The sequence below is a fragment of the Actinoplanes sp. M2I2 genome (assembly GCF_023544445.1).
Taxonomy (GTDB): domain Bacteria; phylum Actinomycetota; class Actinomycetes; order Mycobacteriales; family Micromonosporaceae; genus Actinoplanes.
In genome coordinates this window covers 1-115,343 of the sequence record NZ_JALPVJ010000003.1, presented here as the reverse complement: position 1 = coordinate 115,343, position 115,343 = coordinate 1, and the positions used below count along the sequence as shown (strand labels likewise).

The following is a 115,343-nucleotide window of genomic DNA, read 5'->3' as shown; positions in this document are numbered from 1 at the left end:
CGGCGCTGGCCGAGCCCGCGGTCACGGTGCTGGCCGCGCGCCACCCGGACGTCACCGTCGTGCTGCTCGAGCTGGAGCCGCACCAGAGCATGCCGGCCCTGCGCCGCGGCGACGTGGACGTCATCATCACGACGACCGACTTCGCCGGGGCCGAGCTCGACCCGGCGATCGACCTGGTGCCGCTGGCCGAGGACGAGATCGTCCTGCTGCTGCCCGAGGGGCATCCGCTGGCCGTCGCCGAGCGGGTCGCCATCGGAGCCTGCGCGGATCAGCGGTGGACGTTCGACGTGGCCGGGTCCTACATGTCCGAGCTGGCCACGCGCCTGTGCCGGGAGGCGGGCTTCGAGCCGTCGGTGATCGCCCGGTTCAACAACTACATGCTGACGCTGCGGCACGTGGAGGCCGGCCGGTCGATCGCCCTGCTGCCCAGCCTGGCGGTGGACCCGCGCTACCCCGTGGTGACGCGCCCGCTCAGCCCCGCGGTGACCCGGCGCATCATCGCGGCCGCCCGCCGCCCGTCCACGCCACGTCCGGAGATCACGGCGGTGCTGGCGGCGCTGCGCGACCGATGACCCGTCAGCCCAGGCGGCCCAGCAGCGCCGACCAGGCCGCCTCGGCGGCGCCGGCGATCGGGCCGTCGGCGCCCAGCGCGGCCGGCACCAGCGGTGGCGGGGACTCGCGGCGCAGCGCCATCAGCCCGGCGCGGTAGGCGGCCTCGACCTCGGCCGGGGCGGCGGCCAGCAGGTCGGCGCCGAGGCCGCCCAGCGTGACCAGGTCGGCGTCGAGACCGTTCACGAGTCCGGCGGTGCCCCGGCCGAGAGCCGTGGCGACGGCCCGGACGGCGGCCCGCTCGGCGGCGCCGGACGAGGCGATGACCGTACGGGCGTAGGCCACCGGGTCGGGCGGAACGGGATGGCCGAGGTGGCGGGCCAGCGCGGTGCCGTCGACGGTTGTGCCCCAGCATCCGCGGGCGCCGCAGGGGCAGAGCACAGCGGGGTCGCCGAACGGCATGTGGCCGAACTCGCCCGAGGCCCCGTGCGCGCCGATCACCAGCCGGCCCTGGTCGACCACCGCGCCGCCCAGGCCGTACTCGATCAGCAGGTGCAGGGCGACCGAGGCGCCGGCTGCGGCGCCCCGGGCCGACTCGGCGGTGGCGGCCAGGCTGGCGTCGTTGCCGGCGACCAGCAGCGGACCGTCCGGCCACAGCCCGCGCAGGTCGACGTCGAGCCAGCCCGAGATGGTGGCGTCCAGCCTCAGGTCGGCGGTGACCGGGCCGGGCACCGAGACACCGACTGCGCGCACGCGCTCGGCGTACGTCTCCCGTACGGCGGCGGCCCCCTCGGCGACTCCCGCGGCCACCTCGGCCCAGGTGGCGCCCGAGTGAGCGCCGGACACCGAACTGAGGGCCCGGCCGCCCAGCTCGACCACGTCGACCCGCCAGGTCCGGTGGGTGATCGCCACCGCGGCCACGACCGGGCCGCCGGGATGCGCCACCAGCGCTGTCGTCGGACGGCCGCGGGCGCCGCTGCGGGCCGCCGGCGCCTCGGCCAGCAGGGACGCCCCGGTCAGCCGGACGACCAGCTCGGTCGTCGCCCCGGTGCCGATGCCGAGCAGGCGCGCGGCGTCGGCGCGGGTGACACCGGGCCGGGCGTGGACCACCCGGAGCAGCTCGGTCGAGCGCGTCGTCACAGGCCGTTCCCTTCTTTTACTCTGACACAGAGCTTATTCTGCCGAGGTGACACTGAACCGCCCCGCTCTGGCCGTCCTCGGCGCCTCCTCGTTCTTCTACGTCACCGCGGAGACCCTCCCGGTCGGCCTCCTGCCCGAGATCTCGCAGGGTCTCGGGGTGGCCGAGTCCGACATCGGCCTGCTGCTCACCAGCTACGCCGTCGTGGCCGCGGTCAGCACGATCCCGCTGACCGCGCTGACCATGCGGGTCCCGCGCCACCTGCTGCTCGCGATCACGATGGTCATCTTCGTCGTGTCCCAGGCGGCGGCCACCTTCGCACCGACCTTCCTCGTCCTGGTCCTGGCCCGGCTGATCTGCGCGCTGGCCCACGGCGTCTTCTGGTCGGTCATCGGGCCGGTCACCGCGCGCCTGGCGCCGCCGGGACAGGCCGGCCGGGCCACCGGGCTGGTCTTCGTCGGCAACTCGCTGGCGATCGTGCTGGGCGTGCCGCTGGGCACCGCGCTGGGTCAGTGGCTCGGCTGGCGGGTGGCGATCGGCGCGATGGTCGTCGGCGGGGCGATCTGTGTGTTCGGGCTGATGCGGGTGCTGCCCGACCTGCCGCCGCGCCCGCACGACCGGGAAGCGCGACCGGCCGCTCAGCTGCGGGCCGCGATCGCCGTCGGGCGGGATCGACAGGTGCTGCTGCTCTGCCTGATCACCGCGGTGCTGGTGATCGGGCACTTCTCGGCGTACACCTACATCGCGCCGCTCGTGCGCCGCGACGCCGGGCTGGAGGGGGCCGGGCTGAGCGTGCTGCTGCTCGGGTACGGCTTCATCGGGCTGATCACCAACTACGCGGTCGGCCGCTACGTCGACCGGCGGCCCGGCACGATGCTGGTCGGTCTGCTCGCCGTGCTGGCCGTCTCGGTCGCGCTGCTCGCGCCGGTGCTGGGCCTCGTGCCGACCGTGATCGTGACCCTGTTCTGGGGCGGGGCCTTCACAGCGATCCCGGTGCTGCTGGCCGCCGCGCCGCTGCGGATCGCCCCACGAGCCCGCGACGCCGCGTCGGCCCTCTACGTCGTCGCGTTCCAGATCGGGATCGGCGGCGGGGCGTTCCTCGGCGAGCGTCTGGTGCGGACCGGCCACCTGGGCGTGCTGCCGGTGGTGACGGCGAGCCTGGCGGTCCTCGCGATCGTCCTGATCGTGACGATCGGCCGGCGGGCCTTCCCCGCCCGCCTGAGCGAGGAAGACCACCACCGGACCGAGGCGCAGCTGATCGGCTAGCTTTTCAGGGCCACTTCGGCGGCGCCGAGGAACACGTCGTTCTCCTCGGGGGTGCCGATCGTGACCCGGACGCCGTCGCCCTGGAACGGCCGGACGATGACGCCGCGGGACTCGCAGACCTGGCCGAACGCCGCCGCGCCGTCGCCCAGCGGCAGCCAGACGAAGTTGGCCTGGCTGGTCGGCACGTCCAGGCCGAACCCGCGCAGCGCCCCGGTCACCCGCTCGCGCTCCTCGACCACCAGCGCGCAGCGGCGGCGGACCTCCGGCTCCTGGGCCAGGGCGGCGAGCGCCGCGGCCTGGGCCACGAGGCTGGTCGAGAACGGGGTCAGCACCTTGCGGATGGCCGCCGTCACCTCGGGCTGCGCCACCAGATAACCCATCCGCAAGCCGGCCAGACCCCACGCCTTGCTCATCGTGCGCAGCACGAGAACGTTGTGCCGGTCACCGTAGGTCTCCAGCCCGTCCGGCACCTCCGGGTCGGTCACCAGCTCCCGGTACGCCTCGTCGAGCACGATCAGCACGTCGGACGGCACCGACGCGATGAACCGGTCGAGCTCCGCCTTGCGCACGCTCGTGCCGGTGGGGTTGTTGGGATTGCAGACGATCACCAGCCTGGTCCGCTCGGTGATCGCAGCGGCCATCGCGTCGAGGTCGTGCCCGTGCCCGTCGGTGTTCGGCACCCGCACGCTGCTCGCGCCGGCCCCGGCCGAGATGATCGGGTACGCCTCGAACGACCGCCACGAGTAGACGATCTCGTCGCCCGGCAGGCAGGTCGCCTTGACCAGGGTCTCGGCCAGCGCGACCGACCCGCAGCCGGTCACGATGCGCTCGGCGGGCACCCCGAGTCGCTCGGCCAGCGCGTCCCGCAGCGCCACCGAGCCCATGTCGGGGTAGCGGTGCGAGTGGAGCATGGCGTCGGTGACCGCCTCGATCACGCCGGGCAGGGGACCGTACGGAACCTCGTTGCTGGCCAGCTTGATCGCCTCGGCGATGCCGAGCTCGCGGGTCAGGTCGGCGAGGTTGCGGCCGGGGACGTAGGCGGGCAGGCCGTCCAGGTCGGAGCGGGTCAGACGGGTCATCGTGCGTCCTTAGGGTGTGTGCGTGGTGCCACCGCCGCCGCCGGTGGTGGCGTCGACGGGCTGGCGGTCGTCCGGGGGCAGCGCGATCACGACCGTGCGCGCCGTCTTGTCGTGGAACGCCTGCCGGAGTTGCTGGTCGAAGACCGGCGAGATGCAGTCGATCAGCTGCAGGACGAAGCCGATGCCGGCGCAGCCCCAGGCCGGGGTCCACAGGCCGAGGCGGGCCCAGCGGCCGAAGGCGCGCCCGAAACCGAGCGGTTCGGTGTTCTCGACCGCGACGACCTTGATGCGCATGATCCGCTTGCCCAGCGTCTGACCGCTGCTGCTGATCGCGGGCGCCTCGTAGAGCAACCACAGCAGGGTGGCGATGATCAGCATGGCCCAGAGCAGGCCGTCCATGCGGCCCGAGGCCTGTACGTCCCACGCGCTGCCGCCGTTGGCCATCTCGTCGATGGTCGCGCGGTACATCGGCGCGAACTCCCGGGCCCACTGATAGGCGAACCAGCCGTTGACGACCACGTTGAGCAGCAGCACCGCGAGGATGTCGAGGAGGCGGGCGATCAGGCGCGGGCCCAGGCCGGCCAGGGCGAAGCCGTGCGGGCGGGCCTGCACGGCCGGGTACAGGCCGGCGCGCATGCCGGGCGGCATCTGCTGCCACCCGGGCGGCGGCTGCCATCCCGGTGGAGGCTGCCAGCCGGGCGGGGGCTGCGATCCGGGTGGGGGCTGGGTAGCCGGCGGCGGCTGCCACCCGGCCGGCGGCTGCGTGCCCGGCGGCGGTTGCCAGCCGGGGGGAGGCTGCGTGCCCGGCGGTGGTTGCCAGCCCTGCGGCGGCGCTTGCCAGCCCGGGGGCGGTTGCCAGCCGGGCGGCGGGGCCGGCTGGGGACCCCAGCCCGGCGGGGGCGCGGGCTGAGCCTGCGGTGGGGTCTGGGCGGCCGGGGTGGCCGGCGCCGTCTCGGGAGCGGGCAGCGCCTCCTCCTCGGCCGGGGGCGGGCCGTCCGGCGGCACGGCGTCGGCCGGGATGGCCTTCCCGAGCCACCCCTCCCCGTCCCAGTAACGCTGGGTATCGGGGTCGGCGGGGTCCTTGTACCAACCGGCGGGCAGCGAGCTCATGGAGAAACCTTAACGACCACGGTCCGGGCGACTTTGTCGTGCAGGGTCTGCTGGTACGGCTTGTCGCGCAGTTGCCACAGTCCGTCGACGAAGCTGAAGAACGGCACGAGCAATCCACCGACGTACTCGACGAGGTAGCGCCTGGCCGCCATGCCCCGGGTCAGCGTGCGGCCGGGGTCGAGCGGCACGACGCGGATCTTCATGGCCTTCTTGCCCAGGGTCTGCCCGGTGCGGTGCATGAACTCGACCACGTACAGGTAGTAGATCAGGAGCAGCAGGAGGAACAGGCCGGCCTCGGCCAGCAACAGGGGCAGGAAGAATCCGTCGAGGTCGCCGAAGGGCTCGGTGGCGTACGGATCCACGTCGGGCAGCCGCAGGAACACCACGACGAAGACCGGCAGGGCCACGGCGAAGCCCACCGCGGACAGCAGCGCGCCGTCGATCATGTAGGCCAGCAGCCGCTGCGCGAAGTCGGCCAGCGGCACCCCGGCCGGGCTGACCGGCACCGGCGGAGGCGGGGGAGGCAGGTAGGCGGGCGCCGCCGGATAGCCCGGCGGCGGCCCGTACCCGGGTGGTTGGGTCACGCGACCAGTGTCACAGATTGCCGCGCAGTTCCTGCTCCCGCTCGATCGCCTCGAACAGGGCCTTGAAGTTGCCCTTGCCGAAGCCGAGGGAGCCGTGCCGCTCGATCAGCTCGAAGAAGACCGTCGGGCGGTCCTGCACCGGCGCGGTGAAAATCTGCAGCAGGTAGCCGTCCTCGTCCCGGTCGACCAGGATCTTGCGGCTCTGCAGCTCCTCGATCGGCACCCGGACCTGGCCGATCCGGGCCCGCAGCTCGGGGTCCTCGTAGTAAGAGTCCGGCGTGTCCAGGAACTGGACGCCGGCCGCGCGCATCGCGTCGACGCTGGCGATGATGTCGTTGGTGGCGACGGCGATGTGCTGGGCGCCCGGGCCGCCGTAGAACTCGAGGTACTCGTCGATCTGCGACTTGCGCTGCGAGACGGCCGGCTCGTTGAGCGGGAACTTGACCTTGCGAGTGCCGTCCGCGACGACCTTGGACATCAGCGCGGAGTAGTCGGTGGCGATGTCGTCGCCGATGAACTCGGCCATGTTCGTGAAGCCCATGACGCGGCGGTAGAACTCCACCCACTCGTCCATCCGGCCCAGTTCGACGTTGCCGACCACGTGGTCGACGGCCTGGAAGAAGCGCTTGGGCTGCAGGCCGGCGTCGATGGCGGGCTGCCGGTCGACGATCGGCGCGCGCGACACGAAGCCGGGCAGGAAGGGGCCGGCGTACCGGGAGCGGTCGACCAGCGAGTGCACGGTGTCCCCGTACGTCGCGATGGCCGCCATCCGGACGAGGCCGTGCTCGTCCTCGAGGTCGTGCGGCTCGGTCACGCCGCGGGCGCCGGCCGCGACCGCGTGCGCGTACGCCTTGTCGACGTCCGGGACCTCGATCGCGATGTCCTGGATGCCGTCGCCGTGCCGGGTCACGTGGTCGGCGCCGGGCGCCCCCGCGTGCACCGCGCCGGTCACGACGAACCGGGCGCCCCCGCTGACCAGAACGTATTCGGCCTGGTCGCGGTAGCCCTGCTCGGGCCCCCGGTAGGCCACACAGGTCATGCCGAACGCCGTGGAGTAGTAGTGGGCGGCCTGCTTGGCGTTGCCCACGAGGAACCTGAGGTGGTCGACGCCCTTGACCGGGAAGACGTCGTCGGTGCGGGTCCCGTGTGCCATCGTCTGCGTCATTGACTGAGGTTGTCGCAGGTCACAGGCCGATTCAACAGTTGTTCACGGGACTGCGCAGGGTGCCCGGTCGGGTCCGGGCGAGGCGGCCCGGTGGGTGCAAGTTGCACAATCGGCCCGGCCTCCTGTCCGTTATATCCGGCAAATCATATCGACACGGGCGAATCAAGATCCATCGTTCGGGGGATCGACGTGGTTAGCGTGTCGCGCATGGCGTCCGGTGGCAGCCCCTGGAAGGGGTACGCGCTGGTCGCCATCGTGATCGTGATCGTGCTGGCCACGACCGGCGTGTGGAACCCGTGGCCGCAGGTCTGGGCCTGGGTCAACACCAGCGAGCCGATCGCCGGTGGCGCGGCCCGCTGGCAGCAGCGCATCGGCGGCAGCCCGCAGAGCGTCTCGGTGGCCGGCGACGCGGTTGTCGTCGAATACCGCACCTCGATCGAGGCCTACGGCCTCACCGCCGGGGTCAAGCTCTGGGACAGCGACGCCGACTGGGCCGCGGTCTCGGGCAGCGGCAACGACGCGGTGGTGGCCACCGGGCGGCTGCTGACCAAGGGATACCAGGTGCTCGACCCGCGCAGCGGGGCCGTGCTGCGGGCCGACACCGAGGCCACCGCCGTCTGGACCTATCGCGACGCGCTCCTCGACCTGCACTGCGCCAAGGGCAGCGAATGTCAGCTCACGGCCTGGGCCCCGCGCGGCGCCAAGCCGCTCTGGACCGTCGACACGGGCGGGATCGGCTTCGTGCTCAACGCGGCCAACCCCGACCTGCCGGACACCCGCCCGCTCACCGCCGACCGGGTCGACGACGACGTGGCCCGGCCGCGGCTGCTGCCGAGCCTGATCGGGCTGCCCGACGACGGGAAGGTCCGCGTGATCGACACCGCCACGGGCCGGGTCGTGCAGGCCGCCGAGCCCCGGCCCGACCAGCGCGTGGCGATCGCCGGCGGCCGGGTGCTCACGGTGACCGGCACGGCTCAGGACGGCACCTGCTACTACGACGTGGTGGCGACCGACCCGCCGTCGACCGCGGCGGTCTGGCGGCGGGAGGGGCTCAACCTGCGTACGGCCGACAACGGCTCCGACTGCCAGCAGGAACACGACCCGGCCGGCGGCGAGGACGTGGTGCTCGGGGTCGACCCGACCGGGCGGCCGGAGCTGCTGGCCGCGCACGACGGCCGGCTGTTGTGGCGCGGCGCGCGGGGCGAGGCGGTGCTCGCGGTCAACGACAGCCATGCCGTGATCCGCAGCGCCGACGGGCGCACGCTGCGCGGCTACGGCTTCAGCCGGGGACGGGTCACCTGGTCGCGGGCGGTCGGCGAGGGCGGGGCGGCGGCGCTCACCCCCTCCGCCGCGGTGATCACGAGCCGCGCGCCCGACCGTGTCGTGGCGGTCGTCCCCGGCACCGGCCGCGTGCTGGCCGACCTGCGGACGGACGCCAAGGTCTTCGCGGCCGGGCCGGGCGGTCTGATCGCCGTCTCCGGGCGCGAGATGGCGTACATCGCGTTCCGTTGACCGAACTGGTATGCGCGCGGAGGTGGAGCGGTTCGCCGAGGCGCCGGGGCTTTGTCTAGGCTTGCCGCTCATGAGCAGAGGCGCCGCATTCTCGTACTCGCCGCTGTTGCCCATCGGCGACGACCTGACCGAGTACCGACTGGTCACCGACGAAGGCGTCGACGTCGTGCACGGTCCGGGCGGCCGCCGGTTCCTCACCGTCGAGCCGGCCGTGATGACCCAGCTCACGGCCGAGGCGATGCACGACATCGCGCACTACCTGCGCCCGGCCCACCTGGCTCAGCTGCGCGCGATCATCGACGACCCCAAGGCGTCGCCGAACGACCGGTTCGTGGCCATCGACCTGCTGCGCAACGCCAACATCGCGGCCGGCGGGGTGCTCCCGATGTGCCAGGACACCGGCACCGCGATCGTGATGGGCAAGCGCGGGCGGCACGTGCTCACCGACGGCACCGACGAGGAAGCCATCGCGGAGGGCGTCTACCAGGCCTACACCCGGCTCAACCTGCGCTATTCGCAGCTCGCGCCGCTCACCATGTGGGACGAGCGCAACACCGGGTCGAACCTGCCGGCCCAGATCGAGCTCTACGCCGAGGACCCGGGCGGCGCCCCCGACGCGTACAAGTTCCTGTTCATGGCCAAGGGCGGCGGCTCGGCCAACAAGTCGTACCTCTACCAGGAGACCAAGGCGCTGCTGAACCCGGCGCGGATGATGGAGTTCCTGGACGAGAAGCTCCGGTTGATCGGCACGTCGGCCTGCCCGCCGTACCACCTGGCCGTGGTCATCGGCGGCACCAGCGCGGAGTACGCGCTCAAGACGGCCAAGCTGGCCAGCGCCAAGTACCTGGACAACCTGCCCCGGCACGGCACGATGTCGGCCCACGGCTTCCGCGACGTCGAGCTCGAGGCGGCCGTGCTCGAACTGACCCGCGACTTCGGCATCGGCGCCCAGTTCGGCGGCCGGTACTTCTGCCACGACGTCCGGGTCGTCCGGCTGCCCCGGCACGGCGCGTCCTGCCCGGTCGCGATCGCCGTCTCGTGCTCGGCCGACCGCCAGGCGCTGGCCAAGATCACCCCGTCCGGCGTCTGGCTGGAGCGTCTCGAGACCGACCCGGCCCGCTTCCTGCCCGAGGTCGATCTGGGCGCCGAGCCGGTGGTCAAGGTCGACCTCAACCGCCCGATGGCCGAGATCCGCGAGGAGCTCTCGAAGTACCCGGTGAAGACCCGGCTCTCGCTGACCGGCCCGCTGGTGGTGGCCCGCGACATCGCCCACGCCAAGATCGCCGAGCGGCTGGACGCGGGCGAGCCCATGCCGCAGTACCTGCGCGACCACGCCGTCTACTACGCCGGCCCGGCCAAGACCCCCGAGGGCTATGCCTCCGGCTCGTTCGGCCCGACCACGGCCGGTCGCATGGACTCGTACGTCGAGCGTTTCCAGGCCGCCGGCGGCTCCCTGGTCATGCTGGCCAAGGGCAACCGCTCGGGCCAGGTCACCCAGGCCTGCAACACGTACGGCGGCTTCTATCTGGGCTCGATCGGCGGCCCCGCGGCCCGGCTGGCCCAGGACTGCATCCGCCACGTCGAGGTGCTCGAATACCCCGAGCTCGGCATGGAGGCGGTCTGGAAGATCGAGGTGGAGGACTTCCCCGCCTTCATCGTCGTCGACGACAAGGGCAACGACTTCTTCGCCGAGGTGACGAAGCCCGTCCTCTCGATCGGCCGGCGGTGACCGCCTCGCCCGGCCGGGCCGGTCAGGCGGCGCAGTATCCCGCGACCGGGCTCAGCCACTCCTTGAACTGACCCTCGATCGTCGAGTTCAGCACCTTGAGGGTCGTCGCCTTCTTGATGTACGCCTTGTTGACCGCGCTCGCGTCGACCTTCGCGGCCGAGGTGAGGCCGGCCGCCTTGAACTCGGGGTTCTGCGCCGCCGAGGTCTCCTTGCGGATCTTGACGGCGACGCCCTTGAGCTCGGCCACGGCCGCGGTCTCGGCCTTCTTGGCCTCGGCGGTCTGCTTCGCCTCGCGGTACGTGATGAGCTTGCCCATCGCGGCGCCGAAGTCGCGCAGTTCACCCGAGTAGAGGGTCTCGAGCTTGCCGCAGACCAGCTTGGTGTTCGCCGTGTAGTCGGGCGGGGCCGGGCTGCTCGGAGCGGTGCTCGCCGGGGTCGCCTCGGGGGCGGCCTCGGGGCTCTTCGCGTCGCTGTCGCAGGCGGCGCCGGTCAGCAGGAGGCTGCCGGCCAGCACGGCCAGGAGGGCGCGTCGCATGGGGTGATCCTGTTCGGTCGGGGACGGGGGCACGCCAGCCGACGTTACGTTCCGCCCGCCACATCGTCCAACCGACGGTGATCACCGAGACACGGGCAGCCCGTCCGCGCGGCCACGCGAACGGGCTGCACGCCCCCGTCGGACACGAACCGCCGCATCGTGCTGGGGCGATGTTTGAGCATCCACGATGCGGCGGCGCGGACCTCAGCTTGGCCGACTCCGCTGTCGTTCCGCTGTCGATCCGCTCTCACCACGTCGAGTAGGCTCGATGCGACTCAACGGTAGGGGCGGCATGCGCTATCGCATCCTCGGGCCACTGTCCGTCACTGTCGACGGCCATGACGTCGCCATCACGGCCGGTCGTGATCGCGTCGTGCTGGCCATGCTGCTGCTCCACCCGGGGCGGGTCCTCGGCGTCGGCACCCTCGTCGACGCGGTCTGGGGCGCCGAGCCGCCGGCCACCGCCCGCGGTCAGCTGCAGACCTGTGTCTCCCGTCTGCGCCGGTCCCTGCCCGCCGACGCCATCCGCAGCGACCCGGCCGGCTACTGCCTCACGCCCGGTCCCGGCGAGCTCGACGCGGCCGAGTTCACCCGGCTGGTGGCCGAGGCGCGGGCCCGGCCGGATCCCGCGCTGTACCGGCGGGCGCTCGATCTGTGGCGCGGCGACGCGGCCGCCGGGATCGACGCCCACGGCGTACGCCTGGCCGCGGCCGTCCTCGACCAGCAGCACGTCGCCGTCCTGCAGAGCTGGGCCGAACTCGAACTGGCCGCCGGGCACGAGCGCGACCTGGCCGGCGAGCTGTCGGCCGCGGTCGACCGCTTCCCGCTGCAGGAGAAGCTGAGCGGCCAGCTCATGCGGGCGCTGTCCCGTTCCGGGCGGCAGGGCGACGCGCTGGCCGAATATCGGCGCATCCGGTCGGCTCTGCGGGACGAGCTGGGCCTCGACCCGGGGCGCGAGTTGCAGGAGCTGCACGCGGCCCTGCTCACCGGCGCCGCCGCCGCGCCGGCCGAGCAGCCCGCCCCGTTGCCGCGCATCCGCTGCCTCCCGCGGACGGTGGGCGACTTCACCGGCCGCGTCGACGTCGTACGCCGGTTGGTCGCCGCGATCGACGAGGCGGGCGCGGCCGGGCCGGTGGTCGCGGTGATCGACGGGATGGCCGGCAGCGGCAAGACCACCCTGGCCCTGCACGTGGCCGCGCTGCTCGGTGACCGCCACCCCGACGCGCATCTCTTCGTCGACCTGCACGGCCACGACGCCGAGCAGCCGCTCGATCCGGCGGCCGCGCTGCTCGTGCTGCTGGGTCAGCTCGGTGTCGACGCCGAGCGCATCCCGCCGGGGCTGGTCGACCGGGTCGGCCTGTGGCGCACCGAACTGGCCGGGCGGCGGGCGCTGGTGCTGTTCGACAACGCCGCGTCGAGTGCTCAGCTCGCCGACCTGCTGCCGACCGGACCCGGCAGCCTCGCCCTGGTCACCGGGCGGCGCCGGCTGCTCGGGCTGGACGGCGTGCACCCGGAGTCGCTGGCGGTGCTGAACCCGGACGAGGGGCTCACGCTTCTCGCCCGGATCGTGGGGCCGCGGGTCTGGGCCGAGCCGGAGGCCGGCGCCGAGGTGGTGCGCCGGTGCGGCTGCCTGCCGCTGGCCATCCGGCTCGCGGGCGCCCGGCTGGCCCACCGGCCACGATGGCGGGTCGCCGATCTGGTCCGGCGGCTCGGGGAGTCGGTCCTGCCGGAACTCGCGGCCGAGGACCGCTCGGTGGCCAGCGCGTTCGCGGTCTCGTACCGGCAGTTGCCGCCCGCGGTGAGCCGGGTGTTCCGGCTGCTCGGGCTGATGCCCGGTACGGAGTTCGACGCTCTTGCCGTGGCGGCGCTCAGCGGGCTGTCGCCGGACGAGGCGCTGGACGCGGTCGACGACCTCGTCGACACGCACCTGCTCGAAGAGCCGGAACCGGGTGTCTACCGGTTGCACGACCTGTTGCGGGAATACGCCGCCGTGCTGGCCGCCGAGAGCACGCCGGAGGAGCGGCACGCGGCGCTGCGCGGGCTGTTCGACTTCCAGGTCCACGCCGCCGTGGCGGCCAACCTGCCGGCCTATCGCGGGGCCGTCGTGCGCGACATCGGCGGACAGCCGCCGCTGCGGCCCGAGCTGGTCGCCGCGGTGATCGACCCGTTCGCCCGGCTGGGGCGGGAGCGGCCCGCGCTGGCCGCCTATGTCGATGCTGCCGCGACTGTGCCGGAACTGGCCGGGTATGCCTGGCGGCTGCCCCGGGCGGCCTGGCGTCACCTGTTCAACCTGGGCTATCTGGACGAGGTGCAGGCCCTGCACGAACGCGCTCTGGCGGTCGTGGAGCGCGACGGCGACCAGCCGGCCGTCGCGACCATGCTCAACTACCTGGCGTCGGTGCATTTCCGCCGCGGACGGATGGACGAGGCGATCCGCCTGATGGAGCGTTGCGTCGCGCTCCGCCGCAAGGTCGGCTCCCGCGAGGACGTCGCCCGGGCCCTGATCAATCTCGCGGTCGTCCAGCACGAGACCGGTCGATGGGCCAAGAGCAACGAACTGGCTTTCGAGGTGCGGCGCCTGTCCGTGGCGCGGCATGGTCGCGATGAGCTCAACACCCTGGCCCACAACTTCCAGCGGCTCGGCGACTATCGGCAGGCGCTGCGGTATCACCGGTTGCGTCTCATCGGCCAGCTCGGACTGGGCGATCCCGTCCGGGTCGGTGACTCGCTGATCAACATAGCCCTGATCAAGCACCAGCTGGGCGCCATCAGCCCGGCGGTGGCGCAGCGACAGGCGCGGGTGGCGCTGGCCTGGACCCGCCGGACCAATTTTCCGCACTGGGAGGCCAACGCGCTCCATCAGCTCGCCCTGTTCCTGGCCGCCGATGGACGGCTCGGCGACGCGATCGCCGAGCATCAGCAGGCCGTTGCGATCGCCGATCGGCTGCACAACCGGGAGCAGATCTCCCGGCTCTGCCACGGCTTCGGGAGCACGCTGCTGCTGGCCGGCAACGCTCCGGCCGCCCGGGCCATGTTCGAACGGGCGCTGGCGTTCGCCGAGCAGGCCCGTCTTCCGTGGCAGACCGCCTTGGCGTGGGCCGGTCTCGGCGAATGCTCGATCACCGAGGATCCGGACACCGCCCGCAAGCTGCTGACCCGGGCCCGGGCGGCTCTGGCCGACCTCGGCGCGCCCGAGCGGCACGACGTCGACAAGCTTCTCGCCGTGATCGGTGGGGCGGATCATCTGCAGTCCGGCGCGGTCGGAGAGACGATGGTGTCGTGACTACTGACGAGAGCGGATACCGGATCGAAAAGGACACGATGGGCGAGGTCCGGGTGCCGGCCGACGCCCTCTGGCGGGCGCAGACCCAGCGCGCCGTCGAGAACTTCCCCATCTCGGGGCGCGGTCTCGAACCCACGCACATCAAGGCGCTGGCCCAGATCAAGGGCGCCGCCGCGCAGGTGAACGCGGCCCTCGGCGTGCTCGACGACGACCTGGCCCAGGCCATCGCCAAGGCGGCCGCGCACGTGGCCGACGGCGGATACGACGACCAGTTCCCGATCGACGTGTTCCAGACCGGGTCGGGCACGTCGTCCAACATGAACGCCAACGAGGTGATCGCCACCCTGGCCGCGCGCGAGCTGGGCCGGCCGGTGCACCCGAACGACCACGTCAACGCGTCGCAGTCGAGCAATGACGTCTTCCCGTCGTCGATCCACCTGGCCGCCACCGAGGCGGTCACCAGCGACCTCATCCCGGCTCTGGAACACCTGGGCGCGGCGCTGCTGGCCAAGTCGGGCGAGTGGTCCGAGGTGGTCAAGAGCGGGCGTACGCACCTGATGGACGCCACCCCGGTCACGCTCGGCCAGGAGTTCTCCGGGTACGCGCGCCAGGTCGCCAACGGCATCGAGCGGCTCACCGCGACGCTGCCGCGCCTGGCCGAACTGCCGCTCGGCGGCACCGCGGTCGGCACCGGCGTGAACACCCCACCCGGGTTCGCCCCGGCCGTGATCGAGCGGCTGCGCCAAAGCACCGGCCTGCCGGTCACCGAGGCTCGTGACCACTTCGAGGCCCAGGGGGCCCGGGACGCGCTGGTCGAGGCGTCGGGCCAGCTCAAGGTGATCGCCGTCGGGCTCTACAAGATCGTGAACGACATCCGCTGGATGGGTTCGGGCCCGCGGGCCGGGCTGCGCGAGCTGCGCCTGCCCGACCTGCAGCCAGGTTCGTCGATCATGCCCGGCAAGGTGAACCCGGTGGTGCCCGAGGCGGTCCGCCAGGTCTGCGCCCAGGTGATCGGCAACGACACGACGGTGTCCTTCGCCGGCTCGCAGGGTGACTTCGAGCTCAACGTGATGCTGCCGGTGATGGCCCGCAACCTGCTCGAGTCGATCCGCCTGCTGGCCAACGCGGCGCGGTTGCTGGCCGACCGGTGCGTCGCCGGGCTCGAGCCCAACGTCGAGGTCGCCCGGGCGTACGCGGAAGGATCGCCCTCGATCGTCACGCCGCTCAACCGGTATCTGGGCTACGACGAGGCGGCTGCGATCGCCAAGGCCGCCCTCGCCTCGGACCGCACGATCCGCGAGGTCGTCGTCGAGCGCGGCCACCTGGAGAAGGGCACGCTCACCGAGCAGCAGCTCGACGAGGCCCTCGACGTCCTGCGGATGACCCGCCCCTGATCGATCTTGCCGTTCCGCCGCCCCGTCCCGGTCGCTCGGGCGGGGCGGTAACCGGCTTCCGGGGGCCGGTACGCTTGGCAGGTGAGTTTGCGCTTGTATGACACCGCGACCCGATCGGTCCGGGACTTCGTCCCGATGACGCCCGGCCAGGTCGGTATCTACCTGTGTGGGCTCACCGTGCAGTCCGTGCCGCACATCGGTCACCTGCGTTCCGCGGTGAACTACGACGTGCTGCGCCGATGGCTGCTGCACACCAACTACGAGGTCATGTTCATCCGCAACGTCACCGACGTGGATGACAAGATCATCGACAAGGCCGAGTCCCAGGGCCGCCCCTTCTGGGCCATCGCCTTCGAGAACAAGCTGGTCCTGGACGCGAACTATCGCGAGCTCAACGTGCTGCCGCCGACCTACGAGCCGCTCGCGACCGGGCACATCCCCGAGATGCACGAGCTGATCGCCGAACTCATCCGGCGCGAGCGCGCCTACCCGGCGGCCGGGGGCTCCGGCGACGTCTACTTCGACGTGATGTCGTACCCGGAATACGGCGCCCTCTCCGGTCAGAACCCCGAGGACATGCGCCCGCCGAGCAACGGCGGCGAGCCCGACAAGCGCGACTACCGCGACTTCGCGCTCTGGAAGGGCGCCAAGGCCGACGAGCCGTTCGACGCCACGTGGCCCTCACCGTGGGGCCGGGGTCGTCCCGGCTGGCACATCGAGTGCTCCGCGATGGCCCGTCGCTACCTCGGCGACGAGTTCGACATCCACGGCGGCGGGCTCGACCTCACGTTCCCCCACCACGAGAACGAGATCGCCCAGTCCCGCTCGGCCGGGCTGCCGTTCGCCCGCCACTGGGTGCACCACGCGCTGCTCAACCTCGGCGAGGCCAAGATGAGCAAGTCGCTGGGCAACGTGATCGACCTCGACGCGGTGCGCGCGCTGGGCATCCGGCCGGCCGAGCTGCGCTACTACCTCGGCACCCCGCACTACCGGTCCCGCATCGACTACTCCGACGAGTCGCTGCGCGAGGCCGCGGTGGCCTACCGGCGGATCGAGGGCTTCGTGCAGCGGGCCGTCGAGGTCGTCGGCCCCGGCCGCCCCAAGGACGTGCCGCCGGCGTTCGCCGCGGCGATGAACGACGACCTCAACACCTCGGCCGCCCTGGCCGTGGTGCACGACTGCATCCGCGAGGGCAACACCTCGCTGGCCGACGGCGACGAGGCCGGCATCCGCGGGGCGCTCACCGCCGTCCGGGCGATGCTCGGGGTGCTGGGTCTCGACCCGCTCGACGGCATCTGGGCCGGCGGCGCGGCGCAGGGCGAGCTCAAGCCGGTGGTCGACTCGCTGGTCCAGCTCGCGCTGGAGCAGCGGGCGCAGGCCCGGGCACGGAAGGACTGGACGGCGGCCGACTCGGTCCGCGACCAGCTCAAGAACGCGGGAATTCAGGTGGAGGACACTCCGGCCGGGCCGCGCTGGACGGTAGGAGAGCACTGATGCCAGGAAATTCGCGGAACGCCAGCAAGCGGGTCGTCTCGAAGAAGGGCGCCGCGATGGGGTCCGGCGGCAAGAACAGGTCCGGCCTCAAGGGCAAGGGCCGCACGTTGCCGGCCGACGAGCGCCCGTGGCACAAGGGCTACTCCGGCACCGAGCAGCTGCCCGAGAAGACCGCCCGCAAGCAGGACAAGGAACGTCGCGCGGCGGCCGCCGAGGGTCGTGCGCCCAAGGTCGGCGTGCCCGGCAGCAAGGACACGACCTGGGGTCGCAGCGGTGGCCGGGCCTACGGCCGGCAGGTGCCGCAACGCGGCAAGGCCGGCGGCGGCGCCCGTGGCGGCCCGCGGATCGCCCCGGGCCGTCGCAGCAACCCGACCAGGGAAGGCCCCGAGCTGCTGCTCGGCCGCAACCCGGTGGTCGAGGCGCTGCGGGCCGCGGTGCCGGCGACGGCGCTGTACGTGGCCCAGGGCATCGACGTCGACGAGCGGATCAACGAGATCGTCCGCACCGCGGGCGACCGCGGCATCCCGATCCTCGAGATCGGCCGCAACGAGCTCGACCGGATGACCGGCGGCGTCCTGCACCAGGGCATCGGCCTGCAGGTGCCGCCCTTCGCCTACGAGAACTTCGACGACCTGGTCGCCGCCTCCCTCGAGCAGACGGCCCCGCTGCTGGTCGCCCTCGACGGCGTGACCGACCCGCGCAACGTCGGCGCGGTCATCCGTTCCGTCGCGGCGTTCGGCGGCCACGGCGTCTTCATGACCGAACGCCGGGCCGCCGGCATCACCGCGACCGCCTGGCGCACCAGCGCCGGCGCGGCCGCCCGCGTGCCGGTCTCCCAGGTGGTCAACCTGACCCGCGCGATCAAGACGGCCCAGCAGGCCGGATTCACCGCGATCGGCCTCGACGCCGACGGCGAGACCGACCTCTACCAACTCGAGGCCGCGATCGGCCCGCTGCTGGTCGTGGTCGGCTCCGAGGGCCGCGGCCTGTCCCGCCTGGTCGGCGAGACGTGCGACCTGCGGGTGAGCATCCCGATGGCCTCGGACGTGGAGTCGCTGAACGCCAGCGTCGCCGCCGCCGTGACCCTGGCCGAGGTGTCCCGCCGCCGTACGTACGGTCAGTGAGACGTCCGTAGCCGGTTGCCTTCGGTGACAGAGCCACCCGCCCGCGATGACGGGCGGGTGGTCTTGACGGCTCGGCTTCGCCCGCGGCACCCGGCCGGTAGCGGCCTCGGCGGTCAGGCCGGTCGGGTACGCAGACCACCGACGCGATTCGCCACAACCGGCGTGTGGCCTGAACAGAGCTTGCGGCCGGTCCGCGCGTCCAGGCCGGCCACACTGCGGTCGTGGCTGGAGAAGAGGCGATCGCCGCCCGCCGCGTGCCGCAGACGAACGCGGTGGACGACGGAGATCAGCCCGTCGCCGAGCCGTGGAGCCGCGACCCGGCGCTGTTGTAGGAGGCGTTGCCGGGGCCGGAACCGTTCTGCGGCCCTTCACCCGGCAGTGGGGCTGGGGACGACGTCCGGTCCACCGCCTCGGCGGGCGGAGCGAACGAGGCGACGGCAGCGGCAGGCGCCGGAAGCAACACGAGCGCCGCCACCGCCACGTACAACTTGATCTTCATGCGAAGATCAACGACCACTTCGCGATCAGGGTGCCAGTCATTTGTGACCGACGTCCCGTGAGGTCAAGGATTCCGTGGTCCGGCGGCGATCCGAGGCCCGACCGCACCGGCGATCACAGTGAACCGGCGGCGGTGCTTGACCTCCGCACCAGCAGGACATACCCGAGAGCCGAACTGATCGCCTGTGCCAGCAGCCAGTGCCAGCCGAGCGACTCGGGTGCCCTCAGCATCACCAGACCGGCCGAGACGGGCAGGGTCAGGACGGCGAGAACGTCGATGCCGTTGAGCAGCCACAACAGCATGCCGGCCGGGAACGCCCCCAGCGGCGTGTCGATCAGGATGGTGCCGATCGAGGCGGCGCTCGCCTTGGCCCGCTGAAAAGCGCCCACCGCGACAGCCGGTCCGGCCAGCAGACCGAGCAGCCACCACGGTCCGGTGAGCGAACCGGTGCCCTGCAACACGGCCAGGGTGACGGCCAGCCACACCGCGGCGACGACGGCGGGGACCACGAGACGTTGAGTGGTCACCTGGCGGCCCGTAGCTCCGAGCAGGCGGAGCAACGCCGGGTTCGAGGCGTCGCCGTGGGTGGACTCCGCGGTGAGACCGGCGGCAGCCAGCGCGCCGATCAGGACCACGCCGAGCAGAAGCCAGGCGGGGCCGTCGGCGAAATAGACGGGAAGCGCGGCCGCACCCACCGGCCACCAGAGTCGGGCGGCCTTCCGGCGCAGAATGATCAAATCTTGGGCGATGAGCGGCGGGACCCGGCGTGCGGGCAACAGCCGCGTCGTCCGTACGCGGGTGCGGCTGCGCCAGAATCGGCGGGCGCTCATCTCGGTGAGGTAGGACGGCTCGACCGCGTACACCACATCGGCGTACGCGCCGGCGTTGATCGACGCCTCGGCGATCGGCGCGGGCGGCCATTGCTCCAACGACCGCCACGTCAGCACGACCGACACGAGTGCGGCGGCCAGCGCGGCGCTGCCGATGGCGAGCATGGCCGCGGGCGGTACGAGCGCGAAGGGCAGTCGACGGTCGCCGGTGGTGCGCAGCGCGGCGGCCAGGATGAGGCAACCCGCACCGATCGCGATGCCGATGCCGTCGGCGAACCGGGCGACGGACGGCTGTCGCTGACCGGCCAGCGCCAGCAGTGCCACGAAAACCGCGGCCGCCGCTCCGGTGATGCCACCCGCACCCACCACCAGCAGTCCAGCCGGGCGGGCGGCGACGTGTCCCGTCACGGCGATGCCGACGACGGCGCCTACGACCAGCGCGACGATCGTGATCAGGGTGAGCGCCGGTGTGAGCAGGATGCGCCGAGGCAGTGGGGACGGCAGCAGCCAGGTGGCATCACTCCGGCTGACCGACAGCGGCCCGAGTTGGCGCAGGACGACGAAGAAGGCGGCGAGGACCGCCAAGGCGCCGACGAACGGGGTGAGTGCCGGGCCACCACTGGGAGCGTCCGGTGGCCAGACGACCCGCACCAGCGGTTGCCCGAGGAGCGCGCCGGCCATGAGAACAGCGAGGGAGACCACATAGACCATGCCGATATCGACGCGGCCACCGGCGGCGACCTGACGCCGGCGAATCCAGCGGCGGGCGTCGACGGCGGCGGCGGAGCCCGGCCGGACCGGGGCCTCGATGGGGCTCACCTCAGCTCTCCGGACGAGTGAGCAGGACCTCGTCCGCGCCGACGCCGACCCGGAAGGCATCGTCGTGGCTGGCCATGATCAGCGTGCCGCCGGCTTCGACGTATGACCGCAGATGCGCGGCGATCGCGTGCTTGATCCGCGAGTCGAGGCGCTGCTCGGGCTCGTCGAGCACGAGCAACCGGCTCGGCCGCACGAGAGTCGCCGCGAGAAGGAAACGCTGGCGCTGCCCGGAGGAGAGCGTGATGGGAAGGCTGTCGGAAAGCCCGGTCAGGCCCAGGGCGCGGCAGAGCTCGTCGATGTGGCCGTCGCCGGGATCGTCACCGTTGACCACCCGGACCAGGTCGAGGTGCTCGCGCACCGTCAGACCCTGATACCAGCTGGGCGACTCGACCGTGGTGGCGACCTGCTGCCAGAAGTGCGAACCGCGTCCCGGTGCCGCGTCGAAGACGGAGATGTCACCGTCGGACGGCTGCTGCAGCCCGGTGATGCAGCGCAGCAGCGTCGACTTCCCAGCCCCGTTCTCTCCGACGAGCGCAACGGCGGCGCCCTCGGAGACCTGGAGGTCGATGCCGTCCAGGACAACGGTCGAGCCGTACGTGACCGTGACTTGCTGGACGTCAACCGCCGAGGTCATCGCAGCATTCTCAAGATTGGGGCTCCGCATTCGGCCGTAGGAATGGTGCTGCATTCGCCACGGCATTATGGCAAACGTTCCGCGGCAACGGAAGCTTGATGCGCCGCGAAGCCTGCGGCGAATGCTGAGGATGGCGCAAGCTAATTTATAGCTGCTATGCGCGGCCTATATACCACTGTGGACACAGGATCAATGTTAACTTCCGCACCGCACTGCGGCTCAAGGTTTCGAGATTCGTTGATAGAGTGACGTCGGCCAATATGCTTGGCCAATCATCGGGGGATGCTGCAGGGCAAGAAAGGCACTTTTGTGGTGCGGAAGCACTGGCAGAGTGCCGTCCTGTGGCGACCCCGCCAATCCGCGGGAGGTCACATGCCCAACATCGCCCAGCACGCCAACATGGTGTCACAGGCCCAGTTCCAGGGTCTGTCCGAGGAATCGCCGGCCCGGAAGATGCAGGACGGCGAGCCGCTCGGTCTGCTCCCGGTCATCCTGGCTGCTGCCGCTGTGACTGCCATCGGCTCGATCCTGGGCATCGGCTCCGTCTGATCGGATCCACAGCGCGTACGGGGCGGCGCCGCGCGCCGTCCCGTACCACCCACGGAAGGTGAGGAATGGGTCTGCCAGCGAGACTCGCCCGTGTTGTCCTGTCCTCGCGGTCGCTCGACCGTGATCGCACTCTGGCCGCCGTCGAACGGCTCGGTGCACTGACCCATCTCGTCGCAAGCCTGGAGTTGCTGGCCCGGCGAGCCGACCGCGGCCGGGGCGGGCCGAACGACTGGGCTGTCGCTCGTCGCCGGCTCGACGACCGCGGACCCGTCGCGCGCCGGGTGCTCAACGCGACCGCGCAGCCGGGAGCGGCGACGGTCCTTCATGTGGCCCGCGCTGCCTCTGCCGCCTTCCTGCTCGCGCCCACGGGAAGGTTCCACAGATCCCGCGCGGTCGCCAACGCGACGATCGCGGCCTCCTCGGTGGGTGCCTTCCCCGGCCACGTGTACGGCACGGACGGCTCCGACCAGGCGTCTTTCCTGGTGCAGGCGACCGCCGCGCTGGCCCGGTCCAGCCGACAGCCGCGCGTGACCGACGCGGCCCTGTGGTTTCTGGGACTGCAGTCCACGCTCAACTACACGGCCTCGGGCTGGGTCAAGATGGTGAGTCCGACCTGGCGTTCCGGCCGCGCCCTGCCCGGCGTCATGCGTACGGTCACGTACGGGCACCAAGGCGCCTGGCGGGCGACCGAACGCTTCCCGCGGTCCTCGACCGTTGTGGGCCATGCGGTCCTGGCGCTGGAGTGCCTGTTTCCGATCGTGTTCGCCGGGCGAGGTCGGCTGGCCCCGTTACTCGTCGGTTCCGCCGCGGCTTTCCACGCCGCCAACGCCGGGCTGATGGGGCTGGGCCGTTTCGTCGGCGCGTTCTGCGCCATGCAGCCGGCGGTGTTGTACGTGACCGATCCGCGTCGTAAGCAGGACCGCAGCGATGCTGTGCCGGTGGCGGCGGCCGTTGTCGCGGCCGCGGCGTTCGCCGGCGGGATGGCGGTCACGGCGCGCCGCCGCCGCGCCGTCGCCAAGCCTCGGCCGGACGTGCGCCTGATGGCCACGGGCGCCGGAAACGAGTTGGCGTACACCGTCAGGAACGAACACGCGACCGGTCCGGTGGTCTTCTTCGAGTCGACGCTGTCGGCCACCGAGTTCCACTGGGAGTGGGTTCGCCGTCCGCTGTCCGAAAAGCTCACCACTGTCGTCTACCAGCGCGCCGGGTACGGCGCGAGTGTCCTACGCGACCGCGAACCATTCACCGTGGACAAGATCGCACGGGATTTCGCCGACTTGGCTGCCGAGTTGGCAGGCGACCGACCAGTTGTCGTAGTGGGGCACTCGCTGGGCGGCTACCTGGCTTTGCGGGCGGCCGAGGCGCTGGGCGATCGCATCCAGGGCGTAGTGCTGGTCGATCCCAATCATCCCGGTGGCGCAGCCCGTTCAGCTCGCCAGGCCGACTCGGCCAGGGATTTCGAAAATGTCCTGAGATACGTGCTGCCGTCGATGCGACTGGGTCTCGGATCGCTCCTGCAAATTCCGCAATCGTTCGATCGACTGCCCGCCGAACTGCGGGCGTCGGCGACTGAGCAGTACCGCGATATGGCCATGTGGTCTGCGGTGTACCGAGAATGGAACGCTGTGAAGGACGATTCCACCGGTCGATTGCCCAAAACATCAGCGGAGCTACTTGTTTTGTCCGCCTCGGCCACTGTCGAGGCCGATGAGGTGCAACAGGAATTGCACCGGGAACTTGGTGGGACCGGCGATGGCGCGCGATTCCATGTCATCGGGGGATCCGACCACGAGACCATCATCACCGACCGGGTGCGCGCCGAGGTCGTCGCCGAGCACATCGCAGCCTTCGTCAGCGGCCTGACGGAGCCGCGCCGATGAGCGGCCGTCGGTCCGGCACCGCCGATCTTGTCTGGGCCGGGCTGTGCGCGGGCCTCGGTACCTGGTTCGTCGCCAGCATCGTCAGCCAGCACCCGCAACGGATCTTCGACCGGCTACGCCGGGCCGAACCCACCGGTGTTGCCCTGCCGGACTGGCGGTTCTTCGCTCCGGAACCGGCCCGGTACGACTTCATCGTGCTCTACCGCACGCTGTGTTCCGACGGCACGGAAGCGCCATGGCAGGCCATCACGGAGCCGCAACCCCGCGCCCTGCGACACGCTGTGTGGTTTCCCGAACGCCGGCTCGACAAGGCCGTGCACGACCTGTGCGACCACTTGACTCAGCAGCTCAACGTGTTCGGCGACGACGGCACCGACGCGCCTGCGTACGCGTTGCTGTCCGGGCTGGTCCGGCGCAAGGTCGAGGTGTCCGCCGACGGTGACAGGCCTCGCGGCTTCCAGTTCCTCATCGCCCGCAGTTCCGGATACGACTCGAGTGAAGACCCGAAATACATGTACCTGTCCCGGTTCGAGAAACTGTGAGCGACGCCGACGTCGTGGTCGTCGGTTCCGGACCCAACGGGCTCGCCGCGGCTGTGCTTCTCAGCCGGGCTGGGTTGCGCGTGGCCGTTCACGAGGCCGCTGACGGGTTCGGCGGCGGAGCCCGTACGGGTGAGCCGCTCGGCGCCGGCATCCGGCACGACCTTTGTTCGTCGGTACATCCGATGGCGGCGGCGTCGCCGTTCTTCCGGGCGTTCAACCTGGGCGCACGCGGTGTCACCATGCTTCAACCCCAGATCGCGTACGCGCATCCGCTTGACGATGGCCAAGCAGGCCTGGCTTGGACCGTACGGCCGACGGGCTGGGCAGTGCGGGCCGTCGCTGGCGGAGGATCTTCGCCCCCCTCACCGCGCGCTGGCCGGCGGTGGCCGCCGCGGCGCTGTCCGACCTCCGCGACCCCGCGGTGCTCATCTCACCGGCCGCGACTCTTCTCGGCGCAGCCGTCCTGGAACAGCGGTTCCTGCCACAGGCCGGCGTTGCCGGGGCGATGCTCACCGGCGTGAATCTGCATGGCGTCGTCCGGCCTGATCGTCTACCGGCCACGGCGGTCGGAACGACCCTCGCTCTGCTCGCCCACGCGGTCGGCTGGCCGTTGCCTCGCGGCGGCAGCCAGGCGATCACCGATGCCATGGTCGCCGACATCCAAGCGCACGGCGGCACCCTGATGGCGGACAGCCCTGTCCACGACATCCGCGACCTGCCTCGCGCTCGGGCAATTGTTCTCAACTGCGGTCCGACTGTCCTGGCGCGCATAGCTGGAACGGTGCTACCGCGGCGTTACCTGCGGCGCCTCGCCAGGTACCAGTACGGCGTCGGCAGCTGCACAGTCGACTTCGTGCTGTCCGGCCCGGTGCCCTGGTCGGCCGCCGGCTGCGACCGCGCAGGGACGTTGCACCTGGCCGGCACGCGGGCGGAGGCTATTGCAGTCCAGCGTGCCGTCGCCTCCGGTAAGCACGTTCCGCGGCCATATGTGCTTGTCACGCAGCCGTCCGCCGTCGGCGACACTCGCGCGCCGCGTGGATTGCAGGCTCTGTCCGCGTACGCCCACGTTCCCCGTGGCTCCGACACGGATGTGAGCGAGGCGGTGATCGGGCAAATCGAGCGGTTCGCGCCGGGCTTCCGCGACCTGGTCGTCGCCCGGCACGTGCGCACTGCCGCCCAGGTGGAGAGCCACAACGCCAACCACGTCGGTGGCGACATCACCTCGGGGCTGCTGAGCCTCCACCAGCTCGCATTCCGACCGCGCCTCGGCGTCGACCCGTTCACCACCCCTGTGCCGGGCTTGTACCACTGCTCCGCGGCTAGCCCTCCCGGGCCCGGTGTGCACGGTATGTCCGGTCTGCACGTCGCTCGTCGCGTCCTCCGCGACCGGTTCGGTATAGCCGCCGATCCGTTAACGCTCCTGACCGCACCGAAGGGACAACGCACATGATCAGACATGCCCCCTACGAGGAACGACTCGCCGGCGTCTACGACCTCATGTACCCACACATCGAGATCGATACCGCGGCCAGCCTTGACCTGGTCGAGCGGCTGCGTCCGGCGCCGGCGCGAATCCTGGAGTTGGGCGTCGGTACCGGGCGCATCGCGATTCCGCTCGCGGAGCGAGGCTATGAGGTGCACGGCATCGACGGTTCGGCTCCGATGCTTGCGCAGCTCGCTCGCAAGGATCCGGAGGGTCGCGTCACCACTCAGCTCGCTGACTTCACCAACACGACGACCGGAGGCGAGCACGACCTGATCCTCGTCGTGCTGAACACCTTCTTCTCCGCCGTCACCCGTGAGCAGCAGATCTCCTGTCTGCGCGGCGTCCACAAGCAGCTGGCCCCCGGCGGCCGCTTCGTCATCGAAGTCTTCGAGCCGGCTCCCTTCCACGGGCTCACACAGCCCACTACGTCGGTGCGGCACCTCGGCATGAACGCGGTCATGCTCGACGTGGTCAGCGTCGACCGTTCCCACCAGCTGATGGTTGGTGTGCACACCATCCTCGACGGCGGCGTTCCCGAGACGGTCCAGCACGTCATTCGTTACGCCTTCCCGTCGGAACTGGACTTACTCGCGGAGCTGTGTGGCCTCAAGCTGATGGACCGGTGGGGTGACTTCACCGGGCAGCCGTTCACCGCCGCCAGCCCTCGCCACGTGTCGGTGTACGCAAAAGCGGACGAAATTTGACAGACAACGTGCAGGAAGCCCTGGACCGGCTCGTGCGAGCCGGAGTGCCGGGCGCCGTCGCGTACTCCCGCCTCGCGGGCCGGGCCAGTGGGATCGGCGACCGCCGCTCCGGAGCGCCCGCACGTGTGGGAGACCGTTTCCGGATCGGCAGCAACACCAAGCCGTTCGTCGCCGCGGTGGTCCTGCAGCTCGTCGCCGAGGGCCGGCTCGCTTTGAACGACGCGGTGACATTCGCTCCCGCTCCGGGCATCACTGTCCGGCACTTGCTACAGCACACCAGCGGGCTGGCCGAGTACTCGAACGATCCGCGGTTGCTCGCGCCGTACACCACTGACCCGGACCATCATTGGGAACCGCGTGACCTTCTCGCCCTCGTGAATGGGGCGGAGACCGCCACGCCCGGGACGAAGTTCGCATATGCCAATACCAACTATATTCTGCTGGGGTTGGTGATCGAAGCTGTCACCGGGAATTCCGCCGCAGAAGAAGTGCACCGTCGGCTGATCGAACCATTGCGTCTGACCGGGACTTCGTTTCCGGTGCGCGGCGCGGCGATCCCTGGCCGGCACTTGCGAGGCCACCTGACCAACTTGCCGACGTCGTACGGGGTGCCCGATGGCATTCTCGATTTCACCGACCTCAGCCCGTCGATCGGCTGGACCGCCGGCGGAATGGTCTCCACGGTCACCGACCTGGCCCGCTTCCACCGTGCGCTGCTGACCGGGAGGGTGCTGAGCCCTGAGCTCGGCCGGGCGATGATCGCTGAAGTCGGATCGTCCGGGTACGGGCTGGGCCTTCGTCGGATCATTCGGCCGGGCATCACGGGGTGGGGCCACGACGGCCGGTTCCCGGGCTACCTCAGCATCGTTGTGACCAGCGACGACGGCGTGCGCCAGGCGGTGGTCGCGCTGAACACCGACCGGGTGCTGAGCCCGGAGGCCGAAGCTGCGACCGGCGACGTCCTAGAAGCCGCTTTCAGTGCCGTCCCCGCACCCGCTCAACCACAAGACAACGACACACCCAAGCAGTCGCACACCCGGCAGTGATACGCCAAGGCGGCCCGGCCGCCAATGCCCCCGACCCGGAGGGCCTTCCACCGCTCCCACCCACGGGCGTGCCCACCGTGACGTGGGGTCTGGGGGCTCGGCCCCCAGGAGGAATGCGAGGAGGGGAGGTCTGCGGTGTGTGCGGACGTTCTTCGGTGCGTGCGGGCCGTTGTCCTGGCCCGAAGGGCCTTCCACCGCTCCCACCCACGGGCGTGCCCATCGTGACGTGGGGTCTGGGGGCTCGGCCCCCAGGAGGAATGCGAGGTGGCCAGGTCCGCGGTGTGTGCGGACGTTCTTCGGTGCGTGCGGGCCGTTGTCCTGGCCCGAAGGGCCTTCCACCGCTCCCACCCACGGGCGTGCCCACCGTGACGTGGGGTCTGGGGGCTCGGCCCCCAGGAGGAATGCGAGGAGGCCAGGTCCGCGGTGTGTGCGGACATACTTCGGCGCCTGCGAGCCCCCGGTCGGGGTCGAACCGACGACCTCCCGTTTACAAGACGGGTGCTCTGGCCAGCTGAGCTACAGGGGCGTGGGGGCCAGCATAACGGGTGGGGGCCTTGGGGGTGCCTTGGCATGACGCGTAAAAAGCTTTACGTTTACAGGGCTGTTCCTCCACTCGGATCGTCCGGCACGTTCCTGCCGGTGGGAAGGAAGTCTGTTTCAGCATGGCTACCGTTACTTATGACAAGGCCTCGCGCATCTATCCGGGCTCTGAGCGGCCCGCGGTCAACGAGCTGAACCTCGAGATCGGCGACGGCGAGTTCCTCGTTCTGGTCGGCCCTTCCGGTTGTGGCAAGTCCACCAGCCTGCGCATGCTCGCGGGTCTGGAGGATGTCGACCGGGGTCGCATTCTGATCGAGGGCAAGGACGTCACGAACCTGCCGCCGAAGTCGCGTGACATCGCGATGGTCTTCCAGAACTACGCTCTGTACCCGCACATGTCGGTGTACGAGAACATGGCGTTCGCCCTGAAGCTGCGGAAGACCTCGAAGGCTGAGATCGACCGCCGGGTCAAGGAGGCCGCTGCTCTTCTGCAGCTGGACGAGTACCTGTCCCGTAAGCCCAAGGCGCTTTCCGGTGGCCAGCGCCAGCGTGTCGCCATGGGTCGCGCGATCGTGCGTGAGCCGCAGGTCTTCCTCATGGACGAGCCGCTGTCGAACCTTGACGCGAAGCTCCGTGTGCAGACGCGTTCGCAGATCGCCACGCTGCAGGCCAAGCTGGGTGTCACGACCGTGTACGTGACCCACGACCAGGTCGAGGCCATGACCATGGGTCACCGGGTGGCCGTCATGCTCGACGGTGTGCTGCAGCAGGTGGACACCCCGCGGGCGCTGTACGACACCCCGGGCAACGTGTTCGTCGCCGGCTTCATGGGTTCGCCGGCCATGAACATCAAGACGGTTCCGCTGACCGAGTCGGGCGGCACGTTCGGCGCGATCAACATCCCGTTGACGCGTGAGCAGGTCGCGGCCGCGAAGAACAGCGGCGGCAAGGTCACCATCGGGTTCCGCCCGGAGGCGGCCGACCTGGTGTCGCAGTCCGAGGGTGCGCTGCCGATCGTCGTCGACCTGGTCGAGGACCTGGGTTCGGACGCGAACGTCTACGGCCACGCCGACATCGACGGCGCCTCGGAGCGGTTCACGGTCCGCACCGACCGCAAGACCATGCCGAGCATGGGCGAGACGGTGTTCATCCGGCCGCAGACCAACGCCATCCACGTCTTCAACGCGGAGACCGGCGCTCGCGTCTGAGCGTCCCCACGCGATAACTGACCGGGCGGTCTCCCTTCGGGGAGGCCGCCCGTTTCGTGTCATCCGGCGTACTGGACGACGATGAAGTCCTTCGGGGTGGCGCAGGCCAGGTGGGTCGTGTTCCACGAGCAGGTGTCGGTCTGGACGTCGGCCAGCGGGCCGAGCTGGACCGGGTCGTCGCCGAGGTGGCGGCCGGCCAGGGCGGGGTCGTCGGCGTAGCCGGCCAGCGGCTTGCTGAACTCGAGCACGTTCGCCGCGTCGAGCCGGGCGGCGGCGGCCTGCCGGGTCCATACTTCCGCGCCGGACGAGTCGATCAGCCGGGTGGTGGTCGAGTAGGTGACCAGCACGGCCTCGCCGACGGGGATGACGGCGTCGGCGTCGGGCGCGGCGGCTTCCCAGACCCGTTTGCCGTCGGCGACGTCGACGGCCACCACTTTGGCGTTGTCGTCGCCATAGCCGGTGCCTTCGACCATGCAGACCCGGGTGTCACCGCAGGGGGCGAGCCCGGTGAGCCGTGCGGTGGCCGAGCCGGCCGTGTAGGCGATCGTGTCGCCGTCGAGTTTGTCCAGGTCGTAGACGACGATGCGATGGATGTCCTCGGAGCCGCGCACGACGAGCCGGCCGTTGTGGGCGATCACTTCGTCGTCGGGGCGGGCGATGTTGGGTCGGGAGACGAGCACCTTGCCGGAGTTCGCGTCGATCACCCGGGCGCTGCGGTCGGCGCCGATCTGCACGAGGCGCGGATCGTCGTCCAGGTCGGGGGCGAGCGGGCGGCCGGTGGGGGTGGCCGGCCCGGACAGGTCGGCCGGCGTCGTCACGCCGATCAGTGCGGGCGCCGTGGTGCCGTCGGGGTCGGGCAGTGTCCAGCGTTGTTCGCCGGTGGCGGCGTCGAGGCCGACCAGCCTCTTGCCGGTCCGGTCGGTGACGACGGCCGAGCCGCCGGCGAACGTGGCGGTGTCGTTCTCGCCGAGGGTGCGCTGCCACAGCTTTTCGCCGCGGTCGGCCCCGAGCAGGACGAGCTGGCTGGTGTCGGTGTCGTAGTCGGCCTCGCTGAACAGGGCGACACCGTCGGGCAGGGCGACCATCGACTGCCAGCGCTTGGCGGTGCCGGCGTCGGGGTTGGTCCAGGCCGCTTTGCCGGAGCCGGTGTCGATGGCGACGACGCCGGCCCTTCCGGTGTCGTAGTCGGCGCTGCCGAGGTAGGCGCGGTCACCGCGGATCACGGCGTCCTTCCAGCCTGAGCCGAGCGGTACGGCCGGCGTGACGCGGACCGGGTCGCCGAGGGACTGATAGCCGAGGGCGGGGTGCCGCGGCCAGAACGTCCAGGTGAGCACCGCCCCGGCCGCCACGACGACGGCCGCGGTGGCGGCGCCGGCGACGATCCAGCGGCGACGGTGGTGGCGGGGCGCCGGCTCGGGTGCCGGCTGTGGTGTGTCGGAGGCGAGCCAGGGCTCGGCGCTGGGCGGTCCGAAGGGGGTGGGCCGGCCGGTGAACGACGGTGAGCCGGGCATGGCGTGCGCGCCGGCGGCGATCGCGGCGGCTTCGCCCGTGGCCCAGGGGTCGACCGGGTCGGCGTACTGCCGGTCGTCGCCCGGACCGGTGGGCGAGACAGCCGGGACCGGGGCAGAAGGCGGCGGGCCAGAAGGCGGCGGGGTTGGAGTCGGCGGAGCGGCCGCGGTGGGGGGCCCGGCCGGCTCGGTGGACGGCCCGGAAATCGGCGCGGCCGCGACAGGCATGGCCGAGGCGCCGGCGGGCGCGCTGAGCGTGGCCCCCTCGGCGACCGGGAGCTCGGGCTGTTCGAGGACGGTCGGCGCGATGCCCAGTTCGGCGTGCAGGAGCCGGGCCACCAGGGGGACCCGGGACGAGCCGCCGACCAGGAAGAGCCCGGCCAGTTCGGACGGCCGCAGCCCGGCCGCGGCGATCACCGCGCCGGCCTCGGCCACTCCGCGGCGGACGAGGGGATCGGCCGCCGCCTCGAGCTCGTCACGGGTCAGGTGCACGGCCTGCTCGACGCCGGGCACCGGCACCGGGGCGAACGAGCTGCGGGACAGCATCTCCTTGGCGCCGCGCACGTCGTCCCAGAACTGCCGCCGGGCCCGCCACTGGGCCAGCGTCACCGGCTCGGTCAGCGCCCGCCATGCCTCGGGCTCGGCCCCGGCCAGCGACTTGCCCAGGTGGTCGACGAGCGCGGCGTCGAGATCGAGCCCGCCGAGGTCGTCGGCGCCGCCCGAGGCGGTCACCGAGAACGCCGCGCCGGGACCGTCGTGGCGGACCACGGCCACGTCCAGAGTGCCGGCGCCGAAATCGAAGACAGCCAGCGAGGAGCCGGTCGGCAGGGGGCGGCGCAGCACCTCGGCGAAGTAGCGGGCGGCGGCCACCGGCTCGGGCAGCAGCGCCGTCTCGGCCGGCCAGCCGGCGCGGCTGAGCGCCTCGACCAGCACGGCCCGGCGGGGCGCGCCCCAGGAGGCCGGATGGGTGACTGTGGCCGGTGGCAGGAAGCCGGCGGTGGCCACGGCCTCGCGGGCGACCGCCGTCAGCAGGGCGGCCAGCAGGTCGGGCACCGGCACGCCGGTGCCGTCGCCGAGGAGCACGGAGTCGTCGTCGATGTGCCTTTTCGGGTGCGGCTCGAGGCGGCCGGGGTCGGCGTGGCCGAGGCGGAGCGCGTCGGCGCCGACGTGCAGGCGGCCGGACACGTCGAGGTGGACGGCGGAGGGCAACAGGGGGCGACCGTCGAACAGCAGCGGCCGCGTGCGCCCGTCGGGGCGTCGCAGCATGGCCACGGTGTGTGAGGTGCCCAGGTCGACGCCGAGTTCGAAGCCTTCGGTCACGCGCGTCATGCTACGACGCGGGTACGACGATGCCGGCCGTCCGCGCCACACCGGCCCACCGGGAACGGGAATCCGATCGGCTGACGACGATGCCCGATCGGGCAACCTCGCGGAGAGTGGCCGTGCGATAAGGACATTTGCTTTCGCAACCACCGATAGGGCGGCGTGCGCCGCGAAAACATTGTGACCTGCGGTAACTCGCCGGAAATGATGCGCCGAAACGAATGTCACGGGCTCGTCACAACGTCATCGACTGTAGTGACTTCCATCCCGATCGATCAGAGGATCCGGGGATGCGTTCAGTGAACCCCCGCTGAACGCCTTCCTTCCGGAGGACCCGTACGTGAGACAACAATCCACATGGGGCCGGCGAACGTTCACCTCGGTGCTGGCTGTCGGCGTGGCCGCCGGCGCCACGCTGAGCAGTGCGCTTCCGGCCGCGGCGGCACCCGGCCAGGGCGCGGCTCCCGCAGTTCTGCAAGCGGCCGACAGCCCCGCCACTCCCAAGGACTCGCCGGCCGACACCCTCGGCGGGCACGACGCCGAGTTGCTGGCCAAGGCCGAGGCCGCCCACAAGAAGTTCGTCACGGCCATCGTGGCCACCGACGCCGGCAAGTCGGCCGAGGTCGCGGCGAAGATCGAAGCGCTCGGCGGTGTCGTCACCCGGCGCTTCGACCAGATCGGTTACGTGCTCGCGTCCGTACCGATCGCGAAGGTGCTGGCCGCCGCCAACCTGGCCGGGGTGGCCGCGGTCGACCTCGAAGAGACGATCAAGGTGCCGGAGACCGGCAGCAACGACAGGCCCGGCAAGCCGGCGCAGCTGGCCGCCCCCGGCCCGTCGACGCCCGCCGCGAACCCGTACCTGCCGACCGACGAGACCGGCTCGGTGGACTTCAAGAAGAAGAACCCGAAGTACGACGGTCGCGGCGTCACGATCGGCATCATGGACTCCGGTGTGGACCTCGACCACCCGGCGCTCTCCAAGACCACCACCGGCGAGCGCAAGATCGTCGACTGGGTCACCGCGACCGATCCGCTGCTCGAGGGCGACGGCACCTGGCGCGCGATGCTGACCGAGGTGGCCGGTCCGTCCTTCACCTACGCGGGCGCGACCTGGAAGGCCCCGGCGGGCACGTGGCGGGTCAACCGCTTCGCCGAGTCGATCACCACGGCCTCGGAGCCCGAGGGGGACGTCAACCGCGACGGTGACACCACCGACACGTGGGGCATCCTCTACGACCCGGTCAGCCACGACATCCGGGTCGACACCAACCAGAACCTCGACTTCACCGACGACGCCGTGATGCGGCCGTACAAGGAGAAGTTCGATGTCGGCCACTTCGGAACCGACAACCCCACCACCGCGATCGCCGAGCGCATGCCGTTCGTCGTCGAGTACCGCGAGGACGTCGACCTGACGCCGGCCGAGCTCGAGGGCGTTGCCGACTTCGTCAACATCGGCATCCCCGAGGGCCTGCACGGCTCGCACGTGGCCGGCATCGCCGCGGGCAACGACCTCTTCGGCAACGCGGCGTTCGACGGCCAGGCGCCCGGCTCCACGATCGTCTCGTCGCGGGCCTGCTCGTGGGGCGGCGGCTGCACCAACGCCGCGCTGACCACCGGCATGGCCGACCTGGTCATCAACCGCGGCGTCGACGTGATCAACATGTCGATCGGTGGACTGCCGGCGCTCAACGACGGCGCCAACGCGCAGGCCAAGCTCTACAACGACCTGATCAACAAGTACGGCGTCCAGCTGTTCATCTCGGCCGGCAACAGCGGCCCGGGTGTGAACACGATCGGCGAGCCCTCGGGCGCGACCGCCGTGGTCAGCGTGGGCGCCAGCATCTCCGACGACACATGGAAGTCCAACTACGGCGCGGACACCCGCAAGCCGTTGCAGCTGATCCCGTTCTCGTCGCGCGGCCCGCGTGAGGACGGTGGCTTCAAGCCGAACATCGCCGCACCGGGTTCGGCCGTCTCGTTGTCGCCGCTGTGGGAAGAGGTCCCCGGCCTCACCACCGTGCCCTACACCCTGCCGCCGGGTTACTCGATGCAGAACGGCACCTCGATGGCCTCCCCGCAGGCTGCCGGTGGCGCGGCGCTGCTGCTGTCGGCGGCCAAGGCCAACGGCATCAAGGTGTCCCCGCTGGCGCTGCGACGCTCGATCTACTCGACCGCCGACTCGATCCCGGGCGAGCAGGTCAACGAGCAGGGCTACGGCCAGCTCGACGTGCCGGAGGCGTGGAAGCTGCTGGCCAAGAAGCCGGCCACGCGCACCTACACGTCGTCGGCGCCGGTCTGCACGCCGCTCGCGGATCAGCTGACCACGCCCGGCCGGGGCGAGGGCATCTACAACCGCTGCGCCGTGGCCGACGGTGGCCTCAAGCCGGGCCAGGTCAAGGTTCAGACGATCAAGCTCACCCGCACCTCGGGCCCGAGCTACCCGGTGCTGCACAGGCTCTCGTGGGTCGGCGACCGCTCCTCGTTCGCCGCTTCGCCGCTGGTCGTGCTGCCGCTGAACAAGACGGTCAGCGTGCCGGTCGTGGTGCGGGCGAAGAGCGGGGTGGCCAGCGCCATCCTCAAGGTCGACGACCCGGCCACCCCGGTGGTCGACTTCGAGGTGCTCAACACCGTCGTCACGGGCGTCGACACCCGCAAGCCGTCCTACGAGACGAGCTTCTCGGGCCAGGTCGACCGCAGCTCCACCACCTCGTACTACGTCACTGTTCCCGAGGGGGCCAAGGCGCTCCAGGTGGATCTGTCGGGCATCGCCGCCGGGTCGCAGACCCGCTTCATCGCGATCAACCCGTGGGGCGTCCCGGTGGACGACACCGCCAGCGCGAACTGCTACACGAACTACTCCGACGCGAACGTCTGCAAGCCGGAGGAGCGCGCGTACGAGAACCCGATCCCGGGCATCTGGGAGCTGGAGCTCGAGTCCCGGCGCACCACGCCGGTGCTGAGCAACCCGTTCAAGCTGACGGCCAAGGTGCAGGGCGTCCAGCTGACGCCGGAGTCGGTCACGCTGCCCAGCGTGGCGGTCAACCAGCCGACGCCGGTGAACTTCACCGTCAAGAACCTGTTCGGCCCGGTGACGGTGACCGCGCAGGGTGGCCCGCTCGGCAGCGTCAGCCGCCAGCGTCCGTCCATCGCGGAGGGTGACAGCCAGGAGTTCGAGATCGTCGTGCCGGCCGGCGCGACCCGGCTGGACGTGGTGATCGGCAACCCGGCCGACGCCTCGGCCGACCTCGACCTGTCGCTGTACCGCGGCGACACCCTGGTCGGCCAGGACGCCGACGGTGACTCGGAGGAGTCGATCTCGCTGGCCGACCCGGCGGCGGGCACGTACACCGCCGTGGTCGACGGCTACTCGGTGCCCGCGGGCACCACGGCGTACGACTACCTCGACGCCTACTACAGCCCGGTGCTCGGCTCGGTCGCCGTGCCGGGCAACCCGGTCGTGCTGGCCAACGGCGCGTCCACCACGGTCAACGCCACGGTCACCGCGCTGACGGTGCCCCCGGCCGGCCGTGAGCTGTCGGGCGAGGTCGCGATCGTGACCGATCAGGGCGCGGTCGTCGGCCGCGCGCCGATCACGATCACGGCGGTCACCCCGTAACGGTCGACCGCACCAGAAAAGGGCCCGTCCGGCGTCATGCCGGGCGGGCCCTCTCGTTCGGTCACCGGTACTGCTGATCGACTCCGGCCACCGGGCGGCCGTCGGACGAGAACGGGCGGAGCTCCGGCTCGTCGGTCTCGACCGGCTCCTCGAACAGGCGCGGGTCGTCGGGCGTGGCCGCGGGCTTGGGCTCGGCCCGCTTGTGCGGCTTGCCCGGCTTGGCGGGCTTGGCGGGCTTGGCCGGCTGCGCGGAGGTGGCGGTCGACGCGGCGGGCGCCGGCGCGGCGGGTGACGACGCGGCGGGCGTGGCGGGAGCGGGCGTGGCGGCGGTCGCCGGCGTGGTGGTCGCGGGAGCCGTGGCGGCCGGTGCCGTGGCCGTGCCCGGGACCGGCGCGGGGGAGCCGTCGGTGGCGGTCGGCAGGATCGCGACACCGCCGGCGGGCATGCCGGAGACGTCGGGCTGATCGGTCGGCGGGGGCGTCCGCGGCGCGTCGTTGGCCGGCGACAGCCCACCGAGCCCACCGAGCAGCGGCACTCCGCCGTCGAACATCTCGGTCTGACGCGTCGTCGGGCGCTTCGAGAAGTCGCGCACCGGCCCGTTCGGCATGAGTCCGGAGAGCAGCGGCAACCCACCCGAGCCGAAGACCGGCAGGCCCTGAATCGGCAGGCCCTGAATCGGCAGGCCCTGGAGGGGCAGGCCCTGGAGGGGCAGACCCTGCGCCGGTGGATCCTGCGCGGGAAGCGTCCGATCAGGACGACGGACCACGTCGGCGGAGGGAAGCCGGTCGGGCCGCTCATCGGCCTGCTGGGCCGCGGCGACGGCGCCGGGCAGCCGGTCGGCCTGCGCGGGGGACGCCGCGAACAGGATGATCCCACCGGTGAGGGCCGCTCCGGCGTACCACAACTTGCGCACTGTTCTCCTCCTGGAAGAGATCCGCACGGTAGGGGACCCGTACGGGAAGGCCAATTTGGAGAGACCCGAATTCGGACGAAAGCGTCGGAGGGGGCAACGAGCGGGCCCGCGGGCGGGTTCCGGCTGGCTACGATCGCGAACGTGGCAACCGACGCGGCGCATGGCGGGAAACGATCCCTGGTGGCCCGGCTGCGGGAGCGGACGGCCGACGCCCGCCCGCACTTCGTGGTGTGCGGATCCGACGCGCTGGTCTACACGCTGGCCGACGAGCTGGCCACCTCCGGCCGCATCCGGGTCACCGTGATCACGCCACCCGATCTGCGGCCGGCCGTGCCCGACCTGAACGGTCTGCGCGCCCGCGGCGTCAAGGTGATCACCGCGGCCCGGCTCGACGAGCGGACCTTCCGCGACGCCGGGCTGGCCGGGGCCGACGCGCTGGCGCTGGTGATGCCCGACGACATGGTCAATCTGCACGCGGCGTTGTGCGCCCGCGCGGTCGAGGGCGACCTGCGGCTGGTGATCCGCATGTTCACGACCGGCCTGGCGTACGGGGTCCGGCGTCTCTTCGCCGACTGCGCGGTGCTCTCCGACGCGGCGATGGCGGCGCCGGCGTTCGTCGCGGCCGCGCTCGGCGAGGTCGCGCCGACCCATTTCCGGTACGCGTCCCGCACCCTCAACGTGGCCCGGCGCGGCGATGTGCCGGGCGAGTCGGCGCTGCTCACCCTGGCCACCTCGAACGACAGCGGACGGATCACCGTGCTGCCGGCCGAGCCCGCGCCGCCGGAGCAACGGCCCACCGATCTGGTGCTCGCCGAGGCCACGGGCCGCCCGGCCGCCCAGGCGGTGACCGCGCGCCGGCTGGCCCGGGCCGGTCGCCGCCGCCGCCCCTGGCTGACGATCGGCCGGGCCGTCCGCGTCGGGCTGACCCGCAAGCTGGGCATCGCCGTGCTGGTCGCGCTCGCGCTGACCGCGGTTTCGGGCGCCCTGCTCACGCACTTCACCGGGGTGACCGGCTTCTGGAAGTCCGTCTACATCACGTTGCTGACCATGGTCGGCTCGTCCGATGTGGAGCCCGACAACTCGCCGCCGGCCCAGGCCGCTCAGCTGGTGCTGACCGTCGCCGGTGTCGCCCTGCTCCCGTTGATCACCGCGGCCGTGGTGGACGGCGTGGTCAAGACCCGGCTGGCCCTCGACCGCGGCGAGATCCTCAAGGTCCACACCGGTCACATCGTGCTGGTCGGACTGGGCGCGGTCGGCACGCGGGTGCTGCGCCAGCTGGTCGACCTCGGTCTCGACGTCGTGGCGATCGACCGCGATCCGGCCGCGCGGGGCGTCAAGGTGGCCCAGTCGCTGGGCGTGCCGGTGATCGAGGGCGACGCGTCCTTGGAGGAGACGCTGCGGGCCGCGTCGATCGACCACTGCCAGGCGCTGGTGGTGGTGTCGACCGACGACGCGGTCAACCTGCAGGCCGCCCTGCATGCCCGGGCCGCCCGCGAGGACATCCGGGTGGTGCTGCGGTTGTTCGACGACGACTTCGCCCAGCGGGTGCAGGCGGTCTTCGACATCAACATCTCGCGCAGCGTCTCGCGGCTGTGTGCCCCGGCCTTCGCCGCCGCCATGATCGAGCGCGAGATGCTCGCGACGATCCCGGTCGAGCGGCACGCGCTGCTGGTGGCGGCCGTGCCGGTGCAGCCGGGCTCGGCCCTGGACGGCGCCGCCCTGAGCGCGGCCGACCGTCCGGAGAGCACCCGGGTGATCGGCATGACCGCGGCCGGGTCGGAGTGGGTCGACTGGCTGCCCGACGGCCGGCGGGTGCTGGCGCCGGGCGACGAGCTCGTGGTGGTGGCCCGCCGGGCCGGTCTGCGCGTGCTGCGCGAGCAGGCGAACCCGCCGCCGTCGGATCAGCCCGGCCCCGACACCGACGGCCGGTGAGCCGGCCTCGGCCTCGCCGCCGTCAGATCAGCCCGGCCTCGGCGGCCAGCGAGCCGACCTCGACGCCCAGCACGGCCTGCTCGTCGGGCTTCTTGGCCAGCACGTCGGTGAGGTAGGACTGCACCGCGGTGGCCATGCCCACGTCGCGGCCGGCCTGCTCGGAGAGCAGCCACTTGTGCTGGATGACCTGGGTGAAGATCTCCTGCGGCTCGAGCTTGCGCCGCAGCGACGCGGGAACGGCCCGGACGACCGGCTCGAACACCTCGGTCAGCCACCGGTGCGCGGCCTGCTGCTCGTCGGCCAGCAGGCTCTCGGCCCGGTACGTGTCGAGGTCGTTGAGCAGCTGGCGGGCCTGGTTCTCCTCGGCGTCGAGGCCGGCCAGGCGCAGCAGCCGGCGCGTGTGGTAGCCGGCGTCGACCACCTTGGGCCGGATGCGGTAGCCCTGGTCCACCGTGGACATGTCGACCTCGGCCACGTCGAAGCCGAGCTCGTTGAGCCGCCGGATGCGCCGCTCGATGTCGTGCCGGGCGTCGCGCGGCACCTCCTGCTCGTAGGTGACCTCGTGCCACAGCCGCTCGTACCGGGCCACGATGTCGTCGACCACGATCTCGGGGTCGATCGACTCGTGGAGCAGCTCGGCCGCCTCCAGGTCGAGCAGCTCGCCGAAGATGTTGAGCCGCAGGATCTCGATGTCCTCGCTGCGCTGGCCCTCGGAGAGCTTCGGGTAGAGGTTGCCGGTCTCGGCGTCGACCAGGTACGCCGCGAACGCGCCCGCGTCCCGCCGGAACAGCGTGTTGGACAGGGAGCAGTCACCCCACGAGAAGCCGGTCAGGTGCATGCGCACCACCAGGGCGGCCAGCGCGTCGAGCAGACGGTTGAGCGTGTCGGGCCGCAGCACGTGCGAGAAGAGCGCGCGGTAGGGCAGCGAGAACTGCAGGTGCCGGGTGATGAGCACGGTTTCCAGCGGTTCGCCGGTCTTGTCCTCGCGGTCGTTGACCATCCCGACCGCCTCGACGGCCGGGAAGTCGATGCGCTCGAGCGCGCGCAGCAGGTCGTACTCCTTCTCGGCGATCCGCTCGCGGGTCTCCTTGAGCGCGTAGACCACGTCGTTGAGCTTCACGAACCGCACGATGTGGCGCGAGATGCCCTGGGGCAGGGCGACCAGGTGCTCGGCCGGCCACTCCTCGAGCGGGATGTCCCACGGCAGATCCAGCAAGGCTGGGTCGACGACAGCGGAAGTGATGCGCACGGACCCAGTGTGCACGTTCCGCTCGGCGCGTCGCCGCCGCAGGTGGCTCGTTACACAGATGCGAGAACGCCGGATTAGTACATATGTCCTCGATATGACGTGAATGGCGGTTTGACGACAGTGCCCCTGAAGACCGGTCGACGTAAGGCAGCCATAGCGATCGCGGCATGCGCCGCCCTGGTGCTGGCCGGTGCGGCCGGGACGACCGCCTGGCATGCCGCCGGCACCGGGAGACCGGTCGGTTCCTGGCACGAGGGGCCGGCCGCGGTCGCCCGGACCCCGGTCTCGGCCGAGCAGGCGCGGGAACAGGCAGGGGAGGCCCCGGCGCCCGGAGCGGGCCCGATCGTGGCGTCGTCGACCGCCGCGCCGGAGCCCGGCGAGACCACTGAGCCCGGTGGGACCGTCGAGCCCGGTTCGATCACCCCGAGCGCCTCGGCCGGGGCGCCCGAGGACGACCCGGAACGCCCGGTCGAGTCGGGGCGAGTGGTCGAGGCGGGCCAGGCGAGCGACGGGGCTGGGCGGCAGCGGGTCGGCGAACTGGTCAGCGTGCGCAAGCTGCTCGGCTATCTCGAGGGAAAGCCGCGGCGGGAGACGTTCCGCTATCCGGGAGCGTCGTACGTCAAGCTGCACTTCTCCCGGATGGAGCTGCAGCCCGGCGACTACGTGACCGTGTCGAGCGCCGACGGCACCGAGAACTACCGGTACGACGCTCCGGCCGCCACCGAGCGCGGAGAACGCTGGGCGATGTCGGTCACCGGCGACACGGCCGTGCTCGAGGTGCACCGCGGCGCCGGGGCCCGGCCCGAGGTGGGCGGCCCGGCCGGCTCGCTGGGCGTGGACGTCGACCGGGTGGCGCGCGGCTACAGCCGTACGGAACAGGACCGGCAACCGGAGAAGCAGCTCATGGCCCCGGCCCGCACGGGTCGCGAGGAATCGGTCTGCGGTGCGGACACGTCGGCCGACGCCGCGTGTTTCCGCTCGAGCGACCCGGTGGCGTACACGAAGTCGAAGGCCATCGCCCGGTTGCTGATCAACGGCACGGAGCTGTGCACGGGTTGGCGGATCGGCACGAAGAACGCCATGCTCACCAACAACCACTGCTTCACCAACACGGCCGAGGCCTACAACACCGAGGTCTGGTTCAACTACCAGTGCGCCACGTGCGGCGGGTACGACGTCTACCAGCCGACCAAGGTGTGGGGCGCCAAGGTCATCGCCACCGACCGCACCTACGACTACACCTTGTTCACGGTCAGCAACTTCGCGTCGGTGCAGAAGTTCGGCCATCTGAGCCTCGACACCAAACGGCCGGCCAAGAACCAGAAGCTCTATGTGCCGCAGCACCCGGCCGGCGAGCCCACCCGGATCGCCGGGTCGCTGGGCGAGAAGGCCGGGAACTGCACGGTGGCCAACCCCGGCTACGACGGGTACGCGGCCGGCTCGGACGTGGCGTACTACTGCGACACCGAGGGCGGCTCGTCGGGCTCGCCGGTGCTGTCGCGGGCCACGAACAAGGTCGTGGCCCTGCACCACTTCGGCGGCTGTCCCAACTCGGGCGTACGGGGCGACCTGCTCGCCACGAAGCTGGCCAAGTACCTCTAGCTTTAGAGGCGTGCCGGAGAAGAAGAGCTGGTGGCTCGACGCCGTCCTGGTGGCGGCGTTCGCCGCGATCACCGTGGCGCTGCTGCGCGGCCACCTGCTGGGGCTGGACGAGCGGGTGGCCGACTGGTCGCTGAGCCACCAGCCGGCGGTGCCCTACTGGACCGCCCGCGTGCTCAACTACCTGGGCCAGGGCGGCCAGGTCCTCATGCCGCTGTCGTTGCTGCTGAGCGGGCTGCTGGCCTGGCGTACCCGCTCGGTGCGGGCGGTGTTCCCGTTCGTCGCCGGGTTCGTGCTGACGTACGTGACGATCGGCCCGCTGAAGATCTGGGCCGACCGGGCCGCTCCCCGGTTCGACGGCCCGGAGCGGGTGGTCATGCACAACCCGTACGCCGAGGGCCCGTACGCGATGAGCTATCCCTCGGGTCACCTGGGCAACTCGCTGGTCTGGTACGCCGTGCTGGCGATGCTGATCGCCGCGCTGCTGCGCCGGCCGCTGCACCGCTGGGAGATCTATGCCCTCCGGGTGGCGCCGGTCGTCATCGTCTTCGGCACGACCGTCTACACCGGCTTCCACTGGCTGACCGACTCGATCGCCGGGCTGCTGCTCGGGGTCGTGCTGGCCCGCCTGATCGAGCGGATCCCGTTCGACCGGCTGCCGCTGCCTGCCCTGGGCGGCTGGGAGAGGCCCGCCGGCCTCAGACCCAGCGACCGGAGCGCATCACCCGTTTGACCTGCAGGTCGGGCGAGAGGACCACGAGGTCGGCGCGGAGCCCGGCCTCGAGGGCGCCGACGTCGCCGAGCCCGAGCACCCGCGCCGGGGTGGTCGAGGCCATCGCCACCGCCTCGGCCAGCCCGATGCCCGCCGCGACCGTGTTGCGCAGGGCCTCGTCCATGGTCAGCGTGCTGCCGGCGATCGAGCCGTCCCGGGCCAGCCGGGCCGCCCGATCGGCCACGACGACCTGCTGGCCGCCCAGGTCATAGGTGCCGTCGGCCATGCCGGTGGCGTCGATCGCGTCGGTGATCAGCGCGGCCTTGTCCGGGCCGGCCGTGCGCGCGGCGAAGGCCAGCATGCCCGGGTGCAGGTGGATGTTGTCGGCGATCAGCTCGCAGACCACCGGCGACGAGAGCAGCCCGACCACGGGCCCGGGCTCGCGGTGGTGCGGCGGGCGCATGCCGTTGAACAGGTGCGTGCCGACCGTCGCGCCGGCGTTCACGCCGGCCAGCGTCTGCTCGTACGTGGCATCGGTGTGCCCGACCGCGGCGGCGACCCCGTGCTCGCGCAGCAGGGCGATGGCCTCCAGGGCGCCGGGCAGTTCGGGGGCGATCGTCACCAGCCGGACGGCCCCCTCGCCGAGCTTGATCAGCTCGGTCAGCTCGTCGGCCGACGGGTCCCGCAGGAACTCCGGGTTCTGCGCGCCGCACCGTACGCCGGAGAGATAGGGCCCCTCGTAGTGCACCCCGCCGATCACGCCGGCCTCGACCAGCGGGCGGTAGGCCGCGGTGGCGTCGCGCATGAGCTCGAACGGCGAGCTGACCAGGCTGGCCAGCATCGTCGTGGTGCCGTGACCCAGGTGGAAGGCGGCCGCGCCGCGCGCCGCGGCCACGTCGCCGGTGGTGAACGTGTGCCCGCCACCGCCGTGGCAGTGCAGGTCGACGAAGCCCGGCACCACGATGTCGTCGCCCGCGCCGCCGGCCGCCTCGACCGACAGGATCGTCGGCCCATCCACCTCGACGTACCCCTCGACGACGGCGCCGGGGCGGACGATCCTGCCGCCGATGCGGGTCATGCCAGATCCTCCAGGTGGTCGAGGGCGAGCAGGGCGGCGCCGATGCAGCCGGCCTCGTCGCCCAGGCCGGCCCGGACGAACCGGGGCGGGCGTTGAAAGGTGATCCGCTCGCGGAACGCGTCCTCGAGCGGGTGCAGCAGCGCGTCCCCGGCCTCGGCCAGTCCGCCGCCGATGACGAAGACGCCCACATCGAACAGGGCCTGCGCGGTGACCAGCCCGTCGGCCAAGGCCTCGACGGCCTCCTGCCAGACCGTGCGGGCGAGCGCGTCGCCCCGGCCGGCCCCGGTGACCACGTCGAGGGCGGTGGCCCCGGGGGCGCCGGCCAGCTCGGCGTAGCGCCGCCCGATCGACTTGGCCGAGCCGTAGGCCTCCATGCAGCCCTGCTGCCCGCACAGACAGGGGGTGCCGCCGCGCCGGACGACGATGTGGCCCAGCTCGCCGGCCGCGCCGTGGGCTCCGGAGTAGCCGGCGCCGCCGACCACGAGCGCGGCCGCTATACCGGTGCCGATGGCGACGAAGAGCACGTGCCGGTGCCCCTGGCCGGCGCCCAGCCGAGCCTCGGCGATGCCACCGACCCGGACGTCGTGACCGAGCACGGCGGGCACCCCGAGCCGTTCCTCGACGCGGGCGCGGACGGGCACGTCACGGAAGCCCACGTTCGACGACCAGACGGCCAGGCCGTTCTCCTCGTCGACGACACCGGGGACGGCCACCCCGGCGGCTACCGGCTCGAGGCCGTCGGCGCGCGCCTTCGCGGCCAGCCCGTCGGCCACGTCGAGGATGGTCTCCAGTACGGCGTCCGGCCCGCGCTCGGCCAGGGTGGGGTGCCGCTCGGTGTGGTGGACCGTCCCGTCCGGACGGACCAGCGCGCATTTCATGCCCGTCCCGCCCACGTCGAGGGCGACCACCACCCGGCTCATGCCAGGACGATCGATCGGGTCAGGTTGCGCGGGTGGTCGGGGTCGAGGCCCTGGCTGGTGGCCAGCAGTACGGCCACGCGCTGGGCGACGACCAGGTCGGCCAGCGGGTCGAGCGGGGCCCGGCCACCGCACCAGCTGCCCAGCGCGGCGTAGCCGCCGTGGTGGCGGCTGTGCACGAACAGCGCACCGGTCGCCTCGACCTCGTCGGCCAGGCCGGTCGGGATGTCGCCGAACGCCCACACCGCGCGGCGCGGGGCGGCGATCGAGATCGGGCCGTGCCGGTAGTCCATCGCCGGGTAGGCCTCGGCCCAGAACATGGCCGCCTCGCGGCACTTGAGCGCGGCCTCCTCGGCCAGCCCGACGGTCCAGCCGCGACCCAGGAAGGTGATCTGCTCGACCAGCGCCGGGTGCACCGGCAGCGGCAGGCGGATCGCGACCTCGGCGTCGGCGGCGGCCGACTCGACGTCCTCGCCGAGATGGGCCCGGAGCAGGGCGAGGCTGCTGGTGGCGAAGCGGGTCTGCACGACCGATTGCTCGTCGGCGAAGTCGAGCAGCACGGTGTGGTCGGCCAGCCGCGCGGCCGGCTGGGCGCCGTCGGCGGTGAGCACGGTGGTCGGGGTGCCGCCGGCCAGGTCGTTGAGCACGTCGAGGACCTCGGTGGTGGTGCCCGAGCGGGTGATCGCGACGACCCGGTCGTACCGGCGCCGGCGCGGGAACTCGGAGGCCTGGAACGCGTCGGTCTCGCCGTGGCCGGACTGCTCGCGCAGCGACGCGTACGCCTTGGCCATGAACCACGAGGTGCCGCAGCCGACCACGGCGACGCGCTCGCCACGGATCGGGAGGCCGGGGGCGTCGGCCAGCTTCGCGGCCTGACGCCAGCACTCCGGCTGGCTGGCGATCTCCGCCTTGACGTATGTCATGGGCCACCCCTCACACCGCGTGCGCATAAGCGCTCGGTACCCGGCTCTTTCGAGCGTCATTCTGCGCGGAAGGCTGGCGCGGACGCAACCGTCGTCACCGCAGCGCGCAGGCCTGATCTTTGCTTCCCCGGCTTTCGCGCACTAATGTGCACACTCTTATCACGGAATGTGCAGCGGGGAGTCTGGGTGGACCGGTACGCGCGGTGGAATGCCCTGCTCGAGTTACTCGCCGAGAGTGGCCGGGTCAGCGTCGAGGACGCGGCCGAGCGCCTCGACGTCTCGCAGGCCACCATCCGCCGCGACTTCGACCAGCTGGCCCAGCAGCAGATGATCACCCGCACCCGGGGCGGCGCGGTGGCCAACGGCGTCTCGTACGACCTCCCGCTGCGCTACAAGAGCGCCAAGCACTCCGCCGAGAAACAGCGCATCGGTGAGGCCGCCGCCGGGCTCGTCACCCCCGGCACGGTCGTCGGGCTCAACGGCGGCACCACGGTCACCGAGGTCGCGCGGGCCCTGGCCGTACGCCCCGACCTGAACGCGGGCAGCGAGGGCTCCCAGCTCACCGTGGTCACCAACGCGCTCAACATCGCCAACGAGCTGCTGGTGCGCTCGCGCATGAAGATCGTCGTGGCCGGTGGCGTGGTCCGCCCGCAATCCTTCGAGGTGGTCGGGCCGCTGGGCGGCGCGCTGCTCAAGGAGGTGACGCTCGACATCGTGCTGCTCGGCGTCGACGCGGTGGACGTCGAACTGGGCGCCGCGTCCCACCACGAGGGCGAGGCCGCGATGAACAGCCTCATGGTCGCCCGGGCCAAGCGGGTCGTGGTCATCGCCGACTCGTCGAAGCTGGGCGGTCACGCCTTCGCCCGGATCTGCCCGATCAGCAAGATCGATACGCTGGTGACCGACTCCGGCGCCTCGGCCGACGTCGTCGCCCGGTTCCGCGAGGCCGGCGTCCACGTCGTCTGCGCGTGAATGTGAGGCTTTCCAGCAGTGCATATTGACGGGTCTGTCTAGAGTCTCGCCCGTGACTGCCGTATTGGAGATAGCCGGGCTGCAGAAGACGTACCGCAGCCGCAAAGGTGTGCGAAAAGCGCTCGACGGCTTCGACATGACCGTCGAGGCGGGCCAGGTGCACGGCTTCCTGGGACCCAACGGATCGGGCAAGACGACCACGTTGCGGACGCTGCTCGGGCTGATCCGGCCCAACGGCGGTCGGATGGCGATCCTGGGGCGGGAGGTCCCGGAAAGCCTTCCCGAGGTGGCGGGCCTGGTCGGCGCGATCGTGGAGAGCCCGCAGTTCTTCGGCAACTTCACCGCGCACGACACGCTCTCGCTGCTGGCCGACGCCGGCGGGGTCCGCAAGGAACGCGTCGTCGCGGTCCTCGAGCTGGTCGGCCTGCGGGACCGCTCCAAGGACCGGGTCAAGACCTACTCGCTCGGCATGAAGCAGCGCCTGGCGGTCGCGTCCGCGCTGCTCAAGGAGCCGAAACTGCTGATCCTGGACGAGCCGGCCAACGGCCTCGACCCCGGCGGCATCCGCGAGATGCGCTCGCTGATGCGCAACCTCGCCGAGTCGGGCATGACCGTCGTGCTCTCCAGCCACATCCTCGGCGAGATCCAGCTCATCTGCGACTCGGTCACGATCATCTCGGCCGGGCGCCGGGTGGCCGCCGGCTCGGTGTCCGACGTGCTGGCCAGCCACACCTCGTCGACGGTGCGGGTCAGCCTGGAGCCGGGCGTGGACATGCGTACCGCGATCGAGCTGCTGCGGGCCAACGGCGCCCAGGTGACCGCCGAACACGACCACTTCACCGTGGGCAACGCCGGCAACCCGGCCCAGATCACCCGGATCCTCGCCGAGCGCGAGATCTACGTGAGCGAGCTGACCCCCGTGTCGGCCGACCTCGAGAGCGTCTTCCTCGAACTCACCGGCACCGCGCCGGTCGAGGGCCAGAACCGCCAGGTGGACCAGACGGCGGCGGCCTCTCCCGCGCCGGCGAGCGGAGGGTGGGGTCAGTGAGCCTCTACAGTGCCGAGACCCGGCGGCTGACCAAGCGCCGTTTCACCAAGCTCTTCCTGCTCGGCGTGACACTGATCCTGGCCGCCGTCGCGGTCGGGATGTTCTTCACCAACCAGAAGCTCGGCCCCGATCAGATCGCCTCGGCGCAGGCCCAGGCTCAGCAGGACTACGAGCGCTCGCTGGAGCAGTTCGGGCGGGACCTGGCCGACTGCCGGGCCGCGCAGGGCACCGACCGGGCCGACCGGTGGCCGCCCAACTGCGAGGGCATGGTCGAGCCGACACGCGAGGACTTCCAGGCGCAGTGGTACATGCCGGCCACCTTCGACTTCCGCGAGACCTTCCCGAGCATGGTGACCACGCTGGCGGCGCTGCTCGCGCTGGTGGCGTTCATCGTCGGGGCGTCCTTCGTGGGCGCCGAGTGGAGCAGCGGCGGCATGATGAACCTGCTGCTCTGGCGGCCGCAACGGTTGCGCGTGCTGGGCACCAAGCTGGCCGCGCTGCTGGTCTTCTTCACGGCGCTGACGGTGGTCTTCTCGGCCGTCTGGACCGGCCTGTTCCATCTGATCGCCCAGGCCCGCGGCAGCACGGCGGGCATGACGTCGGGGGCGTGGCAGTCGATCGCGCTGATGGAGCTGCGCGGCCTGGTCCTGGTGATCGTGGCCGGCGCGGTCGGCTTCGGCCTGGCCTCGCTGGGGCGGCACACCGCGATGGCGCTGGGGGTGACGATCGGCGCGCTGATCGTCTTCCAGTTCGGACTGGGCACGGTGCTCGAGCTGGCCGGCGTGAAGTTCGCCGAGGCGTACCTCATCCCGATCTGGATGATCGCCTGGATGGACAAGGAAGTGAAGATCGAGGACTCCAACTCCTGCGACTTCTCGTCGGCGGCCGGGGGCTGTCAGCCCGATGCGCTGACGCTGACCTGGCCGATGGCGGGGGCCATCCTCGCGGGCGTCTTCGTGCTCGTCGTGGTGGCGTCTATGTGGACTATGCGTAGTCGGGACGTGACCTGAGGTAACGTCGACCGCGCCTGCGGAGCGGGGGCCGACGGACTTATGCTGACGGTCCCCGTTCGTACATCTGTGCTCGTCTTTCTCTTTGGGAGCGTCATGCAGCCGGCCGCGGACCCGTCCGAAGAGCAGCAGCACATCCCGTCGCCGCGGACCGGGCCGGAGCCGCCGGCCGCCGAGCCGGACGTGGCCCCGGCCGGTGCCGCCCGGCCCGCTCTGAGCGAGCGTGAGCAGCAGATCCTCGCCTTCGAGGCGCGCTGGTGGAAGCACGCGGGCTCCAAGGAGCAGGCCATCCGCGACACCTTCGACCTCGGCTCCACCCGCTATTACCAGCTGCTCAACACGCTGCTCGACAACCCGGCCGCGCTGGAGCACGACCCGGTGCTGGTCGGCCGGCTCCGCCGCCTGCGCTCCACCCGGGCCCGCACCCGCCGCCGCTAGCCGGCGCCTAGGCCTGGTGCGTCTCCGCGTACGCGGCCAGCCAAGCCACCTGACCCGGGTCCAGCGACGGCCGCACCCGCTGCCGGGCCGTCGCCACGTTGCCGGCGGTGACCGTCGTCGCCTCGAGCGACTCGCGCATCGCGGACAGGGCCGACTCGCGGATCAGGGCCGCGCAGTCGGCGGCCGAGAACCCCTCCAGCTCGGCGCCGAGCCGCACCAGGTCGACCTCCTTGTCGAGCGGCACCGACTTGGCCGACGCCTTGAGGATCTCGGCCCGCGCCTCGGCGTCCGGCGGCGGCACATAGACCAGCCGTTCCAGCCGCCCCGGCCGCAGCAGCGCCGGGTCGATCAGGTCGGGCCGGTTGGTCGCGCCGATGACCACGACGTTGCGCAGGTCCTCCACCCCGTCGAGCTCGGTGAGCAGCGCGGCCACCACCCGGTCGGTGGTGCCGCCGTCGTTGGCCTGCCCCCGGGTCGGCGCCAGCGCGTCGACCTCGTCCAGGAAGACCAGGGTCGGCGCCGCCTCGCGGGCCCGGCGGAACAGCTCGCGCACCGCGCGCTCACTGTCGCCGACCCACTTGCTCAGCAGCTCGGCCCCCTTGACCGACAGCACGTTGGCCTTGCCCGTGCCGGCGATCGCCTTGACCAGATACGTCTTGCCGCAGCCGGGCGGGCCGTAGAGGAGCACACCCCGCGGCGGCGAGACCCCGAGCCGGGCGAACGTGTCCGGGTAGGTGAGCGGCCACAGCACCGACTCGGTCAGCGTCTGCTTGACCTCGACCATGTCGCCCACGTCGTCGAGGGTCACCGACGCGACCTCGAGCGTCGAGTCGGCCATCGAGGTCGGCCGGACGACGTCGAGGGCGGCCTCGAAGTCGGCCATGGTCACCTTGGGCGCCTCGGGCTGCTCCGGCGCGGCCGCGGCGTCCTGACCCCGGTCGGTCTGCCGCAGGGCGGCCCGCACGCCGGCCTCGCGGGCGAGCGCGCCCAGGTCGGCCGCGACGAACCCCGGGGTCCGCCCGGCGACGTCGTCGAGGCGCACGTCCTCGGCCAGCGGCATGCCCCGGGTCAGCACCCGCAGCTGCTCGAGCCGCATCGCCGTGTCCGGCAGGGGCACCGCGAGCTGCACGGCCAGCAGTTCCGGCGAGCGCAGCGCCGGGTCGACCGACTCGGGCCGGCTGGTCGTGGCGACGACCGCCACCCCGGCCCGGACCGTCTCCTCGAGCACCTGGCGGAAGACGATCGAGATCGGGCCCGGCTCCTCGCGGGGCGCCAGCGCGTCGACATCCGAGAAGAGGAGCACCGTCGGGCCGCCCTGGCCGGCCTCGCGGGCCAGCTCGCGCAGCCGGCCCGCGGCCGCGGTGTTGGTCAGCGCGGCCAGCCCGGGCGCCCAGACCTGCACCACCCGGGCCTCGACCTGGGCGGCCACCGCGCGGACCAGCGCCGACTTGCCCGAGCCGGCCGGGCCGGAGATCAGCACCCCGAGCGAGATGGTGGTGCCGAGACGGTCCAGCACCTCCCGGTGGTTGAAGCCGAGGTCGAGCAGCTCCTGCAGCTCCTGGGCCTGCGCGCGCATGCCGGGGAGGTCGTCGAGGCTCAGCGGCGGCACCTCGGGGTCGGTGGCCGCGAGCTCCCCGGCCGAAGCCTGCGGACCGGGCACCGGCGTCGACGTCGTGCCGTCCTGCCAGCCGACCACGGTGTCCATGGTGACCACGGCGGCGTCCGCCTCCTCGACCTCCACCACGGTGAGCAGGGCGACGTTCCACTGATAACCGAGCCGGTTGCGCAGCCGGCGGTGCGCGTTGGCCACCTGGGGGCGCCCGGCCAGCGGCAACACGTCCTGGGGGCGCAACGAGACGCGATCGCCCACGCTGACCACCTTGCCGAGCAGCGCCAGCCGCAGATCCTCGGGCGAGGTCAGCGCGACGATGTCGTCCGTGGCGGCGAGGGTGACCCGCCGGGCGGCCACCGCCGGCCGCCGGATCACGGCGACCTCGGTGCCCTCCCGGACCCCCAGGTTGCCCAGCGTGATGTCGTCGACGTGGAGCAGTTTCTGACCGGCCGCCGGATCGGCCTTGGCGGCCAGCGCGGCGGTGGTCGTGCGGCCCCGCAGCCGCACCGGATCGCCCGGGTTGATCTGCAGCGCCTCCATCACCTCGGGAGGCAGCCGCACGATGCCGCGACGGTCGTCGAGCCCGGCCGGCCGCAAGGTCACGGTCAGCTTCAGTTCCTTGTCCACTCGGGCGGCCCTTCGATCGACGTCTGATCTCGATACTCCACGCTATCGCCCGACCGCTCCTGAGAGGTTTCACAGGATCGCTCAGTCGCCTGCGGCTAGCGTTCAGGCATGTCATGGACGAGCCGGCTGCGCCGCGCCCTGCCCCGGCCCTCCCGCGGCCGCCTCCTCGCCGGTTCGGCCGTCCTCGTGCTCGTCGCCGGGCTCACCGGCTGGGCCGTGTGGCCCGAGCGGGCCGCCTGGACGGCCCAGGACGCGATGATCACGGTCCTCAGCGGGCCCGACCGCAACGAGAACGTTTCCCTCGACACCCGGCTCTACCTGCCCCGCGACCGCTCCGGCCGGGTGCCCGCGGTGCTGCTCGCCCACGGCTTCGGCGGCACCAAGGAGTCGGTCAGCGACGACGCCGAGTCGCTGGCCGGGCGGGGTTACGCGGTGCTGACCTACACCGCCCAGGGCTTCGGGCGCAGCGGCGGGCAGATCCACCTCAACAGCCCCGATCACGAGATCCGCGACGCGCAGGGCCTGCTCGACTGGCTCGCCGCCCGCCCCGAGATCCAGACCGACGGCGCCGGCGACCCCCGGGTGGGGGTGGTCGGCGGTTCCTACGGCGGGGCGCTCGCGCTGATGCTGGCCGGTCAGGATCAGCGGGTCGACGCGATCGTCCCGTCGATCACCTGGAACGACCTGACCAACGTCTTCCTGCCGCAGTCGGCCGACACGTCGGCCACCGGCGTGTTCAAGAAGGGCTGGGCCGGCGTCTTCTTCGGCAACGGCGGGGCGGTGCCGTCGGAGGGCGCGCTCGCGGCCGGCGGGGCCGGGGCGCCACCGGCCGGGGTCACGATCGACCCGGCCTGCGGGCGGTTCGCCGCCGACGTCTGCGCGGCCTATCTCGACGTGGCGACCACCGGCAACCCCGAGCAGAAGACACTCGACCTGCTGCGCCGGTCGAGTCCCGCGTCGGTCGTCGAGCGGATCAAGTCCCCCACCCTGCTCATCCAGGGCGCGGTCGACACGCTCTTCCCGCTCAGCGAGGGCGACGCCAACGCGCGCTCCATCGCCGCGACCGGCACCCCGGTGCGGGTCGCCTGGTTCACCGGCGGCCACGACGGCGGCGCCGGGCCGCAGACCGACCAGGACAGGGTGCGGGCCCTGACCGCGCAGTGGCTCGACCACTACGTCAAGGGCGCGGGCGACGCGCCGTCGGGCAGCTTCACCTACTCGCGGGTGGCCGGCTTCAGCGCGCTCGACCGGGGGCTCGTCACGAACGGGTACTCGACCGGCACGTACCCGGGTCTGAGCGGGACCGGAAGCACCCGGGTGGAACTGGCCGGCCCGGCCCAGCCGATCGCCAACCCGCCGAACGGCAACCCCGGCGCGATCTCGTCGCTGCCGGGCACCGGGGGGCAGTTGAGCACGCTGCTGGCCGGCGTCGCGGCCGACATCCCCGGGCAGTACGCGAGGTTCGAGAGCCGGCCGGTGGGCTCGGCGATCGACCTCGCCGGGTCGCCCACCGTCCGGCTGCGCGCCGCGTCGCCGACCGGGGAGGCGACGCTGTTCGTCAAGCTCTACGACGTCGACCAGGCGGGGGCGCCGACGTTGACCGCGGGCCTGGTCGCGCCGGTGCGCCTGACCGGCCTGCCGGCGTCGATCGACGACGCTCCGGAGCGCACGGTCCGGCTGCCGGCGATCGTCCGCCGGATCGAGGCCGGCCACACCGTACGCGTCGTGGTCGCCACCACCGACCAGGCCTTCCTGTCCCCGGAGCAGCCGGCCACCTACACGGTGCAGGTGGCTCCGGCCCTCGAGCTGCCGACCGTGGTGGGCACGCCGATCGCCAACCCGCAGACCGTCTGGCGTTACGTGCTGGCCGGTCTGCTCGCCGCGATCGTGGTCGGCCTCGTCGTGCTGCTGCTCGTGCGGCGGCGCCGGATGCGACGGCACGAGACCCCGACCCGGCCCGAGTACGCGGGTACGCCGTTGGTGGTCAGCGGGCTGCGCAAGGCGTACGCGGACGGGTTCGTCGCCGTGGAGGAGATCAGCTTCACCGTCGAGCGGGGCCAGGTGGTGGGCCTGCTCGGCCCGAACGGCGCCGGCAAGACCACCACGCTGCGGGTGCTGATGGGCCTGACCATGCCGACCGCGGGCGAAGCGCTGGTGTTCGGCCACCGGCTGGTGCCCGGCGCCCCGGTGCTGTCGCGGGTCGGCGCGCTGGTCGAGGGGCCGGGTTTCCTGCCCCACCTGACCGGGCTGGAAAACCTGCACGCGTACTGGAAGGCGACCGGCCGGCCGTGGGCCGACGCGCGCTTCGACGAGGCGCTGGAGATCGCCGGGCTGGGCGACTCGGTCCACCGGCGCACCAAGAAATACAGCCACGGCATGCGGCAGCGGCTGGCCATCGCCCAGGCCATGCTCGGCCTGCCCGAGCTGCTGGTGCTGGACGAGCCGACGGACGGCCTCGACCCGCCGCAGATCGCCGAGATGCGCCGGGTGCTCAAGCGGTACGCCACCGACGGCCGGGCGGTGCTGGTCTCCAGCCACCTGCTCGCCGAGGTCGAGCAGACGTGCACGCACGCCGTCGTGGTCAACAAGGGCCGCATCGTCGCGTCCGGCCCGGTCGAGGACATCGTCGGCGACTCGCCGTCGGTGCAGCTCGAGGTGTCCGACGTGCCGGCCGCCGAGCGGGTGCTGGACGAGCTGGGCGTGCGTTCGGTGCTGCCGGACGGCGCGTCCGGGCTGATCGTCGACATGAACGGCACGCCGCGCTCCGAGGTGGTGGCCTCGCTGGTCCGGGCCGGTGTCGGGGTCGACCGGGTGGTGCCGCGGCGGAGGCTCGAGGACGCCTTCCTCGCGCTGGTGGGCGACAACTCGCGGGGGAGTGGCGACCGATGAGCGTTTCCACGGATTCGGGTGCCGTCGGCTATCGGCCGTCGCGCACCATGCCGATCTGGGCCGAGGTACGGCGTCAGGCTTCGCGCCGGCGGACGCAGCTGGCTCTGGGCTTCATGGCCCTGCTGCCGCTGATCGTGCTGGCCGCCTTCGAGTTCGGCGGCGGTGAGGACGAGGAGAGCGGCGGAGCCTTCGACAGCCTGGTCGATCTGGCCACCTCGGGCGGCCTCAACTTCGCGCTGTTCTGCCTGGCCGTCTCGGCCGGTTTCCTGCTGGTCGTGGTGGTCGCGCTGTTCTGCGGCGACACGGTCGCCAGCGAGGCCAGCTGGGGCAGCCTGCGCTATCTGCTGGCGGTGCCGGTGCCCCGGGCCCGGCTGCTCGCGGTCAAGCTGATCGTCGCGCTGGGCTACTCGGCGGTCGCGCTGCTGGTGCTGACCGGGGTGGCGTTGATCGCCGGGACGCTGCGCTACGGCTGGCACCCGCTGGGCAGCACGGTGGCCGCCGAGATCGCCCCCGGGCCGGGTCTGCTGCGGCTGTTCGCGATCGTCGGCTACCTGGCCGTCTCGATGCTGGTCGTGGCCGGGCTGGCGTTCCTGCTCGGGGTGCTGACCGACGCGCCGCTGGGCGCGGTCGGCGGCGCGGTGATGCTCTGGATCCTGTCGAGCATCCTCGATCAGATCACCGCGCTGGGGGACATCCGCTACCTGTTGCCGACGCACTTCAGCGACGCCTGGATGGGGTTGCTCTCCACCCCGGCGCAGTCGGACGACCTGGTCAAGGGGGCGATCAGCGCGGTCGCCTACGCCACGCTGTGCTGGGGCCTCGCGTTCTGGCGCTTCACCCGCAAGGACATCACTTCATAGCCAGCGCAGTGGCTCACACCTCGGGATCCCGCGAGCCTGATCAAGGGAATCCGACGTAAGGTGTTGGAAACACAACTGAATACCTCATCCAGAGGGGCAGAGGGAACGGCCCGATGAAGCCCCGGCAACCACCGCGTGGTCTCGACGACGAGGCTCGCGCGCGGCAGGTGCTAATTCCGTCCCCGGTCCGGCAGATCGCCGCGGGGAAAGATGAGAGGAAAGCCTCGATGACGTCTGCCGTCAGCACACCCGCTGCCATCTCCACCTCGCCCGCCACGGGTCTCGTCTGCCGTGCCTGCGGCGCCGAATACCCGCTGGTCGCCCAGCACGCCTGCTACGAGTGTTTCGGCCCGCTCGAGGTGGCCTACGACCAGGCCGCTCTCGCGCGGGTCACCCGTGAGCAGATCGAGGCCGGCCCGCAGAACATCTGGCGGTACGCGGGGCTGCTTCCCACCGGGCAGGACCCGGCCACCCGGGTCACCCTCGACCCCGGCCTGACCCCGCTGGTCGGTGCGCCCGCCCTGGCCGCCGCGGTCGGCCTGCGGGCGCCGCTCTGGGTCAAGGACGACTCGGCCAACCCGACCCACTCGTTCAAGGACCGGGTCGTCTCGGTGGCCCTCACCGCCGCCCGGGGCCTCGGCTTCACCCGGTTCGCCTGCGCCTCCACCGGCAACCTGGCCAACTCGGTGGCCGCCCACGCAGCCCGGGCCGGCGTCCCCAGCATCGTCTTCATCCCGTCCGATCTGGAGCAGGGCAAGATCATCACCACCGCGGTCTACGGTGGCGAGCTGGTCGCCATCGAGGGCTCCTACGACGACGTGAACCGGCTCTGCGGCGAACTGGTCGAGACCGACGAGTTCGAGGACACCGCGTTCGTCAACGTGAACGTCCGGCCGTTCTACGCCGAGGGCTCCAAGACCCTGGGCTACGAGGTGGCCGAGCAGCTGGGTTGGCGCATCCCGGCCCAGGTGGTCATCCCGATGGCCTCGGGCGAGCTGCTGACCAAGGTCGACAAGGCGTTCTCCGAGCTGGTCGAGGCCGGCCTGGTCGAGGCGCCCGAGGGTGGCTGGACGGTCTTCGGGGCGCAGTCGGCCGGGTGCAACCCGATCGCCACCGCGCTGCAGGCCGGCACCGACGAGATCGTCCCGGTGAAGCCGACCGGCATCGCCAAGTCGCTGAACATCGGCGACCCGGCCGCCGGGGCGTACGCGATCGAGGCCGTCCGCCGCACCGGCGGCTGGATGGACTACGCCGACGACGAGGAGATCCGCGCCGGCATCCGGCTGCTGGCCGAGACCACCGGCGTCTTCGCCGAGACCGCCGGCGGCACCACCGTCGCGGTGCTCAAGAAGCTGGTCGCGAGCGGCAAGCTCGACCCCGAGAAGGAGACCGTCGTCTACAACACCGGCGAGGGCCTCAAGACGCTGGACGCGGTGGCCGACCAGGTCGGGCCGACCCATCGGATCAAGCCGTCGCTGAAGGGCGCCCGCGAGGCCGGCCTGCTTGGATGACGCTGAGTAATCGGCGATCGGTCAACAAGTGAGAATTCCATCGCGAGAGGGCTTGCGCCGGGATCTCGGGATCGGCAGGATGCTCTCTGCGGGAGGGCGCGACGCCGTACGCGGCCCCTCACCTTCGAGCTTGGCGACAATCTCCGAGGGTGCCCAACGACCCAGTGCCGGAGGCGCTGTGCGTCCGTCCTCCCGACCACTTGCCGGCCCTCCAGGCCGGACTGAAGGTTGAACGAGCCGAGCTGGTAAATCGCTCGCGTTCATGGCCGTCACCGACGAGGGTGACGGCCATGACTGTATCGGTCGAGCCGCTAACGTCTCCCGACCTCGCCTATGACATCGCCAGCGTCGTGGCGCACCACGATTGTCCGGACCTCCCCTTCCAGAGCCGGAAGAATTACCGCGCGAAGTTCACCGATCCGCCACCCGGAGTGATGTTCGAGCGCTATCTGGGCCACCTCGACGGAAAGCCGGTCGGCTACCTCGACCTGTCGTTCCCGCAACTCGACAATCTGGACAATGTGGAACTTGACTTGCTGGTCCTGCCCGAGTGCCGCCGGCGTGGGGTGGGCCGGGCACTGTGGGAGGTCGCCGTCGAGCGCGCCCGGGTCAACAACCGCAAGCACCTGATGGCCGCGTCCGTCGACCGGCACCCCGACGGCGGCGCCTTCGCCGAGGCGGTCGGAGCCAAGGCCGGGCTGGCCGAGACGCGCAGCCGGCTCGACGTCACCGCGCTGGACGAGCCGCGGCTGGCCGAGCTGCGGGCCGACGCCCAGAAGCACGCCGGCGACTACCGGCTGCGGCGCTGGGTCGGCGTCCCGCCCGACGACATCATCGACGACGTGGCCTATCTGGAGAGCCGGCTGAACGCCGACGCTCCCACCGGCGACATGAACTGGGAGCCGGAGAAGATCGACGCCGACCGTCTGCGGAAGGACGAGGAGGCCCGGGAACGGCGTGGTCGCCGCAGCTTCCAGGCCGGCGCGACGATCGGCGACAAGCTGGTCGCCTGGACCTGGCTGATCTGCGAGGTCGACCAGCCGGTCCACGCCTGGCAGAACACCACGCTGGTCGACCCCGACCACCGCGGCCACCGGCTCGGCATGCTGGTCAAGCTGGACAACCTCGACAACATCCGCGAGCACCGGCCGCAGCTGGAGGCGATCGACACCTTCAACGCGTCGGAGAACGCCTACATGCTGAACATCAACCGCGCGATGGGCTTCCGGGCCGTCGACGCCTGGATCGAGTGGCAGAAGGACCTCTGAGCCGGCGCAGCAGCGGCCGCAACGGGAGGTCGGCCGGATAGCCGCCGGCCTCCAGCCCGGCCCTCTTCTCGAAGAAGTTGCGAGCGCCCCACGAGCCCGTCGTGGCGTAGGAGTAGCCGCACGCGGCCCAGTAGGCGGGCCAGAACAGCGGGCCGAGCACCGCGTACTGCCCGGCGTGCCGGTGCTCGTGGGCGAAGAGCTCGGCGCGCTGCTCGTCCAGCAGCCACTCGGCGCTGCGCCTGGTCAGGATGACCGAGCCGACGGTGAAGCACGACGCCGGCGGGACGGGCAGGCGATAGCCCTCGGCGATCAGCACGCCGTGCCGGCCGCGCCGGACGCGGGCCCGGGTGGCCAGGGCGATCAGCAGACCGGCGCCGGTGGTGCCGTTGAGCGCGGTGAGCAGGCCCCGGGTCACGTGTCGCACGGCCATCAGAGGCTCCGCCGCATCCGCAGCTCGGTGAGTGTCGGGATCACCGGGTGCGGCACGCGCTCGCCGGTGTCGGCGAAACCCAGCTTCTCGTACGCCCGGACGGCCCGGTCGTTGCCGACGACCACCTCGAGCAGGGCCCGCCGCCGGCCGGCCGACCGCGACCACTCGTGGACCGCCTCGATCAGCTCGGCCAGCACCTTGCCGCCGCGGTGGGCCGGGGTGACGTAGACCGCGAAGATCACCGTCTCGCCGGGGAAGCCGGGCGCGACCGTGCCGCCCGCGTGCCCGATCAGCCGCCCGCCGTCACCCGGGTCGGCCACGAAATGGGCCAGGGCGTCGCCGGTCGAGGCCTCGGCGATGCGCCGCCGGTAGGACGCGTGCGAGCGGGCGGCCGCGTCGGCCAGCGTCTCGAGGAACGCCAGCGGGCTGTCGGCCAGCATCTCGAGCCGTAACGCGCGCATCCGAGCCGCGTCCTGCGCCGTCAGCCGATGCACGTTCCAGCTCCCCATGTCGTCCTGACTACCCCGAACGGGTCGGTACGGCAAGCGGATCAGCCGGACCGGGTGGGGTGGCGGTCGGGGCCCCTGCTCAGGCAAGGTGTCCCGGTGGACCACGGCGAAGCGCGCATCTTCATGGTCGAGGCACCGGTGGTGGCCGCCGCCGATCCCTTCGACCCCGAGGGGCGCACCGCCGACCTCACGTTGTCGCGCGCCGCCGTTCCCCCGGATCCCGCGTGGTCCGACCCGCTCGTCGCCGGGCCCGGACAGGGTGCGTGGGCCCGGCGGTTCACCGCCCTGCTGGCCCGCAACGCCCTGGCCCTGCTGCCGCTGACGGCGCTGGCCGCGGTGCCGATGCACTTCTTCGTCGGCCGGCTCGACGAGGCCGTGGTGACCGCGCCCGCCCTGTCCGACCTGGCCAGCGGCCTCGGGCTGCTGCTGCTCCCGCTGATGTGGCTGGCCTATCTGGCCGTGTCCGCGCTGCCCCAGGTGCTCACGCTGGCCGGTGTGGTGGGCATCGCGGTGCCCCGCGCGGCCGGCAAGCTGCGCCCCCGGCCGGGTCGCGTCTGGTCGCTGGTGGCTCTGCGGCTGCGCTCGCTGTGGCTGTGGTTCGCCGGCTTCTCGGTGCTCACCGGGAGCCTGCCGCTGCTGCTCACCGAGGAGCAGTTCGGCCTGGCCGCGGCTGTCCCGCTCGCTCTGGTGCTCGGCGTGGTCTCGACCGGTGTGCTGACCTTCGGCGGCGTTCTCGGCTGTGTCGTGCTGATCGAGCGCGGCCCTGGGCGGCGCCGGGCCCTGCACCTGCTCACGCTCGTCCGGCCGATGGGCCTGATCGTCGCGGCGGCCGGGGTCACGGTGGTCCCCCGGGTGGTCGACGCGGTGTTCGGCGGGTTCGCCGCGACCGTGGCCGGTGTGCTGGCGGTTCAGCTGTGGGCGATCGCCGCGCTGGTGACCTACGCCCAGGCCCGCCGGGTGGAAAAGCCGGTGACCAGCCGATCATTGTTCGCCGAGCAGGCCGCCCCCGAGGAGTGAGGGTCTCCGTCGCCAGGCGGTTTCCTTGCACTCGCCCCCGGGGAGTGCTAAACAAGTCATTGGCACTCGCGACTGCTGAGTGCCAAGCAGGTCGGGACGGTGGGGTCTCGGTCGCGGCGCCGCCATCGGCGCCGGGGCACGGGGCCGGTCGTCGCGGGCTATCCGGCTCGACCTGAGGACGTCACATCGCCAGGTGGTGACGTCCGCAGAGTTCCGCGCAGTGTTTGTCGCAAAGCAGTGTTTGTCGCAAAGCAGTGTTTGTCTCAAGCAGTTTTGTTTCAACAACGTGCGGAGGGCGGGGCCACACGGCCCGGCACCTCGATTGTCCAGGAGGACACAGCCGTATGGCCAAGATCATCGCATTTGACGAGGAAGCTCGTCGCGGCCTCGAGAGCGGTATGAACCAGCTCGCCGACGCCGTCAAGGTGACGCTCGGCCCCAAGGGCCGCAACGTCGTGCTCGAGAAGAAGTGGGGCGCTCCCACCATCACCAACGATGGTGTGTCGATCGCCAAGGAGATCGAGCTCGAGGGCACCTTCGAGAAGATCGGCGCCGAGCTGGTCAAGGAGGTCGCGAAGAAGACCGACGACGTTGCCGGTGACGGCACGACGACGGCGACCGTCCTGGCCCAGGCGCTGGTCCGCGAGGGCCTGCGCAACGTCGCCGCCGGCGCCAACCCGATGGCCCTCAAGCGGGGCATCGAGGCAGCCGTGGCGAGCGTTTCCGAGGGCCTTCAGCAGCTCTCGAAGGACGTGGAGACCAAGGAGCAGATCGCTTCGACCGCCTCCATCTCCGCCGGTGACTCCACGGTCGGCGAGATCATCGCCGAGGCCATGGACAAGGTCGGCAAGGAAGGCGTCATCACCGTCGAGGAGAGCAACACCTTCGGTCTCGAGCTCGAGCTCACCGAGGGCATGCGCTTCGACAAGGGCTTCGTCTCGGCGTACTTCATGACCGACGCCGAGCGCATGGAGGCCGTCTTCGACGACCCCTACATCCTCATCGCCAACAGCAAGATCTCGGCGGTCAAGGACCTGCTCCCCGTGCTGGAGAAGGTCATGCAGGGCGGCAAGCCGCTCGTCATCATCGCCGAGGACGTCGAGGGCGAGGCCCTGGCCACCCTGGTCGTCAACAAGGTCCGCGGCACCTTCAAGTCGGTCGCCGTCAAGGCCCCCGGCTTCGGTGACCGTCGCAAGGCCATGCTCGAGGACATCGCCATCCTCACCGGTGGCGCGGTCATCAGCGAAGAGGTCGGCCTCAAGCTGGAGAACGCCGACCTGAGCCTGCTGGGCCAGGCCCGCAAGATCGTCATCACCAAGGACGAGACCACCGTCGTCGACGGCGCGGGCAACGCCGAGCAGATCCAGGGCCGGGTCAACCAGATCCGCGCCGAGATCGAGAAGTCGGACTCCGACTACGACCGCGAGAAGCTGCAGGAGCGCCTGGCCAAGCTGGCCGGCGGCGTTGCGGTCATCAAGGTCGGCGCGGCCACCGAGGTCGAGCTCAAGGAGCGCAAGCACCGCATCGAGGACGCCGTTCGCAACGCGAAGGCGGCCGTCGAGGAGGGCATCGTGCCCGGCGGTGGCGTCGCCCTGGTGCAGGCCGGCAAGTCCGCGTTCGACAAGCTCGACCTGGTCGGCGACGAGGCCACTGGCGCCAACATCGTCAAGGTCGCGCTCGACGCCCCGCTGCGTCAGATCGCCGTGAACGCCGGCCTCGAGGGTGGCGTCGTGGTCGAGAAGGTGCGCAACCTCGAAGCTGGTTGGGGCCTCAACGCCGCGACCGGCGAGTACGTCGACCTGCTGGCCGCGGGCATCATCGACCCGGCCAAGGTCACCCGCTCGGCGCTGCAGAACGCCGCGTCGATCGCCGCGCTGTTCCTCACCACCGAGGCCGTCGTGGCCGACAAGCCCGAGAAGAACCCGGCTCCGGCCGGCGCCCCGGGCGGCGGTGACATGGACTTCTAAGTCCAAGTCGTCAAAAAGGCGGGTCGCGTCAGCGACCCGCCTTTTTGCTGTCCGGAACTAGCCGCGGTGGCGGCCCGGGCGGTGGCGGCCGGGAGCGCTCAGGATCGGCACGCCGCCGGCCATCAGCAGGAACCCGCCGACCAGGACGGCGAGGCCGCCCGCGGCCACGACCGAGATCACGTTGAGGCCGGTCTTGGCCAGATTGTCGTCGCCGGTGGGCGCGGTGACCTCGTTCACGGTGATCGTGACGATCGCGGTGGCGGTGCCGCCGTGGCCGTCGCTGATCGTGTAGAGGAACGAGTCCACCCCGCCGGCGTAGGACTTGTACGGCGCGTAGGTGACCGTGCCGTCCGGGCTGAGCACCGCCTTGCCGTGCCGGGGTTTGCCGATCCCGATCACCTTGGGAGTGTCGGCGTCGGCGTCCTTGTCGTTCGCCAGCGGCGCGATAACCACCGAGTTGCCGGCGTCCACCGCGACGGTGTCGTTCCGGGCGACCGGCGCCGTGTTCAGGCCGGCCACCTTGATCGTGATCGTGCCCTGGGCGACGTTGCCGTCCGCGTCGACGACCTCGTACGTGAAGCTGTCCGTGCCGCTGAAGCCCTTCGCCGCCATGTACGTGACCGTGCCGTCGGCGTTCAGCTTGGCCGTGCCGTGCTGGGGCCGGCCGATCGAGCGGGCCGTGACCGGCACACCGTGCTCGTCGGTGGTGGGCAGATCGATCTTCACAGCCTTGCCGGGCCGGGCGGTCAGCGACTTGTCGGGCACGGTGGGCGGCGCACCGACGGTGATCGTGACGGTCGTGGTGAGGTGGTTGCCGTCGCCGTCGACGGCCGTGTAACTGAACGTGGCGACGCCGGTGAAGTCGGCCGGCGGCAGGTACCGCACCTGGTCGCCGACCAGGGTGGCGGTGCCGTGGTCCGGCTTGGTGACGCTCGTGAGCTTCAGGCTGTGGTCGGGATCGAGGTCGTTGGCCAGCACCGGCACGGTGGCGGGCTGGCGGTACGGCGTCCTCCGCTGGTCGGCCACCGCCACCGCGGCCCCGGAGCTGACCGTCACGGTGACGGTCGCCTGCGCGGTGCCGCCGTGCCCGTCGCTCACCGTGTAGGTGAACGTGTCGGTGCCGGCGTAGTCGGCAGGCGCGGTGTACCGGATCCGGCCGTCCACGATGGCCGCGGTGCCGCGCGTCGGGGTGCCCACGGCGGTGACCGTCAGCGTCTGGCCGGTGTTGGCGTCGGTGTCGTTCGACAGCACGTCCACGTCGACGTGCCGGCCGGCGAGCACCGCGGCCGCGTCGTCCGCGGCCACCGGGGCGGCGTCGTCCACGTCGACGGTCACCGTCCCGGTGCCGGTGTTGCCGGCCGCGTCCCGCACCACGTAGGTGAAGGTGTCGGCGCCGCTGAAGCCGGCCACCGGCTGGTAGCGGATCTTGCCGTCCACGACGATCGCCGTGCCGTGCCCCGGGGTGGTCACCGAGACCAGGGTCAGCGCGCCGCCCTCGGGGTCGGTGTCGTTGCCGACGACCGCGATGTCCACACCGGTGCCGGAGGCCGTCGAGGCAGTGTCCGCGGTCGCCGTGGGCGCCGCGTCGATGACGATGGTGACCGTGCCGGTGTCGGTGGCGCCCAGGTCGTCGGTGAGCACGTAGGTGAAGGTGTCCGTCCCCTCGGTGAGGGCGTACGGGCGGTAGGTCACGGCGCCGCCCACCCGGGTCACGGCGCCCTTGGCCGGCGCGCCCAGCGTGGCGATGCTCAGCGCCTGGCCGGTGTTCGGGTCCCGGTCGTTGGCCAGCAGGTCGAGGGTGGTGGTCAGGCCGGGCCGTACGGTGAACCGGTCGTCGACGGCGATCGGCGCGGCGTTGCGGACAGTGACCGTGACCAGCGCCGAGTCGGTGAGACCGGGTGCGTCGCGGATCGAGTAGGTGAAGGTGTCGGTGCCGAAGAAGCCGGCCCGCGGGGTGTAGGTGACGGACCCGTCGGCGGCGAGCGAGGCGCTGCCGTCGCCGGGCACGGTGATCGCGGTGACCTGCAGGGCGTCGCCGTTGAGGTCGGTGTCGTTGGTGGCGGGCGTGATGACCACAGCGGTGTCGGTGTCGGTGGTGATCGCGTCGTCGCGAGCGTTCGGCGCGGTGTTGACCACGCCGGCTGTCACGGTGCCACCGGCCGTGCCGCCCCGGCCGTCGTCGACCGTGTAGTGGAACGAGTCGGGGCCCAGATATCCGGCCGCCGGGGTATAGGTGATCTTGCCGTCCGCGGCGACGGCGGCCGTGCCATGGGCCGGCGCGACGTCGATCGTGACGGTCAGCCGGTCGTTGTTCGGGTCGCGGTCGTTGGCCAGCACGTCGATGGTCGCGACCGTGCCGGCCGGCACGGTGACCGAGTCGGGCTGGGCGACCGGCACGCCGTTGGTGACCACCACGGTGATCGTCCGGGTGTCGGTGCCGCCGTGCCCGTCGTCGACGGTGAAGTCGAAGGAATCGGTGCCCGACCAGCCCGCGGCGGGGGTGTAGGTCAGCGTGCCGTCGGCGTTGCGGACCAGGCTGCCGTGTGCCGGGCTGGTGAACCCGCCGACCGTCAGCGTGTCGCCGTTGGGGTCGTTCGAGCCGGCGAGCGCGTCGATGCGGATCGCGGTGTCGCAGGCCGTGTGCACGGAGTGGGCGGCGGCGGTGGGGGCGGCGTTGGCGACGGTCACGGTGACAGTCGCGGTGTCCGTGTCGGTGCCGTCGCTGACGACGTACGAGAAGGTGGCCTGACCGGAGAACCCGGCCGGTGCCTCGTAGGTGATCTTGCCGGCGACGATGGTGGCGGTGCCGTGGCCGGGCGACCCGACCGACGTGATCGTGAGGGCGTCGCCGTTGGGGTCGGTGTCGTTGCCCAGTACGTCGACCGTCACGCTGCCGCGGTAGGCCACGGCGGCCAGGTCGTCGGCGGCGTGCGGCTTGGCGTTGCCCACCGCGACCCGGATCTGACCGGTGCGCCGGGCGCCGAGGCTGTCCTCGACGACGTACGTGAAGGCGGCGGTGCCGGTGAACCCGGCCGCGGGGGTGTAGGAGACCACATCGCCGGTCAGGGTCGCGGCGCCCGCGCCGGCCTGCGGCTGGGTGATGGCGTCGACGTGCAGGGGGTTGTTGTTCGGGTCGGAGTCGTTGGCCAGCACGGGAATGTCGACCCGGGTGCCCGACGGCGTGGACCGGCTGTCGTCGACCGCCACCGGGGCGGCGTTCGCCGTGGTGGCGGTGACGGTGGCGGTGTCGCTGCCGCCGTGCCCGTCGGCCACGAAGTAACCGAACGAGTCGGTGCCGGTCCAGCCCAGGTCGGGCGTGTAGGTGATGGTGCCGTCGGACTCCACGACCGCGTTGCCGTGCGCCGGCGGGGTGCCGAGGATGACGGTGAGATCGGTGCGGGCGTCGTCGGGGTCGCTGTCGTTGGCGCGGACGTCGATCGAGACCGGGGACCCGTTCGTCGTGTTCGCGGTGTCGCCCGTCGCCTGCGGTGCCGAGTTGACGAGCAGCGTGGCCGAGGCGGTGTCGTTGGTCGGGACCGTGTCGGCGCCGGTGCCCGAGACCTTGACGGTGGCGACCGCGCCGGCGGCGGCGTTCGTGCCGACGGTGGCCGGGATCGTGAACGTGGCCTGGCTGCCGGCCAGCAGGGCGCCGGCCGGGCAGGTCACGATCGAGCCGGCGAGCGAGCAGCCCGGCGGGAGCGCGCCGGCGGTGATGCCGGTCGGCAGCGTCAGCTCGGCCTTGGCCGCGGGCTCCAGGTCGGTGCCGTTGTTGGTGACCACAACGGTGTAGGTGACGCTGTTGGGCGAGCTCAGGCGCTGCACGACGGTCGGTGAGACGCTGAGCGTGGCTGAGAGGTCGGCCTTCGGCTGCTGGACGGTCAGGGCGTTGGTCGCCGGGGTGCCGTTGACGGCCATCTTGGTGAACTCGGCGGTGTAGGCGGTGCCGGCCAGGTTGGTGATCGTGTAGCCGGCCGGGGTGTCCACGTCGACCTTGACCCGGAAGGTGACGTAGCTGGTCTCGTTGTGGGCCAGCGAGCCGCCCGCCGTGCCGCTGGGCGTCGATCCGACGCCGAACGTGGCGGTGCTGCCGGCGAACTGGGCGGTGTCGTCACCGGCCGCGTCGGTCCTGGCGGCGCCCTCGACCTTCAGCGTGCCAGGGATGTACGTGGTGTGCGTCGGGATGGCGTTGCTGACGACGGTCTTCAGCGCGACGTCGGTGCCGTCGTTCCGTACGGCGATCTTGTACTCGATGACGTCACCGGGCAGCAGGTCGCCGCCGTCGACATCCGAGCCGGTCACCGTCGACACCACGTCGGGGGCGAACAGGTCGGTGGTGAAGGTGACCACGCCGGGGTAGAACGTCTCGCCGCCGGTGGTCAGCTTGAGGTTGGCCGAGGTCCGGCTGTTGGCCAGCTTGCCGCTCGCGTCGAACTGGTCGATGTCGACGCCCATGAGGTTCTTGACGTCCGGGGAGCGCCCGCTGGTGATCAACTGGCTGGCGTCGCTCACCGTGCTGTTGAAGAAGTTGGTCGGCGGGTTGGTGCTGTCCGACATCTGCGTGCCGTCGAGCTCCAGGGTGTCGCCGGTCAGGCCGAGGTCACCCTCGTAGACGACGGTGCCGATGCGGGCGTGCACGGTGCCGTTCTGCGGGGTCTGGAAGCCAGTGACCGGGATGATCACGCTGGTGTCGCTGCTGCTGACCACGCCGAAGCCGTCGAAGATCCGCAGGCTGTGCATCGGCTCGGCCGCGTTCTGATAGGCGATCGCCAGAGCCCACCCGGCGTACCGGTCCTTGCCGGTGCCGGCCTGGATGTCGGCCACGCCGTAGACGCCGTTGCCCGCGCCCGAGACCAGCGCGGTCACGTCGGCGAAGCCCTGATAGGCCGAGTTGGTGCCGTTCGTGAAGATGGTCGAGCTAGCCACCGGCTGCCAGGTGGCCACCGGCGTACGGAATTTGACCGTGCCCTTGTCGGCCGGGCTCCGGGCCGCGACGCCGCTCGCGCCGGCCGAGGTGTCGGCACTCCAGTACAGGCCGGCGAAGAGGACCCTGCTGCCGGCCGGGAGGCCGATGGTCGCCGTGCTGTCGTTGAAGGTCGACGCGTCGTTGTCCGGGTTGGCGTACTCCATGACGTAGTTGTTGTTGTTCACTGTGCCGCTGTTGCCGGTGGCCACGCCGTTCTGACCGTCGCCACAGCCCGCCGCCGAGGCCGGGCAGACCATGTTGGTGTTGCCGCGCAGCACGATCGAGCCGTTGACGTTGGCCTCGAAACGGGAAGTGAAGTCGGTCGTGAGGGCCGCGTCCGCCCGGTTGCCGAGCAGGGTGATCGTCGCCGTCAGCGCGACCGCGGTCACCACCACCAGAACCAGTGCTCGATAAGCTTTGGACCGCAGAACGGCACCGTGCATGGACATCCCCGTCTCGCGCCGACACCCGGACTCCAGTGGTCCGGGACTATCGACGCTAGGGACGGCGAAGTGCGGAACGGTTGCGGCAGCGAGCGACTTGGGGAGCGGCGCGGGGAGCTAACCTGGGACAGGTGCGCGAACCCATGGTCTCTCGTTACACCGCCGGCCGGCTCTCCCCGATCCGTCGCCTGGCCGACCTTCGGCGCCTGCAGGACGAGCAGTTCGACGTGCTGGTCGTCGGCGGCGGGGTCACCGGCGCCGGCGCCGCTCTCGACGCGGCCTCCCGCGGCCTCAAGGTGGCCCTGGTCGAGGCCCGCGACCTCGCGGCCGGCACGTCGAGCCGCTCCAGCAAGCTGATCCACGGCGGCCTGCGCTACCTCGAGCAACTCGAGTTGCACCTGGTGCACGAGGCCCTCACCGAGCGCGGCCTGCTCTCCACCCGGCTGGCGCCCCATCTCGTACGCCCGGTGCCGATCCTGGTGCCCCTGCCGGCCGGCAACCCGGCCGCCCGGGTGGCCCGCCGCGCCTACTACGGGCTCGGCGTCGCGGCGTACGACGTGTTCGCCGGCGTCTTCGGCCCCGGCCGGGGCATGCCGCTGCACCGCCACCTCACCCGCGACGGCGCCCGCCACCTGTTCCCGAGCCTGCGGGCCGAAGCCGTCAGCGGGGCGATCCGCTACTACGACGGGCAGGTCGACGACGCCCGCCTGGTGGTCAACCTGGCCCGTACGGCGGCCAGCCTGGGCGCGGCCGTGGTCACCAGCGCCCGCGTGGTCGGCTTCGTGCGCGAGGCCCGCGAGGTCGTCGGCGTCCGGGTCCGCGACCTGGAGTCGCCCGGCTCCCCGGAGTTCGAGGTCCGCGCGCGCACGGTGGTCGCGGCCACCGGCGTGTGGAGCGACGACATGTCGCAGATGCTGCGTGACGTCGGCGTCCGCCCCGGCCTGCGGGTGCGCGCGTCCAAGGGCGTCCACCTCGTGGTGCCCCGCTCGGCGATCACCGGCGAGGCCGGGCTCATCCTGCGCACGCCCACCTCGGTGCTGTTCGTCATCCCGTGGGGCGGTCACTGGATCATCGGCACCACCGACACCGACTGGAAGCTCGACCGGTCCCACCCGGCGGCGTCCGCGCGCGACATCCGATACCTGCTCGACCAGGTCAACGAGGTGCTCGACCGGCCGCTCACCGTCGACGACATCGAGGGCGTGTACGCCGGGCTGCGGCCGCTGCTCTCGGGTGAGGCCGACTCCACGTCCAAGCTGTCGCGGGAACACGCGGTGGTCGAGCCGATGCTCGGGCTGCTGCTGGTGGCCGGGGGCAAGTACACGACCTACCGGGTGATGGCGGCCGACGTCATCGACCGCGCGGTGCGCCGGCTCGGGGTGGACCGCCCGTCCCGTACGGCGGAGTTGCCGCTGCTGGGCGCCGACGGTTACGCCGCCGCGTGGCGGGACAGGCAGGACACGGCCCGGCGCCACGGCATCACCACCGGGGTGATCGAGCATCTCCTCGAGCGGTACGGCACGCTGTCCGTCCACCTGCTGGCGATGATCAAGGCGGATCCGGCTCTGGCCACCCCGCTGGCCGGGGCTCCGGAGTATCTTGCGGCCGAGGTGGCGTACGCGGCTCTGGCCGAAGGCGCCCTTCACCTGGACGACGTGCTGACCCGGCGCCTGCGCATCTCGATCGAGACGGCGCACCGGGGCAGCGATTCGGTGATCCACGCGGCCGAGGTGATGGGCGAGGCGCTGGGCTGGGACAGGGCGGTGCGCGAGCGCGAGATCGAGCACTACGTGGCCCGGGTGACCGCCGAGCGGCAGAGCCAGACGATGGACGACGACGTCGCCGCCGACGCGGCCCGGCTGGGCGCGCCGGACGTCCGGGGGTACGCCGCCGACCGCGGGATCGACCTGCTGCAAGTCGACCTTTGATCCTCGTCGACGAGCCGCTCTGGCCGGCGCGGGGACGGCTCTGGTCGCATCTGGTCAGCGACCTGAGCTACGACGAGCTGCACGTCTTCGCCGAGATGCTGGGCGCCCCGCGCCGCGCCTTCGACCGGGACCACTACGACATCCCGGACATGCGTTTCCGGAGTGCGCTGTGGCTGGGCGCGGTGCTGCTGCCGTCCCGCGAGCTGGCGGCCCGCTTACGAACGGCCGGGCTGCGGCGTCCCAAGCACCTCAACCGGCCGTCGCGGCGTCCCTGAATTTCCTCAGCCGGGCGCCGCGGGGTCCTTGAGCGTTCTCAGCGCCGTCGTGGCGTTCAGCCGGCCGTTGCGGCGGGCCTGAGCCCTCAGGCGTTCAGTTCGCGTTCCAGGTTGGCGCGGGCCTTCGACTCCCACCGCTCGCGCAGCGGCTCGAGGCGGTAGATCGACGGCAGCTCGAGCAGGGCCTTGAGCACCTGGGCGCGGCCGGCCTGGAAGTCCTCGTCGGGCACGTGGGCGTACTCCCGGCGGATGGCCGCGGTGTAGGCCGCGTACGCCTCGTCGTCCCCCGCCAGCACGGCCAGGTCGGCGTCGCAGAGCAGCTCGCCATCCGGATCGTTCTCGCCGGTGGCGTGCCCCGCGGTCAGGCCGACCAGACGCGCCACCTCGGCCGCGGTCTCGTCCGGCACCCCCAGCGTGGCCAGCAGGACCTCGGCGAACTCGGCGCTGTCCCGCTCGTTGGCATCCCCGAGAGCCCGCGGGTCATAGACAGCGTCATGCATCCACGCGGCGAGCCGCACGCGCTCCGGATGCGGCGCCAGCCCGGCGAACCGATCGACCACATCGAGCACGGCGCTCAGGTGCACGACGGTGTGGTACTGCCGTTGCGGCTCCGACCACCGCCCGATCAGATAGCCGGCGGCAGCGTCGAGATCCGCGTCGGCCGCCGTGGCCCCAGCCGCCCGAACAGCCTCCCGGAACCGCCCCACAAGATTGTCCACCCCCCAATCCTGACACCGAGCCCCACCCGGCCCAGCGCCGAGTCCGCCTCACCTCGCCCTGCCTGCCTCGCCCTGCCCTCGCTCTGCCGTGCCCTGCGTCGTCCTGCCCCGCCTCTACGACTCCTAGCCAGCCCACCCGCCCGGGGGTGGGGAGAGATTACGCGTTTGTCCAGCCGGAGAAACCACTTGTCCACAGGGCTGTGGACAACGCCTTCATGATCGACTGTCGCGGGCAGCTCGACGGCACAGGGAACGCGCCGGCGTGCCGCTCGACGGCGAAGGGACGCGCTTCGACCTGCCGCCCGAGTCAGGCTTTAGGGTCTGAGGTCATGACCGAGGTCGCACCGCAGGGGCGGATCGCGCGGATGGGCGCCCGGGCGAGAACCGGTATGCGCCGGGGCCTGCGGCGGGCGCGCTACGGGCTGGCGCTGGCGATCCAGGCCGGCCTGGCCGCGGGCCTCGCCTGGTTCCTGGCTCACGACGTGATCGGGCGGCCCTCGCCGTTCTTCGCGCCGATCGCCGCCGTGATCACGCTGGCCTCGTCGGTCGGGCAGCGGGTGCGCCGCACGGCCGAACTGGTGCTCGGCGTGGCCATCGGCATCGGCATCGGGGACGCGCTCATCCTGCTCATCGGCAGCGGGCCCTGGCAGATCGGGCTGATCGTGCTGCTCGCCGTCGTCATCGCCACGGCGGTCGGCGGGGGAACGCCGCTGGTCGTGCAGTCCGCCTCCTCGGCGGTGCTGGTCGCCACGCTGACGTCGAGCACGGGACTGCCCTGGACGAGGTTCCTCGACGCCCTGGTCGGCGGTGGTGTGGGGCTGGCCGTGATGACGTTCCTGCTGCCGCTCAACCCGCTCAACGTCGTGCGCCGGGCCGCCGACCCCGCCCTGCGCGCGCTGGCCGGCGGGCTGCATCGGGTCGGCATCGGGATGGCCGAGCGCAACCGCACCACGATCGGGGACGCGCTGATCCACCTGCGGGCGGCCGAGACGACGTTCGCCGCGTTCTCGTCGGCGGTCACGGCCGCGCGGGAGAACGTCGCCTTCGCGCCGGCCCGGTGGCGGAGCCGGGGAGCGCTCGCTCTCTACGTCGACGGTGCCGACCACATCACGTACGCCCTGAGGAACTGCCGGGTGATGAGCCGACGGGCCGACACCGCGCTAGGCGACGACGAGCCCATCCCCGAGGTGCTGGCCGTCTCGGTGGGACTGCTCGGCGACGCGGTCGACCTGCTGCGCCAGGAGTGGGCCAAGGGCGTCGAGCCGCTCGCGGCCCGGGAGCGGGCGCTGCGGGCGGCGGCGGAGTGCGGCCAGGCGTACGAGGAGGGCGTCGGCTTCTCGGGCGGTGTGATCGTCGCCCAGATCCGCACGGCCGCCACCGACATCCTGCGCGCCAGCGGCGTCGACTACGCCGAGGCGCCGCGTCTGGTCCGCCGGGCGGTCGGCCGTTCCCACTCGAGCCGCCGCAAGCCGGCCCCCCGGTCGGGCCTGAGCCGCCCTCCGGCCTGAGCCGCGCACCGGCTTGAGGTGCCCACCGGCTTGAGGTGCCCACCGGGTTGAGCTGCTCACCGGGTTGAGCTGCTCACCGGGCCTGAGCTGCTCACCGGGCCTGAGCTGCCCGCCGGGCCTTGAGCCGCCCACCGGGCCTGAGCTGCCTACCGGCCTTGAGCTGCCCACCGGGCCTGAGCTGCCCACCGGGCCTGAGCTGCCCACCGGGTTGAGCCGGCTGCCGGCGTGAGCCGCCCTCCGGCCTGAGCCGGCCGCCAAGATTCTGGTGCGCCCCGGTTCGCCTATTGCTGGGGCGGGTTCTCGTTTCCGGGCGGGCTGTCGGGGGTGGCCGCCGGGGACGAGTCATAGGGCGGCGGCGTGGGGTCACCGCCGGGCGCTGGCTGCCCACCCTGGTCGGCCGGATAGGTGTAGTTGGGCTGGGCACCCTGACCCGGTTGAGCGCCGATCGTCGGCTGAGCGCCGTAGCTCGGGCCGCCGAAGCCGGGCTGATCGCCGTACCCGGGCTGCGCGGTGAGGCCGGGCTGCGTGCCGTTCCCCGGCTGCCCGTCGTGCCCGGGCTGCGTGCTCGGGCGCTGATCGCTGCCGGGCTGAGGTCCGCTTTCAGGCTGAGTGCCTTGTCCGGGCTGAGCGCCATATCCGGGCTGAACGCCATGGCCCTGTGCCGGCTGTCCGCCATAGCCCGGCTGACTCCCGTACCCGGGCTGGGCTCCGTATCCCGGCTGAGGGCCCTGGCCAGAGTGGCCGTCTTGCGTCGGCTGTCCGTTGTAACCGGCCGGGCTACCGTGTCCGGGCTGGTTTGCGTAGCCGGGCTGAGAGCCATCAACAGGCTGGGAGCCGTAGCTGGGCTGAGAGCCGTTACCGGACTGAGCGCCATAGCCAGGATGGACGCTGTATCCGGGCTGGCCGCTGTATCCGGGCTGGCCGCTGTATCCCGGTTGGCTGCCGTATCCGGGCTGGCCGCTGTATCCGGGCTGGCTGCCGTACCCCGGTTGGCCGCTGTGTCCGGGCTGGCCGCTGTATCCCGGTTGGCCGCTGTATCCGGGCTGGCCGCCGTACCCCGGTTGACCGCTGTACCCCGGTTGGCTGCCGTATCCGGGCTGGCCGCTGTATCCGGGCTGGCCGCTGTATCCGGGCTGGCCGCTGTACCCCGGTTGGCTGCCGTATCCGGGCTGGCCGCCGTACCCCGGCTGGCCGCCGTACCCCGGCTGGCCGCCATACCCCGGCTGGGACCAGGCGTTCTGGCCGGGTGGCAAGCCGTAAGCGCCGCCGCCCGGGTAGCCGCCCTGCGGGTGATACCCCGGCGGTGCGCTCGCGGCCGGCGCCGGCACTGCGCTGAAGGGCTGCGGGTAGCCGCCATAGGCGTACGCCGGTGGGGGAACCCGGATCGGCAACGGCACGACCGGCTCGGACGGTGGGGGGACGGTGCGGGTGACGCCGTCGGGGAAGGCGATCTGGTAGTTGCGCCCGTCCCAGAAGGCCTGCGGCGTCTGCGGGTCCTTGGCTGTGAAGACCGCGCGGTATTCGAGGATCTCGGCCAGCAGGCGCTGCTCCTCGTCGGCGGCCCGTTGGACGTCGCGGGGCTTGCGGTCCAGGCCCCTGTTCATGCCGTCGCGCAGCAGGGCCAGTTGGGTCGCGGCGAACTGGAAGCTCCGCATGGCCTTCTGGCCGGCGTCGCCTGACACCCTTCGCGCCCACTGGCGGGCCGAGTATCGCCGGCCCAGGCTGCCCAGCGCGGCCACCTCGGGCGGCGAGAACCAGCCGGTGGACACGTAGAACGGCAGCACCCGCTCGGTGAGCCGGCCCTCCCAGGCGCGCAGGGCGATGGCGAAGCCGACGACCGCGAAGAACAGCGGGACCATGAAGCCGAGGTAGCCGTACAGCATGATCAGGGGCTGGGCCAGGCTCACCGAGAGCGTCGGCAGCAGGTTGAACGTGCCGTGCAGGATCATGGCGAGCAGCAGGCCGGCGATCGGCGCGAGCCAGCGCACCTTGCGGTCGCCCGAGCGGGCCGCGAGGCCCAGGCCGATGCCGGTCATGGCCGTGAACAGCGGGTGGGCGAAGCCGGTGAACAGGATCCGGACGATGAAGATGGCGAACAGGTTCTGCAGGCCGGTGGCCGGGCCGTACTGTTCGACGCCGGCCGCGTAGCCGTGCTGGCCCAGGTAGAGAACGTTCTCGACCATGGCGAAGCCGAGCGCCGAGAGACCGCAGTAGACGATGCCGTCGGTGATGCCGGACCACTCGGCGCGCCGGCGCCAGAAGAGCAGCAGCGGGCCGGCCGCCTTCATCAGCTCCTCGATGAACGGCGCGACCAGCACCGCCACCAGCGCGTCGGGCAGGCCGATCCGGTCGAACAGCACGGCCGAGCCGGTGTTGACCAGCAGCGCCACCGCGGTCGCGATCGCGGCGCCCCAGGCGAAGCAGAACGCCAGGTAGCGGATCGGCTCGGGCTCGTAGCGGTCGAGCCACAGGAAGGCGGCCACCAGCAGCGGGACCGGCAGTACGGCGGCGGTCAGGCCGATGACCAGGCCGGTGACGCCGATGTTGACGCCCAGGAACAGCAGCATGCCGATCGCGCCGGCCAGCAGGAAGCTGACGACGCCGGCGATCGGCAGCCATCGCCGCCAGCCCGTCCTGCGCCCGGCCACGGCCAGCACGGTGCCGGGCATGACGTCGGTGGCCACGGCAGCCGTGGGCTCGACGGAGGCGGGGGAAGCGGGTGTGGGAGGAGCTGTCCCGCCCGGCGAGTCGTCGGCCATGGAGCCAGCGTAGTCACCCGTACGGTGACCGGCCGCCCCAAGGCGATCCGGACCGGCTCAGAGGTAAAGGCCGGTGCCGTCTGGCTCGACCCGGACCGCGGCGACGGCGTGCACGTCACGCTCGCGGAGCAACACGTACTCGCGGCCGTGCAGCTCGACCTCGGAGCGGTCGTCGGGGTCGAAGAGCACCCGGTCACCGACGACGATCGAGCGCACGTTGGGGCCCACCCCGACCGCCGTGGCCCAGGACAGCCGGCGGCCCATCGAAGCGGTCGCCGGGATCACGATGCCGGCGGTCGAACGCCGTTCGCCCTCACCCCCGTCCTGCCGGACGAGCACACGGTCGTGCAGCATGCGGATCGGCAACGCGCTCTCGGTTCGAGTGTCGGCACTCACGATTGCTGACGGTACGCCGCTCGTCGTGGCGGGCCCCCGCCGGGAGCGCGCACCACTAGGTTGTTAACGGCGCACCGACGGCGAGGGGGTAGGCGGGTTGAGCCGCTTGCAGCGAGTCCGGCAGAACCTGAGGCGGGCGTACGACTCCGGTCGCGAGTCCGTACGCCTGGCTCGCGAAGATTCTCGGCGCACGGAACCGGACACCGAGGTCGATTTCGCCCCGCCGCCGCCCGAGCCCGACGACGTGCACCATTCGACCAGCAGCCGGGACGACGCCGAGGTGCCGCACTCGCTGCGGATCGCGGCCGCGTGGGGCTGGCGGCTGATCGTCGTCGGCCTGGTCGGCTGGGCGCTGCTGCGCTTCATCGGCATCATCAGCGTGGTGGTCATCCCGCTGGCGGTGTCCCTGCTGCTGTCGGCCCTGCTCGCGCCGGCCGTCGGCTGGCTCCGCCGGTGGCGCGTCCCGCCGTCGCTGGCCACGTTCCTCGTGCTGATCTGCGGGATCGCCGCCGTCGCGGGCACGCTCACCCTGGTGATCACCCAGTTCGTGAACGGGCTGCCCCAGCTGACCGAGGGCGCCACCGCGGGCATCCGGACGATCCAGGAGTGGGCCAAGACCGGCCCCCTGCACCTGTCGGACGACCAGGTCAACCGGGCCATCGACAACGCCCAGAGCTGGATCAACTCGAACACCGCGTCGTTGACGTCGACCGGCATCGCCACCGCGGCGACCGTCTTCGAGGTGCTGACCGGCGCGCTGCTCGTGCTCTTCTCGACGTTCTTCTTCCTGCGGGACGGCCGCAAGATCTGGCGCTTCGTCGTGCGGCTGCTCCCGGTGAACGCGCGCTGGTCGCTGGCCGACGCCGGGGACGCCTCGTGGGCCACGCTGGGCGCCTACGTACGGGCCACCGTGCTGGTCGCCTTCATCGACGCGGTCGGCATCGGCATCGCGCTGGTGATCCTCGACATCCCGTTCCCGTTCCCGCTGGCCGCGCTGGTGTTCCTGGGCGCGTTCGTCCCGATCATCGGCGCGGGGATCTCGGGAACGGTCGCCGTGCTGGTCGCGCTGGTCGACCAGGGCTGGGTGATCGCCCTGGTCGTGCTCGGGGCGGTGGTCCTGGTGCAGCAGCTCGAGGGCCACGTGCTCCAGCCGTTGATCATGGGTCGCGCGGTGGCGATCCATCCGCTCGCCGTGATCGTCGGCATCGCCTCGGGGGTGGTGCTGGCCGGCATCATCGGCGCGCTGATCGCCGTCCCGCTGATCGCGGTGCTCAACACCGGCGTCCGGCGTCTCACCCGGCGGCGCCCCGAGGTGCCGCCGACCGCGGTGGTCGTGGCCGGCACGAGCATGTGAAAGGGCGGGCCCCTTCCGGGAACCCGCCCTCAGCGAAGCAGTGACGATCAGGCCGGCGTGACGGCCAGCCCGACCTCGTTGACGCCGACCGTGGCGTCGACGACGGCCTCGCCGTTGCCGCTGCGGCTCAGCGCGCGCAGCGTCCAGGAGCCGGGTGCCGCGAAGAAGCGGAACACGCCCTCGGGCGACGAGACGACCTCGGCGGTGAACTCACCGGTCGAGTCGAGCAGGCGTACGTAGGCGCCGCCGACCGGCTCGCCCTCGGCGTTGCGCACGATGCCGGTCAGCACGGTCTCACGGTTGAGGTCCACGCCGGCCGGGATGGGCGCCGACTGGTCCGGGGCCGCGCATCCGGCCGCGATGTTGGGGGAGGTCATGAGGTCACGCCTTTCCCGGTTCGTCACCGAGCGCGATCGGCACGCCGATGAGCGAGCCGTACTCGGTCCACGAGCCGTCGTAGTTCTTGACGTTCTGCTGGCCGAGCAGCTCGCGCAGCACGAACCAGGTGTGCGAGGAGCGCTCGCCGATGCGGCAGTAGGCGATGGTGTCCTTGCTGCCGTCCAGGCCGGCCTCACCGTAGATCTTGGTGAGCTCCTCGTCGGACTTGAAGGTGCCGTCCTCGTTGGCCGCCTTGCTCCACGGCACGCTGATCGCGGTCGGGATGTGACCGCCGCGCTGCGACTGCTCCTGCGGCAGGTGGGCCGGGGCGAGCAGGCGACCGGCGAACTCGTCGGGGCTGCGCACGTCGACCAGGTTCTTGACGCCGATCGCCTCGACGACCTCGTCGCGGAACGCGCGGATCGACAGGTCGGGCGCCTTGGCCTGGTAGCTCGTCTTCTCGCGGACCGGCACGTCCTTGGTGTACGGGCGGGCGTCGAGCTCCCACTTCTTGCGGCCGCCGTCGATCAGCTTGACCTGCTCGTGGCCGTAGAGCTTGAAGTACCAGTACGCGTAGGCCGCGAACCAGTTGTTGTTGCCGCCGTACAGGATCACCGTGTCGTCGTTGGAGATGCCCCGCTCGGACAGCAGCGCGGAGAACTGCTCCTGGTTGACGAAGTCGCGCCGGACCGGGTCCTGCAGGTCCTTTTTCCAGTCGAGCCGGATGGCGCCCGGGATGTGGCCGCCGTCGTAGGCGGTGGTGTCCTCGTCGACCTCGACGAAGACCAGGCCCGGGGTGTCGAGGTTCTGCTCGGCCCAGTCGGCCGAAACGAGTGCGGTGTCGCGACTCATCGGTTCACTCCCTGTCAGGTGAGAGATGGGGGAGAGTCAGCGCACGGAGATGGTGTGTCGCACCGCGCGCGGGACCCAGTGGAGATGGGAAATCGGATCTCGAGCTGTCGTGCGACGGGCGCCACGAAACCGGCTGCGTTGCCGGCGGGGGAGAGCTAGAAAGTGCTCAGCACTGGTGGCCCCGTCAGATGACAGGGCGACACAGGCAGGCGGCCATGCGGCACAGGTCGACCGCACGCCTCTTGGTGAGCAACGGGCTCATGAGATGGGACCCTACCAGCGGTTCACGTGCCGGTAACAGCGTCGACCACCATCCGGGAACATGTCCGGGATCACAGCCCGCCCGCGTTCAGTGACACGTCGTCGGCTCCGGCGGTGAACCGCAGGCCGTCCGGCGTGGGCTCGACCTTCTGGACGGCCAGCTTGAGCGGCAGCTCGGGAACCCGCAGGTCGACCGAGAGCTTCTGCACATAGCTGTCGATGAGGTTGCGGATCAGCGGCACGTTGGGCAGGCCCTCGGCGGTCACGTCGGAGAAGCGCACCTGCACCACGCCGTCCTTGACCGCGACCGTCGCCGTGCCCGAGACGTCGAAGGTCTGGCCGAGCGCCTGCACGGGCGCGCTGCCGACCAGCTTGCCGTCCCGTTCGGCCAGCTTGAGACCGGGCTGGCCGATCAGCTCGGCCAGTTGCGGGTAGTCGATCGTGCCCGTGCCGGTGACCGTGCGGGCGACGACGTCACCGGTGCCGCTGCGGATCGTGTCGAGCGGCGCGTCGACGTCGTTGGCGTGCACGTCCAGGTCGGCCACCCGTACGGTCCGGTTGTTGCCGGCCGGTCCGGAGAGATTGGTCAGCTGGATGCGGATCTGCTGGTACTTGCCGTCGACCACCTGGGTCAGGAACGGGATGCCCTCCACCGTGACCACCGGCTTCTCGCTGGTCGCCTTCTGATCGGCGATCTGCTCGGAGACGCGCTGGCCGATCATGCGCTCGGCGTACCCGGCGGCGAACCGGTCGAGCGCCACGAGCACGCCGGCCAGCAGGATCAGGAAGACGAGCAGGGTGATCAGCAGTCGGCGTCCCCGCCGCTTCTTGCGCGGGCGCTCAGTGCTGTAAACCTCGCCGCTCACCGGCGTCCTCCCACCCAGAGCCGAAACTGCCGAGAACCGTACATGCCCCCGCTTGGACGCCGGTGAAACGCCTCAGGTGAGGAACCAATGGCTCAGGGCGTACGTGGCCGGGGCGAGCAGGGCGAAAGCGCCCAACGGCCCCTGCATGTGCCGGGCCACCCAGAACGTCGGGGCGTCCCCGGCGAGCCGCCGGTCGGCCTGCCCGAAGTTCACCGCCAGGTCGACCAGGTGGGCGATCAGGACCGCGATCAGGCCCAGGACGGCGCCCTTGGCCGGGGTGAACGGCAGCACCAGGCGGCTGCCCAGAGCGGCGGCGGCCAGGGTGCCGAGCATCGCGCCGAGCACGATCCCGGTGGCGCCGCGCGGCACCTGCAGAGCCAGGCGGGGCTTGGCGAAGACCGCGTCGGTGGCCCGGGCGACCACGAGCGCCACGCCCGCGGCCACGGCGCAGACGGTCAGCGCCTGGGTGCCGACCTCCTGCCGGGTGAGGACGATCGGGATCGCGTAGGCCACCACGCCGGCCACGATCACCAGGGTGGTGCGCCAGGAGTCGGTCACCCGCTTGCGGTCGTCGGCCCGGACCAGCTGGCCGATCACCGCCGCGACGAACCCGCCTACGGTCACCCAGACCAGCGGCAGCAACCCGGCCCGCGTACCGGAGACGGCCAGATAATCGGCCACCAGGGCGACCGCCACGCAGACGCCGGCCGTCGTGGCCACCGCCGGCGGGTGCAGGGCCATGACCCAGGCCAGCAACGCGAGCAACTGCACCCCGAAGAGCACGATCGCGTACGGCAGCCGGGAGTCGGGAGCCGAGGTCAGGGCGCCGAGCACCAGGCCGACCGCCAGCAGCCCGGCGAAACCGGCGATGGCCAGCGAGAGCTCCCGGCGGACGGGAACGACCTCGATCTCGTCGAGCTCGTCGTCCTCCTCGACGGGCTCGACGACGCTCTTCTCGGGGCCGGTGTCGTCCCCCGGACCGGCGGACGGGCGCTTGCCGCCGGCCCTCGCGATCTCGCGGGAGGCGTCGGCGTCCCAGGACTCGTCCTGCGGCATGGTGGGGAACACGCCTGCGATGGTGCCAGACCTCACGCGGTGGCCCAATTCCTCCGGCTCTGTTAAAGCCCTGTTACGAAACGGCCATTCGTACGCCGGGAGGGCGTTCACTACATCACTCAGCCAAACGATCGAGGCTTTCCCGGTGATGCATCGGTTAAGGTAAGCCCAGCCCACCCGTCGGTGACGCCGGGAAATGTCCGCCGGTGGCGGATCGGAATTGTGACGCCATCGAGTCACCCGAGCGGCCTTTGTGCCGCAAGGACGGAGGTGAGTGTGGAAATCCTTCTGTTGGTCACGGCACGTGCCGGTGAGCCTTCCGCCGTGCTGCCCGCGCTGGATCTGCTTCCCCACTCCGTACGCACCGCCCCCCGCGACGTCCGCACCCTGGTGTCCGGGCCCAGCCCCGACGCCGTGCTGGTCGACGCCCGCTCCGAGCTTTCCGAGGCTCGCGCCACCTGCCGCATGCTGCACGCGACCGGCATCGGGGTCCCGCTCATGGCGGTCGTCACCGAGGCCGGACTGATCGCGCTCAACGCCGACTGGGGTGTCGACGACGTCATCCTGGCCAGCGCGGGTCCGGCCGAGGTCGAGGCCCGGTTGCGTCTGGCTGTCGGCCGCCTGAGCAACGCGACCGCCGGCGCCGGTGGCTCGATCCGGGCCGGTGAGCTCAACATCGACCCCGACACCTACGCGGCCAAGCTCAAGGGTCGCCCGCTCGACCTGACGTACAAGGAGTTCGAGCTGCTGAAGTTCCTCGCCCAGCACCCGGGCCGCGTCTTCACGCGCGACCAGCTGCTGCGCGAGGTCTGGGGCTACGACTACTTCGGCGGCACGCGCACGGTCGACGTGCACGTCCGTCGTCTGCGGGCCAAGCTCGGCTCCGAGTACGAGTCGATGATCGGCACGGTCCGCCAGGTCGGCTACAAGTTCGTGACCCCGCCGTCCGGCCGCCAGCTGCCCGACAACGAGCCGGTTTCGCTGCCGGTCTAGGGTCGGACCATGACGACCGTCCGCTCCCTTGACCGGTTGAGTGCCGCCGAGGCGGCCGACGTTCTCGCGTTGGCCGTCGCCGCGGAGCAGGCTGACGGCGTCTACCCGCTATCTGAAGACGTAGTGCTGCGTGTGCGCGGCGAGGGCACCGGCCCCGCCGCGCACACGCATTTCCTGTCCTATGCCGGCGATCGTCTCGCGGGTTACGCCTTCCTCGAACGGGACGGCTCGGGCGAGCTTTTCGTGCACCCGTTCTATCGCCGGCACGGGCACGGCACCGCCCTGCTGGCCGCCGCCGGTGGCGGGCCGCTGCGCTTCTGGGCGCACGGTGACGAGCCCGGCGCCCGGGCCTTCGCGGAGAAGAACGGCTTCGAGCGGGTCCGCGTGCTGTGGCAGATGCGCCGCTCGCTGGTCGAGCCCCTGCCCGACATCCCGCTCCCGCCCGAGGTCACCGTGCGCGGTTTCCGTCCCGGTCAGGACGAGGACGCGTGGCTGGGGGTCAACTCCCGGGCCTTCGCCCACCATCCCGAGCAGGGCCGCTGGACCCGGGACGACCTGCTGGTGCGCGAGGCCGAGCCGTGGTTCGACCCGGCCGGCTTCCTGCTGGCCGTCGACATCAAGGACACCCTGCTCGGTTTTCACTGGACCAAGGTGCACCCGTCGTCCGGCGCCGACCCGGCCATCGGCGAGATCTATGTGCTGGGCGTCGACCCGGCCGGTCACCGGCGGGGTCTGGGCGCCGCGCTGAGCGTCGCCGGGCTGCGTCATCTGGCCGGGCAGGGTCTGACGCTGTCGAACCTCTATGTCGACGAGTCGAACACGGCGGCCGTGGCCCTCTACCGGCGCCTCGGGTTTGCCGTTTACAAGACGGACATCAGTTACTTCCGGCCATAATCCGAGGTGAGTGGCGGTGGCCACACCCGCCGCACCTCAGTGGTCACGAGCCGGACAAGGAAGCATGACGGGGCGGTAAACACTGCCCGGAAATGCCGGACATTCCCGTCTCTGGTCACTCAGTTCACGCAACGGACAACTCGCCCTCAGGGGAACGCCAACTGTAGGCGTCAACGTGTTCACTGCGCGTTCATTTAGGCCCGGCTAACCGGCTACCTCGCGCTCTTAGCTTCGGTGGTGCCGGTTTGAAGCCGGCAAGCAAACCACCGAAGGGAAAATTGTGAAGCTCCAGCGGTCCGGTTACCTGGCAGCCGGCATTGCTTTGACTGCGACGCTCGCGCTTGCCGCGTGCGGCTCGGACAACGAATCGCCGGAGGGTGGGAGCGACGCTTCCGCCGCTGCCGGCAACTGTGTCGCCGGCAGCCTGACTGCCCAGGGTTCGTCGGCGCAGAAGAACGCCATGGACGAGTGGATCAAGACCTACCAGGGTCAGTGCGCGGACGCCAAGATCGACTACCAGGGCACCGCCTCGGGCGCCGGCATCCAGGCGTTCATCGCGGGCACCGCCGACTTCGCGGGTTCCGACTCCGCCCTCAAGGAGGACGAGCAGCCGCAGGCTGACGCCAAGTGCCCCGGTGGCGCCGCGCTCAACCTGCCGATGGTCGTCGGCCCGATCGCGGTCGTCTACAACGCCGAGGGTGTCGACAACCTGCAGCTCGACGCGCCGACGCTCGCCAAGATCTTCGACAGCAAGATCACCAAGTGGAACGACCCGGCGATCGCGGCGCAGAACTCGGGCGCCAAGCTGCCGGACGCGGCCATCACGGCCGTCCACCGTTCGGACGAGTCGGGCACGACCGACAACTTCACCAAGTACCTGAGCAAGACCGCCGAGCAGGACTGGACCTACGGCAACGCCAAGGCGTGGAAGGCCAAGGGCGGCACCGGCGCGGCCAAGTCGGACGGTGTGGCCACCGCGGTCAAGAGCACCCCGGGCGCCATCTCCTACGTCGAGCTCTCGTACGCCGAGAACAGCGACCTGAAGAAGGCCAAGATCAAGAACGGTGCCGGCGAGTACACCGAGCTCACCGGTGAGAGCGCCGGCAAGGGCATCGAGGGCGCCAAGATCGAGGGCACCGGCAACGACCTGAAGCTCAGCATCGACTACACCGCCACGACGGCCGGCGCCTACCCGATCGTCCTGACCACGTACGAGATCGTCTGCAGCAAGGGCAGCCCGAAGGCCAAGGAGCTCCAGGCCTTCTTCAAGTACACCTCCAGCACCGGTGGTCAGACGGCGCTGAACGACCTGGGCTACGCCCCGCTGCCGGAGACCATCCGCAGCAAGGTCGAGACCGCGGTCGCCTCGATCTCCTGAACTGACTGAATCCCTCCGAGACGACAGCGAGCGAGCAGATGGGTGACAACCCCTCCCGCTCGGAGAACGCCAGCGCCGGCGACCTGGGTGTGACCGCACGTCACGCCCGGGGCGCCGGCACCGGCGTTTCCCCGAGCAGCTTCGAAGAACCCCCATTCGGCGGCGGGGGCGCCCTGCCCAAGAAGACCCGCTTCGGCATGGAGGCCGGCTTCAGGGGCCTCTCCGTGGCAGCGGGCGCGATGGTGCTGGTCATCATCGTCGCCATCGCGGTCTTCCTGATCTCCAAGGCCGTGCCGGCTATCCGGGCCGACAACGAGAACTTCCTGACCTTCAACCAGTGGTTCCCGAACGAGACCGAGCCCCGGTTCGGTATCGCGGTCCTCGCCTTCGGCACGGTGCTGACCTCGATCATCGCGTTGCTCGTCGCTGTGCCGATCGCTCTCGGTATCGCGTTGTTCCTGTCGCACTACGCGCCCAAGCGGCTGGCCACGCCGCTGGGCTTCATCATCGACCTGCTGGCCGCCGTGCCCAGTGTCGTCTTCGGCCTCTGGGGCCGGGACGTCTTCCTGGAGCCGGTCCGCAACTTCTCCGCGTGGCTCAACGAATACTTCGGCTGGATCCCGATCTTCGGCGGCGACGGCCCGTTCGGCCGCTCGGTGCTGCTCGGCAGCCTGGTTCTCGCGATCATGGTGCTGCCGATCGTCACGTCGCTGTCCCGTGAGGTCTTCCTCCAGACCCCGACCATGAACGAGGAAGCCGCGCTCGCCCTCGGCGCCACCAAGTGGGAGATGGTCCGCACCTCGGTCATTCCCTACGGCAAGCCGGGCGTGATCGCCGCGGTGATGCTCGGTCTCGGCCGCGCCCTCGGCGAGACGATCGCCCTGGCCCTGACGCTGGGCATCGTCTTCAACATCTCGTTCAACGTCATCGAGAACGGCGGTAACTCGATCGCCGCCAACATCGCCAACGCCTTCGGCGAGGCCAACGAGACCGGGCGCGGCGCGCTCATCGCCTCGGGCCTCGTGCTCTTCGCGATCACCCTGGTGGTCAACATGGCGGCCCGGGCGATCATCTACCGTCGGCGCGAATTCCGGGACAGTGCAGCGTGAGCCTTCTCGAACGTGAGTCCTCCGACGTCGTCATGACGCCGGACAACATCCGTACCAAGCGCATGTCGGTGGTCGTCAACCTCGGGATCGCCGTGGCCGCCCTGGCCATCGCGGCGGCGGTGGTGTACGGCTTCGGTATCGGCAACTACGTGCTGGTCGTCGTTCTGGGCGTGGTGTTCTACCTCGCCGGGCTGCAGATCGTGGCCGGCCGGATCGAGGGTAACCGCGCCGCGCGCGACCGGATGGTCAAGGCGCTCATCTACGCCGCCTGTGTGCTGGCCATCCTGCCGCTGGCCTCGGTGGTGTGGACGCTCGTGTCCAAGGGCGTCGGCCGCCTCGACGGCGACTTCTTCGGCTCGTCGATGAACAACATCGGCGCCCGGGACCCCGAGGGTGGCGCCTACCACGCCATCATCGGCACCCTGGAGCAGGTCGGCATCGCCACCCTGATGGCTGTGCCGCTCGGCGTGCTCGGCGCGATCTACCTGGTCGAGTACGGCCGCGGCAAGTTCGCCACCACCGTGCGCTTCTTCGTCGACGTCATGACCGGTATCCCGTCGATCGTCGCCGGTCTGTTCATCCTGTCCTTCTGGGTGCTGATCGTCAGCCCGTGGTTCAACAACGGGACCCCGCGGTTCTCCGGTTTCGCCGCCTCGCTGGCGCTGACCGTGCTGATGCTGCCGACGATCGTCCGCTCCACCGAAGAGATGTTGCGCCTGGTCCCCGGGCCGCTGCGCGAGGGCGCGTACGCGCTCGGCGTCCCGCAGTGGAAGACGATCGTCAAGGTCGTCATCCCCACGGCCCTGCCCGGCATCGTCACCGGTGTCATGCTCGCCGTGGCCCGTGCGGCCGGCGAGACGGCCCCGGTGCTCCTGGTCGCCGGCGGCGCCGCGTCGATCAACTTCGACCCGTTCGCCGGCGGTCAGCAGTCGCTGTCGCTCTTCGTGTACCAGCAGGCCGGCGATGCCTCGCGGTACGCCCCGGCGCGGGCCTGGACGGCCGCGCTCACCCTGGTCGCGATCGTGCTGGTCCTGACCGTCGCCGCCAAGCTGCTCGCCCGTCGCAACAGTCTGTCCAAGTAAGAGGTAACCCCATGGCCAAGCGCATCGAGGCGAGCAACGTCTCCTCCTACTACGGCTCGTTCAAGGCGATCGACAGCGTGTCGATGGTGGTCGAGCCCAAGACGATCACCGCTCTCATCGGGCCGTCGGGTTGCGGCAAGTCCACCTTCCTGCGGTCGATCAACCGCATGCACGAGGTGCTGCCCAACGCCCGCATCGAGGGCTCGCTGACGATCGACGAGCAGAACATCTACGACCCGGACGTCGACGTGACCGCGGTCCGCCGCCTGATCGGCATGGTCTTCCAGCGGCCCAACCCGTTCCCGACCATGTCGATCTACGAGAACGTGGTGGCCGGTCTCAAGCTCAACGGCGTCAAGAAGAAGTCGGTGCTCGACGACGCCGCCGAGCAGTCGCTGAAGTCGGCGAACCTGTGGAACGAGGTCAAGGACCGGCTGGGCCGCCCCGGCGCCGGCCTCTCCGGTGGCCAGCAGCAGCGTCTCTGCATCGCCCGCACCATCGCGGTCGAGCCGCAGGTCGTGCTGATGGACGAGCCCTGCTCGGCGCTCGACCCGATCTCGACGCTGGCGATCGAGGACCTGATGTTCAAGCTGAAGGACCGCTTCACGATCATCATCGTCACGCACAACATGCAGCAGGCCGCCCGGGTCAGCGACAAGACCGGGTTCTTCTCGATCGACAAGACCGGCGACCCCGGCCGCCTGATCGAGTACGACGACACCCAGAAGATCTTCAGCAACCCGAACGAGAAGAAGACCGAGGACTACATCACCGGTCGCTTCGGCTAGGCCCTACCGGCCTGCTCGTCGGCGCCCTGCTCCCTCCCTCACGGGATGTGGAGCAGGGCGCCGCCGTCTCCGGTCAGTTCGACGCGGGGCATGACCGGCGTCGCGGCGTCGCGGCGGCTCGCCCCGGCGACGACGTCGGCCATCGTCCCGTACGCCGCGATCGAGTCCACCGTCCGGCGGGTCGGAGGCAGCATCACCAGGCCGGCCGTGTCCGTGGGAGCGACCCACGTCGCCTCGGTCGCCTCACCCGAGACGTCCCGCGCGGCCTGCCCCTCCGGCAGCAGGGAGACGAAGAACCACGTGTCGTAGCGCTTCGGCTCGAACTCCGGGGTGATCCAGCGGGCCCACGGGAACAGCAGGTCGTCGCGCAGCCGCAGGCCGCGGCGGCCGAGCAGATCGGTCAGGGTGAGCTCGCGGGCCACGACGGCGGCCCGGTCGGCCTCCCAGTCGGCGGTGCCGACGTCGCTGAGGGTGCGGTCGGGCTGTTGGATCGGCCCGGCCAGCAGGACACCGGTCTCCTCGAAGAGTTCGCGCACGGCGGCGCCGACCACCGCGTGCGCCCGGTCCGGCGGGACGCCGAGGCGGGTGGGCCAGTCGGTGCGGATGGTCTCGGGGCGGTCGGTCGGGTCGACGCCTCCGCCCGGGAAGGCGTACAGGCCGCCGAAGGCCATCGTCGTCGCGCGCCGGACCACGTACAGCTCGAAGGCCGGGCCCGAAGGGCGCAGAAGCACGACGGTGGCCGCGTCGCGCACCGCCGCCGGAGTCCCGGTGAACGCGCGGGCCCGTTCGACCATCGCCGGTGGAAGCCGCAGGGGCGTCAGATCGGTCACTCCTCGATCCTGCCACCGCGACCACCGCGCCCGGGCGGACGCTACCGTAGCGATCATGACCGAACAGAAGGTTCGCTGGGGAATCCTCGGCCCGGGCGGGATCGCCGCCTCGTTCGCCGCCGACCTGCCGCTCGTGCCCGGCGCCGAGCTCGCCGCCGTCGGCTCCCGCAACCAGCAGACCGCCAGCGCGTTCGCGGAGCGGTTCGGCTTCGCCCGGGCGCACGGCTCCTACGCCGACCTGGCCGCCGACCCCGACGTGGACGTCATCTACGTGGCCACGCCGCACGCCTTCCACTCGGAGGTGGCTCACCTGTGCATCGAGGCCGGCAAGTCCGTGCTGGTGGAGAAGCCCATCACCCTGGACCTGCCGGACGCCGCCCAGCTGGTGGCGGCCGCCCGGGACAAGGGCGTCTTCCTCATGGAGGCCATGTGGATGCGCCTCAACCCGGCCATCCGCAAGATCGCCGAGCTGGTCGAGGAGGGCGCGATCGGCTGGGTCAGCGCGATCCACGCCGACTTCGGCCTGCAGGGCCCGTTCGACGCCGACCACCGCCTGCGCAACCCCCGGCTGGGCGGCGGCGCCCTGCTCGACCTCGGCGTCTACCCGATCAACCTGGTCCACCTGATCCTGGGGGCGCCGGCCTCGGTGCAGGCGTGGGCGCACCTGACCCCCGAGCGGGTCGACGAGAACACCGGCATCCTGCTCGGCTACGAACCCGGCGCCGTGGCCGCGCTGACCTGCAGCATCAACGGCCAGAGCCGGAACAACGCCACGATCACCGGCACCGACGGCCGGATCGAGCTGCCCGAGGGCTTCTTCGTGCCCCGGTCCTTCGTCCTGCGGCGCGCCGGTCAGGAGGCCGAGACCTTCGAGTTCGACTTCCCCGGCAACGGTTACCAGTTCGAGGCGGCCGAGGTGCAGCGTTGCCTGCTCGCCGGCGAGCTGGAGAGCCCGCTCATGTCCCACGCCACGACCCTCGAGGTGATGACCCTGCTCGACACGATCCGCGAGGAGATCGGCGTCATCTACTAGGGAGCGTGCAGCGGTCGGCTCGCCGTCGGGCAAGCTGACCGCTGCCTGCTCGGTCAGCGGGCATGACGCTGAGACTCAGCCCGGACGGAGACTATCTGCCCTGCGGGCGGGCCGGCGCCGGGCGGCGCGGAGCCGATTCACGGGTGTCCCACCGCGTGCTGGCGAGGCGCCGTTCGGTCAGGGTGAGCAGGTCGAAGACGTCACGTGCCAGATAGGCGTGAGTTCCGCGGTCGACCGTTCTTCGGCTCAAGATCCCTGCTGCGGTCAGTTCCTCCAGAGCGGTCCGCGCGGCTGGTGCCGAGACGGCGAGGAGTCGCTGCACCGAGTACGGAGTGGTCACAGGCACCTCGGGCAGGAGGGGAAGGAGACGCATCGCCGCCGCGTCGGCTCGAGGCTGTCGCGTTGCGCCGTTGTCAGTACGGTGCGTCAGGTATCGATCTGTCCAAAGCTGTCGAAGCTCGACCAGGCGGACGACGAATTGTTGTGCCTGCTCCACCGCGATGGCCACTGCTTGGAGAAAAGTCGCCAGCCACGTTTCGAGGGCCGTGGTGGCCTCCGGACCGCCGGAGGGGCCGAGGTGCCGGTAGGCGGTCAGACCCCTGACGTACTCCTCGGATCGGGTGAGGAGAACAAGGCTGACCGGTAGCACCGCTGCTCGGGTGAGGCCTCGGCGGGTCAGGACGGTGTGGATCAACGCCCGCCCGACCCTGCCGTTGCCGTCCGCGAACGGATGGATGGTCTCGAATTGGGCGTGGACGAGTGCGGCTTGGATCAGCGGCGCGTGGACTGCGCCGCTCAGGTAGCTCGTCAGATCTTGGATCAAAGCAGGAACGTCGTTCGGCGGTGGCGGGACGAAATCGGCATCCAACGGGTGCCAGTCACTGCCGCCGATCCAATTCTGCTTGTCTCGAAGGCCCTGCTGCGGATGGTGGGGGAGGAGAGCTCGGTGAAGGTCGCAGATGTTCTTCGGCTCGATGGCCTCGCAGGCGGCTAGCTCACCGGCGGCCTGGCGGAGCGTGACGATGTTGTTGGCTACCAGCCGGGCATTCTCGCTGAAGCTGGTGACCGGAGCGTCCTCCGTCGTCGCCAGTTCGGCGAAGGCCACCTGCTGCGCCGAAACCTGAAGCCCTTCGATCCGTGAAGAGGCGATGGCTTCGGAACGCAACAGGAAGCGTCCCAGGCTGTCGAGGCCTGTAGTGCCGGGAGCCTCGGTGAGGCCTCGGACGGCTGTCTCGACCTTCGCCGCCGTTCTGGCCAACTCGGCACTTATGACGACCGGGCGGGTGAGTAGCTCGTCCGGGATGTAGGGGGCGTAGTGCCCGCCTCTCTTGTCGCGGCGGGTTGGTGCTTCCCATGCCATGTCCCAACGGGCTTCACGACGCTCGGCCATGGCGCTTAACCTTTCGCAGATCCTACTTTGAGAAAGGATAAGGCCTAAACTTACGCAGAGAGAGATCCAGAGAAAAGGATAAGAGCTATCTACTATCTGTCACCCGTCAGCTGAAGAGTGGGCGGAACAGGAAGTACAGGGCGCACGCGATCAGCCCGGCCGCCGGGAACGTCGTCACCCAGGCGATCACGATGTTGCCGGCCACGTTCCAGCGGACCGCGTTCAGGCGCTTCGTCGCGCCGACGCCCATGATCGCTGAGGTGATCGTGTGGGTGGTCGAGATCGGAGCGTGCAGGACGTACGCGTTGAAGAACAGCACCGAGCTGGCCACCGTCTCGGCCGCGAAGCCCTCGGCCGGGCCGAGGTCGATGATCTTGCGGCCCAGCGTGCGGATGATGCGCCAGCCGCCGGAGTACGTGCCCGCGGCCAGCATCGTCGCCGTGGTGATGTAGACCCACCACGGGATGTCGGTCGCATTGTCCTGGAAGCCGCCGGTGTAGAGGGCCAGCACCACGATGCCCATGGTCTTGGCGGCGTCCTGGATGCCGTGTCCCAGTGACATGAGCGCGGCCGAGAACGTCTGCGCGATCCGGAAGCCGCGGTTGAGCCGGCCGGGGTTGCCCCGGCGGAAGATCCACATGATCGCGACCATCAGGACGAAGCCGAGCAGGAACCCGACGAACGGCGAGGCGACCATCGGGATCAGGACCTTCTCGACGATCGTGGCCCACTGGACGTCGCCGAGCGACGGGCCGGCCACCAGGGTCGCGCCGACCAGGCCGCCGAACAGCGCGTGGGACGAGCTGGACGGGAGCCCGAACCACCAGGTGATCAGGTTCCAGGTGACCGCGCCCAGCACCCCGGCGAAGACGATGCCGAGGCTGGGGATGCCGACTTGGAGCTTGACCAGGCCGTCGCCGACCGTCTTGGCGACGTCCCCGCCGAGGTGGGCCCCGATGAAGTTGCCGACGGCGGCCATGGCCAGGGCCACCCGCGGCGTGAGGGCCCGGGTGCTGATGCTGGTGGCGATCGCGTTGGCGGCGTCATGGAAGCCGTTGGTGTAGTCGAAGGCCATCGCGGCGATGATCACCGCGAGGACGGCGAAGAACTCGGGCGACAAGGCCTAGGACTCCTTGACCGCGATGGTCTCGACCGTGTTGGCCACATGCTCGAAGGCGTCGCAGGCGGCCTCGAGCTCGTCGGCCACCTCCTTCATCTTCAGCACGGTGAGCGCGTCGTACTCGCCCGAGAAGAGCCGGACCAGCAACATCCGGTACGACCGGTCGCCCTCGTTCTCGAGCCGGTTGATCTCGATCCAGTACTCCTCGAGACCCTTCATCGTGCGCAGCTTGGGCATCGCCTCGGCGGTGATCTTGGCCTGCTGGTCGAGCACGTCGACCAGCTCGTGCATCTCCCGCGGCAGCGAGGGCAGCTCGGTCAGCCCGTAGAGGTAGAGCAGGTTGCCGACCGCCTCGAGGTGGTCCATCACGTCGTCGAGCTGCGAGCCCAGCGAGTAGATGTCCTCCCGGTCGAACGGCGTGATGAAGGTCGAGTTGATCTTCTTGTAGAGGTCGTGGGTGATCTGGTCGCTGTCGTGCTCGACGTCGGTGAGCCGGTCACTGACCGACTGCACGTCCACGCCGGGCAGGGCCAGCTCGTTGAGCAGCTCCGTGCCCTTGACGAGGTTGTTCGCGGCCTGGGTGAACAGGTCGTAGAAGGCACCCTCGACGGGGCGGAAGGAGAACTTCACGGCGCGAACCTCGTTCGACGGACGACGGTTGATCTCCCGGAATGCTACGGCCTCCCCTGGTTCACCTTTCGGTGGCCTGTTAAACGGTTTCGCGGTGCCTATCCGTACGAGGTTCGCCGGGCCGCAGCGAGGGGCGCCGGACGGCTCGGGAGGGCAGCGGTTCGCGGGCCACCCACCGGCTGACCGGGTGTCGTCGCAAGTGCCGGGCCAGGCCCCGCTGGTCGCGGTCGGCGATGACGTCGACGCCCGCGGCGCCCAGTTCGGCCCAGATCGCGGCCCGCGCGCGGCGAGGTCCCTCCGGCAGACCCGAGATGCGGACCGTACGCCCGTCGTCGTGCGCCGAACGCACCATGGCGTGCAACAGGTGACGTTCCTCGGCCGGGATCGGCTCGAGCCCGTCCCAGCCGAACCGCCGGCTCCACGGCTCGCTGATCGTCGGGACGAGCGTCGGCGGGGCCGCGGCGGAGCCCAGGTCGTCAAAGGACCCCTCGGCGAACGCGTACCGCTTCGGCTGCGCCGCGAGCAGTTCACGTACGTCCACGATGCCCGTCACCGAGACGGTGACCGCGCCCGGCGTGAGTTCGCCGCCGTCGCAGCGGCTGAGCAGTCCGGCGTGGTCGCACAGCTGTTGATCGAGGACCCGGTAGGCGCGCAGCAGCGTTTCGGGATCGCGCACCGCGCCCGCGAACTCGACCACGAGCCGGAACGGCACCTGCTGGTCACGGGTGAGCCGGCCGCCGTTGCCCCGGGCGCGCGCGAGGAGCGGGCTGAGCACGAGGCGGCGCAGGGTGCGGCCGGGCTGCGGCGCGCCCGGACCGAGGAAGAGCTCGCCGCGGGGTCCGGGGGTGACCGGCACGGTGAGGCCGCCGAGCCCGCGCCGCAGCACCCCGGGCAGCGGGTCCAGGTCCCCCGGCCCGGCCAGCGCGTGCCCGGCCGCCAGATAGGCGCCGCGGCGGCGGCGGACGGCAAGTCCGGCCACGGCGACTCCGGCCGTGCCCGCGACGACGGTCAGGCCGCCCGCGATCGCAAGCCCCTCGTTCACACCACACCATCCGATTCGTACGAAATGGGCGTTTCATACTCTGTCACAGGTGCTACCCCGGGCCGCGAACGTCGCGCAGAATTCCCTCCATGCCGTCCTCCGTCGAGACCTTCGAAGCCGAGCGTCCGCACCTCGTCTCGATCGCCTACCGGATGCTCGGGAGCGTCGCCGAGGCCCAGGACGTCGTGCAGGAGGCCTGGTTGCGCTACACCCGCGCCGCCGCCGACGACATCCGCGACCCGCGGGCCTGGCTCACGACGGTCACCGGCCGGCTCTGTCTCGACGTGCTCAAGTCGGCCCGCGTGTCGCGCGAGGCGTACACCGGGCAGTGGCTGCCGGAGTACTTCGTGGACCCCGACGACGGCCCGGCCGCGCGGGCCGAGCGGCACGACGAGGTCGGCCTCGCTCTGCTCGTCGTGCTGGAACGGCTGAGCCCGGAGCAGCGGGTGGCGCTGGTGCTGCACGACGCGTTCGCGGTGCCCTACGCCGAGGTGGCCGAGGTGCTCGGCACGACCGAGGCCACGGCCCGGCAGCACGCCACCCGCGGCCGGCGGGCGGCCGCCGAGGGCGCTGTGCGGCACAACGCCGGCCTGGCCGAGCAGCGCCGGGTGCTGGCCGCCTTCATCACCGCGGTCAACAGCGGGGACCTGCGGGCCCTGGCCGCCGTGCTCGCCCCCGACGTGGTCGCGATCAGCGACGGCGGCGGCTTCACCAGCACGGCTCTGCGGCCGATCCTGGGCGCCGACAAGGTCGCCCGCTTCTTCGTCGGCATCCTGCGCGGTGGCCGCCTGGACGGCGCCGTGCTCGAGCCGGCGCTGATCAACGGGACGGCCGGGATCTATGCCACCGGTCGGGCCGCCGACGGCGGGCCGCTGCGCGGCGCGCTCGGCGTGACCGTGGCCGACGGCCGCATCACCGGGCTCTTCCAGCAGCTGAACCCGGCGAAGCTGTCAGTGAGCGACCTTCTGTAGATAACGGTGGTAATCCGTGGCGAACGGCTCGCTGCCGTCGCCGAGCGCCACGAGCAGCCGGTCGGCCGCCGCGCGGGCCTCGCGGACGAGATCGTCGGGGTAGCCGAACTGGGTGCGGTGCTCGTCGAACTCGTCCTCGTCGCGCAGCTCGACCAGCCCCGTCGAGCGGCGGCGCACCACGTCGAGGTCGAGGTCGATGATGTGCACGGTGTCACCCTCCCAGCGCGCGGGCGTGGTGATGTCGCAGTAGACCTCACTGGTGCGCGGCTGCGGGTTGAACATGCCCGTCCACCACGCGTGATGGGGGATGAGCAGCACGAACGGGATCTGCTCGACGGACGGGCGGCCGTGGTAGACCGACTCTGTGCCGCGGGTGACGCCCACCCAGACGCCGAGGTCGTCCTCGTCGAAACGGCGGGCGGGATAGTCCCGGTGGGCCGACCCGTCGTACTTCGTGTAGACGACCCGGACCGTGTCACTCGGCATGCGAGAACCCTAACGGTGGTCGGCTTCTGTCGGTGGTGGCGGGTACCGTCCTCCCGTGCCCGCAGCAACGAAGAAGAAGGCCAGTGTCGACCAACTCCTCCAGGCCGCCGTCGGCGCCGTGCCCGGGGGTTCCTCCCGCCCGGGACAGGAGGCCATGGTCGCGGCCATCGACAAGGCGATACGCGACCGGGAGCACCTGCTGGTCCAGGCCGGCACGGGCACCGGCAAGAGCCTGGCCTACCTGACTCCCTCGCTGCTGGTCGACGGGCCCGTGGTCGTCTCCACCGCCACCCTGGCCCTGCAGAATCAGCTGGTCGAGCACGACCTCCCCCGTCTCGCGGCGGCCGTCGAGCCGGTGCTCGGCCGCAGACCCACTTTCGCCGTGCTCAAAGGCCGCCACCACTACCTCTGCGTGGCCAAGATGGAACACGCGGATGAAGAAGCGCCGACCGACACGCTCTTCGACGACGCGCCGCCCAGGACCACCCAGTGGCTCGGCGAGGCCGGGCGGCTGGGCAAGCAGATCCAGCGGCTGCAGGCCTGGGCCGACAAGACCCAGACCGGCGACCGGGACGAGCTCGACCCCGGCGTCGACGACACGGCCTGGCGCCAGGTGTCGATGCCGGCGCGCGACTGCGTCGGGGCCCAGCGCTGCCCGTACGGGGCCGAGTGTTTCGCCGAGGCGTCGCGCGCCCGGGCCCGCGAGGCCGACATCGTGGTCACCAACCACAGTCTGCTGGCGGTCGACATGCTCGCCGAGCGGCACATCGTGCCCCCGCACAAACTGCTGATCATCGACGAGGCGCACGAGCTGGCCGACCGGGTCTCCTCGGCCTCCCAGGCCGAGCTGACCCCCGACGCGATCGAACGGTCGTCGCGCCGTTCCCGCACCCTGGTGCCGCCGGCCGTGACCGAGTCGCTGGCCGAGGCGGCCGACGCGCTCACCGTCGGGCTGGCCGAGACGCCCGCCGGCCGCATCACCGCCGACCTGCCCGACCTGCTCAAACAGGCGGTCACGCTGATCGAGTCGGCCACCCGGGCCGGGCTCACCGCGATCGGCGACGTCAAGAGCGACGATCCCGACCCGGTCCGCAAGCAGCAGGCCAAGGCCGCGCTCGACGATCTGAGCGACACCGCTCAGCGGCTGCTCGAGGAGTCCGCCTTCGACGTGGCCTGGGTCGAGAAATCCGACCTCGGCAGCGGGCGGCGGGCGCTGGTGGTGGCCCCGCTCTCGGTGGCCGGCACGCTCGCCCAGGGGCTCTACGCCGACCGGACGGTGGTGGCGACCTCGGCCACGCTGACGCTCGGCGGCCGGTTCGACACGGTCGCCCGCTCGCTCGGCCTGCCCGCCGCCACGCCCGCGCCCGCGGCCCGCTCCGGCGAGGGACTCACCGCCGAGGCCCCGCCGGTCGCCGGCGACGGGTGGACGTCGCTCGACGTCGGCTCCCCGTTCGACTACCCCAAACAGGGCATCCTCTACGTCGCCGCCCACCTGCCCCGCCCGCAGATGTCCGGCCTGCCCGCCCCCGCCGGCGAGGAACTGGTCAAGCTGGTCGAGACCCTGGGCGGGCGCACGCTCGGGCTGTTCTCCTCGCGCAAGGCCGCCACCCAGGCCGCCGAGCTGCTGCGCGCCCGCACCGACCTGCCGATCCTGCTGCAGGGCGAGGAGTCGCTGCCGGTGCTGGTCCGCAAGTTCCGCGAGGAAAAAGCCAGCTGCCTGTTCGGCGTGATGTCGCTCTGGCAGGGCGTCGACGTGCCGGGCGACTCGTGCCAGCTGGTCGTCATCGACCGGCTGCCGTTCCCGCGCCCCGACGAGCCCCTGGCCGCGGCCCGGGCGGCGGCGGTGGACGCCAACGGCGGCTCCGGCTTCGCCTCGGTGAGCGTGCCCATCGCGGCGGTCCGCCTGGCTCAGGGCGTCGGCCGCCTGATCCGCTCCACCGGCGACAAGGGTGTGGTCGCCGTCCTCGACTCCCGTCTCGAGACGGCCCGCGGCTACGGCGCCTTCCTGCGTAACTCGCTGCCGCCGTTCTGGTACACGACACGCTCCGACGTCGCCCTGGGCGCCCTGCAGCGTCTCGCCGGAAAGTGAGCACCATGCGCCGCATCGCCTGCACGTTCCTCGTCGACGCGTCGGGCGCGCTGTTGCTCCAGCTGCGCGACGGCAACGCGCCGTACTACCCACACGTCTGGGGTCTGCCCGGCGGCTCGGTCGAGGAGGGCGAGACCTTCGCCGAGGCGGCCGAGCGCGAGCTCTGGGAGGAGACGTCGCTGCGCCCGTCGGCGCCGCTGCGGCTGTACGAGGCTCAGGAGCTCCCGGCCGAGGGCCGGGTGAAGCACTACTTCTATGCCCCCACGACCGCTTCGCAGTCCGATGTGGTCCTCGGCGAGGGCGCCGCGATGGTCTTCGTCCCCGCCACCGAAGCCCCCGATCGGGAGTTCACACCCGGCACGGCCGAGATGATCGCCCGGTTCCTGGCCTCGGAGCAGTGCGCCGCGCTGCGCTGAGCCGCCCCGAGCGTCTCGCCTCGCAGTCCGGCGTGTCACCATGGCTGCCGTGACGGCGCCTCCGCAGACCCAGCCGCCGCCGAGCCGGCGGCGGTGGTGGCTGGTCGCGGCGGTCGCGGCCTGGATCGTCGTCGTCGGCGTGCTCGCCGTCTGGTCCGTGGGCCATGAGCGGGCGAGCGTGCCCGAGCAGCGCGACATCGGCCTGGCGGTCGCCGATCTGCAGCGCGCCACCGGCGTCGTCTACGCCGCGGCGAGCGGCGACGATCAGGCCGTGGTCCTCGGCGAGCTGCAGCTCTCCCCCGACTGCCGCATCACCCCCGTACGGCGGGGGCTCGCCGCCGCCCGCACGGTGACTGTCTATGTCGGGGGCGGGGCCGCCGCCGGTGAGGCCGTCGAGGCTCTGGCGACGAGGCTGCCGGCGGCCTACCTGGTCGACGTCGGCCGCAGCAACGGCGGCACGAAGGTCTCGTTGCACGCCGACGCGGGCGACTTCGTCGGCATCGACATGAGCGGCCTGTCCGGCGAGAAGGTATTCACGCTGCGGTTGACCACCGGGTGCCGCCCGATCGACGGCGACGCGCCCAGCGGTGACGATCCGTCCGGCGTGCCGGCTCCGGCTCTGCTGGACACGGTGGTGACCGCGCTCGGCGGGAGCCCGCGCGAGCCCGAGGGGCGGACGGTGCAGTGCCCGTCCGGCCGGCTGGCCGGCTCCTGGACGGTGTCCCGGGTGACCAGACCCGCCGACGTCGCCGGCAAGATCCGCGGCGTCGAGGTCGTAAAGGCGGACAACCAGATGTGGGTCTACCGCAGCGGTGGGGACTCCGTCGTCGTCCTGCCCGAGGGTGACGGGCTCGACGTGACGGTCAGCACACCCTGTCAGTAGACGAGCGCCTGCGCGCCGTCCGACATGATCTCTTCGACGAAGACGGCCGCCCCGGCGATCCGGATGCCCGGCAGCACGTCGCCGGGGGTGATGGAACGGCGGGCCGCGCACTGGGTGCAGGCCGTGACCCGGCCGGCCGAGAGCAGCAGATCGAGCAGGTCGGGCAGCGGCGCCGCGTGCGGCAGCTCGAACTCGGCGGCCCGGCCGGGCAGGGCGAACCACGTCGACTCGCCGGTGAGCCAGAAGGACACGTCCACACCGGAGGCGACCGCCGTGCTCGCGACCGTGAAGGCCTGCGAACAGCGTTCCGGGGCGTCGGCTCCGGCGGTTGCCTTGACGACCAGCAAGCGTGCCATGGGCGTCAGCATAGGATGGCCCGGTCATGGTTACGGAAATCGGGTTCGTGAGCCTGCTGGTCGCCGGTCTCGGCGCGCTGGCGGGCGGCTTCGGCTATCTGGCGATGCGCGTGTCGAGGGGGCGTTGGTGAGCGAGCAGGACAATCCTCTGGGTCCACCCCCCTGGCTGAACGCGCCTCCCGTGGACGCCTACCCGTACGAGGACACCCACGATCTGCGCAGCGGTCCCGACCTGCACCCGTCGTTGCTCGGCCTGCTGCCGTTCGTCGGGCTGTGGCGCGGTCGCGGGCAGGGTGGCTTCCCCGCCGACGAGGACTACAACTTCGCGCAGGAGGTGCGGATCAGCCACGACGGCCGGCCGTTCCTGCGCTTCGAGTCGCGTTCGTGGCTGCTCGACGAGGACTCCAAGCCGCTGGGGCAGTGGACGGCCGAGTCCGGTTTCTGGCGTCCGGTGCTCCGCGACGGCCGGCCGGCCGACGACATGGAAGCCCTGATGATCAACCCGGACGGGGTCGCCGAGCTCTACCTCGGCAAGACGATCGGGACCACCCGGCTCGAGATCGACGCCGACGCGATCGCCTACACGCCGACCGGTCAGCACGCGACCGGCGCGAAGCGGTTGTTCGGCATCGTCGAGGGCGCCCTGCTCTACGCCCACGAGCTGGCCATCGACGACAGCGGCCTGCTGCCGCACATGTCGGCCCGGCTCCTGAGGATCGGCGGCTGACGGTCGGCCGGCGGGCGCGGGGAGCGTAACCTTCTTGTCGTGTCCGCCACTTCGCTCGCCGCCATGCTCCGGGAACGTGGCCTGCGCCTGACCCCTCAGCGTCAGCTCATCCTCGAGGCTGTGCACGAGCTCAGTCACGCGACGCCCGAGCAGGTGCACAACCACGTGCGCGAGCGGGCCGCCGGGGTCAACATCACCACGGTCTACCGCACGTTGGAGCTGCTCGAGGAGCTGGGTCTGGTCACCCACACCCACCTGTCGCACGGCTCGCCCACCTACCACGCGGCGGGTGAGCATCAGCACGTTCACCTCGTGTGCCGTGGATGTGGGTCGATCAGTGAGGTAGACCCGAGTGTGATGCAACCGGTGACCGACCGGCTGTTGAGCGAACGCGGCTTCCGCGTCGACGTCGGCCACGTGTCGCTCTTCGGGGTGTGCGGGGATTGCAAGGAGCTGTGAGATGACCGTGGTGATGATCGAGGATCTCGATCCCTCGTCCGCCGATGCCGGCGTGCCCGCCCACTACGGCGACCCGATGCGTGAGCAACGCACCCTGTCCACCGCCGTGGGTCTGGTCGACCGTTCCAACCGGGACGTGATCGCCGTGCCGGGCGAGGAACGCGCGAGCTGGCTGCACACCCTGACCACGCAACACCTCGCCGACCTGCGCGCCCACCAGGGCACCGAGCTGCTGGTCCTCTCGCCGCACGGCCACGTCGAGCAGCACGCGATGGTCACCGAGGACGGCGAGACCGCGTGGCTCGACACCGAGCCCGGCGCCGGCGCCGGGCTGCTGAAATACCTCGAGATGATGCGGTTCTTCACCAAGGTCGAGCCGCGCGAGGCGACCGGTGAGCTGGCCGTGCTGTCGCTGGTCGGCCCCGGCGCCGCCGATCTCTTCCCCGAGCTGGCCGAGCCTCGCGTGCAGGCCGTGCCGGGGGCGAAATTCGCCGCCGGTGACGTGCCGCCCGAGCCGACCAGCCTGTACGCGGTGAGCGAGTTCGCCGGTGGGCTGGTCCGCCGGGTGCCGCTCGGGGTCGATCTGCTCGTGCCCCGGGTCTCCCGCGCCGGCGTGATCGAGAAGCTCGGCGTCCCGCTGGCCGGCCTCTGGGCCTACGAGGCGATCCGGGTCGAGCACCGCATCCCGCGCCTGGGCTGGGAGACCGACCACCGCACGATCCCGTCCGAGGCCGAGTTCGTCGCCGCCGCGGTGCACCTCGACAAGGGTTGCTACCGCGGTCAGGAGACGGTGGCCCGGGTGCACCACCTCGGCCGCCCGCCGCGCCGCCTCGCCCTGCTGCACTTCGACGGGGTCGCCACCGACCAGCCCCCGGCCCAGGGCACCCCGGTGACCCGCGACGGGCGCGAGGTCGGCTTCATCGGCACCGCCGTGCGCCACCACGAGCTGGGCCTGATCGCCCTGGCCGTGCTCAAGCGCAACGTGGCCGACGGCGACGAGCTGCAGGTCGGGGAGTCGGTCGTGGCGGTCGACCCGAGCTAACGCGGGGCGGGGCCACGCCTCGCTCCCACGTGAGCCGCCGGAGACGCCCTAAGGCACTATCAGTCTCATGACCGGGACCGTGATCACCGTTGCTCCGACCGGGGCCGAGAGCAGCAAGGCCGACGTGCCCGCGCTGCCCGTGACGCTCGACGAACTCGTGGCCACCGCCAAGGAGTGCGAGGCGCTGGGCGCCGCCATCATCCACGTCCACATCCGCGACGACGACGCCCGCCCGACCCTCGACCAGGGCCGGCTGCGCGCGACCGTGTCGGCGTTGCGCGAGTCGACCGGCCTGATCGTGCAGCTGTCCTCGGGCGGGGCGGTCACCGACCCGGAGTCCGACCGGCTGGCCGTGCTCGACGCCGGCCCCGAGATGGCCTCCTGCACGATGGGCACGGTCAACTTCGGCGACGGCGTGTTCCTCAACCGCTGGGAGTTCGTGGTCGATCTGCACACCCGCATGCAGGAGCGGGGCATCGTGCCGGAGTACGAGATCTTCGACCTGGGCCAGCTCGCGTCGTTGCAGCGACTGCTGAGCAAGTACGGCCTGCCGGCCGGCGGTCACGTGCACGTCGACCTGGTGATGGGCGTGCCGGGCGGGATGCCGGCCACCACGGCCGCGCTGGTCGCGTGTGAGCAGGCGATCCGCGATCTGCCCGCCGGCACCACGTTCTCGGCCACCGGCATCGGTCGCGGCGCCATCCCGGTCATGCTCGCCTCGCTCAGCGCCGGCGGGCACCTGCGGGTCGGCATGGAGGACACCATCACGTACGCGAAGGGCCGCGCCGTCGAGTCGAACATGCAGCTCGTGGCCCGCGCGGTCGGCTTCGCCCAGCTGGCCCAGCGCCCGCCGCTGACCGCGCGCGAGACCCGCGAGCTGCTGGGAGTGCCCGCCCTCGGCCAACCGCCCCACCCGTCGTCCCGGAACGGACTGAAGACCGCATGATCATCGCCGAAGTCGTCCGCTCCGGTTTCGTCGAGAGCGTGCACCACGGGTCGGTCGCCGTGCTCGGAGGCGAGAGCCGCGGCGACGTCACCAGTCCGATCTTTCCCCGCTCGTCCAACAAACCGCTGCAGACGGTCGGTCTGCTCCGCGCCGGCCTGGTCCCGCGCGACGAGGCCGACCTGGCCCTGATCAGCGGCAGCCACTTCGGCGAGCCGTTCCACGTACGCCGGGTTCGCGAGATCCTCGCGGCGGCCGGCCTGGACGTGGACGCCCTGCGCTGCCCGACGTCGCTGCCGCTGGCCGAGGACGCCCGCGACGAATGGCTGCGCGCCGGCGGTGGCCCCGAGCGGGTGCTGATGAACTGCTCGGGCAAGCACGCCGGCATGCTCGCGACCTGTGTGGCCAACGACTGGCCGCTCGAGACGTACCGCGACCCCAAGCACCCGCTGCAGGTGGCGATCACCGAGGCGGTGGCCGACCTGGCCGGCGAGCGCATCGCCGCGGTCGGCGTGGACGGCTGCGGCGCTCCGGTACTCGCGCTCTCGCTGACCGGGCTGGCCCGTGCCTTCGAGCGGCTGGTCGCGGCCGAGCCGGGCAGCCACGAGCGGCGGGTGGCCGATCAGATGCGCGCCCACCCCGAGCTGGTGGCCGGCACGGGGGCGGACGACACGGTTCTCATGGGCGCGGTGCCCGGCCTGCTGGCCAAGGGCGGCGCCGAGGGCGTGGTCGCGGTGGCCGTGCCCGGTCGCGGCGCGGTCGCCATCAAGATCGACGACGGGGGGATGCGCGCGCGGACCCCGGTGCTGCTCGACGAGCTGCGCCGGCTGGGCGTCGAGGTGCCGGCGATCGGCGAGCCCGTGCTGGGTGGAGGAGAGCCGGTGGGGGAGATCCGCCCGGTGCGGTGACCCGTTTCACGCTAGCTGGAGTTAGCGTTTTGCTTGCAATAGCTAGCACCGCGGATTACTGTCGAACGCATGGCCGCACCCAAGGATCTGCCTGAGGACATCGGCGGTTTCATCCGTGATCTCCGGCAGACCGCCAAGATCTCGCTGCGCCAGCTCGCCGACAAGGCGGGCGTGAGCAACCCGTACCTCAGCCAGATCGAGCGTGGCCTGCGCAAGCCCAGTGCCGAGGTGCTTCAGCAGATCGCCAGCGCGCTGCGGGTGTCGACACCCGCGATGTATCTGCGCGCCGGCCTGCTGGACAGCGAGGGCCAGCAGGGCGTGCTGGCCGCGATCGCCGCGGATCCCGAGCTCACGATCGCCCAGAAGCAGTCCCTGTCGCAGATCTACGAGACGTTCCGCAACGAGAACGCGCGCCGGGCGGCCGACGAGGCCGCCGCCGAGCCCGAGGCGCCACCCGCGGGAGACGAGCCCCGGCCCCCGGCCGAGCCTCAGCCCACTCCCGCTGCCGAGCCCGACTCCACTCCCATCGCCACTCCCATCGTCGAGGAGCAGAAATGACCGACCAGACCAACACCCGCATCCCCGCCCCGCTCTACGCCGCCGCCGGCGCCGGTGACCTCGCCGTCGAGCAGCTGCGCAAGCTGCCCGCCGTGGTCAACGAGCTGAGCGAGCGCGCCGCCGCTTCGCTGCGCGTCTACAACGTGCAGGCCGGCAGCAAGGCCGCCGAGCTGCGCGACAAGGCGTCCACCACCGACTTCTCCGCGCTGCGGGGCAACGCCGCCAGCGTCGCCACCTCGTTCGCCCAGATCGCCCAGGACCGCGCCCTCGCGGCGTACACCGCTCTGGTCGCCCGGGGCGAGCGCGTGGTCGGCACCGGGGTCGTCGAGGCCGCCGACGTGGTGAACGCCGACATCGAGACCACTGAGGAGCCGGCCGCGATCGAGGCCGCCACCCCGGTCGAGAAGCCCGCCGCGCCCGCCGCCGACAAGGCCGCGCCGGCGCCGAAGCCGCGCAAGCGCGCCGCCTCGAAGTGACGACGCGGTAAAAGATGATCAGCGGGGCTCGGCGTGCGCCGGGCCCCGCGGCATAGACTTTCCGTCATGGCCTCTTCCGCGCCGATCTTCTACGACATCGCCGTCGGCTACCTCAACCTGCTCATCCTCATCTTTTCGCTGGTCGTCCAGGCGATCGCGTTGATCCACTGCCTGACCCAGCGGGGCGACGGATTCCAGGCCATCGGCACGCTGCCGAAGGGCGCGTGGGCGGCGATCCTCGCGGTCTGCATCGTGCTCACGCTGCTGGTCAGCAGCGCGGTCGGCATCTTCAGCCTGATCGGCATCGCCGCCGCGCTCATCTACCTGCTCGACGTCCGTCCCGGCCTGAAGGATCTGTCGGACGGCAAAGGCTTCTGGTGAGGCGGTTCGGTCCGCCGCCACCCGACGGCGGACCCCGCCTGCAGCGCCCCGACCCGACCGGTCCGCGCTCCGGCCGTCCCACCCTGCCCCAGGCCCCGACCGAGATGATGTCGACCCCTTCCGGCGTACGCCTGGAAGGCCTCATCACCGGCGTCGGTGACCCGGTGACGGTCTTCGCCCACGGGCTGGCCGGCGACATCGCCGGCACCCGGCCCCTGGGCAGTGGCGTGACCGGTCGCCGGGTCTTCTTCCATTTCCGGGGGCACGGTCGCTCCGACGCCCCGGTCGGCCCGTGGAGCTTCGGCGATCTGGCCTCCGACCTGCGCGAGGTCGCCGACCGCACCGGCGCGACCCGGGCGCTGGGCGTCAGCCTGGGCGGGGCCGCGCTCGGCCGGCTGCTCAGCGAGACGCCGGACCGATTCGAGCGGGTCGTCTTCTATCTGCCCGCGCCACTTGACGGCAACCGGCCCGCGGCGGCCGAGGCGCGGCTCGAACGGCTGCTGGCCGCGGTCGAGTCGGGCGAGGCGGCGTCGATCGCCGCCGCCGTCGAGCCCGAGCTGCCGCCCTCGGTGCGCAACACGCCGACCGGCTGGAGCTTCCTGCGGCAGCGGGTCGAGCAGTTGCAGCGCGACGGTCTGGCTCCCGAGCTGACCACGTTGTGGCACGAGCCCGCGGTCGCCGACGAGTCGTCGTTGCGCGCCTTCCAGGGTCGCGCGCTGGTGCTGGGGTGCGTCGGCGACGAGCTGCACCCGGTCGCCTGGGCCGAGCGGCTGGCCTCGCTGCTGCCGGGGGCCGAGCTGCACGTGTACGACCATCCGGCCATCCTGTGGACCAACCGGCGCGAGCTGCGCGAGCGGATCTCGGCGTTCCTGAACGATTGAGGCCGTCTTTCAGCGGCGGGCCCCGGTCTCGGGCTGGCTGGGTGTTTCGTCAGCTGGAGAGGAAGACCGGGAAGAAGTACTCCGTGCTGCTGAAGTTGCCGACCTTGTCGATGGCGATCGGCCAGATCTCGAAGTGCCAGCCCTTGGCCAGCCCGGCGATCGGCTTGGAGGCCCAGGTGCCGTTCGCGGCGACCGGCGCCAGGTTCTCGACCGAGGCCGGCAGTTCGTCCCAGCTCCGCCCGGTCAGCTTGATCCACTTCTTCGTGCCGAAGTTGTAGACGTAGTCGCCGCCGTTGTTCCACTTGTAGACGACCAGGCTGACGACGTCCGGGCCGGACTCCGAGTCGCTCGCGCTGCCGCGGACGGTCGACCACGAGCCGGCCTTGCCGGGACTGGCAGGCAGCTTCAGCGAAACCTTCGGGGCCGTCTTGTCGACACTGACCTTGAGCGGCGACGCGGCGCGGGCGGTCGCCTTGCCCTGCCCGTTCTCGTACTGCACCCGTGGCGTGAACGTGCCGGTGCCGAACCAGTGCGGCACCGTCGTGGACGACGCCTGCTCCTTCAGCAGCGAGAACTCCCCGTCGCCCCACGTCGTCCAGGCCAGGGTGTCGTCGGTGGTCGGCAGGTCCTTCGGCGTGAAGATCGCCTCGGTGAGGTACGGCACGCCGTCGCCGTCGGTGCTGGTGAACAGCTTGTTCCTCTGCCAGCCGAGCGTGCCCGGCGGCGTGGTGACCGCAACCGTGGCCGGGGCCAGGGTGCCGGCGCCCGCGACGGTGCCGTCGTTCAGCGCGACCGAGACCGTGCGCGTGGCGGCGGCCTCGTAGGTGTGGGTCCAGCTCGTCTCGCCGGGCGTGGCGGTCGTCGCCGGGCTGCCGTCGCCCCAGCTGATGACCCGCTCGATCGCCGGGTTCTCGACGTCGTCGTCCTCGAGGGCGGTCTCGGTGAGCGTCACCGTCTGCCCGGTCCAGATCGCGTTGCTGTCCAGCTTGTAGCTGCCGGTCGGCGCCGCGCCGGCGGCGAGCGCGGGGGCGCCGAGTCCCACGACACCGACCGTGAGCGCGGTGGCGAAGAGGGTCGGCAGGGCGCGCCGGTAGACGAGTTTCATCGATCCCCCGTTGGTGTGTCTCCCCGTTCCGACAGGGGGAAGCCTGCGGACAGTACCGGCCCTCAGACAGATTGATCAAGCCCGTTCTGCCCGTCGAGCCGTAACCTTTGTCGCCTCCCAGCACGTTGTCTAGGGCGTGCGGCTATCCCCTAAATCAGTCTTTGTCGGACTCGTGGTTCTCGGTCTTCCGTTAGCCGTCGCGATCGGCTGGAATCTCGCCGTCCCGGCCAAGCCCCCCGCTGCAGTGGGTGCTCCCGGCGGCGAGGGCGGCCTCGGCGCCGCTCCGACCGCGACGAAGACCGAACCGGTCGCGGTGCGCTACTCGGCCCGGCCCTACCGACCGATGGCGGCGACCTCCACCGCCACCCCGTCGGCCGTAGCTTCCTCGGTGTCATCCCCGCCCGTTGTCGTCAGCACGACGACGACGCGGCCGACGGCCACACCGTCGCCCAGCCCGTCGAAGGCCTCCGAGCCACCGTGGCCCCCACTCGACCAGCCCCCCGTGCCGACCCCGACGGAGATCACCGACCCCAGCGGCCCACCGCCCCCGGAGTGGGAGCCGCCGTCCATCGGGCCGGGCAGCGAGATGCCCACCATCGGCTTCGAGGGTCGCCGCTGGCGCGGTCGCCGCTAGCGGCAATCGTCCCAGGGCGGGCGGGGGAGGCGGTGGCTCACCGGGGCGAAGATTTCGCGGCTGCTTTACCCTGCTGAGCGTGAATGGTGAAGCTGGTCGGCCGTTGGGTGTGGTCAAGCAGTTCCTGGTCGGCGCCGGGCTGCTCGGGCGGGGGCTGGGCCTCGTTCTGCGGCGGCCCAAGCTGCTCGGGCTCGGGCTGGTGCCGGCGCTGATCGCCGGGCTGCTCTACGGCACCGCGCTGTTCTTCCTGCTGGACTATCTGCCGCAGCTTTCGGGCGCCGTCACGTGGTTCGCCGACGACTGGGCCGGGACGGTTCGCGATGCCGTCCGCGTCTTCGCCGGGCTCGGGTTGCTGGGCGTGTCCGGGTTGCTCGGCGTGCTCACCTTCACGGCGGTCACGTTGCTGATCGGCGATCCGTTCTACGAGCGCATCTCGGAGCTGGTGGAGGAGCGCTTCGGCGGGGTGCCGGACGAGGTCGAGGTCGGCTTCTGGCCGTCGCTGCGGCGGAGCCTGGCCGACTCGTTGCGTCTGATCGGGCTGTCCGTCCTGATCGGCGTCCCGCTGTTCCTGCTCGGGTTCGTACCGGTGGTCGGCCAGACGGTGATCCCCGTGCTCGGCGCCGCGGTCGGTGGCTGGCTGCTGGCCGTCGAGCTGACCGGCGTCCCGTTCCAGCGGCGTGGGCAGCGGCTGACCCGGCGCCGGGCCGTGCTGGCGGCGAACCGGCCACTCGCGCTGGGCTTCGGCGTGGCCGTCTTCTGCTGCTTCTTGATTCCGCTGGGCGCGATCCTGCTGATGCCGGCGGCCATCGCGGGCGCGACCCTGCTCGCCCGCACAGCGCTGGGCCAGCCGGTGAGCCCGCACGGCGCAGGCTCCACACACGAGCCCGCACGTCGCTGAGCAAACCCGTGAGCCTGTACGGCGCCGACTCCATCCAAAAAAGCAGCCCGCAAGGCGCTGAGCAACCGGTGGCCCTGTGCGGCGCCGACAAGCAGCCCGCAAGGCGCTGACCGGGCCGTTCGGTGACCGTTCAGGCCGAGCCGCGCACGACCAGCTCCGTCGGCAGCACCACGGCGTCGGGCAGGCCCTGCTCGCCGTTGATCAGTCCTAGCATCTGCCGGGCCATCGTCCGGCCCATGTCGGTGATCGGCTGCCGCACCGTCGTGAGCGGGGGATCGCTGTAGCGGCTGATCTCGAAGTCGTCGAAGCCGATCACCGCGACGTCCGACGGCACCCGGCGGCCGGCCTCCTTGAGGGCGAGCAGCGCGCCGTGGGCCATCATGTCGGAGGCCGCGAACACCGCGTCCAGCCCGGGTTCGGCGGCCAGCAGGGTGCGCATCGCCTGAATGCCGGACTCGCGGGTGAAGTCGCCGACCGCGACGTGCTGGGCCAGGCCGGCCTCGTCGAGCGTGGCCCGATAACCGGCGAGCCGGTCGATGCCGGCCACCATGTCCTGCGGGCCGGCGATGGTGGCTATCCGGCGGCGGCCGGCGGTGACCAGATGGCGGACGGCCGCGCAGACCCCGCCGAAGTGGTCGACGTCCACATAGGGCACGTCGGCGCCGCCGGACTCGGTCCGGCTCAGGGGGCGGCCGCTGCAGATCACCGGGATGCCCAGGCCGGCCAGCGTGCCGGGGAGCGGGTCGGCGCCGTGCATGGAGGCGAACATGACGCCGTCCACGTGGCCGGCCACGGCGTACCGCTCCACCCGGCCGTGGCTGCGGGCGGAACCGGCCATCATCAGCACCAGTTGCTTGTCGGCCGCTTCGAGCTCGACGCCGACACCGCGGATGATGGCCGGGAAGAACAGGTCGTCCGAGAAGACGCGGTTGGCCGTCTCGGGCAGGATCAGCGCGATCGACTCGGTGCGCTGGGTGACCAGGCTGCGGGCGGCCTGGTTGGGCACGTAGCCGAGCTCGTCGACCGCCCGGGTGACCGCCTCACGGATGGAGGCGGCCACCGAGGTCGAGCCGTTGACGACGCGGGAGACGGTCGCCCGGGACACCCCGGCCCGACGCGCCACTGCTTCCAGAGTCGGGCGCTCCCGCGTCACCACAGACGATCACCCCTTGTCAGAGCCCGGCGCGGCGATGCCGTTGCGCCGGATCACCTCCCGGTACCACTTCGCGCTGTCCTTCAGCGTGCGCTGCTGGGTCGCGTAGTCGACGTGCACGACCCCGAAACGCTTGCGGTATCCCTCGGCCCACTCGAAGTTGTCCATGAGGGACCAGACGAAGTAACCGCGCAGATCGACACCGGCCGCCAGGGCATCATGGCAGGCCCGCAGGTGGCCGTCGAGGTATTCGATGCGCCGGCTGTCGTGGACCTCGCCGTCGGCCGAGGGCACCTCGGGGTAGGCGGCGCCGTTCTCGGTGATCAGCAGCGGCACGCCCGGGTAGTCGTCGTTGATCCGCTTGAGCAGGCCGGTCAGCGCGGACGGCTCGATCAGCCAGTTCATGTCGGTGACCGGGCCGTCCGGCGCGCGCCACCCGATGCCCTCGCTGCCGGGCTGCTCGAGCGCCGCCGGGGCGCCGGGCTTGGCCGAGACGTACGCGGGCTGGTAGAAGTTGATCCCGAGCACGTCGATCGGGGCGTTGATCGTCGCCAGGTCACCGTCCGCGATGTACGACAGGTCGGTGAAACGCGACATGTGCTCGATCATGTCGGCCGGGTACTGACCCTTGAACAGCGGGTCGAGGAACATCCGGTTGGACAGCCCGTCGATGATCCGGACGGCCTCGAGGTCGCCGGCGCTGGTCGGGTCGACCGGCAGGGCGACGTTCGGGTTGAGCGTGATGCTGATGCTCTGCGCACCGGCCGAGCGCAGCGCGCGGGCCGCGAGACCGTGACCGAGCAGCAGGTGGTGCACCGCGGCGAAGGCGGCGGCCGGGTCCTGCTTGCCGGGCGCGTGCACCCCGCTGCCGTAACCGAGGTAGGCCGAGCACCACGGCTCGTTCAGGGTCGTCCAGGTCTTGACCCGGTCGCCGAGCCGGGCGTGCACGATCTGGGCGTACTCGCCGAAGGCCTCGGCGGTCAGCCGGTTGGCCCAGCCGCCCAGGTCCTCGAGGGTCTGCGGCAGGTCCCAGTGGTAGAGCGTGACGACCGGGTCGATGCCCTTGCCGAGCAGCTCGTCGGTGAGCCGGTCGTAGAAGTCGAGGCCCTTGGTGTTGACCGGGCCGGTGCCGTCCGGCTGGATCCGCGGCCACGCGACCGAGAACCGGTACGACGCCAGGCCGAGGTCCGCCATCAGCGCCACGTCGTCGACGTAGCGGTGGTAGTGGTCGCAGGCGACGTCGCCGGTGTGCCCGTTGTGGACGCGTCCCGGCGTACGGCTGAAGGTGTCCCAGATCGACGGGCCGCGACCGTCCTCCCGCGCCGCGCCCTCGATCTGGTACGACGCCGTGGCGGCGCCCCAGATGAAGCCGTCGGGGAAGGAGATCGCGGCAAGGGCCGGCTGCGCCGACGTGGACGTGACGGTTGCCGTCATGCGTTCCCCACTCCTTGAGAAGCACAGTAGGTATGTGCTTGGACATCCGAACTTAACCGGTTAATGATAGGAGCGGAACAGCCCGCTGATACTCCGGTAAGTCGAATGTAAGCTCGCTACCCGGTGCGGAGGGCGTCGATCAGCCGAGGATCCCCGGTCACCACCAGGCGATCCGCGGGGATCCGGCCCATGAGCACGAGCAGCAGATCGCTCGCCGTGCCGGTGGCCTGACCGCGGGCGTGATGGTCGTCGGTGTCGAGGATCGTGCCGGTGTCGAGCAGGGCCACCCCGGCGCCGCGCAACCGCACGAACCACTCGTAGGACGCGTCGGTGGCGACCAGGTGGGCCACCCCGTGCAGGTCGGTCGGGCCCTTGCGGCGGCCGGCCGGCAGCCAGGTGTCGAGCACCTCGTTCACCCCGTCGGCGGCCAGCTTGGCCTCGATCGGGGTCGCCCGGCGGGCCGCGGACTCGGCGTCCCAGCGGTGCACCGAGATCTCGTGGGCCATCCGGCGCTGCCAGAACGACGCCTTCTTGGCCTGCGGCGCCCAGTTCCACGCCGGGAAGTCGGCGTCGAGGGCCTCGAGCGTCTCGATCGTGCCGGTGAGCTCACGGCGCAGCCCGTCGAGCGCGGCCTCCCACTCGACCCGCGGCGGGTCCTCGGCCGGCGCCGGGCGCTCGGTGACGCCGCGCGCCGCCGTCTCGCGTACCCAGTGCAACGTGGAAGTCAGGTGGCCGGCCAGGTCGGCGCAGGTCCACCCCGGGCAGGAGGGCACGTCCGCGTCCGGGCCGGCCTGGGCCAGGGCGTCCTGCAGCGCGGGGCTGTCGGCGCGTAACGCGGCCAGCCAGGAGTCCTTGGACGCGTGCAGCCTGTTCATCGCGATTCTCTCCGCTCCACCGGACCGCCGGTGAGATCCCCGAACCGTTGAGCCTAGGGTGGTTGCCGTGCCTGACGTTACCGCCGCCCCGCAAACCGACCTGTCGGCGTACACGACGCTACGCCTCGGCGGCCCGGCCGGCATCTTGACGGTCGCCGTCGAAACGGACCAAGTGGTCGCAACGGTGCGTAAAGCCACCGAGGACCACCGCCCGGTGTTACTTCTGGCCGGCGGCAGCAATGTCGTGATCGGTGACGACGGCTTCGACGGGACCGTCGTGCTGCTGCGCACGCGCGGGGTTCGGGCCGTCGAGGAGCGCGAGGACAGCGTGGTGCTGCGGGTCGCCGCCGGTGAGCCGTGGGACGACTTCGTGGCGTACACGGTGGATCGGGGTCTGTCGGGCGTCGAGTGCCTCAGCGGCATTCCCGGCTCGGCCGGCGCCACCCCGATCCAGAACGTGGGCGCCTACGGGCAGGAGGTCGCCCACACCATCGTCGCGGTGCACGCGTACGACCGCGAGCGCGGCACGATCCGGGCGATGTCCCCGATCGAGTGCGCCTTCGCCTACCGGGCCAGCGTCTTCAAGCACAACGACCGCTACGTGGTGCTCGAGGTCGACTTCCGGCTGGCCCGTTCGGCCGAGTCGGCGCCCATCCGGTACGCCGAGCTGGCCCGCAACCTCGGCGTCGAGGCCGGCGACCGGGCCGGCCTGCGGCAGACCCGCGACACCGTGCTCAAGCTGCGCGAGCAGAAGGGCATGGTGCTCGACCCCGACGACCGCGACACGTGGTCGGTCGGCTCGTTCTTCACGAACCCGGTGGTGAGCGCGGACGAGTGGGCCGGGCTCGGGCTCGACGCCCCGCACTGGACCGGCGACGACGGTTCCGTGAAGATCCCGGCCGCGTGGCTTATCGAGCGGGCCGGCTTCCCCAAGGGCTTCGCCGGGGACGGGGTGGCCATCTCGAGCAAGCACACGCTGGCGCTCACCAACCGCGGCGCCGGCACCACCGAGGCGCTGCTGGCCCTGGCCCGCACGGTGCGCGACGGCGTGCGCGACACGTTCGGCGTCGACCTCCACCCCGAGCCCGTCCTGATCAACTGCGCGCTGTAGCGCGCTCACTCCCAGCCGAACACCTGGGTGTAGTACGGAACGCCGTTGGCCGCGTAGACGACCCCGGTGCCGATCGACCGGGCGCCGCAGTTGAGCATGTTGGCGCGGTGCCGCGGGCTGGCCATCCACGCCTCGATAACCTCGGTCGCGGTGCGGTAGCCCCAGGCGATGTTCTCGCCGGACGGCTGTTCGTACCCGGCCAGGTGCGACCGGCGGACGAACGTGGTGCCGTCGCGCCAGACGTGGCTGAAGCGCCCGGTGCGGGCCATGTAGACGCTCTGCCGTACCGAGGCCACGACCAGGTCGTGATCGACCTCGAGCAGGCGACGGCAGCCGTTGGCCCAGCGTTGCTGATTGGTCATCGTGACCACCTGCGACATCAGCACGCGGGGCGAGACGACGCTCGGCGCGGCCGTCGGGGCGGGCGCCTCGGCGTGTGCCGGCCCGGCCGCGGCCAGCAGGGCGGCGGGCGTGGCCGCGAGCAGGACGAGGCGTCGCAGCACCTGATGAAGCACGGTTGCCTTCTCTCCCTGGGGGTGGGCCGAGTCGCCCACCGGGATATCGCATCCGTTTCCCGGCCGTACGTCCCTTCTTTGCCGGAAACCGGAATCCGGGTCGGAAAAATTTGTCAGGCTGAAGGGATGGCCGCGATCTTGGGCGGCGCAGGGCGGAGCGCCGATCCGCCCGGACCGCGCCCGGCAGGCCGGATAGCCCGCTAATCTGTAACTGTCCGTAAATAGACCGTGACATCACGCTATCGTGGCTTTGCGCGGTTGATTCCGCCGCCGGCGATCGCAGAGAGCCGCCGGGCATACGACATCGACTTTCCACCGGGCGCCGTCGGCGCACCGGACGGGCGGTCGTGTCCGGACACGAGTGCGAGCGAGGGGTGGGGCAGGGTGAGCACAGGATGAGTCGCCTACTCGTCGTCGAGGACGATCCGGACATCGCACTGGCTCTGCGGATGCTGTTCAGCCGTGCGGGCTACGAGGTGGCGCACGCCGGCGACGGCCGTACCGGTCTGAAGGAGGCCTACGCCGAGCATCCCGATCTGGTCGTGCTCGACGTCGGTCTGCCCGAGATGGACGGCTGGCAGGTGCTGGAGCGGTTGCGTGACGTCTCCGACGTGCCGGTGCTGGTGCTGACCGCGCACGGCCAGGAGGCCGAGAAGGTGCGCGGGCTGCGCGGCGGCGCCGACGACTACCTGACCAAGCCGTTCGCCAACAACGAGCTGCTCGCCCGGGTCGAGGCCCTGCTGCGCCGCTCGTCGAGCGGGCAGAACAGCTGGGCCAGCCAGGTCTACGACGACGGGCTCGTGCACCTCGATCCGACCAAGCGGCGGGTCTACGTCAAGGGCGACGAGAAGCGTCTCACGCCCACCGAGTTCCGCCTGCTCAACGCCCTCGTACGGCATGCCGGCGCGGTGCTCAGCCCGAACCAGCTGCTGACCCAGGCCTGGGACGACCCGACCGGCATCGGGCAGGAGCGCGTCAAGTTCGCCGTGCTCCGGTTGCGCCGCAAGCTCGGCTGGTCCGACCCCGACGAGTCACCCATCGAATCCGTGCGTGGATTCGGCTACCGCTACCGCCGTCCCGGCGGAGAGGCCTGATTTCCCTTCGGTTGTGGTTCAGGTGCGCTCAGGTGATCCGTACGCGGGTCGATGAGGGCCTTGGAGCGCCGAGCAGGAGGTAACGAGCGTGGAAGACCTTGGTGAGATCGTTGGCGAATTCCTCATGGAGAGCCACGAGAACCTGGACCAGATCGACCGCGACCTGGTGCAGCTGGAGCAGGACCCGAACTCCCGCGATCTGATCTCCCGCATCTTCCGGGCCATCCACACGATCAAGGGCACCAGCGGGTTCCTCGCCTTCGGACGTCTCGAGAAGCTGGCCCACGCCGGCGAGTCGCTGCTGTCCAAGCTGCGGGACGGCGCCCAGCCGGTGACCCCGGCGACGATCACCACGCTGCTGGCCACGATCGACGGGGTCCGCTCGCTGCTGGCCGAGATCGAGGAGAGCGGCAACGAGGGCCAGGTCGACGTCGAGGCCACGATCGCGCAGGTCAACGCCCAGATGAAGACCGGTGAGGCGGCCGCCGCGGAAGCGCCGCCCGCGCCCGCCGCCGAGACGGCGGAAACCCCCGAACCCCTGGACGAGACTCCCGTACGCCCGGCGCCCGAGCCGGTCGAGAACCAGCGCCGCCCGATCGGCGAGATCCTGGTCGAGTCGGGCGCGGCCCAGGCCCAGGACGTCGGATCGGCCCTCGCGCAACAGATCGAGGGCGACGAACGCAAGCTCGGCACGATCCTGCTCGAGGAGGGCAAGGCGCAGCCCGCCGCGGTCAGCGAGGCCCTGCAGGCGCAGACGCCCAAGCGGAGCATCGCCGACAGCGCGATCCGGGTCGACGTCGACCTGCTCGACACGCTGCTCAACATGGTCGGCGAGCTCGTGCTGGCCCGTAACCAGCTGGTCCGCGGCGTGATGGAGATCGGCGACACCACGCTGGTCCGCAGCGCGCAGCGGCTCGGCATGATCACCAGTGAGCTGCAAGAGGGCATCATGAAGACCCGGATGCAGCCCATCGAGCACATCTGGTCGAAGCTGCCCCGCGTCGTCCGGGACCTGAGCAACGGTCTCGGCAAGCAGGTCCAGCTGGTGATGCAGGGCAAGGAGACCGAGCTCGACCGCAGCCTGCTCGAGGCGGTCAAGGACCCGCTGACCCACCTGGTGCGCAACGCGGTCGACCACGGCATCGAGGAACCGGATCAGCGGATCGCGTCGGGCAAGGGTCCCGAGGGCACGCTGACCCTGCGGGCCTATCACGAGGGCGGCCACGTGGCGGTCGAGGTCGCCGACGACGGCGCCGGCCTGAACGTCGACCGGATCGCGCAGAAGGCGGTCGAGAACGGCCTGCTGCGCCCCGACCAGATTCCGAACATGGACCGGCGCGACATCATGGCGATGGTCTTCCAGCCGGGCTTCTCCACCGCCGCCAAGGTCACCAACGTGTCCGGCCGCGGCGTCGGCATGGACGTCGTCAAGACGAACATCGAGAACATCGGCGGCGCGGTGAGCGTCGACTCCACGCCCGGCGAGGGCACGGTCTGGCGGCTGACCATCCCGCTGACCCTGGCGATCATCCAGGCCCTCACCGTCGACTGCGGCGATCAGCGCTACGTCGTGCCCCAGGTCGCGGTGCTCGAGCTCGTCTTCATCGACGGGCAGTCGACCAAGATCGAGTACGCCTCGGGTGCGCCCGTCTACCGCCTGCGCGGCAAGCTGCTCCCGCTGGTCCGCCTGGACCGTGCGCTCGGCCTCGAGGTCGGCACCGACCAGGGCGTCTACATCATGGTGCTGCAGGCCGACGGCCGGCGGTTCGGCCTGGTCGTCGACCGCGTGCTCAACACCGAAGAGGTCGTGGTCAAGGCGCTCAACAGCCGGTTCAAGGACATCGGGCTGTACGCCGGCGCGACGATCCTGGGCGACGGCAAGGTGGGCCTGATCCTCGACGTCTCGTCGCTGGCCCGGCGCAGCCACCTGACCGCCGAAGCCGAGCGGCAGAACCTCGCCGCCTCGTCGCGTGCCGGGGGAGCTCCCGGGTCCGGCGAGAGGTTGCTGGTCACCGCGGTCGGCGAGCGGCGGGTGGCGATCCCGCTCGACACGGTCACCCGGCTGGAGGAGTTCCCGCGCGAGCGCATCGAGCACGCCGGCTCCCGCGAGGTGGTGCAGTACCGCGGTCAGATCCTGCCCCTGGTGCGCCTGTCGCACCTGCTCGGGGCGTACGGCGAGGAACCCGAGGGCGACACCGTGTCGGTCGTCGTCTACAGCGAGGGAGCCCGCAGCGTGGCCCTGGTGGTCGACCGGATCGTGGACATCGCCGAGAACTCGACGACGGCCCGCCGGGACGCCGAGGAGGACGGGCTGGTCGGCACCGCGGTGATCCAGCAGCGGGTGACCGAGTTGCTGGACGTGCGCCGGGCCATCCTCGCGGCCGACCCCAACTTCTACAACGATCTGGAAAACGACGACCTGCTGGTGGAGGCCTGAGATGGCGAGCCGACAGTTCGCCACGTTCGAGGTGGCCAACCAGTTGTTCGGGGTCGAGGTGCACACGGTGCAGGAGGTGCTCTCGTACAACGAGTACACCCCCGTGCCGCTGGCCCCGCCGGCCATCGGTGGACTCTTCAACCTGCGAGGCCAGGTGATAGCGGCGGTCGACCTCCGGGTGCAGCTGGGTCTGGCCCGCAAGGCGCTCCAGGGCCCGGTGATGAACGTGATCCTGCGCGGTGACGGCGAGCCGGTGAGCCTGGTCGTGGACCGGATCGGTGAGGTCGTCGACCTCGACGACGACACCTTCGAGCCACCGCCGGACACACTCAGCGGACCGACCCGCGAACTGGTCGTGGGGACGTTCAAGCTCGACGGCCGGCTCATGCTGGCCCTCGACGTCAACCAGGCCGTCGACACGCAACGCGCCACCACCTGATGTACAGCCTTGTCAGCGCCCCGGTGCTCGGCTTCGACCTGACCCGCCTCACCGGCGGGTCGGCCACGGCCGAGGTGCTGCTGCGCGGGCTCCGGTTGCAGGCGGCCGACCTGCCGGTGCTGGCCGACCGCCTGCCGGACGAGGGCGCCCGCGGTCCCCTCTGGGTCGAGGTCGAGAGCGCGGCCCGGCGGATGCCGTCGCTCAAGACGATGAACAAGGACGACCCCGCGGGCAGCCTGGCGATCGTCGAGCGCGCGCCCATCGGCACCGTCGACTCCCTGCTCACCTGTCTCCGGTACGACGTGATGGCCTGGACCTGGACCGGCGCCGGCCGGGACGCGCAACAGTCCGAGATCGCGGCGGCCGCGACCGCGCTGCTGTGCGACGCCGCCGTGGCGAGCTACCTGCGGGAGGTGCTCGACGCCGACACGCGCCGGGGGCTCGGCGCGGGCTGGGTCGCGGCCATGCGCAAGCTGCCGACCGGCGCGCCGATCGATCTCGGCCCGCATCACTACACGGTCTCGGCTCTGTTCGACCGGCTCCGTTCGCTGCGGTCGAGCGATCTGAGCCGGCTGCTGGCCTCGGCCGAGGACGCCCGCCGCAATGCGGGGGGCTGGTCGCCCGCCGTGCATTCGGCGTCCTGGGCGGCCTATCTGTCGGATCGCGTCCGCACCGCCGCGGCGGCGCAGATGCTGTTGGTGCAGGCCGTCGATACGGCCGGCATTCCGTTGGCCGATCGGGCCGGCGGTGTCTGGAACATGCTCAGCGGCGCGGTGCAGGCACTGGTCGTACGCGACCTGCTGGACACCTCGACCGCCCATCGGCTGCTCGCCCCGGTGGTCGCGGCCCTCGGCCCCGCGTGGCTCGGGTGAAGGAGGTGACCGAGTGATATCGGTCCTCGTTGTCGACGACTCTGTGGTCGTCCGTCGTCTGATCGTCGACGCTCTCGGCGGTGCCGAGAACATCGAGGTGGTCGGCACCGCGTCCAACGGGCTGCTGGCCCAGGCCAAGATCGATCAGCTCAAACCCGATGTGATCACGATGGACATCGAGATGCCGCAGATGGACGGCATCACCGCCGTCCGCGAGTTGCGCAAGCGGCACAAGCACATCCCCGTGATCATGTTCAGCACGCTGTCGGCCGCCGGCGCCACGGCCACGCTGGAGGCTCTGGCCGCGGGTGCGACCGACTACGTCACCAAGCCGAGCAACGTCGGGTCGGTGCAGGAGTCGATCACGGCGGTACGCCAGGAGCTCGTTCCCAAGATCCACGCGCTCGCCGGCCGGCGCCGTCCCGGCCTTCCGTCCGCCGCTCCGGCCCGTCCCGCCGCCCGGCCGGCCTCCGCCCCGCCGCGCGCCGGCATGCCGCCCACCGGGCCCGGCCGCCCGGGCGCC

At 71.4% G+C, this 115,343-nt stretch carries 99 protein-coding genes, 1 tRNA gene, 2 pseudogenes and 1 riboswitch (1 of these 103 running past the window's edge); of the genes and pseudogenes, 62 read left to right on the top strand and 40 right to left on the bottom strand.

The window, feature by feature from the left end; all coding sequences use genetic code 11:
* Positions 1-572, top strand: the 3' portion of a protein-coding gene (locus tag HJC40_RS07865; protein WP_249999638.1) for a LysR family transcriptional regulator. It extends 313 nt beyond the left edge of the window; only the last 572 of its 885 coding nucleotides appear in the window; its start codon lies off the left edge, out of view; the stop codon is at positions 570-572.
* A gap of 4 nt (positions 573-576) precedes the next feature.
* On the opposite strand, the gene HJC40_RS07860 is transcribed toward HJC40_RS07865, so the two are convergent.
* Positions 577-1,689 (bottom strand): ROK family protein, encoded by a 1,113-nt coding sequence (locus HJC40_RS07860; RefSeq protein WP_249999636.1) that lies wholly within the window; start codon positions 1,687-1,689, stop codon positions 577-579.
* Positions 1,690-1,735: 46 nt separating this feature from the next.
* On the opposite strand from HJC40_RS07860, the gene HJC40_RS07855 reads away from it, so the two are divergent.
* A complete protein-coding gene (locus tag HJC40_RS07855) occupies positions 1,736-2,953 on the top strand; it encodes an MFS transporter (protein ID WP_249999634.1) in 1,218 nt (405 codons plus the stop codon).
* Here the strand turns inward: HJC40_RS07855 and hisC are convergent.
* From hisC to hppD, 4 genes are read right to left on the bottom strand one after another with little or no spacing between them, the layout of a single operon-like run.
* Entirely contained in the window at positions 2,950-4,032 is a 1,083-nt protein-coding gene (gene hisC, locus HJC40_RS07850; protein WP_249999632.1) for a histidinol-phosphate transaminase, read from the bottom strand. The genes HJC40_RS07855 and hisC overlap by 4 nt on opposite strands.
* Positions 4,033-4,041: 9 nt before the next feature.
* On the bottom strand, positions 4,042-5,142 hold the full coding sequence (locus HJC40_RS07845) for an RDD family protein (RefSeq protein WP_249999630.1): 1,101 nt from the start codon (positions 5,140-5,142) through the stop codon (positions 4,042-4,044).
* The gene (locus tag HJC40_RS07840; RefSeq protein ID WP_249999628.1) at positions 5,139-5,726 is read right to left on the bottom strand and encodes an RDD family protein; all 588 of its coding nucleotides are present in this window, start codon (positions 5,724-5,726) and stop codon (positions 5,139-5,141) included. Before HJC40_RS07840 ends, HJC40_RS07845 begins: the two co-directional genes overlap by 4 nt.
* A 10-nt stretch (positions 5,727-5,736) precedes the next feature.
* Positions 5,737-6,891 (bottom strand): 4-hydroxyphenylpyruvate dioxygenase, encoded by a 1,155-nt coding sequence (gene hppD, locus HJC40_RS07835; RefSeq protein WP_249999626.1) that lies wholly within the window; start codon positions 6,889-6,891, stop codon positions 5,737-5,739.
* Between the two features lie 207 nt (positions 6,892-7,098).
* Between hppD and HJC40_RS07830 the strand changes: the two genes are divergently transcribed.
* Together HJC40_RS07830 and HJC40_RS07825 are read left to right on the top strand one after the other, a co-directional pair.
* Positions 7,099-8,403 (top strand): PQQ-binding-like beta-propeller repeat protein, encoded by a 1,305-nt coding sequence (locus HJC40_RS07830; RefSeq protein ID WP_249999624.1) that lies wholly within the window; start codon positions 7,099-7,101, stop codon positions 8,401-8,403.
* A 70-nt stretch (positions 8,404-8,473) separates the two neighbouring features.
* Positions 8,474-10,132: a fumarate hydratase gene (locus tag HJC40_RS07825; protein ID WP_249999621.1), complete on the top strand. Its 1,659-nt coding sequence runs from the start codon at positions 8,474-8,476 to the stop codon at positions 10,130-10,132.
* A gap of 22 nt (positions 10,133-10,154) precedes the next feature.
* Here the strand turns inward: HJC40_RS07825 and HJC40_RS07820 are convergent, their stop codons facing one another.
* The gene (locus tag HJC40_RS07820) at positions 10,155-10,667 is read right to left on the bottom strand and encodes a hypothetical protein (protein WP_249999619.1); all 513 of its coding nucleotides are present in this window, start codon (positions 10,665-10,667) and stop codon (positions 10,155-10,157) included.
* A 268-nt stretch (positions 10,668-10,935) separates the two neighbouring features.
* On the opposite strand from HJC40_RS07820, the gene HJC40_RS07815 reads away from it, so the two are divergent.
* From HJC40_RS07815 to rlmB, 4 genes are all read left to right on the top strand, one after another.
* Positions 10,936-13,950: an AfsR/SARP family transcriptional regulator gene (locus HJC40_RS07815; RefSeq protein ID WP_249999617.1), complete on the top strand. Its 3,015-nt coding sequence runs from the start codon at positions 10,936-10,938 to the stop codon at positions 13,948-13,950.
* A gap of 38 nt (positions 13,951-13,988) precedes the next feature.
* Positions 13,989-15,344, top strand: coding sequence for an aspartate ammonia-lyase (locus HJC40_RS07810; RefSeq protein ID WP_249999674.1), 1,356 nt, complete (start codon positions 13,989-13,991; stop codon positions 15,342-15,344).
* Positions 15,345-15,425: 81 nt separating this feature from the next.
* Positions 15,426-16,838: a cysteine--tRNA ligase gene (gene cysS, locus HJC40_RS07805; protein WP_249999615.1), complete on the top strand. Its 1,413-nt coding sequence runs from the start codon at positions 15,426-15,428 to the stop codon at positions 16,836-16,838.
* Entirely contained in the window at positions 16,838-17,962 is a 1,125-nt protein-coding gene (rlmB, locus tag HJC40_RS07800; RefSeq protein WP_249999613.1) for a 23S rRNA (guanosine(2251)-2'-O)-methyltransferase RlmB, read from the top strand. Before cysS ends, rlmB begins: the two co-directional genes overlap by 1 nt.
* A 612-nt stretch (positions 17,963-18,574) precedes the next feature.
* Here rlmB and HJC40_RS07795 read toward each other — a convergent pair.
* Together HJC40_RS07795 and HJC40_RS07790 are read right to left on the bottom strand one after the other, a co-directional pair.
* Entirely contained in the window at positions 18,575-20,110 is a 1,536-nt protein-coding gene (locus HJC40_RS07795) for a DUF6297 family protein (protein WP_249999611.1), read from the bottom strand.
* 1 nt (position 20,111) lies between these two features.
* Positions 20,112-20,744, bottom strand: a complete 633-nt coding sequence (locus HJC40_RS07790; RefSeq protein ID WP_249999609.1) for an ABC transporter ATP-binding protein — start codon at positions 20,742-20,744, stop codon at positions 20,112-20,114.
* Positions 20,745-21,116: 372 nt separating this feature from the next.
* Here HJC40_RS07790 and HJC40_RS07785 point away from each other — a divergent pair, with 372 nt between their 5' ends.
* The 7 genes and pseudogenes from HJC40_RS07785 to HJC40_RS07760 all read left to right on the top strand — a co-directional run bounded on the left by HJC40_RS07785 (position 21,117) and on the right by HJC40_RS07760 (position 26,951).
* On the top strand, positions 21,117-21,293 hold the full coding sequence (locus tag HJC40_RS07785; RefSeq protein ID WP_249999607.1) for a hypothetical protein: 177 nt from the start codon (positions 21,117-21,119) through the stop codon (positions 21,291-21,293).
* 65 nt (positions 21,294-21,358) lie between these two features.
* Positions 21,359-23,173: an alpha/beta fold hydrolase gene (locus HJC40_RS07780; protein WP_249999605.1), complete on the top strand. Its 1,815-nt coding sequence runs from the start codon at positions 21,359-21,361 to the stop codon at positions 23,171-23,173.
* Positions 23,170-23,715, top strand: a complete 546-nt coding sequence (locus tag HJC40_RS07775; protein ID WP_249999603.1) for a hypothetical protein — start codon at positions 23,170-23,172, stop codon at positions 23,713-23,715. Before HJC40_RS07780 ends, HJC40_RS07775 begins: the two co-directional genes overlap by 4 nt.
* Positions 23,712-23,888 (top strand): annotated as a pseudogene (locus HJC40_RS46570) (FAD-dependent oxidoreductase); the annotation flags it as partial. The gene HJC40_RS07775 and the pseudogene HJC40_RS46570, both read left to right, overlap by 4 nt.
* 125 nt (positions 23,889-24,013) lie before the next feature.
* Positions 24,014-25,165: an NAD(P)/FAD-dependent oxidoreductase gene (locus tag HJC40_RS07770; protein ID WP_249999601.1), complete on the top strand. Its 1,152-nt coding sequence runs from the start codon at positions 24,014-24,016 to the stop codon at positions 25,163-25,165.
* Positions 25,162-25,905 (top strand): bifunctional 2-polyprenyl-6-hydroxyphenol methylase/3-demethylubiquinol 3-O-methyltransferase UbiG, encoded by a 744-nt coding sequence (locus HJC40_RS07765; protein ID WP_249999599.1) that lies wholly within the window; start codon positions 25,162-25,164, stop codon positions 25,903-25,905. The genes HJC40_RS07770 and HJC40_RS07765 overlap by 4 nt, the downstream gene beginning before the upstream one ends.
* On the top strand, positions 25,902-26,951 hold the full coding sequence (locus HJC40_RS07760; protein ID WP_249999597.1) for a serine hydrolase: 1,050 nt from the start codon (positions 25,902-25,904) through the stop codon (positions 26,949-26,951). Before HJC40_RS07765 ends, HJC40_RS07760 begins: the two co-directional genes overlap by 4 nt.
* 452 nt (positions 26,952-27,403) lie before the next feature.
* Here the strand turns inward: HJC40_RS07760 and HJC40_RS07755 are convergent.
* Positions 27,404-27,477: transfer RNA gene (locus tag HJC40_RS07755), tRNA-Thr, on the bottom strand.
* A gap of 136 nt (positions 27,478-27,613) precedes the next feature.
* Here HJC40_RS07755 and HJC40_RS07750 point away from each other — a divergent pair.
* Positions 27,614-28,699, top strand: a complete 1,086-nt coding sequence (locus HJC40_RS07750; RefSeq protein ID WP_249999595.1) for an ABC transporter ATP-binding protein — start codon at positions 27,614-27,616, stop codon at positions 28,697-28,699.
* 59 nt (positions 28,700-28,758) lie between these two features.
* Here the strand turns inward: HJC40_RS07750 and HJC40_RS45165 are convergent, their stop codons facing one another.
* A complete protein-coding gene (locus tag HJC40_RS45165) occupies positions 28,759-31,527 on the bottom strand; it encodes an Hsp70 family protein (RefSeq protein ID WP_308200864.1) in 2,769 nt (922 codons plus the stop codon).
* Between the two features lie 385 nt (positions 31,528-31,912).
* On the opposite strand from HJC40_RS45165, the gene HJC40_RS07735 reads away from it, so the two are divergent.
* The gene (locus tag HJC40_RS07735; RefSeq protein WP_374271284.1) at positions 31,913-35,149 is read left to right on the top strand and encodes a S8 family serine peptidase; all 3,237 of its coding nucleotides are present in this window, start codon (positions 31,913-31,915) and stop codon (positions 35,147-35,149) included.
* A 61-nt stretch (positions 35,150-35,210) separates the two neighbouring features.
* Here HJC40_RS07735 and HJC40_RS07730 read toward each other — a convergent pair whose 3' ends face one another.
* Positions 35,211-36,062 (bottom strand): hypothetical protein, encoded by an 852-nt coding sequence (locus HJC40_RS07730; RefSeq protein ID WP_249999588.1) that lies wholly within the window; start codon positions 36,060-36,062, stop codon positions 35,211-35,213.
* 141 nt (positions 36,063-36,203) lie between these two features.
* Between HJC40_RS07730 and HJC40_RS07725 the strand changes: the two genes are divergently transcribed.
* Positions 36,204-37,994 carry a TrkA family potassium uptake protein gene (locus HJC40_RS07725; protein ID WP_249999586.1) on the top strand — a complete coding sequence of 597 codons (1,791 nt, stop codon included), beginning with the start codon at positions 36,204-36,206 and terminating at the stop codon, positions 37,992-37,994.
* 22 nt (positions 37,995-38,016) lie between these two features.
* Here HJC40_RS07725 and HJC40_RS07720 read toward each other — a convergent pair whose 3' ends face one another.
* Positions 38,017-39,243, bottom strand: a complete 1,227-nt coding sequence (locus HJC40_RS07720) for a DUF4032 domain-containing protein (protein ID WP_249999584.1) — start codon at positions 39,241-39,243, stop codon at positions 38,017-38,019.
* 120 nt (positions 39,244-39,363) lie between these two features.
* On the opposite strand from HJC40_RS07720, the gene HJC40_RS07715 reads away from it, so the two are divergent.
* Positions 39,364-40,845, top strand: a complete 1,482-nt coding sequence (locus HJC40_RS07715) for a trypsin-like peptidase domain-containing protein (RefSeq protein ID WP_249999672.1) — start codon at positions 39,364-39,366, stop codon at positions 40,843-40,845.
* Between the two features lie 10 nt (positions 40,846-40,855).
* Entirely contained in the window at positions 40,856-41,575 is a 720-nt protein-coding gene (locus HJC40_RS07710; RefSeq protein WP_249999582.1) for a phosphatase PAP2 family protein, read from the top strand.
* On the opposite strand, the gene nagA is transcribed toward HJC40_RS07710, so the two are convergent.
* The 3 genes from nagA to HJC40_RS07695 are packed head-to-tail and all read right to left on the bottom strand — an operon-like array spanning position 41,541 to position 44,472.
* Complete coding sequence (gene nagA / locus HJC40_RS07705; protein ID WP_249999579.1) at positions 41,541-42,632, bottom strand: N-acetylglucosamine-6-phosphate deacetylase; 1,092 nt, start codon at positions 42,630-42,632, stop codon at positions 41,541-41,543. The two genes, HJC40_RS07710 and nagA, sit on opposite strands and share 35 nt — an antisense overlap.
* On the bottom strand, positions 42,629-43,552 hold the full coding sequence (locus tag HJC40_RS07700; protein WP_249999577.1) for an ROK family protein: 924 nt from the start codon (positions 43,550-43,552) through the stop codon (positions 42,629-42,631). The genes nagA and HJC40_RS07700 overlap by 4 nt, the downstream gene beginning before the upstream one ends.
* Entirely contained in the window at positions 43,549-44,472 is a 924-nt protein-coding gene (locus HJC40_RS07695) for an SIS domain-containing protein (RefSeq protein WP_249999575.1), read from the bottom strand. The genes HJC40_RS07700 and HJC40_RS07695 overlap by 4 nt, the downstream gene beginning before the upstream one ends.
* Before the next feature lie 186 nt (positions 44,473-44,658).
* Between HJC40_RS07695 and HJC40_RS07690 the strand changes: the two genes are divergently transcribed.
* From HJC40_RS07690 to HJC40_RS07675, 4 genes are all read left to right on the top strand, one after another.
* Positions 44,659-45,444 carry a DeoR/GlpR family DNA-binding transcription regulator gene (locus HJC40_RS07690; RefSeq protein WP_249999573.1) on the top strand — a complete coding sequence of 262 codons (786 nt, stop codon included), beginning with the start codon at positions 44,659-44,661 and terminating at the stop codon, positions 45,442-45,444.
* A gap of 52 nt (positions 45,445-45,496) precedes the next feature.
* On the top strand, positions 45,497-46,492 hold the full coding sequence (locus HJC40_RS07685) for an ATP-binding cassette domain-containing protein (protein ID WP_249999571.1): 996 nt from the start codon (positions 45,497-45,499) through the stop codon (positions 46,490-46,492).
* On the top strand, positions 46,489-47,502 hold the full coding sequence (locus HJC40_RS07680; RefSeq protein ID WP_249999568.1) for an ABC transporter permease subunit: 1,014 nt from the start codon (positions 46,489-46,491) through the stop codon (positions 47,500-47,502). Before HJC40_RS07685 ends, HJC40_RS07680 begins: the two co-directional genes overlap by 4 nt.
* Before the next feature lie 96 nt (positions 47,503-47,598).
* On the top strand, positions 47,599-47,940 hold the full coding sequence (locus HJC40_RS07675) for a DUF3263 domain-containing protein (RefSeq protein WP_249999566.1): 342 nt from the start codon (positions 47,599-47,601) through the stop codon (positions 47,938-47,940).
* A 7-nt stretch (positions 47,941-47,947) separates the two neighbouring features.
* Here the strand turns inward: HJC40_RS07675 and HJC40_RS07670 are convergent, their stop codons facing one another.
* Entirely contained in the window at positions 47,948-50,179 is a 2,232-nt protein-coding gene (locus HJC40_RS07670) for an AAA family ATPase (RefSeq protein WP_249999564.1), read from the bottom strand.
* A 108-nt stretch (positions 50,180-50,287) separates the two neighbouring features.
* On the opposite strand from HJC40_RS07670, the gene HJC40_RS07665 reads away from it, so the two are divergent.
* From HJC40_RS07665 to HJC40_RS07650, 4 genes are all read left to right on the top strand, one after another.
* Positions 50,288-53,068 carry an alpha/beta fold hydrolase gene (locus HJC40_RS07665; protein ID WP_249999561.1) on the top strand — a complete coding sequence of 927 codons (2,781 nt, stop codon included), beginning with the start codon at positions 50,288-50,290 and terminating at the stop codon, positions 53,066-53,068.
* Entirely contained in the window at positions 53,065-53,928 is an 864-nt protein-coding gene (locus HJC40_RS07660) for an ABC transporter permease (RefSeq protein WP_249999558.1), read from the top strand. The genes HJC40_RS07665 and HJC40_RS07660 overlap by 4 nt, the downstream gene beginning before the upstream one ends.
* Positions 53,929-54,009: 81 nt before the next feature.
* A riboswitch (SAM riboswitch) is annotated at positions 54,010-54,145 on the top strand.
* A gap of 10 nt (positions 54,146-54,155) precedes the next feature.
* Positions 54,156-55,439 (top strand): threonine synthase, encoded by a 1,284-nt coding sequence (gene thrC / locus HJC40_RS07655; RefSeq protein WP_249999556.1) that lies wholly within the window; start codon positions 54,156-54,158, stop codon positions 55,437-55,439.
* 290 nt (positions 55,440-55,729) lie between these two features.
* Positions 55,730-56,707, top strand: coding sequence for a GNAT family N-acetyltransferase (locus HJC40_RS07650; protein WP_249999553.1), 978 nt, complete (start codon positions 55,730-55,732; stop codon positions 56,705-56,707).
* Here HJC40_RS07650 and HJC40_RS07645 read toward each other — a convergent pair.
* Positions 56,646-57,137, bottom strand: coding sequence for a hypothetical protein (locus HJC40_RS07645; protein WP_249999551.1), 492 nt, complete (start codon positions 57,135-57,137; stop codon positions 56,646-56,648). The genes HJC40_RS07650 and HJC40_RS07645 overlap by 62 nt on opposite strands.
* A complete protein-coding gene (locus HJC40_RS07640) occupies positions 57,137-57,646 on the bottom strand; it encodes a GNAT family N-acetyltransferase (RefSeq protein ID WP_249999549.1) in 510 nt (169 codons plus the stop codon). Before HJC40_RS07640 ends, HJC40_RS07645 begins: the two co-directional genes overlap by 1 nt.
* Positions 57,647-57,742: 96 nt before the next feature.
* Here HJC40_RS07640 and HJC40_RS07635 point away from each other — a divergent pair, with 96 nt between their 5' ends.
* Complete coding sequence (locus tag HJC40_RS07635; RefSeq protein WP_249999548.1) at positions 57,743-58,663, top strand: hypothetical protein; 921 nt, start codon at positions 57,743-57,745, stop codon at positions 58,661-58,663.
* A 344-nt stretch (positions 58,664-59,007) separates the two neighbouring features.
* Positions 59,008-60,630, top strand: coding sequence for a chaperonin GroEL (groL, locus tag HJC40_RS07630; RefSeq protein WP_249999546.1), 1,623 nt, complete (start codon positions 59,008-59,010; stop codon positions 60,628-60,630).
* Between the two features lie 57 nt (positions 60,631-60,687).
* On the opposite strand, the gene HJC40_RS07625 is transcribed toward groL, so the two are convergent.
* Complete coding sequence (locus tag HJC40_RS07625) at positions 60,688-65,985, bottom strand: Ig-like domain-containing protein (protein ID WP_249999544.1); 5,298 nt, start codon at positions 65,983-65,985, stop codon at positions 60,688-60,690.
* Between the two features lie 182 nt (positions 65,986-66,167).
* Between HJC40_RS07625 and HJC40_RS07620 the strand changes: the two genes are divergently transcribed.
* On the top strand, positions 66,168-67,964 hold the full coding sequence (locus HJC40_RS07620) for a glycerol-3-phosphate dehydrogenase/oxidase (protein ID WP_249999541.1): 1,797 nt from the start codon (positions 66,168-66,170) through the stop codon (positions 67,962-67,964).
* On the top strand, positions 67,961-68,239 hold the full coding sequence (locus HJC40_RS07615) for a DUF4031 domain-containing protein (protein ID WP_249999539.1): 279 nt from the start codon (positions 67,961-67,963) through the stop codon (positions 68,237-68,239). Before HJC40_RS07620 ends, HJC40_RS07615 begins: the two co-directional genes overlap by 4 nt.
* A gap of 86 nt (positions 68,240-68,325) precedes the next feature.
* On the opposite strand, the gene HJC40_RS07610 is transcribed toward HJC40_RS07615, so the two are convergent.
* Positions 68,326-68,958: a metal-dependent phosphohydrolase gene (locus tag HJC40_RS07610; protein WP_249999537.1), complete on the bottom strand. Its 633-nt coding sequence runs from the start codon at positions 68,956-68,958 to the stop codon at positions 68,326-68,328.
* A 329-nt stretch (positions 68,959-69,287) separates the two neighbouring features.
* Between HJC40_RS07610 and HJC40_RS07605 the strand changes: the two genes are divergently transcribed.
* Positions 69,288-70,466: an aromatic acid exporter family protein gene (locus HJC40_RS07605; protein ID WP_249999535.1), complete on the top strand. Its 1,179-nt coding sequence runs from the start codon at positions 69,288-69,290 to the stop codon at positions 70,464-70,466.
* Between the two features lie 1,001 nt (positions 70,467-71,467).
* Here the strand turns inward: HJC40_RS07605 and HJC40_RS07600 are convergent.
* Both HJC40_RS07600 and HJC40_RS07595 read right to left on the bottom strand, forming a co-directional pair.
* Positions 71,468-73,225 (bottom strand): annotated as a pseudogene (locus HJC40_RS07600) (PrsW family glutamic-type intramembrane protease); the annotation flags it as partial.
* A 57-nt stretch (positions 73,226-73,282) separates the two neighbouring features.
* Complete coding sequence (locus HJC40_RS07595) at positions 73,283-73,579, bottom strand: co-chaperone GroES (protein ID WP_249999670.1); 297 nt, start codon at positions 73,577-73,579, stop codon at positions 73,283-73,285.
* A gap of 139 nt (positions 73,580-73,718) precedes the next feature.
* On the opposite strand from HJC40_RS07595, the gene HJC40_RS07590 reads away from it, so the two are divergent.
* Positions 73,719-74,975 carry an AI-2E family transporter gene (locus HJC40_RS07590; protein WP_249999533.1) on the top strand — a complete coding sequence of 419 codons (1,257 nt, stop codon included), beginning with the start codon at positions 73,719-73,721 and terminating at the stop codon, positions 74,973-74,975.
* A gap of 47 nt (positions 74,976-75,022) precedes the next feature.
* Here HJC40_RS07590 and HJC40_RS07585 read toward each other — a convergent pair whose 3' ends face one another.
* The 5 genes from HJC40_RS07585 to HJC40_RS07570 all read right to left on the bottom strand — a co-directional run bounded on the left by HJC40_RS07585 (position 75,023) and on the right by HJC40_RS07570 (position 78,400).
* Positions 75,023-75,352, bottom strand: coding sequence for a DUF1416 domain-containing protein (locus tag HJC40_RS07585; RefSeq protein ID WP_249999531.1), 330 nt, complete (start codon positions 75,350-75,352; stop codon positions 75,023-75,025).
* A 4-nt stretch (positions 75,353-75,356) separates the two neighbouring features.
* The gene (locus HJC40_RS07580; RefSeq protein ID WP_249999530.1) at positions 75,357-76,205 is read right to left on the bottom strand and encodes a sulfurtransferase; all 849 of its coding nucleotides are present in this window, start codon (positions 76,203-76,205) and stop codon (positions 75,357-75,359) included.
* A 184-nt stretch (positions 76,206-76,389) separates the two neighbouring features.
* Positions 76,390-76,467 carry an Ms5788A family Cys-rich leader peptide gene (locus HJC40_RS46565; RefSeq protein ID WP_322112171.1) on the bottom strand — a complete coding sequence of 26 codons (78 nt, stop codon included), beginning with the start codon at positions 76,465-76,467 and terminating at the stop codon, positions 76,390-76,392.
* 70 nt (positions 76,468-76,537) lie between these two features.
* Entirely contained in the window at positions 76,538-77,332 is a 795-nt protein-coding gene (locus HJC40_RS07575; RefSeq protein WP_249999527.1) for a DUF2993 domain-containing protein, read from the bottom strand.
* Between the two features lie 72 nt (positions 77,333-77,404).
* A complete protein-coding gene (locus tag HJC40_RS07570) occupies positions 77,405-78,400 on the bottom strand; it encodes a hypothetical protein (protein ID WP_249999525.1) in 996 nt (331 codons plus the stop codon).
* Positions 78,401-78,658: 258 nt separating this feature from the next.
* Here HJC40_RS07570 and HJC40_RS07565 point away from each other — a divergent pair, with 258 nt between their 5' ends.
* From HJC40_RS07565 to pstB, 6 genes are all read left to right on the top strand, one after another.
* Complete coding sequence (locus HJC40_RS07565) at positions 78,659-79,381, top strand: response regulator transcription factor (RefSeq protein WP_249999523.1); 723 nt, start codon at positions 78,659-78,661, stop codon at positions 79,379-79,381.
* A gap of 9 nt (positions 79,382-79,390) precedes the next feature.
* Positions 79,391-80,275, top strand: coding sequence for a mycothiol synthase (mshD, locus tag HJC40_RS07560; protein ID WP_249999521.1), 885 nt, complete (start codon positions 79,391-79,393; stop codon positions 80,273-80,275).
* Positions 80,276-80,555: 280 nt separating this feature from the next.
* On the top strand, positions 80,556-81,653 hold the full coding sequence (pstS, locus tag HJC40_RS07555; protein ID WP_249999518.1) for a phosphate ABC transporter substrate-binding protein PstS: 1,098 nt from the start codon (positions 80,556-80,558) through the stop codon (positions 81,651-81,653).
* 38 nt (positions 81,654-81,691) lie between these two features.
* Positions 81,692-82,762 (top strand): phosphate ABC transporter permease subunit PstC, encoded by a 1,071-nt coding sequence (gene pstC / locus HJC40_RS07550; RefSeq protein ID WP_249999516.1) that lies wholly within the window; start codon positions 81,692-81,694, stop codon positions 82,760-82,762.
* A gap of 32 nt (positions 82,763-82,794) precedes the next feature.
* The gene (gene pstA, locus HJC40_RS07545) at positions 82,795-83,844 is read left to right on the top strand and encodes a phosphate ABC transporter permease PstA (protein ID WP_249999668.1); all 1,050 of its coding nucleotides are present in this window, start codon (positions 82,795-82,797) and stop codon (positions 83,842-83,844) included.
* Between the two features lie 11 nt (positions 83,845-83,855).
* Complete coding sequence (gene pstB / locus HJC40_RS07540) at positions 83,856-84,632, top strand: phosphate ABC transporter ATP-binding protein PstB (RefSeq protein ID WP_249999514.1); 777 nt, start codon at positions 83,856-83,858, stop codon at positions 84,630-84,632.
* Between the two features lie 38 nt (positions 84,633-84,670).
* Here the strand turns inward: pstB and HJC40_RS07535 are convergent, their stop codons facing one another.
* Positions 84,671-85,426 carry an NUDIX domain-containing protein gene (locus tag HJC40_RS07535; RefSeq protein WP_374271280.1) on the bottom strand — a complete coding sequence of 252 codons (756 nt, stop codon included), beginning with the start codon at positions 85,424-85,426 and terminating at the stop codon, positions 84,671-84,673.
* Positions 85,427-85,517: 91 nt separating this feature from the next.
* Here HJC40_RS07535 and HJC40_RS07530 point away from each other — a divergent pair, with 91 nt between their 5' ends.
* The gene (locus HJC40_RS07530; protein WP_249999512.1) at positions 85,518-86,495 is read left to right on the top strand and encodes a Gfo/Idh/MocA family protein; all 978 of its coding nucleotides are present in this window, start codon (positions 85,518-85,520) and stop codon (positions 86,493-86,495) included.
* Between the two features lie 91 nt (positions 86,496-86,586).
* Here the strand turns inward: HJC40_RS07530 and HJC40_RS07525 are convergent, their stop codons facing one another.
* From HJC40_RS07525 to HJC40_RS07510, 4 genes are all read right to left on the bottom strand, one after another.
* Positions 86,587-87,885, bottom strand: a complete 1,299-nt coding sequence (locus tag HJC40_RS07525; protein WP_284042858.1) for a Fic family protein — start codon at positions 87,883-87,885, stop codon at positions 86,587-86,589.
* A 106-nt stretch (positions 87,886-87,991) separates the two neighbouring features.
* On the bottom strand, positions 87,992-89,005 hold the full coding sequence (locus HJC40_RS07520; protein ID WP_249999510.1) for an inorganic phosphate transporter: 1,014 nt from the start codon (positions 89,003-89,005) through the stop codon (positions 87,992-87,994).
* A 3-nt stretch (positions 89,006-89,008) separates the two neighbouring features.
* The gene (locus tag HJC40_RS07515; protein WP_249999508.1) at positions 89,009-89,635 is read right to left on the bottom strand and encodes a DUF47 family protein; all 627 of its coding nucleotides are present in this window, start codon (positions 89,633-89,635) and stop codon (positions 89,009-89,011) included.
* Positions 89,636-89,714: 79 nt separating this feature from the next.
* Positions 89,715-90,677, bottom strand: a complete 963-nt coding sequence (locus tag HJC40_RS07510; RefSeq protein WP_249999506.1) for a hypothetical protein — start codon at positions 90,675-90,677, stop codon at positions 89,715-89,717.
* An 89-nt stretch (positions 90,678-90,766) separates the two neighbouring features.
* On the opposite strand from HJC40_RS07510, the gene sigJ reads away from it, so the two are divergent.
* Positions 90,767-91,648 (top strand): RNA polymerase sigma factor SigJ, encoded by an 882-nt coding sequence (gene sigJ, locus HJC40_RS07505; RefSeq protein WP_249999504.1) that lies wholly within the window; start codon positions 90,767-90,769, stop codon positions 91,646-91,648.
* On the opposite strand, the gene HJC40_RS07500 is transcribed toward sigJ, so the two are convergent.
* A complete protein-coding gene (locus HJC40_RS07500; protein ID WP_249999501.1) occupies positions 91,628-92,134 on the bottom strand; it encodes a DUF402 domain-containing protein in 507 nt (168 codons plus the stop codon). The two genes, sigJ and HJC40_RS07500, sit on opposite strands and share 21 nt — an antisense overlap.
* A 154-nt stretch (positions 92,135-92,288) precedes the next feature.
* On the opposite strand from HJC40_RS07500, the gene HJC40_RS07495 reads away from it, so the two are divergent.
* From HJC40_RS07495 to HJC40_RS07485, 3 genes are read left to right on the top strand one after another with little or no spacing between them, the layout of a single operon-like run.
* Positions 92,289-94,223 carry an ATP-dependent DNA helicase gene (locus HJC40_RS07495; protein ID WP_249999661.1) on the top strand — a complete coding sequence of 645 codons (1,935 nt, stop codon included), beginning with the start codon at positions 92,289-92,291 and terminating at the stop codon, positions 94,221-94,223.
* A 5-nt stretch (positions 94,224-94,228) separates the two neighbouring features.
* Complete coding sequence (locus tag HJC40_RS07490; RefSeq protein WP_249999499.1) at positions 94,229-94,639, top strand: NUDIX domain-containing protein; 411 nt, start codon at positions 94,229-94,231, stop codon at positions 94,637-94,639.
* A 49-nt stretch (positions 94,640-94,688) separates the two neighbouring features.
* Positions 94,689-95,522 (top strand): hypothetical protein, encoded by an 834-nt coding sequence (locus HJC40_RS07485; protein WP_249999497.1) that lies wholly within the window; start codon positions 94,689-94,691, stop codon positions 95,520-95,522.
* Here the strand turns inward: HJC40_RS07485 and HJC40_RS07480 are convergent.
* Positions 95,516-95,890, bottom strand: a complete 375-nt coding sequence (locus HJC40_RS07480) for a DsrE family protein (protein ID WP_249999495.1) — start codon at positions 95,888-95,890, stop codon at positions 95,516-95,518. The genes HJC40_RS07485 and HJC40_RS07480 overlap by 7 nt on opposite strands.
* Positions 95,891-95,904: 14 nt before the next feature.
* Between HJC40_RS07480 and mtfM the strand changes: the two genes are divergently transcribed.
* The 10 genes from mtfM to HJC40_RS07435 all read left to right on the top strand — a co-directional run bounded on the left by mtfM (position 95,905) and on the right by HJC40_RS07435 (position 102,253).
* Entirely contained in the window at positions 95,905-96,009 is a 105-nt protein-coding gene (gene mtfM / locus HJC40_RS45160) for a small membrane protein MtfM (RefSeq protein WP_268919125.1), read from the top strand.
* Complete coding sequence (locus HJC40_RS07475) at positions 96,003-96,605, top strand: FABP family protein (RefSeq protein WP_249999493.1); 603 nt, start codon at positions 96,003-96,005, stop codon at positions 96,603-96,605. Before mtfM ends, HJC40_RS07475 begins: the two co-directional genes overlap by 7 nt.
* A gap of 63 nt (positions 96,606-96,668) precedes the next feature.
* Complete coding sequence (locus tag HJC40_RS07470; RefSeq protein WP_249999659.1) at positions 96,669-97,064, top strand: Fur family transcriptional regulator; 396 nt, start codon at positions 96,669-96,671, stop codon at positions 97,062-97,064.
* 1 nt (position 97,065) lies between these two features.
* On the top strand, positions 97,066-98,106 hold the full coding sequence (locus HJC40_RS07465) for a folate-binding protein YgfZ (protein WP_249999491.1): 1,041 nt from the start codon (positions 97,066-97,068) through the stop codon (positions 98,104-98,106).
* Positions 98,107-98,173: 67 nt separating this feature from the next.
* The gene (locus HJC40_RS07460; protein WP_249999489.1) at positions 98,174-99,052 is read left to right on the top strand and encodes a 3-keto-5-aminohexanoate cleavage protein; all 879 of its coding nucleotides are present in this window, start codon (positions 98,174-98,176) and stop codon (positions 99,050-99,052) included.
* Complete coding sequence (locus HJC40_RS07455; protein ID WP_249999487.1) at positions 99,049-99,957, top strand: asparaginase; 909 nt, start codon at positions 99,049-99,051, stop codon at positions 99,955-99,957. Before HJC40_RS07460 ends, HJC40_RS07455 begins: the two co-directional genes overlap by 4 nt.
* A 69-nt stretch (positions 99,958-100,026) precedes the next feature.
* On the top strand, positions 100,027-100,515 hold the full coding sequence (locus HJC40_RS07450) for a helix-turn-helix domain-containing protein (RefSeq protein WP_308200863.1): 489 nt from the start codon (positions 100,027-100,029) through the stop codon (positions 100,513-100,515).
* On the top strand, positions 100,512-100,991 hold the full coding sequence (locus tag HJC40_RS07445; protein ID WP_249999485.1) for a hypothetical protein: 480 nt from the start codon (positions 100,512-100,514) through the stop codon (positions 100,989-100,991). Before HJC40_RS07450 ends, HJC40_RS07445 begins: the two co-directional genes overlap by 4 nt.
* A 66-nt stretch (positions 100,992-101,057) precedes the next feature.
* A complete protein-coding gene (locus HJC40_RS07440; protein ID WP_249999483.1) occupies positions 101,058-101,372 on the top strand; it encodes a DUF2516 family protein in 315 nt (104 codons plus the stop codon).
* Positions 101,369-102,253 carry an alpha/beta fold hydrolase gene (locus HJC40_RS07435; protein WP_249999481.1) on the top strand — a complete coding sequence of 295 codons (885 nt, stop codon included), beginning with the start codon at positions 101,369-101,371 and terminating at the stop codon, positions 102,251-102,253. Before HJC40_RS07440 ends, HJC40_RS07435 begins: the two co-directional genes overlap by 4 nt.
* A gap of 49 nt (positions 102,254-102,302) precedes the next feature.
* On the opposite strand, the gene HJC40_RS07430 is transcribed toward HJC40_RS07435, so the two are convergent.
* The gene (locus HJC40_RS07430; RefSeq protein ID WP_249999480.1) at positions 102,303-103,358 is read right to left on the bottom strand and encodes a hypothetical protein; all 1,056 of its coding nucleotides are present in this window, start codon (positions 103,356-103,358) and stop codon (positions 102,303-102,305) included.
* A gap of 333 nt (positions 103,359-103,691) precedes the next feature.
* Positions 103,692-103,955: a hypothetical protein gene (locus HJC40_RS07425; protein ID WP_249999478.1), complete on the bottom strand. Its 264-nt coding sequence runs from the start codon at positions 103,953-103,955 to the stop codon at positions 103,692-103,694.
* Between the two features lie 110 nt (positions 103,956-104,065).
* Here HJC40_RS07425 and HJC40_RS07420 point away from each other — a divergent pair, with 110 nt between their 5' ends.
* A complete protein-coding gene (locus tag HJC40_RS07420; RefSeq protein WP_374271277.1) occupies positions 104,066-104,890 on the top strand; it encodes an EI24 domain-containing protein in 825 nt (274 codons plus the stop codon).
* Positions 104,891-105,020: 130 nt separating this feature from the next.
* On the opposite strand, the gene HJC40_RS07415 is transcribed toward HJC40_RS07420, so the two are convergent.
* From HJC40_RS07415 to HJC40_RS07405, 3 genes are all read right to left on the bottom strand, one after another.
* Positions 105,021-106,046, bottom strand: coding sequence for a LacI family DNA-binding transcriptional regulator (locus HJC40_RS07415; RefSeq protein ID WP_249999473.1), 1,026 nt, complete (start codon positions 106,044-106,046; stop codon positions 105,021-105,023).
* Positions 106,047-106,052: 6 nt separating this feature from the next.
* Complete coding sequence (locus HJC40_RS07410) at positions 106,053-107,477, bottom strand: GH1 family beta-glucosidase (protein ID WP_249999471.1); 1,425 nt, start codon at positions 107,475-107,477, stop codon at positions 106,053-106,055.
* A gap of 116 nt (positions 107,478-107,593) precedes the next feature.
* On the bottom strand, positions 107,594-108,352 hold the full coding sequence (locus HJC40_RS07405; RefSeq protein WP_249999469.1) for a maleylpyruvate isomerase family mycothiol-dependent enzyme: 759 nt from the start codon (positions 108,350-108,352) through the stop codon (positions 107,594-107,596).
* Positions 108,353-108,419: 67 nt separating this feature from the next.
* On the opposite strand from HJC40_RS07405, the gene HJC40_RS07400 reads away from it, so the two are divergent.
* The gene (locus tag HJC40_RS07400) at positions 108,420-109,463 is read left to right on the top strand and encodes a UDP-N-acetylmuramate dehydrogenase (protein ID WP_308200862.1); all 1,044 of its coding nucleotides are present in this window, start codon (positions 108,420-108,422) and stop codon (positions 109,461-109,463) included.
* A gap of 5 nt (positions 109,464-109,468) precedes the next feature.
* Here HJC40_RS07400 and HJC40_RS07395 read toward each other — a convergent pair whose 3' ends face one another.
* On the bottom strand, positions 109,469-109,978 hold the full coding sequence (locus tag HJC40_RS07395; protein ID WP_249999467.1) for a CAP domain-containing protein: 510 nt from the start codon (positions 109,976-109,978) through the stop codon (positions 109,469-109,471).
* A 395-nt stretch (positions 109,979-110,373) separates the two neighbouring features.
* On the opposite strand from HJC40_RS07395, the gene HJC40_RS07390 reads away from it, so the two are divergent.
* The 5 genes from HJC40_RS07390 to HJC40_RS07370 all read left to right on the top strand — a co-directional run.
* A complete protein-coding gene (locus HJC40_RS07390) occupies positions 110,374-111,072 on the top strand; it encodes a response regulator transcription factor (RefSeq protein WP_249999465.1) in 699 nt (232 codons plus the stop codon).
* Between the two features lie 88 nt (positions 111,073-111,160).
* Positions 111,161-113,509, top strand: coding sequence for a chemotaxis protein CheW (locus tag HJC40_RS07385; RefSeq protein ID WP_249999463.1), 2,349 nt, complete (start codon positions 111,161-111,163; stop codon positions 113,507-113,509).
* A 1-nt stretch (position 113,510) separates the two neighbouring features.
* The gene (locus HJC40_RS07380) at positions 113,511-113,948 is read left to right on the top strand and encodes a chemotaxis protein CheW (RefSeq protein ID WP_249999461.1); all 438 of its coding nucleotides are present in this window, start codon (positions 113,511-113,513) and stop codon (positions 113,946-113,948) included.
* Positions 113,948-114,820, top strand: a complete 873-nt coding sequence (locus HJC40_RS07375) for a hypothetical protein (RefSeq protein ID WP_249999459.1) — start codon at positions 113,948-113,950, stop codon at positions 114,818-114,820. The genes HJC40_RS07380 and HJC40_RS07375 overlap by 1 nt, the downstream gene beginning before the upstream one ends.
* A 13-nt stretch (positions 114,821-114,833) precedes the next feature.
* Positions 114,834-115,343, top strand: a 510-nt coding sequence (locus tag HJC40_RS07370) for a response regulator (protein ID WP_249999457.1), incomplete at its 3' end; no start/stop codon positions are given.

Excerpts from the sequence above, each read along its gene's own strand:
- HJC40_RS07810 (WP_249999674.1), top strand. The coding sequence starts at position 13,989 with ATGGGCGAGGTCCGGGTGCCGGCCGACGCCCTCTGGCGGGCGCAGACC.
- HJC40_RS07535 (WP_374271280.1), bottom strand. The coding sequence starts at position 85,426 with ATGGTCGAACGGGCCCGCGCGTTCACCGGGACTCCGGCGGCGGTGCGC.
- HJC40_RS07455 (WP_249999487.1), top strand. The coding sequence starts at position 99,049 with ATGATCATCGCCGAAGTCGTCCGCTCCGGTTTCGTCGAGAGCGTGCAC.
- HJC40_RS07585 (WP_249999531.1), bottom strand. The coding sequence starts at position 75,352 with ATGACCTCCCCCAACATCGCGGCCGGATGCGCGGCCCCGGACCAGTCG.
- HJC40_RS07465 (WP_249999491.1), top strand. The coding sequence starts at position 97,066 with ATGACCGTGGTGATGATCGAGGATCTCGATCCCTCGTCCGCCGATGCC.
- HJC40_RS07445 (WP_249999485.1), top strand. The coding sequence starts at position 100,512 with ATGACCGACCAGACCAACACCCGCATCCCCGCCCCGCTCTACGCCGCC.
- HJC40_RS07425 (WP_249999478.1), bottom strand. The coding sequence starts at position 103,955 with ATGGTGGGCATCTCGCTGCCCGGCCCGATGGACGGCGGCTCCCACTCC.
- HJC40_RS07700 (WP_249999577.1), bottom strand. The coding sequence starts at position 43,552 with ATGAGCCGGGTGGTGGTCGCCCTCGACGTGGGCGGGACGGGCATGAAA.
- HJC40_RS07440 (WP_249999483.1), top strand. The coding sequence starts at position 101,058 with ATGGCCTCTTCCGCGCCGATCTTCTACGACATCGCCGTCGGCTACCTC.
- HJC40_RS07525 (WP_284042858.1), bottom strand. The coding sequence starts at position 87,885 with ATGGCCGAGCGTCGTGAAGCCCGTTGGGACATGGCATGGGAAGCACCA.
- HJC40_RS07490 (WP_249999499.1), top strand. The coding sequence starts at position 94,229 with ATGCGCCGCATCGCCTGCACGTTCCTCGTCGACGCGTCGGGCGCGCTG.
- pstC (WP_249999516.1), top strand. The coding sequence starts at position 81,692 with ATGGGTGACAACCCCTCCCGCTCGGAGAACGCCAGCGCCGGCGACCTG.
- thrC (WP_249999556.1), top strand. The coding sequence starts at position 54,156 with ATGACGTCTGCCGTCAGCACACCCGCTGCCATCTCCACCTCGCCCGCC.
- HJC40_RS07410 (WP_249999471.1), bottom strand. The coding sequence starts at position 107,477 with ATGACGGCAACCGTCACGTCCACGTCGGCGCAGCCGGCCCTTGCCGCG.
- HJC40_RS07675 (WP_249999566.1), top strand. The coding sequence starts at position 47,599 with ATGCAGCCGGCCGCGGACCCGTCCGAAGAGCAGCAGCACATCCCGTCG.
- rlmB (WP_249999613.1), top strand. The coding sequence starts at position 16,838 with ATGCCAGGAAATTCGCGGAACGCCAGCAAGCGGGTCGTCTCGAAGAAG.
- HJC40_RS07830 (WP_249999624.1), top strand. The coding sequence starts at position 7,099 with ATGGCGTCCGGTGGCAGCCCCTGGAAGGGGTACGCGCTGGTCGCCATC.
- HJC40_RS07605 (WP_249999535.1), top strand. The coding sequence starts at position 69,288 with ATGACCGAGGTCGCACCGCAGGGGCGGATCGCGCGGATGGGCGCCCGG.
- mshD (WP_249999521.1), top strand. The coding sequence starts at position 79,391 with ATGACGACCGTCCGCTCCCTTGACCGGTTGAGTGCCGCCGAGGCGGCC.
- HJC40_RS07695 (WP_249999575.1), bottom strand. The coding sequence starts at position 44,472 with ATGACATACGTCAAGGCGGAGATCGCCAGCCAGCCGGAGTGCTGGCGT.
- mtfM (WP_268919125.1), top strand. The coding sequence starts at position 95,905 with ATGGTTACGGAAATCGGGTTCGTGAGCCTGCTGGTCGCCGGTCTCGGC.
- HJC40_RS07470 (WP_249999659.1), top strand. The coding sequence starts at position 96,669 with ATGCTCCGGGAACGTGGCCTGCGCCTGACCCCTCAGCGTCAGCTCATC.
- pstB (WP_249999514.1), top strand. The coding sequence starts at position 83,856 with ATGGCCAAGCGCATCGAGGCGAGCAACGTCTCCTCCTACTACGGCTCG.
- HJC40_RS07820 (WP_249999619.1), bottom strand. The coding sequence starts at position 10,667 with ATGCGACGCGCCCTCCTGGCCGTGCTGGCCGGCAGCCTCCTGCTGACC.
- groL (WP_249999546.1), top strand. The coding sequence starts at position 59,008 with ATGGCCAAGATCATCGCATTTGACGAGGAAGCTCGTCGCGGCCTCGAG.
- HJC40_RS07645 (WP_249999551.1), bottom strand. The coding sequence starts at position 57,137 with ATGGCCGTGCGACACGTGACCCGGGGCCTGCTCACCGCGCTCAACGGC.
- HJC40_RS07640 (WP_249999549.1), bottom strand. The coding sequence starts at position 57,646 with ATGGGGAGCTGGAACGTGCATCGGCTGACGGCGCAGGACGCGGCTCGG.
- HJC40_RS07480 (WP_249999495.1), bottom strand. The coding sequence starts at position 95,890 with ATGCTGACGCCCATGGCACGCTTGCTGGTCGTCAAGGCAACCGCCGGA.
- HJC40_RS07430 (WP_249999480.1), bottom strand. The coding sequence starts at position 103,358 with ATGAAACTCGTCTACCGGCGCGCCCTGCCGACCCTCTTCGCCACCGCG.
- HJC40_RS07375 (WP_249999459.1), top strand. The coding sequence starts at position 113,948 with ATGTACAGCCTTGTCAGCGCCCCGGTGCTCGGCTTCGACCTGACCCGC.
- HJC40_RS07460 (WP_249999489.1), top strand. The coding sequence starts at position 98,174 with ATGACCGGGACCGTGATCACCGTTGCTCCGACCGGGGCCGAGAGCAGC.
- HJC40_RS07660 (WP_249999558.1), top strand. The coding sequence starts at position 53,065 with ATGAGCGTTTCCACGGATTCGGGTGCCGTCGGCTATCGGCCGTCGCGC.
- HJC40_RS07530 (WP_249999512.1), top strand. The coding sequence starts at position 85,518 with ATGACCGAACAGAAGGTTCGCTGGGGAATCCTCGGCCCGGGCGGGATC.
- HJC40_RS07495 (WP_249999661.1), top strand. The coding sequence starts at position 92,289 with ATGGTCGCGGCCATCGACAAGGCGATACGCGACCGGGAGCACCTGCTG.
- HJC40_RS07380 (WP_249999461.1), top strand. The coding sequence starts at position 113,511 with ATGGCGAGCCGACAGTTCGCCACGTTCGAGGTGGCCAACCAGTTGTTC.
- HJC40_RS07790 (WP_249999609.1), bottom strand. The coding sequence starts at position 20,744 with ATGACCTCGGCGGTTGACGTCCAGCAAGTCACGGTCACGTACGGCTCG.
- HJC40_RS46565 (WP_322112171.1), bottom strand. The coding sequence starts at position 76,467 with ATGAGCCCGTTGCTCACCAAGAGGCGTGCGGTCGACCTGTGCCGCATG.
- HJC40_RS07390 (WP_249999465.1), top strand. The coding sequence starts at position 110,374 with ATGAGTCGCCTACTCGTCGTCGAGGACGATCCGGACATCGCACTGGCT.
- HJC40_RS07785 (WP_249999607.1), top strand. The coding sequence starts at position 21,117 with ATGCCCAACATCGCCCAGCACGCCAACATGGTGTCACAGGCCCAGTTC.
- pstA (WP_249999668.1), top strand. The coding sequence starts at position 82,795 with ATGACGCCGGACAACATCCGTACCAAGCGCATGTCGGTGGTCGTCAAC.
- HJC40_RS07845 (WP_249999630.1), bottom strand. The coding sequence starts at position 5,142 with ATGAGCTCGCTGCCCGCCGGTTGGTACAAGGACCCCGCCGACCCCGAT.
- HJC40_RS07580 (WP_249999530.1), bottom strand. The coding sequence starts at position 76,205 with ATGAGTCGCGACACCGCACTCGTTTCGGCCGACTGGGCCGAGCAGAAC.
- HJC40_RS07665 (WP_249999561.1), top strand. The coding sequence starts at position 50,288 with ATGTCATGGACGAGCCGGCTGCGCCGCGCCCTGCCCCGGCCCTCCCGC.
- HJC40_RS07765 (WP_249999599.1), top strand. The coding sequence starts at position 25,162 with ATGATCAGACATGCCCCCTACGAGGAACGACTCGCCGGCGTCTACGAC.
- HJC40_RS07750 (WP_249999595.1), top strand. The coding sequence starts at position 27,614 with ATGGCTACCGTTACTTATGACAAGGCCTCGCGCATCTATCCGGGCTCT.
- HJC40_RS07405 (WP_249999469.1), bottom strand. The coding sequence starts at position 108,352 with ATGAACAGGCTGCACGCGTCCAAGGACTCCTGGCTGGCCGCGTTACGC.
- HJC40_RS07780 (WP_249999605.1), top strand. The coding sequence starts at position 21,359 with ATGGGTCTGCCAGCGAGACTCGCCCGTGTTGTCCTGTCCTCGCGGTCG.
- HJC40_RS07500 (WP_249999501.1), bottom strand. The coding sequence starts at position 92,134 with ATGCCGAGTGACACGGTCCGGGTCGTCTACACGAAGTACGACGGGTCG.
- HJC40_RS07775 (WP_249999603.1), top strand. The coding sequence starts at position 23,170 with ATGAGCGGCCGTCGGTCCGGCACCGCCGATCTTGTCTGGGCCGGGCTG.
- hppD (WP_249999626.1), bottom strand. The coding sequence starts at position 6,891 with ATGACGCAGACGATGGCACACGGGACCCGCACCGACGACGTCTTCCCG.
- HJC40_RS07450 (WP_308200863.1), top strand. The coding sequence starts at position 100,027 with ATGGCCGCACCCAAGGATCTGCCTGAGGACATCGGCGGTTTCATCCGT.
- hisC (WP_249999632.1), bottom strand. The coding sequence starts at position 4,032 with ATGACCCGTCTGACCCGCTCCGACCTGGACGGCCTGCCCGCCTACGTC.
- nagA (WP_249999579.1), bottom strand. The coding sequence starts at position 42,632 with ATGACCCGCATCGGCGGCAGGATCGTCCGCCCCGGCGCCGTCGTCGAG.
- HJC40_RS07825 (WP_249999621.1), top strand. The coding sequence starts at position 8,474 with ATGAGCAGAGGCGCCGCATTCTCGTACTCGCCGCTGTTGCCCATCGGC.
- HJC40_RS07595 (WP_249999670.1), bottom strand. The coding sequence starts at position 73,579 with ATGCTGCACGACCGTGTGCTCGTCCGGCAGGACGGGGGTGAGGGCGAA.
- sigJ (WP_249999504.1), top strand. The coding sequence starts at position 90,767 with ATGCCGTCCTCCGTCGAGACCTTCGAAGCCGAGCGTCCGCACCTCGTC.
- HJC40_RS07650 (WP_249999553.1), top strand. The coding sequence starts at position 55,730 with ATGACTGTATCGGTCGAGCCGCTAACGTCTCCCGACCTCGCCTATGAC.
- HJC40_RS07815 (WP_249999617.1), top strand. The coding sequence starts at position 10,936 with ATGCGACTCAACGGTAGGGGCGGCATGCGCTATCGCATCCTCGGGCCA.